This window comes from Bdellovibrio bacteriovorus, from assembly GCF_001592745.1.
GTDB lineage: Bacteria > Bdellovibrionota > Bdellovibrionia > Bdellovibrionales > Bdellovibrionaceae > Bdellovibrio > Bdellovibrio bacteriovorus_B.
Genome location: NZ_LUKD01000009.1, coordinates 1 through 93,340 on the forward strand (window position 1 = coordinate 1; position 93,340 = coordinate 93,340).

General features: G+C 44.6%; 85 protein-coding genes and 1 tRNA gene. 40 read left to right on the plus strand and 46 right to left on the minus strand.

Features of this window, described 5'->3' with window-relative positions:
- Nucleotides 1-1,436: MBOAT family O-acyltransferase (locus tag AZI87_RS17270; RefSeq protein ID WP_063209657.1), on the plus strand; the 1,436-nt coding region annotated here is incomplete at its 5' end.
- 66 nt (nt 1,437-1,502) lie between these two features.
- On the opposite strand, the gene AZI87_RS17275 is transcribed toward AZI87_RS17270, so the two are convergent.
- Nucleotides 1,503-2,984, minus strand: coding sequence for a lipid II flippase MurJ (locus AZI87_RS17275; RefSeq protein ID WP_063209659.1), 1,482 nt, complete (start codon nt 2,982-2,984; stop codon nt 1,503-1,505).
- Nucleotides 2,985-3,207: 223 nt separating this feature from the next.
- Here AZI87_RS17275 and AZI87_RS17280 point away from each other — a divergent pair, with 223 nt between their 5' ends.
- Genes AZI87_RS17280 through AZI87_RS17295 form a run of 4 tightly spaced genes read left to right on the plus strand, consistent with a single transcriptional unit; the run spans nt 3,208 to nt 7,727 of the window.
- A complete protein-coding gene (locus tag AZI87_RS17280; RefSeq protein ID WP_063209661.1) occupies nt 3,208-4,245 on the plus strand; it encodes a polysaccharide biosynthesis protein in 1,038 nt (345 codons plus the stop codon).
- A gap of 2 nt (nt 4,246-4,247) precedes the next feature.
- Nucleotides 4,248-5,360, plus strand: coding sequence for a UDP-2-acetamido-2,6-beta-L-arabino-hexul-4-ose reductase (gene wbjC / locus AZI87_RS17285; RefSeq protein WP_063209663.1), 1,113 nt, complete (start codon nt 4,248-4,250; stop codon nt 5,358-5,360).
- A gap of 1 nt (nt 5,361) precedes the next feature.
- Entirely contained in the window at nt 5,362-6,492 is a 1,131-nt protein-coding gene (wecB, locus tag AZI87_RS17290; protein ID WP_063209665.1) for a non-hydrolyzing UDP-N-acetylglucosamine 2-epimerase, read from the plus strand.
- Nucleotides 6,477-7,727 (plus strand): glycosyltransferase family 4 protein, encoded by a 1,251-nt coding sequence (locus tag AZI87_RS17295; RefSeq protein WP_253696976.1) that lies wholly within the window; start codon nt 6,477-6,479, stop codon nt 7,725-7,727. Before wecB ends, AZI87_RS17295 begins: the two co-directional genes overlap by 16 nt.
- On the opposite strand, the gene AZI87_RS17300 is transcribed toward AZI87_RS17295, so the two are convergent.
- Genes AZI87_RS17300 through AZI87_RS17310 form a run of 3 tightly spaced genes read right to left on the minus strand, consistent with a single transcriptional unit; the run spans nt 7,720 to nt 9,759 of the window.
- Nucleotides 7,720-8,589: an NAD-dependent epimerase/dehydratase family protein gene (locus AZI87_RS17300; RefSeq protein WP_063209668.1), complete on the minus strand. Its 870-nt coding sequence runs from the start codon at nt 8,587-8,589 to the stop codon at nt 7,720-7,722. The genes AZI87_RS17295 and AZI87_RS17300 overlap by 8 nt on opposite strands.
- 6 nt (nt 8,590-8,595) lie before the next feature.
- Nucleotides 8,596-9,162 (minus strand): sugar transferase, encoded by a 567-nt coding sequence (locus AZI87_RS17305; RefSeq protein ID WP_063209670.1) that lies wholly within the window; start codon nt 9,160-9,162, stop codon nt 8,596-8,598.
- 45 nt (nt 9,163-9,207) lie between these two features.
- Nucleotides 9,208-9,759 carry an acetyltransferase gene (locus AZI87_RS17310; protein ID WP_063209672.1) on the minus strand — a complete coding sequence of 184 codons (552 nt, stop codon included), beginning with the start codon at nt 9,757-9,759 and terminating at the stop codon, nt 9,208-9,210.
- A 181-nt stretch (nt 9,760-9,940) separates the two neighbouring features.
- Here AZI87_RS17310 and AZI87_RS17315 point away from each other — a divergent pair, with 181 nt between their 5' ends.
- Nucleotides 9,941-11,764: a polysaccharide biosynthesis protein gene (locus tag AZI87_RS17315; protein ID WP_253696978.1), complete on the plus strand. Its 1,824-nt coding sequence runs from the start codon at nt 9,941-9,943 to the stop codon at nt 11,762-11,764.
- Here the strand turns inward: AZI87_RS17315 and AZI87_RS17320 are convergent.
- From AZI87_RS17320 to nrfH, 4 genes are all read right to left on the minus strand, one after another.
- Nucleotides 11,761-12,237, minus strand: coding sequence for a hypothetical protein (locus AZI87_RS17320; RefSeq protein WP_253696979.1), 477 nt, complete (start codon nt 12,235-12,237; stop codon nt 11,761-11,763). The two genes, AZI87_RS17315 and AZI87_RS17320, sit on opposite strands and share 4 nt — an antisense overlap.
- Before the next feature lie 122 nt (nt 12,238-12,359).
- Complete coding sequence (locus AZI87_RS17325) at nt 12,360-13,682, minus strand: cytochrome c biogenesis protein ResB (RefSeq protein WP_253696980.1); 1,323 nt, start codon at nt 13,680-13,682, stop codon at nt 12,360-12,362.
- Nucleotides 13,683-13,720: 38 nt separating this feature from the next.
- Nucleotides 13,721-15,109 (minus strand): ammonia-forming cytochrome c nitrite reductase subunit c552, encoded by a 1,389-nt coding sequence (locus AZI87_RS17330; protein ID WP_063209678.1) that lies wholly within the window; start codon nt 15,107-15,109, stop codon nt 13,721-13,723.
- 9 nt (nt 15,110-15,118) lie between these two features.
- Nucleotides 15,119-15,565: a cytochrome c nitrite reductase small subunit gene (nrfH, locus tag AZI87_RS17335; RefSeq protein ID WP_253696981.1), complete on the minus strand. Its 447-nt coding sequence runs from the start codon at nt 15,563-15,565 to the stop codon at nt 15,119-15,121.
- 226 nt (nt 15,566-15,791) lie between these two features.
- Between nrfH and cysK the strand changes: the two genes are divergently transcribed.
- Nucleotides 15,792-16,781, plus strand: a complete 990-nt coding sequence (gene cysK, locus AZI87_RS17340) for a cysteine synthase A (RefSeq protein WP_063209682.1) — start codon at nt 15,792-15,794, stop codon at nt 16,779-16,781.
- 3 nt (nt 16,782-16,784) lie between these two features.
- Nucleotides 16,785-17,576 (plus strand): endonuclease/exonuclease/phosphatase family protein, encoded by a 792-nt coding sequence (locus AZI87_RS17345; protein WP_063209684.1) that lies wholly within the window; start codon nt 16,785-16,787, stop codon nt 17,574-17,576.
- Between the two features lie 3 nt (nt 17,577-17,579).
- On the opposite strand, the gene AZI87_RS17350 is transcribed toward AZI87_RS17345, so the two are convergent.
- Genes AZI87_RS17350 through AZI87_RS17360 form a run of 3 tightly spaced genes read right to left on the minus strand, consistent with a single transcriptional unit; the run spans nt 17,580 to nt 19,179 of the window.
- The gene (locus AZI87_RS17350; protein ID WP_063209686.1) at nt 17,580-18,071 is read right to left on the minus strand and encodes a hypothetical protein; all 492 of its coding nucleotides are present in this window, start codon (nt 18,069-18,071) and stop codon (nt 17,580-17,582) included.
- 31 nt (nt 18,072-18,102) lie between these two features.
- Nucleotides 18,103-18,636, minus strand: coding sequence for a hypothetical protein (locus AZI87_RS17355; protein WP_063209688.1), 534 nt, complete (start codon nt 18,634-18,636; stop codon nt 18,103-18,105).
- 9 nt (nt 18,637-18,645) lie between these two features.
- Nucleotides 18,646-19,179 carry an RNA polymerase sigma factor gene (locus AZI87_RS17360; RefSeq protein WP_253696982.1) on the minus strand — a complete coding sequence of 178 codons (534 nt, stop codon included), beginning with the start codon at nt 19,177-19,179 and terminating at the stop codon, nt 18,646-18,648.
- A gap of 70 nt (nt 19,180-19,249) precedes the next feature.
- Between AZI87_RS17360 and AZI87_RS17365 the strand changes: the two genes are divergently transcribed.
- The 5 genes from AZI87_RS17365 (at nt 19,250) to AZI87_RS17385 (ending at nt 23,428) form a co-directional block, all read left to right on the plus strand.
- Nucleotides 19,250-19,879 (plus strand): hypothetical protein, encoded by a 630-nt coding sequence (locus AZI87_RS17365; RefSeq protein WP_063209690.1) that lies wholly within the window; start codon nt 19,250-19,252, stop codon nt 19,877-19,879.
- Between the two features lie 48 nt (nt 19,880-19,927).
- Nucleotides 19,928-20,197 (plus strand): heavy-metal-associated domain-containing protein, encoded by a 270-nt coding sequence (locus tag AZI87_RS17370; protein WP_063209692.1) that lies wholly within the window; start codon nt 19,928-19,930, stop codon nt 20,195-20,197.
- Nucleotides 20,175-20,552 (plus strand): hypothetical protein, encoded by a 378-nt coding sequence (locus tag AZI87_RS17375; RefSeq protein ID WP_063209693.1) that lies wholly within the window; start codon nt 20,175-20,177, stop codon nt 20,550-20,552. Before AZI87_RS17370 ends, AZI87_RS17375 begins: the two co-directional genes overlap by 23 nt.
- A gap of 113 nt (nt 20,553-20,665) precedes the next feature.
- Nucleotides 20,666-22,732 (plus strand): sodium-translocating pyrophosphatase, encoded by a 2,067-nt coding sequence (locus AZI87_RS17380; RefSeq protein ID WP_063209695.1) that lies wholly within the window; start codon nt 20,666-20,668, stop codon nt 22,730-22,732.
- A gap of 174 nt (nt 22,733-22,906) precedes the next feature.
- A complete protein-coding gene (locus AZI87_RS17385) occupies nt 22,907-23,428 on the plus strand; it encodes a hypothetical protein (protein ID WP_063209697.1) in 522 nt (173 codons plus the stop codon).
- A 5-nt stretch (nt 23,429-23,433) separates the two neighbouring features.
- Here AZI87_RS17385 and AZI87_RS17390 read toward each other — a convergent pair whose 3' ends face one another.
- On the minus strand, nt 23,434-23,760 hold the full coding sequence (locus tag AZI87_RS17390) for a TMEM165/GDT1 family protein (protein WP_253696983.1): 327 nt from the start codon (nt 23,758-23,760) through the stop codon (nt 23,434-23,436).
- A gap of 32 nt (nt 23,761-23,792) precedes the next feature.
- Here AZI87_RS17390 and AZI87_RS17395 point away from each other — a divergent pair, with 32 nt between their 5' ends.
- From AZI87_RS17395 to AZI87_RS17405, 3 genes are all read left to right on the plus strand, one after another.
- Nucleotides 23,793-24,386: an exopolysaccharide biosynthesis protein gene (locus AZI87_RS17395; protein WP_253696984.1), complete on the plus strand. Its 594-nt coding sequence runs from the start codon at nt 23,793-23,795 to the stop codon at nt 24,384-24,386.
- Between the two features lie 106 nt (nt 24,387-24,492).
- Nucleotides 24,493-24,870, plus strand: a complete 378-nt coding sequence (locus AZI87_RS17400; RefSeq protein ID WP_063209699.1) for a cysteine rich repeat-containing protein — start codon at nt 24,493-24,495, stop codon at nt 24,868-24,870.
- An 18-nt stretch (nt 24,871-24,888) separates the two neighbouring features.
- Nucleotides 24,889-26,145 carry an MFS transporter gene (locus AZI87_RS17405; protein WP_063209701.1) on the plus strand — a complete coding sequence of 419 codons (1,257 nt, stop codon included), beginning with the start codon at nt 24,889-24,891 and terminating at the stop codon, nt 26,143-26,145.
- Here the strand turns inward: AZI87_RS17405 and tsaA are convergent.
- The 4 genes from tsaA to AZI87_RS17425 are packed head-to-tail and all read right to left on the minus strand — an operon-like array spanning nt 26,114 to nt 30,499.
- The gene (gene tsaA, locus AZI87_RS17410) at nt 26,114-26,893 is read right to left on the minus strand and encodes a tRNA (N6-threonylcarbamoyladenosine(37)-N6)-methyltransferase TrmO (protein ID WP_063209703.1); all 780 of its coding nucleotides are present in this window, start codon (nt 26,891-26,893) and stop codon (nt 26,114-26,116) included. The two genes, AZI87_RS17405 and tsaA, sit on opposite strands and share 32 nt — an antisense overlap.
- The gene (locus AZI87_RS17415; protein ID WP_063209705.1) at nt 26,878-27,657 is read right to left on the minus strand and encodes an RNA methyltransferase; all 780 of its coding nucleotides are present in this window, start codon (nt 27,655-27,657) and stop codon (nt 26,878-26,880) included. The genes tsaA and AZI87_RS17415 overlap by 16 nt, the downstream gene beginning before the upstream one ends.
- Nucleotides 27,657-29,735, minus strand: coding sequence for a methionine--tRNA ligase (metG, locus tag AZI87_RS17420; protein ID WP_301335623.1), 2,079 nt, complete (start codon nt 29,733-29,735; stop codon nt 27,657-27,659). Before metG ends, AZI87_RS17415 begins: the two co-directional genes overlap by 1 nt.
- Nucleotides 29,735-30,499 carry a carbonic anhydrase gene (locus AZI87_RS17425; protein ID WP_063209708.1) on the minus strand — a complete coding sequence of 255 codons (765 nt, stop codon included), beginning with the start codon at nt 30,497-30,499 and terminating at the stop codon, nt 29,735-29,737. The genes metG and AZI87_RS17425 overlap by 1 nt, the downstream gene beginning before the upstream one ends.
- Nucleotides 30,500-30,618: 119 nt before the next feature.
- Between AZI87_RS17425 and AZI87_RS17430 the strand changes: the two genes are divergently transcribed.
- Complete coding sequence (locus AZI87_RS17430; protein ID WP_063209808.1) at nt 30,619-31,593, plus strand: aminotransferase class IV; 975 nt, start codon at nt 30,619-30,621, stop codon at nt 31,591-31,593.
- Here the strand turns inward: AZI87_RS17430 and AZI87_RS17435 are convergent.
- Nucleotides 31,590-32,633 carry a rod shape-determining protein gene (locus AZI87_RS17435; protein ID WP_063209710.1) on the minus strand — a complete coding sequence of 348 codons (1,044 nt, stop codon included), beginning with the start codon at nt 32,631-32,633 and terminating at the stop codon, nt 31,590-31,592. The two genes, AZI87_RS17430 and AZI87_RS17435, sit on opposite strands and share 4 nt — an antisense overlap.
- A 2-nt stretch (nt 32,634-32,635) precedes the next feature.
- Nucleotides 32,636-33,295 (minus strand): hypothetical protein, encoded by a 660-nt coding sequence (locus tag AZI87_RS17440; RefSeq protein WP_253696986.1) that lies wholly within the window; start codon nt 33,293-33,295, stop codon nt 32,636-32,638.
- Nucleotides 33,296-33,341: 46 nt separating this feature from the next.
- Between AZI87_RS17440 and AZI87_RS17445 the strand changes: the two genes are divergently transcribed.
- The 3 genes from AZI87_RS17445 (at nt 33,342) to AZI87_RS17455 (ending at nt 35,214) form a co-directional block, all read left to right on the plus strand.
- On the plus strand, nt 33,342-34,109 hold the full coding sequence (locus AZI87_RS17445) for a glycosyltransferase family 2 protein (protein WP_253696988.1): 768 nt from the start codon (nt 33,342-33,344) through the stop codon (nt 34,107-34,109).
- Nucleotides 34,084-35,055, plus strand: coding sequence for a hypothetical protein (locus AZI87_RS17450; protein ID WP_155722614.1), 972 nt, complete (start codon nt 34,084-34,086; stop codon nt 35,053-35,055). The genes AZI87_RS17445 and AZI87_RS17450 overlap by 26 nt, the downstream gene beginning before the upstream one ends.
- Nucleotides 35,056-35,138: 83 nt before the next feature.
- Nucleotides 35,139-35,214, plus strand: a tRNA-His gene (locus AZI87_RS17455).
- Nucleotides 35,215-35,835: 621 nt separating this feature from the next.
- Here AZI87_RS17455 and AZI87_RS17460 read toward each other — a convergent pair.
- The 6 genes from AZI87_RS17460 to AZI87_RS17495 form a co-directional block, all read right to left on the minus strand.
- Entirely contained in the window at nt 35,836-36,105 is a 270-nt protein-coding gene (locus AZI87_RS17460; protein WP_172795539.1) for a hypothetical protein, read from the minus strand.
- A gap of 1,538 nt (nt 36,106-37,643) precedes the next feature.
- Nucleotides 37,644-39,266 (minus strand): alkaline phosphatase D family protein, encoded by a 1,623-nt coding sequence (locus tag AZI87_RS17475; protein ID WP_063209720.1) that lies wholly within the window; start codon nt 39,264-39,266, stop codon nt 37,644-37,646.
- Nucleotides 39,267-39,981: 715 nt separating this feature from the next.
- On the minus strand, nt 39,982-40,548 hold the full coding sequence (locus tag AZI87_RS17480) for an AbiV family abortive infection protein (RefSeq protein WP_063209722.1): 567 nt from the start codon (nt 40,546-40,548) through the stop codon (nt 39,982-39,984).
- Nucleotides 40,549-40,789: 241 nt separating this feature from the next.
- The gene (locus AZI87_RS17485) at nt 40,790-41,215 is read right to left on the minus strand and encodes a hypothetical protein (protein WP_155722616.1); all 426 of its coding nucleotides are present in this window, start codon (nt 41,213-41,215) and stop codon (nt 40,790-40,792) included.
- A gap of 102 nt (nt 41,216-41,317) precedes the next feature.
- Nucleotides 41,318-41,995: a hypothetical protein gene (locus AZI87_RS17490; protein ID WP_155722617.1), complete on the minus strand. Its 678-nt coding sequence runs from the start codon at nt 41,993-41,995 to the stop codon at nt 41,318-41,320.
- 7 nt (nt 41,996-42,002) lie between these two features.
- Entirely contained in the window at nt 42,003-42,626 is a 624-nt protein-coding gene (locus AZI87_RS17495; RefSeq protein WP_063209728.1) for a hypothetical protein, read from the minus strand.
- Nucleotides 42,627-42,760: 134 nt separating this feature from the next.
- On the opposite strand from AZI87_RS17495, the gene AZI87_RS17500 reads away from it, so the two are divergent.
- The gene (locus tag AZI87_RS17500) at nt 42,761-45,742 is read left to right on the plus strand and encodes a fibrinogen-like YCDxxxxGGGW domain-containing protein (protein WP_063209730.1); all 2,982 of its coding nucleotides are present in this window, start codon (nt 42,761-42,763) and stop codon (nt 45,740-45,742) included.
- Nucleotides 45,743-45,776: 34 nt separating this feature from the next.
- Here AZI87_RS17500 and AZI87_RS17505 read toward each other — a convergent pair whose 3' ends face one another.
- The 4 genes from AZI87_RS17505 to AZI87_RS17520 all read right to left on the minus strand — a co-directional run bounded on the left by AZI87_RS17505 (nt 45,777) and on the right by AZI87_RS17520 (nt 51,776).
- The gene (locus AZI87_RS17505) at nt 45,777-46,223 is read right to left on the minus strand and encodes a hypothetical protein (RefSeq protein ID WP_063209732.1); all 447 of its coding nucleotides are present in this window, start codon (nt 46,221-46,223) and stop codon (nt 45,777-45,779) included.
- Entirely contained in the window at nt 46,207-47,436 is a 1,230-nt protein-coding gene (pgaC, locus tag AZI87_RS17510) for a poly-beta-1,6-N-acetyl-D-glucosamine synthase (protein ID WP_063209734.1), read from the minus strand. The genes AZI87_RS17505 and pgaC overlap by 17 nt, the downstream gene beginning before the upstream one ends.
- Nucleotides 47,433-49,079: a poly-beta-1,6-N-acetyl-D-glucosamine N-deacetylase PgaB gene (gene pgaB, locus AZI87_RS17515; RefSeq protein WP_063209736.1), complete on the minus strand. Its 1,647-nt coding sequence runs from the start codon at nt 49,077-49,079 to the stop codon at nt 47,433-47,435. The genes pgaC and pgaB overlap by 4 nt, the downstream gene beginning before the upstream one ends.
- A 297-nt stretch (nt 49,080-49,376) precedes the next feature.
- On the minus strand, nt 49,377-51,776 hold the full coding sequence (locus tag AZI87_RS17520; protein ID WP_081112279.1) for a tail fiber domain-containing protein: 2,400 nt from the start codon (nt 51,774-51,776) through the stop codon (nt 49,377-49,379).
- A gap of 207 nt (nt 51,777-51,983) precedes the next feature.
- Here AZI87_RS17520 and AZI87_RS17525 point away from each other — a divergent pair, with 207 nt between their 5' ends.
- Nucleotides 51,984-52,802: a TIGR02147 family protein gene (locus AZI87_RS17525; protein ID WP_063209738.1), complete on the plus strand. Its 819-nt coding sequence runs from the start codon at nt 51,984-51,986 to the stop codon at nt 52,800-52,802.
- Nucleotides 52,799-53,851: a hypothetical protein gene (locus tag AZI87_RS17530; RefSeq protein WP_063209739.1), complete on the plus strand. Its 1,053-nt coding sequence runs from the start codon at nt 52,799-52,801 to the stop codon at nt 53,849-53,851. Before AZI87_RS17525 ends, AZI87_RS17530 begins: the two co-directional genes overlap by 4 nt.
- A 9-nt stretch (nt 53,852-53,860) precedes the next feature.
- Here AZI87_RS17530 and AZI87_RS17535 read toward each other — a convergent pair whose 3' ends face one another.
- Nucleotides 53,861-55,339: a HAMP domain-containing methyl-accepting chemotaxis protein gene (locus tag AZI87_RS17535; protein WP_063209741.1), complete on the minus strand. Its 1,479-nt coding sequence runs from the start codon at nt 55,337-55,339 to the stop codon at nt 53,861-53,863.
- Nucleotides 55,340-55,648: 309 nt separating this feature from the next.
- Between AZI87_RS17535 and AZI87_RS17540 the strand changes: the two genes are divergently transcribed.
- The 6 genes from AZI87_RS17540 to AZI87_RS17565 all read left to right on the plus strand — a co-directional run bounded on the left by AZI87_RS17540 (nt 55,649) and on the right by AZI87_RS17565 (nt 62,203).
- A complete protein-coding gene (locus AZI87_RS17540; protein WP_063209743.1) occupies nt 55,649-57,922 on the plus strand; it encodes a nitric-oxide reductase large subunit in 2,274 nt (757 codons plus the stop codon).
- A gap of 12 nt (nt 57,923-57,934) precedes the next feature.
- Nucleotides 57,935-59,419: a copper-containing nitrite reductase gene (gene nirK, locus AZI87_RS17545; RefSeq protein ID WP_063209745.1), complete on the plus strand. Its 1,485-nt coding sequence runs from the start codon at nt 57,935-57,937 to the stop codon at nt 59,417-59,419.
- Complete coding sequence (locus AZI87_RS17550; RefSeq protein WP_063209747.1) at nt 59,416-60,141, plus strand: formylglycine-generating enzyme family protein; 726 nt, start codon at nt 59,416-59,418, stop codon at nt 60,139-60,141. The genes nirK and AZI87_RS17550 overlap by 4 nt, the downstream gene beginning before the upstream one ends.
- Nucleotides 60,138-60,725: an SCO family protein gene (locus AZI87_RS17555; protein WP_063209749.1), complete on the plus strand. Its 588-nt coding sequence runs from the start codon at nt 60,138-60,140 to the stop codon at nt 60,723-60,725. The genes AZI87_RS17550 and AZI87_RS17555 overlap by 4 nt, the downstream gene beginning before the upstream one ends.
- 174 nt (nt 60,726-60,899) lie before the next feature.
- On the plus strand, nt 60,900-61,769 hold the full coding sequence (locus tag AZI87_RS17560) for a L,D-transpeptidase family protein (RefSeq protein ID WP_063209751.1): 870 nt from the start codon (nt 60,900-60,902) through the stop codon (nt 61,767-61,769).
- Nucleotides 61,769-62,203 carry a hypothetical protein gene (locus AZI87_RS17565; protein WP_063209753.1) on the plus strand — a complete coding sequence of 145 codons (435 nt, stop codon included), beginning with the start codon at nt 61,769-61,771 and terminating at the stop codon, nt 62,201-62,203. The genes AZI87_RS17560 and AZI87_RS17565 overlap by 1 nt, the downstream gene beginning before the upstream one ends.
- Before the next feature lie 20 nt (nt 62,204-62,223).
- Here AZI87_RS17565 and AZI87_RS17570 read toward each other — a convergent pair whose 3' ends face one another.
- From AZI87_RS17570 to AZI87_RS17605, 8 genes are read right to left on the minus strand one after another with little or no spacing between them, the layout of a single operon-like run.
- Nucleotides 62,224-62,628 (minus strand): hypothetical protein, encoded by a 405-nt coding sequence (locus AZI87_RS17570; protein WP_063209755.1) that lies wholly within the window; start codon nt 62,626-62,628, stop codon nt 62,224-62,226.
- Nucleotides 62,619-63,773: a hypothetical protein gene (locus AZI87_RS17575; RefSeq protein ID WP_253696990.1), complete on the minus strand. Its 1,155-nt coding sequence runs from the start codon at nt 63,771-63,773 to the stop codon at nt 62,619-62,621. The genes AZI87_RS17570 and AZI87_RS17575 overlap by 10 nt, the downstream gene beginning before the upstream one ends.
- A gap of 51 nt (nt 63,774-63,824) precedes the next feature.
- Nucleotides 63,825-64,583 carry a hypothetical protein gene (locus tag AZI87_RS17580; RefSeq protein ID WP_063209757.1) on the minus strand — a complete coding sequence of 253 codons (759 nt, stop codon included), beginning with the start codon at nt 64,581-64,583 and terminating at the stop codon, nt 63,825-63,827.
- On the minus strand, nt 64,583-66,157 hold the full coding sequence (locus AZI87_RS17585; RefSeq protein WP_063209759.1) for a hypothetical protein: 1,575 nt from the start codon (nt 66,155-66,157) through the stop codon (nt 64,583-64,585). The genes AZI87_RS17580 and AZI87_RS17585 overlap by 1 nt, the downstream gene beginning before the upstream one ends.
- A 57-nt stretch (nt 66,158-66,214) precedes the next feature.
- Entirely contained in the window at nt 66,215-67,231 is a 1,017-nt protein-coding gene (locus AZI87_RS17590; RefSeq protein ID WP_063209761.1) for a hypothetical protein, read from the minus strand.
- 28 nt (nt 67,232-67,259) lie between these two features.
- A complete protein-coding gene (locus tag AZI87_RS17595; RefSeq protein ID WP_063209763.1) occupies nt 67,260-67,844 on the minus strand; it encodes a hypothetical protein in 585 nt (194 codons plus the stop codon).
- Nucleotides 67,841-70,573 carry a hypothetical protein gene (locus AZI87_RS17600; protein ID WP_063209765.1) on the minus strand — a complete coding sequence of 911 codons (2,733 nt, stop codon included), beginning with the start codon at nt 70,571-70,573 and terminating at the stop codon, nt 67,841-67,843. The genes AZI87_RS17595 and AZI87_RS17600 overlap by 4 nt, the downstream gene beginning before the upstream one ends.
- A 60-nt stretch (nt 70,574-70,633) precedes the next feature.
- Nucleotides 70,634-71,167, minus strand: coding sequence for a hypothetical protein (locus tag AZI87_RS17605; protein ID WP_063209767.1), 534 nt, complete (start codon nt 71,165-71,167; stop codon nt 70,634-70,636).
- An 808-nt stretch (nt 71,168-71,975) separates the two neighbouring features.
- Here AZI87_RS17605 and AZI87_RS17610 point away from each other — a divergent pair.
- The 3 genes from AZI87_RS17610 to AZI87_RS17620 are packed head-to-tail and all read left to right on the plus strand — an operon-like array spanning nt 71,976 to nt 76,110.
- Entirely contained in the window at nt 71,976-74,543 is a 2,568-nt protein-coding gene (locus AZI87_RS17610; RefSeq protein ID WP_063209769.1) for a hypothetical protein, read from the plus strand.
- On the plus strand, nt 74,540-75,031 hold the full coding sequence (locus AZI87_RS17615) for a type II secretion system protein (protein WP_063209771.1): 492 nt from the start codon (nt 74,540-74,542) through the stop codon (nt 75,029-75,031). The genes AZI87_RS17610 and AZI87_RS17615 overlap by 4 nt, the downstream gene beginning before the upstream one ends.
- On the plus strand, nt 75,028-76,110 hold the full coding sequence (locus AZI87_RS17620) for a prepilin-type N-terminal cleavage/methylation domain-containing protein (RefSeq protein WP_063209773.1): 1,083 nt from the start codon (nt 75,028-75,030) through the stop codon (nt 76,108-76,110). Before AZI87_RS17615 ends, AZI87_RS17620 begins: the two co-directional genes overlap by 4 nt.
- On the opposite strand, the gene AZI87_RS18055 is transcribed toward AZI87_RS17620, so the two are convergent.
- The 6 genes from AZI87_RS18055 to mbhE all read right to left on the minus strand — a co-directional run bounded on the left by AZI87_RS18055 (nt 76,070) and on the right by mbhE (nt 81,368).
- Nucleotides 76,070-76,429: a cation:proton antiporter gene (locus AZI87_RS18055; protein ID WP_081112281.1), complete on the minus strand. Its 360-nt coding sequence runs from the start codon at nt 76,427-76,429 to the stop codon at nt 76,070-76,072. The genes AZI87_RS17620 and AZI87_RS18055 overlap by 41 nt on opposite strands.
- Nucleotides 76,429-76,683: a monovalent cation/H+ antiporter complex subunit F gene (locus tag AZI87_RS17625; protein WP_063209775.1), complete on the minus strand. Its 255-nt coding sequence runs from the start codon at nt 76,681-76,683 to the stop codon at nt 76,429-76,431. Before AZI87_RS17625 ends, AZI87_RS18055 begins: the two co-directional genes overlap by 1 nt.
- On the minus strand, nt 76,680-77,024 hold the full coding sequence (locus tag AZI87_RS17630) for a Na+/H+ antiporter subunit E (RefSeq protein WP_063209776.1): 345 nt from the start codon (nt 77,022-77,024) through the stop codon (nt 76,680-76,682). Before AZI87_RS17630 ends, AZI87_RS17625 begins: the two co-directional genes overlap by 4 nt.
- The gene (locus AZI87_RS17635; RefSeq protein WP_172795540.1) at nt 77,021-78,265 is read right to left on the minus strand and encodes a complex I subunit 5 family protein; all 1,245 of its coding nucleotides are present in this window, start codon (nt 78,263-78,265) and stop codon (nt 77,021-77,023) included. The genes AZI87_RS17630 and AZI87_RS17635 overlap by 4 nt, the downstream gene beginning before the upstream one ends.
- Nucleotides 78,266-78,474: 209 nt before the next feature.
- Nucleotides 78,475-78,744 carry a sodium:proton antiporter gene (locus AZI87_RS17640; protein ID WP_063209779.1) on the minus strand — a complete coding sequence of 90 codons (270 nt, stop codon included), beginning with the start codon at nt 78,742-78,744 and terminating at the stop codon, nt 78,475-78,477.
- On the minus strand, nt 78,741-81,368 hold the full coding sequence (gene mbhE / locus AZI87_RS17645; RefSeq protein ID WP_063209781.1) for a hydrogen gas-evolving membrane-bound hydrogenase subunit E: 2,628 nt from the start codon (nt 81,366-81,368) through the stop codon (nt 78,741-78,743). The genes AZI87_RS17640 and mbhE overlap by 4 nt, the downstream gene beginning before the upstream one ends.
- Before the next feature lie 136 nt (nt 81,369-81,504).
- On the opposite strand from mbhE, the gene AZI87_RS17650 reads away from it, so the two are divergent.
- Entirely contained in the window at nt 81,505-82,383 is an 879-nt protein-coding gene (locus AZI87_RS17650) for a universal stress protein (protein WP_063209783.1), read from the plus strand.
- Here AZI87_RS17650 and AZI87_RS17655 read toward each other — a convergent pair.
- Nucleotides 82,363-82,932 (minus strand): NADAR family protein, encoded by a 570-nt coding sequence (locus AZI87_RS17655; protein ID WP_081112283.1) that lies wholly within the window; start codon nt 82,930-82,932, stop codon nt 82,363-82,365. The two genes, AZI87_RS17650 and AZI87_RS17655, sit on opposite strands and share 21 nt — an antisense overlap.
- A gap of 89 nt (nt 82,933-83,021) precedes the next feature.
- Between AZI87_RS17655 and AZI87_RS17660 the strand changes: the two genes are divergently transcribed.
- The 4 genes from AZI87_RS17660 (at nt 83,022) to AZI87_RS17675 (ending at nt 88,280) form a co-directional block, all read left to right on the plus strand.
- Nucleotides 83,022-83,408: a hypothetical protein gene (locus tag AZI87_RS17660; protein ID WP_063209785.1), complete on the plus strand. Its 387-nt coding sequence runs from the start codon at nt 83,022-83,024 to the stop codon at nt 83,406-83,408.
- Nucleotides 83,409-83,471: 63 nt separating this feature from the next.
- Nucleotides 83,472-86,597: an efflux RND transporter permease subunit gene (locus AZI87_RS17665; RefSeq protein ID WP_063209787.1), complete on the plus strand. Its 3,126-nt coding sequence runs from the start codon at nt 83,472-83,474 to the stop codon at nt 86,595-86,597.
- A 15-nt stretch (nt 86,598-86,612) separates the two neighbouring features.
- Nucleotides 86,613-87,017 (plus strand): hypothetical protein, encoded by a 405-nt coding sequence (locus tag AZI87_RS17670; RefSeq protein WP_063209789.1) that lies wholly within the window; start codon nt 86,613-86,615, stop codon nt 87,015-87,017.
- Between the two features lie 9 nt (nt 87,018-87,026).
- On the plus strand, nt 87,027-88,280 hold the full coding sequence (locus AZI87_RS17675; RefSeq protein WP_063209790.1) for a TolC family protein: 1,254 nt from the start codon (nt 87,027-87,029) through the stop codon (nt 88,278-88,280).
- A gap of 34 nt (nt 88,281-88,314) precedes the next feature.
- On the opposite strand, the gene AZI87_RS17680 is transcribed toward AZI87_RS17675, so the two are convergent.
- Both AZI87_RS17680 and AZI87_RS17685 read right to left on the minus strand, forming a co-directional pair.
- Nucleotides 88,315-89,277: a quinone oxidoreductase family protein gene (locus AZI87_RS17680; RefSeq protein ID WP_216635275.1), complete on the minus strand. Its 963-nt coding sequence runs from the start codon at nt 89,275-89,277 to the stop codon at nt 88,315-88,317.
- Between the two features lie 38 nt (nt 89,278-89,315).
- A complete protein-coding gene (locus tag AZI87_RS17685; RefSeq protein WP_063209792.1) occupies nt 89,316-89,654 on the minus strand; it encodes an FKBP-type peptidyl-prolyl cis-trans isomerase in 339 nt (112 codons plus the stop codon).
- Between the two features lie 116 nt (nt 89,655-89,770).
- Between AZI87_RS17685 and AZI87_RS17690 the strand changes: the two genes are divergently transcribed.
- The 3 genes from AZI87_RS17690 (at nt 89,771) to AZI87_RS17700 (ending at nt 92,878) form a co-directional block, all read left to right on the plus strand.
- Nucleotides 89,771-90,448: a hypothetical protein gene (locus tag AZI87_RS17690; protein ID WP_063209794.1), complete on the plus strand. Its 678-nt coding sequence runs from the start codon at nt 89,771-89,773 to the stop codon at nt 90,446-90,448.
- 316 nt (nt 90,449-90,764) lie between these two features.
- Nucleotides 90,765-91,109, plus strand: coding sequence for an Hpt domain-containing protein (locus tag AZI87_RS17695; protein WP_063209796.1), 345 nt, complete (start codon nt 90,765-90,767; stop codon nt 91,107-91,109).
- 239 nt (nt 91,110-91,348) lie between these two features.
- On the plus strand, nt 91,349-92,878 hold the full coding sequence (locus AZI87_RS17700) for a methyl-accepting chemotaxis protein (RefSeq protein ID WP_063209798.1): 1,530 nt from the start codon (nt 91,349-91,351) through the stop codon (nt 92,876-92,878).
- Nucleotides 92,879-93,340 lie beyond the last annotated feature (462 nt).

Genomic DNA, 93,340 nt, shown 5'->3' on the forward strand with positions numbered 1-93,340 from the left:
TGATTTTTAATTCATTTGCTTATGCGATATTTTTGCCAACAGTATTCCTATTGTATTATGTACTGCCGCATAAGTTTCGAAATGTGATGTTATTAGGAGTTAGTTATTATTTTTATATGAGTTGGAACTATAAACTAATAGTTCTAATATTATCTACGACTGTCGTTTCATATTTTGCTGCGAAATGCATTTCAAAAGGGATAAACCCTAGGCGGGTTTTGATTATAAGTACCTTTGTTTGTCTGGGAATGTTAGGTTTTTTTAAATATTTCAATTTTTTCAGCAATTCTATTACGAGTTTTCTAAGAAATATCTCTTTGCCAGTTTCTGATTTCACACTAGATCTAATTCTTCCCGTTGGAATCTCGTTTTATACGTTTCAGACATTGAGTTATGTTGTCGACGTTTTTAAGGGGCGCATTCCTGCTGAGTCCAACTTCATCGACTATGCTTTGTACGTTTCTTTTTTTCCCCAACTGGTAGCGGGGCCAATTGAAAGGCCAGAGAGTTTAATACCTCAATTTAAAAAAGAGCACTCTTTCGACTACGATAAGGCAGTTTACGGTGCAAAACTCATTGCTTTAGGTGCATTTAAGAAAATTGTAATAGCCGATACTTTGGCGAGTCACGTCAATATGGTGTATAATAACCTTCCTGAGTACAAAGGCTTTTCGATCGTTCTGGCGACGTTTTTCTTTGCGGTTCAAATATATTGCGACTTCTCTGGCTATACAGATATAGCATTAGGCTCAGCTAAGTTACTTGGCTTCGATCTCATGCAGAATTTTAATGCACCTTATCTTGCAAAGAGCGTAAAAGATTTTTGGTCTCGTTGGCATATTTCACTTTCAACGTGGTTCAAAGACTACGTTTATATTCCTCTGGGTGGTTCCAAAGTTTCGTCAGTTCTTCGCTATAGAAATTTGTTTATAACATTTCTGTTGAGTGGGTTATGGCATGGAGCAAATTGGACATTCGTTTTATGGGGAGCTTATCATGGTATATTAAATATAATTGAAGCCCTCTTTCAAAGACGAAGTATTTCTATTAAACTTCCAGTAAGCATAAAAGTTTTTTCAACATTCATGCTAGTTTGTGTGGGGTGGGTCCTATTCAGAGCCAATAAGGTAGACGACGCAGTTTATGTTTTCCAGTATATGTTCGATGGAATCATGTCTCCTATTAATTACCTTGAGCAAGGTTTAATTGATTTACGTCTTACTGAAGTAGATTTTCTATTTCTCATGCTTCCTATTTGCATTCTTCTTGTTGTTGAGATAGCAGGATACTATTGTGATGTGCTTCGATATATTGAGCGACTTGCAATGCCGGTGCGTTTTGCAGTGTATTTTGCATTCGTCTATACTCCGATATTTTACTTTTACTATCAAAATAGCCTGAATGCTCCACAACCTTTTATATACTTTCAATTTTAGGTTGATTTAAGTATGATTTGCGTCGTGATTTTTGCTAAAATGGTTTTAAAATGTAATTGATTTCTTTTATCCAAGATTCAATATTTTTCTTTTGTCTAAATAGAAAACAAGGCCATAGGTTGTCAGCAAGTACAGAGCTGCAGCCACTGCGTAAGATAGATGCTTATGGCTAATAAACTCACTTTGCAGAATGGAAATGCTGGTGCATTCTGCGAGAATAAGCGAAATGGCCAAGGGCCAAAGAAAAACCTTAAAGCCGCCAGTCATGCAGAAGGAACCCGCCTTCATTTTGAATACAATTAGCAAGTATATCAACGAAATAGCTTGGGCAATGCTCGTTGCTAATGCGATGCCATTCACTCCCATTATTTGGGAGAGGTATAGGCTAAGCAGGGTGTTGGTTACTACAGCAACAGCGGCGGCGATCAGCGGTTGGATGGAGGAATTCATCGCGTAAAACGCCTTAGTGATAATTTCTTTTGCGCCAATAAAAATAATTCCAAAAGAATACAGAAGCAGGCAGCTGCTCGTTACATCAAGTGAAGCTTGGTCGAATGAGCCGCGATAGAAGACAAGGTAAATAATTTCTTCGCTAAAGAATAAAATTCCCACCGCGATGGGGATAGAGGTTGCTATCGTAAGTTTTAAGGCTTTCTCCGTATTTGCCGTGAAGGAGAGTAGGTTTTTTTCCCTTATATTGAGGGACAGCTTTGGAAAAATTATCGAAGATAGGCTAAGAATAAAAACACCTATAAACAAAGTGATTATTCTATCTGCATAAGCAAGTGACGAAATCGAGCCCGTTGGGAGTTTAGAGGCAATAACTCGATCAATAAGTCCGTTTGACTGTATAAGAATGAGCGTCGGAAGTATCACGCTCGTAGCTCTTAAGGCATCTTTAGCGACTTCGAGATTCCATAAACCTTTCTTGATGGAGGCAAAATGAAAATGGGGGGCTATTAGATAAAGCAAATAGGCTGCTTGAGCAAGGTATGCAACAGGAGTTGCATAGGCTAGCATATCGCTGTCTGTGTTCTTTGCGGTCACAATGATAGCGATGGTGGCTAGGCTTAACGGAATGCCGATAGCATTCGCACTTAGGTGTTTGTCGTCCGCCTGCTGAAACGCGACGAGAATAGAAGTGAGTCCCACAAACGGAAAAGCTAGAAGTGAAATCCTGGTATAAAAATGGACGGAGGTGAAAAAATCACCACTTGCCCCAGGTGCAATGATCGTAGCGATCTCCCGCGAGTAAATCAGGCCAACGAAAAGACCGAGTGTTGATACAAATAAATAAAAAACTCCGAGCTGAGCAAGAAGGCGAAGTTTGGCTTCCTTTGTCTCAGCATGAGTTGACAAAGGAATGAAGGCCGCAGCCAAAGCGGAGCCCAGAGGGCCAAAGATAAGGAGGGGAATAACGCTAGTTAAGCTGAAGGCGTCTGTTGCTGGGGAAGTTCCGAAGTAGTAGGCCAGCAAAACTTCGCGGGAAAACCCTAGTGCCTTTGAGATGATTGCTAATATAACTACTGCGATTAATGTTTTTTTCAAATCCGTACGTCTCTTGTGATTTTAAAGAGTATAGGCGCAAGCCGTAGCATGTCTATTTTGAACTCGTGTCTAGGTGCGTTGTAGGTGATGGCCGCCGATGCAATTTCTCGAGGACATCTACTTGCTCGGCGCTTGCACTCCTTGAACTATTTCGAGATAATCGGGGGCCTTAAGGAAAGTAACTGCAAGCGTGGACTCTGTTGGGCTGTGGTGAGAGGTTAGTTTGGAATTTGCGAATAAAGTATTGTTGATTACGGGCGGAACTGGTTCATTCGGGAATGCGGTTTTATCGCGCTTCTTAGAAACAGATATTGGCGAAATTCGAATTTTTAGTCGTGACGAAAAGAAACAGGACGATCTTCGAAAGAAATATAAATCTAATAAATTAAAATTCTATATTGGCGACGTCCGTGACTTCAATAGTATCGCAAGCGCTTGTCGAGGCGTTGACTTTATTTTCCACGCTGCAGCTTTGAAACAAGTTCCCTCTTGCGAGTTCCACCCCATGGAAGCTGTAAAAACGAATGTTAACGGAACTGAAAATGTTCTAGAAGCGGCGATTCAAGCGGGAGTCAAAAGAGTTGTCTGTCTAAGTACAGACAAAGCTGTCTATCCTATCAATGCCATGGGAATTTCAAAAGCCATGATGGAAAAAGTTATGGTCGCGAAGTCGCGTGGTTTGAAGGACGAAAATATCGTTATTTCTGGAACCCGTTATGGCAATGTGATGGCGTCGAGAGGTTCGGTGATTCCTCTTTTTGTCGAGCAAATCAAAGCAGGAAAGCCAATGACTATTACCGATCCCCATATGACTCGTTTTATGATGTCACTGGCGGACGCTGTGGATCTTGTATTGTACGCATTCGAACATGCAAAAAACGGTGACATCTTTGTGCAAAAAGCTCCGGCTGCGACAGTAGATGTTCTAGCCAAAGCTTTGCGTGAGCTTCTAGGAGTTCCGCAACATGCGATCAGTATTATGGGTACTCGTCATGGAGAAAAGCTTTACGAAACACTTTTGAGCCGAGAAGAAATGGCCTCCGCTCAGGATCTGGGCGATTACTATCGCGTGCCACCAGATTTACGTGATCTCAATTACGGAAAGTTTGTTGATCAAGGTGAGGTGGCAATTTCCCAATCTGAGGATTATAACTCTCACAATACGGAAAGACTCGATGTTGCGGGCATGAAAGAGCTTTTGTTGAAGTTGGACTTTATTCGTGCCATTCGTGAAGGTCGCGCCGCAAATCCTGAGGAATAATTATGAAAGTGTTAGTGACGGGCTCCCAGGGATTTCTTGGCAAAAACCTTATCGTGAGACTGCGAGAGTTAAAAAAGTTCGAAATCCTCGAGTTTCATCGTGGTGTGGCCGAAAACGAACTGGCAGCGCTTGTTCACAAGGCAGATTTCATTTTTCATTTAGCCGGTGTGAATCGACCTCTTGATGTTAAAGAGTTCTCTGAAGGCAATGCGACGCTAACACAAAAGATCTGTGACTTGGTTGCTCACTCAGGCAAGAAGACACCCATCGTCTACACATCCTCAATTCAGGCGGAAAAGAATAACGACTACGGCGTTAGTAAAAAACAAGCTGAGGATTTTTTATTTGCTTTGCAAAAGCAAGCTCCGGTTTATATCTACAGACTTCCGAATATTTTCGGCAAGTGGAGCAAGCCTAATTACAACTCGGCGGTCGCGACATTTTGCTACAATATTGCTAATGACCTACCGATCACAATTCACGATGAACAGGCCGTAGTGAAACTGGTTTATGTCGATGATGTCGTGTCAGAATTCATTTCGGTTCTTGAGGATTCTTTTTCTGAAAATCCTCCACCGCAAGGTTACCGCCAGGTGGCGCCCGTGTTTACGGTAAAGGTGGGAGAGTTGGCGGAAAGAATCAGAGCTTTCAAGAGCAGCCGCCAAACGCTCGTTACCGAGCATGTCGGAGTCGGACTTGATAGAGCTTTGCATGCAACCTACCTGAGCTTTCTAAAGCCTGAGCAGTTTTCCTATAGTGTCCCGCGGTACGCCGATCAACGGGGTGTTTTTGTTGAGATGCTGAAGACCAAAGAGTCAGGTCAGTTCTCTTTCTTTACTGCAGGACCAGGCATCACAAGGGGTGGGCATTATCACCACACCAAAACGGAAAAGTTTTTGATCTTAAAAGGCAAAGGTCGCTATCGCTTTCGGCATATTGTGACGAAAGAATTTTATGAACTTGATGTCGATGCATCCGAGTCGAAAATTGTAGAAACGATTCCAGGGTGGTCGCACGACATTACAAATATCGGTTCTGACGAGCTTGTCGTGATGTTATGGGCGAACGAGATCTTTGATAGGCAAAAACCCGATACCATCGGGCATGAGGTTTAGAGTGAAGAAAATGAAAGTAATGACAGTATTAGGCACAAGACCGGAGATCATTCGCTTGTCCCGCGTCTTGGCGAAGCTTGATGAATTTTGTGATCACACTCTTGTCCATACCGGCCAAAATTACGACTACGAGCTCAATGAAATCTTCTTCCAAGACTTGGGCGTTCGTAAGCCTGATCATTTTTTAAATGCTGTCGGCGAATCCGCGACCGACACGATTGGGAACATCATAAAGCTTGTAGATAAGGTGATGGACCAAGTTCAACCGGAAGCTTTACTGGTTCTTGGTGATACGAATAGCTGTCTAAGTGTTATCGCCGCAAAAAGAAGAAAGATTCCCATCTTTCATATGGAGGCGGGTAACAGATGCTTTGATCAGCGCGTTCCGGAAGAAACTAACAGACGAATTGTCGACCATACGGCTGATATCAACCTTACTTACAGCACCATTGCCAGGGAATACCTTCTAAGAGAGGGTTTGCCTCCAGACCGTGTGATTAAAACGGGCAGTCCGATGTTTGAGGTGTTGACTCACTATCAAAGCAAGATTGCATCGTCAGATGTTTTACAGCGTCTGGGCTTAACAAAAGGACAGTATTTTTTAGTTAGCGCGCATCGTGAAGAGAACATCGAATCTGACGTGAATTTCGATAAGCTCGTCAAAACGCTAAACTCCGTGGCCGAGCATTTCAACCTCCCTGTGGTTGTATCTACTCACCCTCGAACACAAAATCGCATTAATATAAGAGGAAGTGTTTTTCACGCGAATGTTCGCTTAATGAAGCCAATAGGGTTTTCTGATTACAACAATTTGCAACTGAACGCTCGAGCGGTTCTTTCTGATAGCGGAACAATCACCGAAGAGTCTTCAATTTTGAATTTCCCGGCTTTAAATATTCGTGAAGCCCATGAAAGACCCGAGGGATTTGAAGAAGCTGCGGTTATGATGGTGGGACTTGAGGCGGAACGAGTGCTTCAAGCATTGGAGGTGTTGAACAAACAGCCTTCCGGCGCAGAAAGATTGTTGCGCTTGGTAGGTGACTACTCAATGCCGAATGTTTCCGACAAAGTGGTCAGAATTATTCTTAGTTATACAGACTATGTTAATCGCGTTGTTTGGCGCAAAAGCTAGTTCCGGGTTTTAAGATGAAGGTTTTAGTTGTTAGTCAGTATTTTATGCCGGAAACCTTCATTATCAACGAGCTCGTTGAGGAGATGGAGAAGTTGGGTCATGAAGTTGCCGTTCTCACGGGAAAACCTAACTATCCGGATGGCGCCATCTTCAAAGGTTATCAAGTTTCCGGTGTTCAAACTGAAAAGTTCGGGAAAGATATAGATATCTATCGTGTCCCTCTTCGTCCCCGTGGACGCGGAGGAGCGAAAAATCTTGCTCTTAATTATTTGTCCTTTGCTTTCTTTGCGTCGGTTCTTGGTCCCTGGATCCTGAGAAAACGAAAATTCGATGTTATTTTTGTATTCGCGCCATCTCCGATTACGGCAACAATTCCTGCGATTGTGCTTAAGTTTTTTAAAAGGTCTACTCTGGCTTTATGGGTGTTGGATCTGTGGCCTGAAAGCCTCGTCGTCACGAAATTTGTAAAAAACCGCATCATTCTAAAAGCAGTTGAAGTGATGGTTCGGATTATCTACCGATGTTGTGATCTGATCTTGGCGCAGTCAGAGCGTTTTATTGCGCCTATTAAAAGTCTCGCAGGCGGAACTGAAGTCCTTTATTATCCTAATTCATTTAAGAGAGTTGCAAATCGCGAAATGTTGGCGCTTCCGGATGAAGCGGAGAAAGTTCTTCGTGAGAACTTCTGTGTCGTGTTTGCCGGAAACATCGGCAAGGCTCAGTCTGTGGAGACTATTGTCGATGCAGCAAAATATTTAAAAGATATCAAAGATCTCAAACTTGTCCTGGTGGGGAGCGGAAGTATGCTTTCCTGGGTGCAAGATATGAAGAAAGAGCACCGTCTCGATAATCTAGAATGTTTGGGACGTTTCGATATTAGTTACATTCCAACGATCTACGCTAAATCCAAAGTGCTCATGCTGACTCTAAACTCGGACGAAATATTGCAATACACCTTGCCATGGAAAACGCAGTCGTACATGGCCGCAGGAAAGCCCATCGTTGGCGCCATCGACGGTGAAGGTGCGCGGATTATTCTCGAATCTCAATGTGGTCTTGTAGGGCCTGCCGAGAACGGAAAGACGCTGGCAGAGAATATACGTCAAATGCATGCGATGGCTCCGGAGAAGCTACAGGCGATGGGAACTTCTGGATTCAACTATTTTGAAAAAAATTTCGAAATGGTTGCGCAAGTCAAAAGACTCTTAGGGATTTTTTCAGAGAGAACTAAGTAACAAGCTCTCTCAGTCCTTCTCTTGTTGAATACTTCGCTGTGTATCCTAACTTCTTATTGCTTATGCTACTGTCCATAGCAAGTGAACCGAAAAGCCGTAAAGAGAGTTTTTTTGAGGCCTTGAAAATCAGATTTAATAAAACCGTGGGGATGGAAAAAAGAATGATTTTTCTATCCATGGCTCCCGCGATCTCTTTAACGAGCGTGCTGATCGAAACGGCCTCAGCATCCTGTGGTAGAAGGATTCCAGGTGCCTTCTTTTCGACAGTCAAAGCGATGAAGTGACAGAGATTCCCGACGAAAACGATACTTCTTCTATTCTTCGTATAGTCCAAAGGCAGAAGAGGGCAGAGTTTAATAAGTTTTGCTAAGCTTACGATATTGCCTTTGGCACCTTTGCCGTAGACCATCGGAGGACGAATAATCGACACCGTGAAGTCATTGGATTGCACCGTTAACAAGAATTCCTCCGCCGCTAATTTGCTTCGCCCATAAGGATCATGCGGGTGACAGACGGTCTCTTCAGTAAGCCTTGTTTGATGATCTGTGAGGCTTCCAGAGTCGCCATAAACGTGCGCTGTGCTAATAAAGATAAAATGTTTTACGCCTTCTTGTTTCGCTTTTTCTGCAAGAGCTTTTGTCAATTCATAGTTGACCTTAAAGTACTCTTGCTCGGGAGCGCCTTGCATTTGATGAACTAAGGCCGCACAGTGAACCAGACTGTCATGTCCTGCAAAGGACGTCGATTCTAAGGGAAGTTTGCGAAGATCCAAACAAGTGATGTCGAAGTCATTCCCATGACGCTTTAAAAAATTACTTCCAACAAAACCAGTGGATCCCGTAAGCAGAACTTTTTTAATCATGACATCCTAGTGGCTAACGCCATCACGTTTTAGAACTTTAAGTACTGTAAGAAAAAGAATTTTAATATCTAAAGAGACAGAGTAATTCTCGAGGTAATATTTATCAAATTCAACTTTCACCGGTATGGGCAGCTCATCTCTGCCGTTCACTTGAGCCCAACCTGTTATACCAGGCTTCAGCTTTTGAACTCCGTATTGTGTGCGGAGATCGCGTAGGTCATCTTGATTGAACAATGCTGGTCGAGGGCCAACGAAGCTCATGTCTCCTTTTAATACTGATAACAACTGTGGTAGTTCATCCAAACTTGTTTTGCGAATGAAGCCGCCAATAGGTGTCAGGTACTGTCCTGGATCAGTCAATAGATGCGTGGCCACTTGTGGGGTGTCTACTCGCATGGATCTAAATTTCGGCATCAGAAAAATTTCGTTATTCTGTCCAATTCTTTTTGACCAGTGAAGCGCGGGCCCCTTCGAGGTCAGCTTAACGGCTAGAAAGACTATTAATAAGGGAACTCCTAAAAGTGCGAAGGCAAACGCACATAATACTAAATCCAAAAAACGTTTTTTTTCCATGATCTGTCGAATATGTCCTATATATTTTGGTTAAGCGAAATTTGACTATGTCACGACTGAATGGGTTATTTTGCTCAGTTTTTCCACCACGCGACCGGGGCCGATAAGTACATTTGAGCCTACAACTACTCCGCCACACGCTATAGCGCCTTGGCTCATATGCGAAAAATCACCTATTTCGCAGTCATGGTCGATTATCGCGCCGGTATTGACGATGACGCCACGTCCGACCTTTGAACTTGCCCCTAGAAACGATTTCGCTCCAATCAGGGTGCCAGCTCCCACGGAAGCGGTTGGTGACAGGCATGCCGTTGGATGGGCGATCCAAGGTAGGGTGTGGTTGTTGTCCTCAAGGATTTTGTACCACAGTCGGCGTTTTTCATTATCGCCAATGGCTACGAAAGCTGACTTTACAGATGGAAACTTTGCGTAAAGATTCGTTAAAGAGTTAAACACCGGACACCCGAGAAACTCACTGCTTTTCGGAACTTCATCAATGTATCCTACGATGTCCCATCGTTGTGTTGCGACTAGTGCATCTGTGACGACTTTCGAGTGTCCCCCGCAGCCGACAATAAAAATTTGCTTGTTCATCATGATCCCTCAGCGAGAAAAGACTACATGCTGCTTAGAGTATGCGTCAATATGGGAACGGTGATGTGCGGGCTTGTTGATGTGCATCTTTCCCTATGTCATGATGGCGTATTCACTGTACAAGGGTCAATTTACGATGTTTCTTAAAATTGCAGCGCTTCCCAGGAAAACTAAAATTCTGATCATGCTTTTATGTGACGTTGTGCTGCTTCCGCTGGCTCTCTATTCGGCGATATCTTTAAGATTTGGTACGTTTTACCCGGTGGTGTCATCCTACTATTGGCTGTTCTTCTTGCTTCCCTTTCTTACTGTTCCTATTTTTATTCGTGTCGGTCTTTATCGAGCAGTGATTCGATATATGGATGACAAAATCATTGCCACAGTTTTTTACGGTGTGACCCTGTCTGTATTTATGCTGACCGCTGCGGTAGTTATGGGCCGTGTAGAAGGTCTTCCGCGCTCGTCCATTGTAATTTATTGGATCATCGCAATAGCGTACATCGCTTCTAGCCGTTTTATGGCTCGCGGAGTTTTACGTTCACTCGAAAGACGAACGGACCGACGCCAGAAAGTGGCGATTTACGGGGCGGGAAGATCTGGTCTTCAGACAGCACTGGCTTTGATGTCGAGCCCGGAATTTTCTCCTGTCGCTTTTTTCGATGATAATGAAGATTTGCACGGAACTAATGTCGCCGGGATTCGTGTCTTCAACCCCGCCGATGCACTTAAAATTATGGCCGAGAGGGACTGCTTTCAGTTGCTTATTGCCATGCCTTCTGCGACTCGTTCACGACGTCGTGAGGTGATCCAGAAATTTGAAGGAAAAGATATTCAACTAAAGACGCTTCCAGGTATGGGTGAATTGGTAGATGGTCGCGTTCGCATCGAGGATATTAGGGAAGTGGGCGTTGAGGACTTACTGGGAAGAGATCCAGTGCCGCCGTATTCGGATCTGCTGTCGGCTTGTATCAAAGAAAGAGTTGTCTTAGTCACCGGCGCTGGAGGATCCATTGGTTCTGAGCTTTGCAGACAGATTGCTATAAACTCTCCGTTGTCGTTGGTGCTTTTCGAACAAAGTGAGTTTGCCCTTTATAAGATGGAGCAGGAGCTGCACAGGCATCATCCATTTTTAAAAGTTTACTCTGTTCTAGGTGACGTGCTGAATCGTGAGCACTTAGACAGAGTGATGAAAAAGTATAAGGTTAACACTGTTTATCATGCTGCTGCCTATAAGCATGTCCCTCTTGTTGAAAGTAATATCATCGCCGGTGTCCTGAATAATGCCTTTGGTACTTGGAACGCTGTCTCGGCCGCTATTAGTTCACATGTTGAAAATTTTGTTCTAATTTCAACAGACAAAGCGGTCCGCCCGACAAACGTGATGGGAGCGACAAAGAGGCTGGCCGAGTTGATTCTTCAAGCAATTTCAGAAAGCGGTTCTTCGAAAACTCGAGTAACGATGGTCCGCTTCGGTAACGTCTTGGGTTCTTCCGGTTCTGTTGTTCCTCTTTTCAAAGAACAAATTCGCGCCGGCGGTCCCGTAACCGTAACTCATCCAGATGTGACGAGATATTTCATGACCATCCCTGAAGCCGCCCAGCTTGTTTTGCAAGCCGGAGCCATGGGGAAGGGGGGGGATGTCTTTGTCCTTGATATGGGCGAACCTGTAAAAATCGCTGATCTCGCACGAAAAATGATCGAACTCAGTGGTCTTGAGGTCCGAGATCCCGCAACAGGCCAGGGTGATATCTCCATCGAGTACGTGGGAATGAGACCTGGCGAAAAGCTCTACGAAGAGCTTTTAATTGGTGAGAACGTCGAGGGCACACATCACCCTCGCATCATGCGCGCAGTGGAAGGCATGATAGAATCCGTGATCCTATTTCCTAAGCTTGAAAAAATGAAACAAGCTTGCACTGCCGGAGACGTAGAGACTGTCAAAGCTTTACTGATAGAACTAGTTCAAGAATATCAGCCGATGATCGAAACGGGTGAAAAGGTTCATTAGAATCTTACCCGCACCCCAATGCCGACGTCCAAATCGACATCCGTTTTGGGCGCTAGATCCAGGGCTGCAGAAACCTCACCAAATACTTCTAAATTTGGATTGTTGAAATTATACAGAAGACCCAAGGGGGCTCGTGGCCCGATCGCGATGTCGCCGTCATATTTGCCGTCTTGGATGGTGATAATTCGTACTCCCAATCCGTAATACATTTCCAAGGGGCCTTCGGAAGTGCTAAAAGTCCGAGCCCGATCCCACAAATAGGTTCCGTGAATGTGCAATCCTTCATAATGACTTGAAGAGAAAGCAAGCGCTCCTTCAAGAGAATGGCTGTTGTCTAATCCGACGCGCCCTGAAACTCCCGTCGGGTCGCCTATCACGATGCCAATCCCTGCATCGGCGTAAGCTTTATAGGTTAGAAACGTCGTTAGTAGCACAAGTAGAACAAAGAACTTCATCATGATGTTCGCCTCCACATCTCCTATTATGCCAAAAACGTGGAAAGGAGATAGGAAATCTGGCTCTGTGTTTCATACAGAGTTTTTGACTAGAGATTTGACAAAAAATGAAGAATTTTAATGCTAATTGTTCTTAATGATTACGAGACTTTCTTTCGACGAAAGTAAAATAACAGCACAATTCCTAAGCACATCATAGCTGAACCCGAATATTTCCAGATGCGCCCAGGATCTTGATTCACAGACAAAACAGAAGCCTTCACAATCCCACTCGGCCCTTCCTCAAAACTTGCCTGATAAATATAAAACTTTTTATACTTCAAAGGCTCATTCATTGAAATAAGCGCCTTATTTCCACCATCATAATGAACAGCACTTTGATAAGCCATCGCTCTCATCGTGCCCGGATAATCGGTTTTCTTAAATTCGTCGAGTGAGATTTCAAAACCTAAAGGCAATCGACGATTTTGATAGGAAACCAAATAAACGCGATTTTCAGTGAAGACTTTGACGTAATCATTTAAGAACAAATAACTTTCTTGTCCGTTGTAGCGGACGCGAAGTGAAGGGGAGCTTCCAGGGACAGGATGATCCAATCGAGTCACATCATATTTTTGCACAGCTTTAGGTAAATAGCGAAGGATGCGAAGTTGCAATCCCATCCATCCGGTTTCAACCAGATCCCCTTCTTTAGCAGTACCTTGTTTAAAAGGTTTTGTTTCATCTTTTCCATAAAGCGCGTAGTTCAAAGAGCCTTTTTCAGTGATATTGAAGCGAATCTCGTTGATGGTGGGGTTGCGATCCCAGAGTCCTCCCAGCGTAATTAAGACGGGACCCACTTGAGCTTCTACTTTTTCGAAAACATTTCTTTGAACTAGCCAGTCCACTTGACTGACGTTGGGATTTGCCAACTGAAATCGAACCGCCGCACCACTTTGAGGTTGAGGCGAGGCTTCCACCTGAAGTTTGGGAACAGAATAGGGAATGGATTCTAGAATCTCAAAATTAAGATCGCGGCTCTTAATTAAAACCGGCTTATCCGTCGTGACCGGATTTTTTAAGAAGTTCACTTCCTCGGTATAGATCTTTTCATAATCTGAACCGTCAGGGGAGCGATAGACCACGAGGTCTGTGTCCTGCACAGTCACTTCTTTTACGGGGCCGTCTGTCTTTGAAAGACGAACGGTGCCATCAACTCCAAAAAGCTGGGTCAGTAAAGAGCCATAAATCAAGATGATGATTCCGACGTGAGCAAAGATAAAAGAGGCGTGACGGGGCTTCCACGGCCAACGGTCGATAATCACGGCGATAAGGCTTATCACCAAAGCGCCCATAGCAATATACATCCAGACGGAAGCATAAACTAAGTTCTTCGCCGTCCACGCATCGTACTTCGACTCAACGACAGTGCCGATCGCAATCAACACGGCGATGGAGGCAATGATTAAAACTGCAAGCTCCATCGACGCTAATTTTTTTATAACTTTACGATACCAAGGCATTACTTCGCGGTTTTCAATTCTCTTCTAAGTTCGGCGACAAGCTTCTGACCCTCGCGTACTTTTTCAATTGAAAGACCCAAGACGCGAGCGGATTCCTGCGGAGCATGGAAGCCCGAAGAGTTTTCGGCCTCCACGAAGTCAAACAAGAACTGAGCTTGCTTTTGTAAATCTCGAGCGTCAGCCAATTTCTTATTCGGAGTCTTAGTTAAATCAATATCTTTAAATTCTTTAAGATCCTTGATGTAGTCGACCAATGCATCAAACGCGATATTACGAAGCTCCATATGACGATCTTGAATAGTTTCAGCACGCGCCTTCAACTCGCCCTCAGGAACATTATGGCAAGTCTGGCAGGCTTTATTAATATTCAAAAGAGGACTTTGCACATGATGGTTTGTGATCTTCATCGCACCCACGCGCTCATAAGGCATGTGGCAATCTACGCAGGCGACACCGGCACGAGCATGAGTGCCTTGATTGAACATTTCAAACTCAGGATGTTGGGCTTTTAAAACAGAAGCGCCAGTTTCCGCATGCACCCAATCTTTGTGGCCGTCTTTTTTATAGTACTCCAAAATCTGATCGGCTTTAAGGCCGTCCGCCCAAGGATAAGTCAGGCGTTTATCTGCCCCTTTAAAATAGTACTCAACGTGACACTGGCCGCACACGAAAGTGCGCATTTCCTGACGAGTGGCCATTTTATTCACGTCGTATTCTTTGATACCTTGAGTGGCTTTAAACGCGCGAATACCTTCGATGAAGGCGGGACGAGTCACACGCAGTGACATTGTTGAAGGGTCATGACAGTCGATGCAAGAGACGGGGTGATTGACAGAATGAACGATCTCTTTATAAGGAATCTTATTCATCTCTTCAAAACCCTTCGTGATATCGCCATCACCTAATTTTTTATAAAGCACATAAGTCGAAGCATGACAGTTCAAGCACGTGCCTGGTTGCTTCGTAACATTCTGTCTTTCCGTAAAAATTTGATCCGAAAGCATGTAAGCGTGTCCGCGTTCTTCGCGGAAGTCTTTTGAGAATGCATAGCCCGCCCACATGATTTTTAATCGCGGATCTTCATCCAGCTTTTGTTGGGATACGGTATCGCGCGGATCTAGTTCTGTAGGCACGTGAGGAAATGCCTCAGAACCACCGTACTTGGTTCTTCGCATATCGGCCGTGCGAAGGTAGGAATCATATTGATGAGGAAAGTTCTTTCCCCAGATCGCTGGATCATCCATGTCATCAGTGATTTCAACAACGCGATAGAAGACATTTTTCGCTTCCGTTTTGCGCTCAAAGATATTCACTAAAAGAGCCGTCAGTAAGACAGTGGCAATCGCAGCTCCTCCGACAGCTAGAAAAATCCCTTTTGATTTTGTCATAATGAACTCCTATTTCACGTGTCCAACGTTGCGGTGACAATGCAGGCAATTGGTCTCTTCATTGATATTTTTTCCTCCATGATTCATCGCTTGAACCATGGGCTGATGACAGCTTAAGCATGAGCTTTTAACGACTTTCAGGCTGTGCTCACGAATACGAATGGGATCGGGGAAGTTTTGCAAAGTAAATGCCGCCGAATGGTTGAAGCCGTTCAAAGCTTTCACCGCGTATTTGCCGACGATGTTGTGCGGAAGGTGGCAGTCATTGCATTTTGCGACGTGGTGATGTGTGCCTTTAATCCATGAGTCCATATTTTCGTTCATAATATGGCAATTCACGCAGGCCTTGGGATCATCCGACATATAAGAATAACCCTTGGCGTAAATGAACGAGTAGCATCCCAGTCCTAGGACGACTCCAAAAAGAATCAAAAATACGACGTTCAGTTTACTCATGGGGTTCAATGCTCCTATAAACAAATTCACATCATTCTTAATAGGTTTTCAATATGAAAATGTCCTAGGACGGTCTGCAATATGACAGATGTTTGTTAGGAGTTGATTCTCAAATCTAAACACTGAGTTTATTTTCCTCGACCGACAGAAGTAAATCTTTAACATCCTCTACCTTGGGAGTATTCTTAACTAAGGCCCTTTAGAACATCCTTAGGCAGAGGCTTTCATGAAAATATACTCAGACATCACAAAGACCATCGGACAAACTCCACTGATTGAAATGCAAAGAATCGGGAAGGGGCTTCCGGGGCGACTTCTTCTTAAACTTGAATTCTTCAATCCCCTGGGGTCTGTGAAAGACCGTATTGGTCTTGCGATGATCGAAGATGCTGAGCGCACGGGAAAGCTTAAGCCGGGGATGGAGATCTTAGAGCCCACTTCCGGGAACACCGGGATCGCCTTGGCCTTTGTTGCCGCAGCGAAAGGATATTCCATCACGCTGGTGATGCCTGAAACAATGTCTCAAGAAAGACGAACACTCTTGTTGTTACTTGGTGCAAAAATCATATTGACTCCGGGCCCCCTCGGCATGAAAGGGGCCATCGCAAAATCGATGGAACTTGCAGAAAAAAATCCCAATGCCTGGACACCTCGACAGTTTGATAACCCGGCAAATCCAGAAATTCATAAGCAAACAACGGCGAATGAAATCTGGAATGACACAGACGGGGGAGTTGATATCGTCGTGAGCGGTGTCGGAACTTCCGGAACCATTACTGGCGTTGGGCAAGTATTAAAATCGAAAAAGCCTTCAGTAAAAATGATTGCCGTAGAGCCTGTTGAAAGCCCTGTGCTTTCCGGAGGTAAGCCAGGTCCTCATAAAATCCAAGGGCTCGGCGCCGGATTTGTTCCCAGCGTGATGGATCGATCGATCATGGATGGCGTGGAACAAGTGTCGTCTGAAGAATCCATGAAAGTTGCAAGAGAAGTAATAAAAAAGGAAGGTATTCCGGTTGGAATTTCTTCAGGAGCAGCTATTGCTGCGGGACTTCGCTTGGCGCAAAAGGAAGAAAATCGCGGAAAGAACATCGTCGTGATTGTTCCTAGCTACACAGAAAGATATCTATCGACAATGCTTGCTGAACAAGAAAGACAAGAAGCGCAGTCGCTTCAAGTTACGACGGTGGATGAAAGCTATTTAAGTCGGGTGAAATAGAGAATGGTTCCATACATCATACCTACGAAAGAAAAAGTCCTTCTGAAAATCGGAGAAGCGCAAAACCTGCCAGCTCCGACTTCAGAGTTCGATATTTTCGTATGGAATGTGTATAAGGGACAAAAAGCCCATATCTTTGAAAAAGACTTTCGTAAACTAGGGGAGGGAAAAGACTTTATCCTTCTTCAAGAAGCCTTGGTCGATGATAAAATGCCGAAGATCTGGCAACAGGATTTTGCTACTTACGAGTGGCATCTTGCTCAAAGCTTTCACTACAAAAAAGATTTAAGAAGTACGGGTGTTGCTATCGGAGCAAAACTTCCACCTGCATCCGTCGATTTTATCCGAGCAAAAACCAGAGAACTCTTCTGGCTAACTCCAAAGCTGACTCTTTTTAATGAATACGATTTCGGCGGAACGAAAGCTCTTTTCGTCTGCACACACGTCCTTAACTTCGTTACTCTGAAAGCCTTCACAGCTTCCCTGTATGAAATCGCCGCGAAAATGAGTGAATTCAAAGGTCCAATTGTTCTCGCGGGTGATTTCAATACCTGGAACGTAAAACGCTATCTGATCATGAAAAGTATTTTCAGAGATTTAAACTTAGAACATTTGGATCTTGAAAACGACGGACGTCTTTTAAAACTCGATCACGTTTTCGTCAGAGGCTTTGACGTTATCAAAGCGCAAGTGCATCACACGATTATCAGCTCAGATCATTTTCCATTAGAGATTCGTTTGAAGGTCGGCGATCCTAATAAACCCACCGATCCGAATCTTATCTTGCAGCCTTAAAGACTATTGCTGCTTTGCCCACGCATAAACGGAATCAGGCGAAAGACCCAAAGTGCCTTCAAGGTGCCAGTAATTCTTCGGCCATACTTGCTTATTAAACTTCATAGGATGAGTGGGGATATTTAAAAGCTTCCCGATAAGCTCTGTGCAGTAAAGAGCATCGTCCGACCAAGAATACCAAAAATCAAAAGGAAGACCCATGTAGGGCTTTACTTGTGAAAGGCGTACGTGTTGTGGGATCTCGATGACTTCCGCGATCACTCCACGGTGTTCAAGGTCTTCCCAAGAAACGATCGCCACACCCTCACCAGGGTAAGCATTCAGCCACTTGTCGCCGATATCATCAAATTGGATAGCCGTGTGCGCGAATCTACCGCCGGGTTCGTACTGCACCAAACGACCGTGACGATCGTAAAGCTCTAAAAACGCGATACGAGTTTTTGCAAACGAAGAAGAAACGGCTAGGAAAAGAAGAATGAATAGAGCAAAACGCATGCAGGGGTTTTCACTCAAAAACCCCTTAAAATCAAGCCTTATAAGACTTGCGCGCAAGCCATACTAGGGGAGATTTTACAAGGGTCACCATTTCTCCGCCTAAAGCCGCTCCAAAGAACCACAAAACACCGGATTCCCAGTTGACTTCATGACTCACGATGGAAAGTCCCCCCAGTGTCACCAGTGAAAGGGCTGCGATATTCATAGCACGTGAACGCATCACACGAATCCATTCATCGTGGTTTAAAATCAAACGCGCAAATAAAATGGAAATGGAAAGATACAAAGCTCCACAGAAGAAAAGACAGAAGGTCGGACTGATTTTCATAAAGTAATGCATCAGGCCGCCGCCATCAAAGAACAGCTGCACACCAAATTGAGAACAGCTCATCAAAGTCACAAATGTTCCTAGCGCATGAGCCAGGCCCATTTTAGAAACGACTTTCCAAGTTGGAGAGCGCTCGGCTTCAAGTTGTGCATGGATCTTTTGCAAAACAAAAGAAGAGCCGCTGGTTTCAGCAGTATCATTAGTAAAAGACTCGAAATCTTTTTTAATGTCTTTCATTATGACCTCCTAACTCTTCTTTCCTAATCCACGTAACAATTTTAAACTGCGGCTGACAATCTGTCGGATATTGCTTTCAGACATTTTTAAGACTTCAGCAATTTCCTCGTACTCAAGTTCGTCGAGGTACCTCAGTTTCATAACCTCTTGTTCGCGAGGCTTCAGCTCAGCTAAAAGTGTCGCCGCTTCCTCTTTCTCTTCTAGCATAGGAACCGAGCCGTCCGTTTGTGACAAAGAATCGTTCCATTCAGAAAAATCCTTAATTTCTCGATTTCTGTAATCTTTAAGCTCGCTACGGGTAATGACGTAGATCCAGGCTAGGGCCTTATAACGAGAGTCATAAAGATGCTTTTTACGATGGACCTGTAAGAAAACGATTTGCAGAAGGTCTTCCGCGCGCTCTTGAGGAAGGCCCCTTTTAAGAGCATAGGAAAGGACGCGGCCAGAATGTCTTAAATAGAGAATATCTAAAGCTTTCGTTTCGCCTTCAGCGAGCTTTAGTAAGAGTTCTTCATCTGTACATTCTTGCAAATTTATTTTCATAGGCCTGTCACAAGTGGTTCGTCTCCATCCTAATGAAGGTTGAAAGCGCATACAAGAAGGAAGTTTTAAGATGAGTAAAATGTGGATATGGCTTCTAGGGCCTTTATTTCTGATCACTGCGACGGCGAAAGCACATCCAGTTTCATTCGCGGGTGCCTTTTCTCTTATGTCCTACAATAAGGAAAATGAGAACGAGATGCTTCTGACGTACTCGATGACCAGTCGTTTGGCAGCGGGCCTTACCTATCTTAAGACGGAAGATGCTGAATACACGGTGCCGCGATTGAATTTTCTCGCAAAGCGCTGGAACAACGACGACTCGCAAGGAAATATCTATTTAAGTGCGGGTTACGGCACGGATCGATCTTATGATGAAGTTAAAGGTGTCACTTTAGCATCTGCCGATGTGGACTGGGAAGATCGCAGATACTATACGTCTTTCCAATACACAAAGTACTTCCGCGAAGACTCTGATATTCAACGCACCGATTTTGAACAAATTAAGTTGCGCGGTGGTGTGGCTCCGTATTTGGCAGAGTTTAACGAGTTGAACACATGGCTGATTGTGCAATTTGAAAAGAAAAATGACAGCTCGATCGAGACCACTCAATTCGTGCGCTTGTTTTACAGAAATATTCTGATTGAAGTGGGTGCAACCATCGGTGGAGGCGGAGCTTTCAATTTTATGAGCCACTTCTAAAGTTTAGAAGTTAGTAAATGATATTTTATTAAAAGTGTTGGAGAATTTATGAAAAAATTAATTTTAGCTTTTTTATTCACAAGCTCTTTTGCATTCGCCGGCGAAGTTGAAACTGTGGGCGTAAAGGGAATGGTTTGTTCTTTCTGTGCTCAAGGCATTACAAAAAAATTCAAAGAGCAACCCGAAGTCGCAGACGTGCAGGTGAGTCTAGAAAATAAATTCGTAAAGCTGACTTACAAAGACGGACAAAAACTATCTCATGATAAAATTTCGACTCTTTTAAAAGAGGCGGGTTATGAAGTCTCTTTCAGCAAATAAGTTTTTTACTTTCCTGACACTTTTTGGATCAGCAGGAACGCTGATTTGTTGCGCGCTTCCGGCTCTTTTAGTGAGCTTGGGTTTGGGAGCCGTGCTTGCGGGCTTAGCCTCTGAAGTTCCCGGGCTTATTTGGGTTTCAGAAAATAAGCTCGAAGTCTTTATTTTTGCTGGAGCTATGCTCGCATTGAATGGTTTCTGGATTTGGAAGAACCGCAACGCTCCGTGTCCGCTCGATCCGAAGCTTCGAGATGCCTGTATTTCAGGCAGAAAGTTCTCGATCCGCGTCTATATTCTTTCTCTGGTAGTATTTCTTACCGGATTCTTCTTCGCTTTCATCGCTCCAAATGTCTTATAATGCACCGCACTTCTTATAGAAGTACGGTGTACTCTCCATTGACTAATTGCAATGAACTCAGGTACCTCTAAGTCTTCGTAATTTAAACGAGAAATCAAACACGGAGTGCAACAATGTTTAGTGAATCTTTACTGATTTCTCCGGCTATTGCTGGGGTTGTTGGTTTGTTCGTTGCTATGGCTCTTTACCTTCGCGTGAAGGCACAGCCTGCAGGCAATGAAACTATGAATCGCATCGCGACTTACGTTCGTGAAGGCTCAATGGCTTTCTTGGTTCGTGAGTACAAAGTTCTTTTCGTCTACGCGATCGTCGTGGGCGCAGCTCTTGCTTTTGCATTGGGCGGAATCGCAGCAGGATCTTTTGTTCTTGGTGCTTTCTTGTCTTTGCTTGCAGGCTTCTTCGGTATGAAAGCTGCGACTTATGCAAACGTTCGTACTTCTCAAGCAGCAGCAGGTGGCTCTAAAGCCGCAGCTCTTCTAGTGGCACTTGATGGTGGCGCGGTGATGGGTCTTTCTGTTGCGGGTCTTGGTCTTATCGGTCTTGGTGTTCTTTACTGGATTTTCCAAGGACAAGAGACATTGGGAACAATTCTTCACTCTTTCGCGGTGGGCGCTTCTTCAATCGCTCTTTTCGCTCGTATCGGTGGTGGTATCTATACTAAAGCCGCTGACGTGGGTGCGGATATCGCAGGTAAAGTGATCGAGAACATTCCTGAAGACGATCCTCGCAACCCAGGTGTTATCGCTGATAACGTGGGTGACAACGTAGGTGACGTTGCTGGTATGGGCGCGGATATCTATGAGTCGATGGTTGCGGCTATCGTTTCTGCAATGGCGATTGCTTTGACAATCCCTGCAGACGCTTTGACGACGTTGATGCCTTCTGCGGAAGCTGAAACTGTACGTATCACAGGCGTGGCTTTGCCTCTTCTTCTTTCAACTTTGGGTCTTGTGATTTCAATCATCGTGATCTTTGCAGCGCGCGCGTTCAAAAACGGCAAACCTGCAACTGTTCTTCGTAACGCCTTGATTGTTCCACCAATCCTTTTGACAATTGCTTCTTACATCTTGATGCCAATGTTCGGTATCAGCCAATCTGTGACTGTAGCTTTGGCTGCGGGTGCATTCGGTGGTGCTTTGATCGGTCTTATCACTGAGTACTACACAGCGGCTCGTCCAATCCGTCTAGTTGCTGAAGCCGCTTTGACGGGTGCGGGTACTGGTGTGATCCGTGGTCTTGCAGTAGGTATGGAATCTACAGCGATCCCAATGTTGATCGTTGTTATCGCCGCTTACGTTGCAGACCAAGCTTTGGGTCTTTACGGTATCGCTCTTTCTGCAGTAGGTATGTTGGCAGGTACAGCAGTTGTTATGACTGTGGATGCTTACGGTCCTATCGCGGATAACGCCGGTGGTATCTCTGAAATGTCAGGTCTTGGTAAAAACGTTCGCGACATCACTGACGAACTAGATGCCGTTGGTAACACAACAGCAGCTATCGGTAAGGGTTTTGCGATCGGTTCTGCGATCTTGACAGTTCTTGCTCTCTTCTCTGCATTCAACATGGAAGTAAACCATGTGCGTGAAAAAGCAGGTCTTGCGAAGATGTCTTTGGATCTAACTTCTTCTGGAGTTTTGATCGGTATCTTGCTTGGTTCGATCCTTCCATTCCTAGTTGGTTCTACAACTATGACTGCGGTAGGTAAGGCTGCGCAAAAAATCGTAAAAGAAATTGCTCGTCAATTTAAAGAAATCCCAGGCCTTCGTGAAGGTAAAGCAGAACCACAACCAGCTAAGATCGTAGACATCGCGACTCAAGCCGCTTTGTTTGAAATGATCTTGCCAGGTATGATCGCAGTTCTTGCACCAGTTCTTGTTGGTTTCATCTTGGGCCCTCAAGCTCTTGCAGGTCTTCTTGCAGGTGGTTTGGCTGTAGGTGCGACAATGTCTCTTTACATGGCAAACGCCGGTGGAGCATGGGACAACGCTAAGAAATTCATCGAAAAAGGTGGATTGCCAGGTCATCCAAAAGGTTCCGATGCTCACAAAGCAGCGGTTGTTGGTGACACTGTTGGTGACCCGTTCAAAGACACTTCTGGTCCTGGTATCGCTATCTTGATCAAAGTTATGTCTGTCGTTTCATTGTTGATCGCTCAATTGATCGCAACAATCGGCGGCTAGGCCGGTAGGCCGCAGAGCTGAAGCGATTTCAGGCGCGTAAGCTGAAGCAGCTTCCAAAACTAAAAACCCCAAGTCACCTAGACCTGGGGTTTTTTATTTTCAATACTCCTCGACGAACCTCTAATTTCGCTCGCCAAAGAATGACAAGAAATCCTCATAAAATTATAAAAAGGTATGAGCTTTCTTCGTCCGGCACTTCTCTTAATTCCGCTTGCTCTATTTTTATCTTCTTGTGGAGAATTGACGTCGTCTATTTCTTCTATCGATTCTTGGATCCCAGAAAGTTTTTACTATAAAACTCTTGGCAACTGCGAGCAGGGTGTGAGCTTTCCCGTTTTGATTGGGGCGGGAACGCAGCTATGGACAGATCCTTCGCAAGTTCGCGTAGCGCAGACGGAACTATATCTGCAAAAGAATAAAACCTATACGGCAAGGTATCGCGAATTTGATTTTCATACGCAGCTTTTCGAAAAGAAAATCGAATCCACTTACGCCTTAGATCACAGGAACAAAGAAATTCATTTCCATGGACTTGGAGTCGCGAAAATCTCATACACCGAACGCGGCAGACCGTTCATGCACTTGGTGTATTCGCAGAATTACAATTCGACTTTTTTAATGGGAAATAACGGGGACTTTTATCTCTATCGAGGATTCCAGGGTCTCAACGAATCCTCAGCAGACTATTGCCAATAGAAAAGCTATCCTTTAGCTGTCAGAACCCAAATACCGACAAGAATAAACAATGTTCCTGAAACGTATTTCATGATTTGGGGGCTTAACAATGTCCCCAAGAATTTTCCAAAGATCACACCTAAGATACCAGCCAGGCCTAAAGCAAGTACAACGGCAATCATAACCGTCATTGTGGATTTAGTCTGTGAAGAAGCAGCCAAAGCCGCGAATTGCGTTTTGTCACCCATTTCGGCCAAAAAAATAGTGATAAAAGTGCTCGCAAAAATCTTCCAATCCATACCAAGTCCTTTAAGATAAACGAAGCCGCAAAGTGCGGCTAAAACTGAAAGCATATTGATAAAATCGGACGGGTGGGAAAGCAAGTTTGAAAAGCCGTTTTATTACTGCCATGGATCTTTTGCAGGCAGAAGCAGCTAAGGGTGACTTAACGTTGCGTCGAATCTTCCAGCTATTGGGGGAAGAAGGCCATGCGATGCTCATGCTTTTTTTGAGCCTTCCCTTTCTTCAGCCCATTCCCATCCCGGGTCTATCCACGCCGCTGGGCTTTCTGATCGCAGTGGTCGCCATTTTTCTTTATCGCAATAAGCCGCCTTGGTTGCCAGAGCGTTTTGAAAATCTGAAGGTCTCGGCCGATGTTCTTTTAAAAGTTTCTGAAGTCGCGGAAAAAATCTGGGGTTATGCGGTTAAGATCGTAAAGCAGCGTCTGGTCTTCTTGCACGACCATTGGTTTTTCAGATTACTCAATCTTCTGGTATTTGTGACGAACTCTTTGCTTCTGTCACTCCCGCTGCCAATTCCATTTTCAAACACCGTCCCGGTCGTCGGTATCATCCTGTGCGCTATTGGCCACATGGAAAAAGACGGAGTTTTTATCCTTTTAAGCTACTTGTGGTGTCTTATAGTTGCGTCCTTCTTCGCAACTTTAACCATGGGAGCCGTTCACTTCACCATCAACTAACAAAGGTCTAGGTAAAATCTGTCGTCATAACAAAGGACCATAGGACCTCAATCCCTTTGTGCGCGCGGAAAAGCTGCTGCTACAATCTGTTTCTAAAGGAGTCACCATGATCAAGTATGTTGTAGCAGGAATGATGGTTCTAGGATTGGCGTCTTTGGCTCAAGCGAACGAAGGTGGCGCGTGTGCAAAAGATCGAGAAACACTTTGTGCCGGTGTTGAGCACGGTGGTGGAAAGATCGCCAAGTGCATGAAAGAAAATCAGGATAAGCTTTCTAGTGAATGCAAAGCCCATATGGAAAAAGCCAAAGAGGCGATGAAAGATATGAAAGAAGCTTGTCACGATGATGTTGAAAAATTTTGCGGTGATGTGAAGCCTGGTAAAGGTCGCATCATGAAGTGCATGAAAGAGCATAAAGAAGAACTTTCTGCTGCCTGCAAAGAAGAAATCGCATCAGCAAAAGAAATGCGTAAAAAACGTAAATAAGGAATTTAGTAAGTCTTCATGAGAGAAAAAAGTCTTCGTCTAAGTTTGATTGATGCTTTCCTATGTTCTCTCATGGTTGGAGCCGGCGAAACCTATCTGCCGGCTTATTCATTATCTATCGGCATGGGCGAAGTCTTCGCCGGTATTCTTGCCAGTCTTCCTATTGTCAGCGGTGCGATCTTGCAACTTATTACTCCGCGTGGTTTGCAAAGAGTGCAGTCGCATAAGCACTGGGTGGTGGCATCTAGCGTGATGCAAGCTTTGACGTTTATCCCGTTGATTTATTTTTCGGCGACGCGGGCTCCAAACTTCTGGACACTTTTTATCATCCTGACACTTTACTGGGGTTCAGGTTTTTCTTCCGGTCTTGCTTGGAACTACTGGATGGGACGCTTAGTGCAAGTCGATGAAGGAAATGCCTTCTTCGCAAAACGCGCTCGCATCTCTCAGCTCGGAATCTTGTTAGGTCTAATTGGGGGAGGTTTGGCTCTGAACTACAATGTTGAGCTTGGGCCGTTCTCTTCTGTATTTACATTGTTGTTTTTATTCGCGGCGACTTGTCGCTTGATGTCTTCCGCGATTCTTTCTTCACAGTGGTTTGATCCCGAGTGGAGAAGTGAACCACGTTTAGGCTTTCGTGCCTCTTGGAATGTCTTTTGGGCTAATACACAAAAAAGGCAGTTTTTCTTTTACTTAGTTCCGTTTCAAGCGGCCGTCTTTGTTTCTTCTCCGTTTGTTACGCCTTATATGCTGGCGCAAGTAAAGATGGATTATGGTCAATACATGGTGGCCATTGCGCTATTGTTCGTTGGTAAAATCATCGCTTTAAGTGCTATCGAAAAATTCAGAGGCAAAACTTCCGGATTTAATTTGTTGTTATTCGGAGCCGGCGCTATCGTACCGTTACCAGCAATGTGGGCTCTGAGTAATGGAGCAGGGTTTATTTACTTCTTACAACTTATCAGCGGTTTTGCCTGGGCGTTTGTTGAAGTCGGTCTTTCGTTGATCTTCTTTAAAGACCTCAAGCAGGAAGAAAAAGTTCCAGTTCTGACGGTTTATAATCTTTTAAACTCTGTCGCGATCATTTTAGGAACTTACATGGGCGGCAAAGTCCTTTGGTTTTTGGGTGAAAAAGTAACAAGTTATTACGCCGTCTTTATCTTAGGCTCTGTTAGCAGAGGCTTGGGTTTCTTGCCGCTCTATTTGCTGCTGAAAAACCAAGTTTTCGGTCAAACTTCTGCTGCTACTGACGAGCAGACGGAAAAAGCTTCTTAAATTCTTTATGAATCGATTTATCGTGATAAGTGTCTTCGCTCGCCGCAAGGTCACTTTCGCTATATCCCGAAAAAATTTTAAAGACTTCAACCGTATGATCTTGAAGGGTGAAAGCTGCGCGCCAAGTGCGATATGCAATCACGAAATGACCTTCAGATGCTTTCACGCGTTTTTTCTTAGAGTTTGTCGGTTCAAATTCCAGTTGGTGCAGAATAAAGCCACGCAGCTGTTCGACACCGGCATTATCAAGCCACTCGAGTTGTTCTAAAGCCTCTCCCGTAAATGAAACAGTGTATTGGCTAGCATCCGCTAGCCAGGCGGGCTCAACGCCGGGAAAGGAATCTGCGTAAGCCACGTAAGGCTTGATGTCTAAGACCGGGGTGCCATCTAAGATGTCAGCAGCTTCGACGTGGATTTTTAGCTTTTCAATGCGTTTAATCTTCACGCAACTCATCCCAATGCCGTTCGGGCGGTAAGGGGAGCGAGTGGCAAAAACACCGATCTTAGTCGTTCTTCCACGCGGAGGAAGCACCATGGGATTCCAATGATTATTATGATGAAAGTGAAAAAGCACCCAGATATGAGAACAACCTTCCAGACCGATCAAAGCTTGTTCAAAGTTTTCGCCGGAAGAGAGTTCAATCACGCCTTCAGAGTGAAACTCATCAGTCTGTCTGCCAGCCTCGTAAGGCTCTTTTTGTGAGCTGTGAAAGACGCCAATAGGGGTGATCGTTATTTGTTCCGCCATTGCCTCATCCATTCAAAACCAGCAATAGCCGCAGTGACGCCGACATTCAGAGAGTTCTTTCTTCCGCGCAAAGGAATGATGCGAACTTCATCAATAATTTTTAAAATTTCTGGATCTAAACCAAAACGTTCGTTTCCTAAAACAAAGGCTGTCGGCTCGGCTTCGAAACTTTCAAAAAGATCAACGGCACTTGCCGCAGTCTCTAGGGCGACGATGCGATAACCCTCGTCTTTAAGCTCTTCAAGGCATTCCAAAAGTTTTGGCGATTCTTCCCAAGCTAAATACTCTTGAGTTCCCATGGCGGTTTTTTCAACCTTCCACTGCGTTGGATTCGGCGTATAGCCACAAAGATAAATCTTCTGGGCCCCTAGGCACTCGGCCGTTCTAAAAATAGAACCCACGTTAAAAGCAGAACGGATATTATCTAAAACAAAAACCAGGGGAAGAGGCTCTGATGTGCTTTCCGACTTGTCGTTTTCAAGGACTAAGAAATCATCATCTTGTAAGTTCTTATGCAGCAGGCGTTCAAAAGGAATAATGTAAGAAACGAAATGCTTTAAAGTCATTTCATCCACCAGATGCTTTTGTAAATCCCCTAAGCGAGAAACATCTGGATTTTCCGAAAACTTAAGTTCCGAAATTTTATTTTTAAGTTCCGCTAAAGTCGTGGGATCAAAAGAAAAATCCCCCGAGGATTTTTCCAACGCTAGAAACAGTCGATGGATTTCTTCGAGGGATTTTTTATCTTGAGCGGAAAGTGCCATTATTTAACTCGTTGGCCGACTTGCGCGCCGTCATCAGCAGCCAGGACGAATAAATCGCTCCCACCGCTTCCTGCAGCAAGCACCATGCCTTCAGACATACCGAACTTCATCTTGCGCGGTTTTAAGTTCACGCAAACCAGAATCTTGCGCCCAAGAAGTTGTTCAGGTTTGTAAGCGGACTTAATACCCGCGATGATCTGACGAACTTGACCGTCGCCGATGTCCACCTTCAAACGAAGAAGCTTGTCGGCTTCTTTGATTTCTTCGGCTTCGATCACTTGGCCGATACGAAGATCTACTTTTTCAAAATCAGCAAATTCGATTTCCGCAGGGCGATCACCATTGCGATCTTCCGTCTTCGCTGCCGGAGCTGCCTTCGGAGCCGTCGAAGTGGCCTTCTTCGCCGCTTGAATCTCTTCGTTGATCTTACGACTTTCTTCCACCATGGCTTTGACTTTATCTGCTTCTACGCGAGTCGCTAAGTGCTCATAGTCCGCGATAGGGCGGTTCGTAAGAATAGTGTTGATGTCAGACCACTTGTAGTTCGTTTCACCCAAAAGCTTTTCCACTTTTTGTGTATAGTACGGAAGAACCGGTTTTAGGTAAATCGCAAGAAGGCGGAACACGTTCAAAGTCGTTGTGATGACTTGTTTTGTTTCAACAGGATTTGCATCCAAAGTTTTCCATGGAGCTTTTTCGTCGAAATACTTATTCGCATCATCCGCCAAAGAACGGATTTCATTTAAAGCTTTCGCAAAATCACGCGCTTCGTAATGAGCCGCAATCGCGTCCGCCTTTTTTTGAGCATGCGCGATCAAGTTTGCACCTTCCGCATCCGGAGTGCTCATCACGCCGTCCATCTTCTTTTTCAGCATTTGACCACCACGAGAACCCAAGTTTGTGATTTTACCCACAAGCTCTGAATTTACGCGATTGACGAACTCTTCTAGGTTCAAGTCGATGTCATCAACTGAACTGTTCAGTTTCGTTGAATAGTAATAACGAAGATATTCAGGGTTTAAATGATTCAAGTAAGTGCGAGCAGCAATGAAGGTGCCTTTAGATTTAGACATCTTTTCGCCATTCACCATCAAGTGACCATGAACAAAAACCTGATCCGGAGATCTAAAGCCAGCCGACTTTAAGAAAGCGGGCCAGAAGATCGTGTGGAAGCGAGCAATGTCTTTACCGATGAAGTGATACACCTCACGGCTTGGATCATCCCAGACGTCTTTTAATGACATATTGTTTTTCTTCGCCCATTGCTCGGTCGTGGACATATAGCCCATGGGAGCATCGACCCACACATAGAAGAATTTTTTATTATCAGTGCCAGGGATCGCAAAGCCGAAGTAAGGCTCATCACGAGAAATATCTAGATCTAAAAGATCTTCATTAAACCACTCCAGCATCTTTTTAGAAATTTCTGGAGAGCAGTGTTTAGGGATCCACTCTTCAAGGTATTTTTTAAAGTCATTCAGTTTAAAGAAAATACTTTCACTGTCTTTAAGAACCGGAGTTGTTCCGCAAAGAGAGCAGTGAACCTCTTTCATGTCACTTGGAGAGTAAGTCGAACCGCACACATCACAAGAATCACCATACTGTTCTTTAGCGCCACATTTAGGACATGTGCCCTTCACGAAGCGATCGGGAAGGAACATTTTATCGTGATTGCAGTAAAGCTGCTGGATCAATTGCTTGCGAGTGTGACCGCCTTCCACCATTTTGTGATAGAAGTATTCGCACAGATTTTTATTCTCGACAGAGTTCGTTGAACCGTACAAAGAAAACTTCACTTGGAAATCAGCGAAGTCTTTTGTGTGTTCGTCATAACTTTTTGCAATCAAAGCTTCAGGAGTGATGCCCATCTCGCGGGCCTTCACCATGATCGGAGTTCCGTGAGTATCGTCAGCGCAGATGTACACGCACTGATTGCCGCGCATTTCTTGAAAGCGTGCCCAGAAGTCAGCTTGAAGATACTCCACCAAGTGACCAAGGTGAATGTATCCATTTGCGTAGGGAAGAGCACAAGTAATGAGGATTTTACGGTTTTGGTTCATCGAATGCCTTTCAGGAATTAGCGCCAGTCCACGATTCCAGAATCAAGGTGGTAAATGGCCTGAACAACTTTTACCTCACCCGACGCAATGCCGTCACGCAGAAGTGCAGAGCGTTCAGCAAGTTCTTGAGTCACAGTTTGTAGGCCGCTGGAAGTTCTGCCGGTACCACAGGACTCATGTCCCATCACAACAACAAGATTCGATCCTAATTCGCCCACGGCGTATTCGGTGCTCGCTACTACATCGGCGGCAGCAGAAAGGTCGACCGTGCGAATAACGAAGATCTCGCCTAATTTTTGGTCAAAAATGACTTCGGGCGGAACGCGAGAATCACTGCAAGTTAGAACCACAGCGTGCGGTTTCTGTCCCGCGACCAAACGCATGCGGTCTTTTGCTGAAGCTCCGTCAGCGCGGAATTTGCCTTTAATGAAGCGAGTGTTTCCGTTTTTAAGCCAACCCAAAGATTTTTCTGCCGCCACGGGGCCCGCAGCCCGTGCGGATGGTTCTTTACCGTGATTTGTAGAAATATGTTGAGCAGCAGCAGCTACAGCGTCTTTCATCTCTTCCGCTTGAGCTTGTGCGGCTTCCATTTCCTGATCGTTCGGGCTTACTTTAGTGATCTCTTTAGGATCGCTTGAAGTGGCTTCTGCCGGAGCTTCTTTTTGTCCACCTTTCTGATCTTTAAGAACGACTTTTGGTTCTTGCTGTGGAGCTCTGCGCATCATTGAAGAGCAACCGGTCATAGTAAGTAAAATGACACCTGTAGTGAAAGCTTTTAGCATTTTGTCCTCCGTCATGCTTTCCTTATTCTCAGGACCTCCATCGAGAGACGTCAATTTAAAAACAAAAAAACTTTTACCCTTAAAAAGGAGCTGTCAGAATGTTTGCTGAGGAGACTATCATGTCCGTTGCAGTTCTTTCCCCCTCTGAAATTCAATCCAAACTTCAAGAGCGTGCTTACGCCGCACAAAAAACTTACTTAGCCATGTACAGCACTTGGTTGGGCGGCATTACGAAAGAGCCGGGGTTGATGACGGTCCCTATCGACGATCATTTGGTGCATCGTGGGGATGGGGTGTTTGAAGCGATCAAGGTCGTTGATGGCAAAGCCTTTCTTCTGCAAGAGCACTTAGAGCGTTTAGAGCTTTCTGCGGGTAAAATCGGTTTAAAACTTCCGATGCCCCTTGATGAAATGCGTGAAGTGATCTTTAGAACCGTTCAAGTAGCGAGTACAAAAAACGCTGTCTTGCGTCTTTATATCTCGCGCGGTCCGGGCGGATTTACGACGAACCCCTATGAGTGTTTGGCGTCGCAGATGTATTTGGTTGTAACAGCTTACACTCCGTATTCTGAAGAAAGATATATCAACGGAGTGAAAGTGGGGCGCAGTCAAATCCCTCCGAAAGACCCTTGGTTTGCGACGATTAAAACTTGCAATTACTTGCAAAACGTTTTGATGAAAAAAGAAAGCGTCGATCGTAAACTTGATTTCACAATCGGTGTAGATCCTCAAGGGTACTTAACGGAAAGCTCGACGGAAAATATCGTGATGATTGATAAAAATCGCACTTTGGTTCGTCCTAAACTTCGTCAGATCTTAAAAGGCACAACGATGATGCGCAGTTTTGAACTCGCTGAATCCCTTTTAGCGGCGGGTGCCTTAACAGGCATTCAGGAAAAAGATTTAACCGAGATGGATCTTTACGAAGCGCAAGAAGTGATGATGATTGGAACGACGTTAGATGTTTTGCCAGTCACAGAATATGAAGGAAAGAAAATCGGGACGGGAAAGCAAGGACCGGTTTCAGCACAGCTCTTACAGCTTCTGCGTGAGGATATGAAAAAGGGGCCGAAAGCGACCCCTGTTCCAGTTTAAACTTCCAATTGAATTTTATCTAAGAGCTCAGGGTCACTCAAGACAGCTTCGCCTCCGCGGGCGATGGCTGTCAGAGGGCTCTCAGCAATTCTGACCGGCAAACGCACTTCATTTTGAATGCGCAAATCGAAATCGCGAATCAAAGCTCCGCCACCAGCAAGCACAACACCTCTTTCGATAATGTCTGACACAAGTTCTGGGGGAGTGTGTTCTAAAGCGCGGTGAATGGCATTGATAACTTCTTGAACTGAGTTATTCATCGCAAGTCCTACGTCTTCAGAGCTGACTTCCATGGTTTTATTCATTCCCGTATCAGCATCACGACCTGTGATTGTCGCTGTTTTGATATCTTTTTTCGGAACAGCTGTACCGATAGAGACTTTCAAATATTCCGCCGTCGTTTCAGAAATAATAAGCTTTTTGTATTTACGGAAGTAATCAATGATCGAGTCATCGATTTTATGTCCACCCACGCGAGCGGCTTCACAGTAAACGATATCAGCTAGGGCGATAACCGCAACTTCCGTTGTGCCACCACCGATATCGATAATCATATTGCCTTCAGCAGACTTGATATTAAGGCCTGAGCCAATCGCTGCGGCCATCGGCTCATCAATCAAGAAAACTTCTTTTGCGCCAGCCGCTTTACAAGATTGAATAACGGCTTTTTTCTCTACTTCCGTCACTCCGTAAGGCAAGGACACGACAACTCTTGGACGAGAAAATGCAGATTTCACTCCCGGAGCTGAAAGAAAGTGTCTTAACATCACTTCCGTTGTTTCAAAGTCCGCAATCACGCCATCACGAATCGGCTTTTGCGGAAAGATGCTGCCAGGGTTGTTCGCCAATTTTTCTTTGGCATCTGTTCCAACCGCGATCACTCTTTTTTTGCCAGGACTTGTTTGTTGGTACGCGATCAAAGAAGGCTCATTTAAAATGATGCCTTTGCCACGGCCTGCGATTAAAGTGTTCGCAGTGCCGAGGTCGACGTACAAATCAGCGGCGGTTCCAGCTTCATCCCTAAATAACCAAGACAACATATTTATTTACCGAATCCTTTGTGGCTCTCAAATGGGAATGTAGCAAAAATCGAGATGTAAGAATAAGACTTATTCAACTCTAGGCCCAACTCCGCCCCTAAAGTCACTTGATTCCAATCGACGTAATGAAATTCTGTGCCGATTGCCAAGTTGGACGCTACGTAGTTTTCTTCTTTTGTGTTAAGGAACGTGAAGGGGATAGAGAAGTAGGGAACAGACATTCCGTACTCAGTATCAAACTTTTTGCTCAGCATGGGTGCTAGTTGCAGTTGAATTAAGTTTTCGTCCTCATCTCTTGCGATACCGGCACCCAAACGAAGCCCCATCGCCGGTTGATTGTCGACGTCAGGAATCGGGATCCACTTTGCACTTGCAAAAGCGTTGAAGTCTACAGCACCTGCGCCCATCGAAATACGACCGCTCATGGATTCATTGATAGCGGTGTCGAAGAAGACGTTGAAGTTTGCTCCGTTACCTTTGTTCGTTAGAAGTTGAGGTTCAACTCCCACTTGATATTTTCCTGGAGCCAGCAATTCTCCGGATTCAGCGATGCTCAAGTAGGCATGCGCCGAGGAACTTAAAAACAGACCTAAAACGAAGTATTTAGCAAATTTCATGAAATTAAAGCCTTTCAAAACATCCGATCTAAAAATGGTAGCCATTCGCGAATCGTTTGACAAGACCTTGATCCAAAGAGACCTTTAAGAAGTGACGAAACTTCCCATATCTCTAGTGATCATTACCTTAAATGAAGAGGCGCATATCGAGCGCTGCATTCGCTCCGTTCCCTTTGCCGACGATGTTGTCGTGGTTGATAGCTTTTCGACGGATCGCACGGTAGAAATCGCCGAACGCTGTGGAGCCCGCGTGTTCCAGGAAAAGTGGAAGGGTTTTGGCCCGCAAAAAGCCTTCGCGACGGCTCAAGCTAAAAACCCTTGGGTGTTGGCGTTAGACGCAGATGAAGCTTTAAGTCCCGAGCTTGCCGCAGAGATTTATGGTCGTTTTTCAGAATTAAATTCCGAAGCGGGTTATCTTTTCCCGCGCAAGTCTTACCACTTGGGGCGCTGGATTTCTCACGGCGGATGGTATCCTGACTATCAACTGCGGTTGTTTAATAAATCCATTTCTCAGTGGGATTCCGCAGACGTACACGAAAAAGTGGAAGTAAAGTTAAAGTTAAAAATGAAGAAAGACCTGCTTCATTGGGTCTTTGATGGCATCAGCGATCAGGTGCTTACGAACGATCGTTATTCTACGTTAGGCGCAAAAGAACTTGCAGCGGCAGGGAAGAAGTTTTCTTACTTAAAGATGATCTTTAAGCCTTGGGGAAAGTTCGTCGAGACTTACTTTGTGAAAGCCGGCTTTCTAGATGGGCTCCCAGGTTTTATCATCGCTGTCGGCGCCTCTTACTCGTTGTTTTTAAAATTCGCCAAACTCTGGGAGATGGAACGTGCTCAGAAAAAGTCTTCTCAATAAATCTCTTCTTAGTATCGTCTTTTTAGTTTTTGCAGAGGCCGCTTTGGCGGTCGCTCCGAAGTATCCCGCAATCCGTGAGGTTTACGGGCAGGTTTGGCTGACGGGGAAAGATGGCAAAAGAGCTCTCGTAAAAGGCCGTCAGGTTCTTCGTGAAAAAGCTCTACTAGAGACGTCTTTAACTGGCCGAGTTAAAGTAGAACTTGATGAAAAGCGCAATTTCATCTTGCTAGGTTCAGGTGAAGTTTTAATGCCGGTGATCAGTTGGGAGTCGGGTGAAGCTCCCGTTGTGATTCTAAAAAGCGGTGATCTTCACTGGAATCAGAAAGAAAAAGGCGCTTACAATATTGCTTTGCGTTCGGACCTTTTTGAGTTCCTGGCGATCCCGGGCGATTATGTTCTTTCCATCTATCCGCAAAAAGCCTTCACGGGCGTGAAGGTGTTTGAAGGCACCATGGAGTTTTCAGCCCTCAATGGTGAAGAGTCCGTGACGGTAAAAAAAGGACAGCAAGCGGGTTTTCAAGGTGTGATTGAAAACGGTGAGATCTCTTACGATGTTCTTCTTAAAGGTAAGAAAATTCCCAAAGGTCGTTTGACGGCGGTGACTCCGATTGATGCGGGGGAATTGAATAAAGCTGCCGCCGATGAGAAAAAACGTCTTGATGGAATCGCGAAATTAAAAGCGCAAGAACAAGCTCGGTTAGCGAAATTAAAGCGAGAAGGTGTGATCTGCAGTCAGCCTGCAGGCAAATTCAATGAGTGCGTTTGGACGTGCGTGAATAATCCTAAGAAGGAAAAGAAGAACTGCCTCGTCCAAAACGAGGGGACTGCCTGTGTCCGCCGCCGCTGCAACGCCAATGGGGATTGGTCCGAAGAAACCACTTTGGATGCTGAAAAAGCCAGCATAGTTTGTAAGGCGCAACCGGTCGTAGCTATTTGTGATTATTAAGTTTTTCTGATTTTTTCAGTGGCGGGTAAATTTCCTGCTTGCCATTTCCACGACAAAATCCTATAAAGGTTCTTCCTTTTGTGGTGGGTATAGCTCAGTTGGTAGAGCATCGGATTGTGATTCCGAGTGTCGCGGGTTCAAGCCCCGTTACTCACCCCAATTTTTCTCCCGTATAAATCGCAGATAGATCTAAACTCTGAAAGCCTCTTCTATTAAGGGTTTCAGAGTTTGTGCGGGAAGCTGCATTTTTCTGATTCCCTGGTTCTTGCTATCGAGACATCCATCAAAGAATCCATTCAAAGGGTATCTCACAAGGTGGGCTTTGGATGCGTTTAACAGCCGTCGCTGCCACCTTTTTTAGTAGCTTTTAGTTTGAACATCAGCTTTTGGAAGCATATCTCCTCGATACTGTTTACAGATTCTTCGTAGCTTTCCATACTACCGGAATAAAATCGCCTTCAAGCGATTTTATTGAGGACTCTTCAAAGTAGAGCTCAATACTTTCTGCTAACCCATTAACATTCATAAGTGCCAACCTTGAGGGCCAATGTTGGAAGCTTTTTAAAATATCTAGCTCGGGAAGTTTGGTCGTTTTGATGTTTGGTAAGATCGTAGCTTATCTAGTTGTTTCAGTGTCACTGCATCGGTAGTATCAGTATCAAAAAACCTCTATCATGCGATTTTTTATGCCAGCGGCAGAGAAGGCTTTCATCGTGTGAACCAGTGAGCTTGTGCTTCCTGCCAAACTAAGTTCAGGAAATATTTTCGCTTAAAATCGGCTTATTTTCTAAATCCGCCGGATTTGTTAAAATAGGTGTGAATGGAAATTGCCATTCCTTTTTCTCTTTCGGAAACAGATGGCATTCCCATGTGCTCAAGACATTTTTTTAGAAATCGTTCAACGTCGTCAACGCTCCCGCCATTTGCGAGAATTGTATACAGAGGTCCGGCGTAAGAGTCGTATTCGTCAGGTGGCAGCCCGTCTTTAATGAGATCCCCAATGACCTCAATTGGATCCCAGAATTGTAAATAGCGTCTTAATACTTCCATGACTTCCTTCATATCTGCATTTAATAAACATTCTTTTGTGCAGTCAAACTTCATTTATACTTTGGATTACGGCTACAAAATCAACACTGTTGTCAAAGTTCCGCTGCTTTCATACTGATAGCTTGTACAACTTTGGTTGTCCTGTGGTGGAAAGCTTTCGGTGGAGACATGCTTGAAAGGGCGCGATTTTCCGAAGTTAAAATGAATCTAAAGAGTCTAGTTTCTGCAGAAGGGAGTTATCACTCAGTATACGGTTAGTACACGGCCGACTTTAATAAATTAGGCTTTTCTATTGAAGGCGATGTGAGAGCCAAATTTTATTTAGATAAAGATTATATTATTAGCAATGTGCGGGCGAAAATTAAAGAAGATCTTCCATTTGTAGCTTCAGATGATCACCAGGTTCTGTTTGTCTTTAAAGAGGGTTTCGCGCAGAAGTCTATATGCAAATTGCGGAGAAATGGAATTCTAAGTGAATTAGGTGATAGTCAGAATGAAAGATAAAAAAATGATTCTGATATTTACTCTCGTTGTTTTAGGTATTCCGGCTGCATTTGATCACTTTGTGTCAGCTGTGTTACTAGCAGCCTTCTCATACGGTGAGTGTAAAGTGTTCACAATCTTAAAGTCGACCAAAGTTCGCTGCTGAAATTGCCAGCATGTTGGATATTCAAAAGTTAATAGTTTACCGGGTTGCTTTTGTTCTGGCGGTGATGATCGTGTTCCTACGATGATTGGATTGTTTTTTTTTGCGACTCTTTCAGGGGCAGGGGCTTGGCGTATCAGCGCTGCCAATGTTGTTTGCTGCATATGTATTTTTCTCTCCAGGTGCTCATTCGTGCGAAAAATGCAGACGGTATATTTAAGTCAAATTTAAATTTTAAAAATTAATATTTATTGGAAATAAATATTAAAATAATTATTTGCCTGAATATTTAAATATTTAAATATTTAATTGGCAGAAAATTAATTTCCTGACAGGAAATATTCGGCAAATAAATAAAATAATTATGAAAATTAAAATCGCTTGCTTTTGTGTTGCTTCCTTTGAATCCTATTAATACCTCCTTTCAGCATCTCCACCACACAAACGGCATACGGTAATCTGCTCAGCAGTAGTGTTCCGCATAAATTTAAGCATAGGAGGTGCTTGTGAAAGTATTGAAGAAATTATTTGAGATGGTGAAACCGATCCTTGAAGATGCTATCAAAGAGACGGCAAAAGACTGGCTTAAGAGCGCAATCGCTTTCCTGATTAAGTGGTTTTTTTTAGTGTGCTGTTTTAACTTGTACTTCGTGTCTTACATAACGACAAAATATTTATGATCCAAAATTTTAAGAGAAGTCGTCGGTAGGGCTTCGGCTTAGATGAAGAGAAAGTTCTTGAACGGGCTGCTTTTTCTGGCAGGAGATAAGTGCAGTTAAAATAGCTAATAGAATGCATTTCATTGTTGCTTTCCTGAATTGGTTCGCGATGAGAGAGTTCTGCTTTGAGGGCCCGCAAGTTCATACAGGTCCTCGGCTGTTTGAACGGCATGCTAAGGCGTTAAATCCTCGGCTGCTTTTTCTGTAGCGTGGGCCGCGCTGTTTTCTAATTTGCTGTCGGCAGTTTCTCCTTCAAGTGGATTCCAGCTGCCAATTGGTAATGAGCGAGATCCTTGAATTCCTTCTATAAAGATTCTTGCTGCCTGATCCTTTGCATCCGTTTTTAAAAGAGACGGTCTTAAGAAAACAAAGTTTCGAGCAGTTACAAACTGATTGTTGATGCCTATCAGTTTGAAATCGTTGTTCTGCTTTTTGATAAGCATTCCCTCTTGCAGTAGCCCTTCCACTACGTCTGGCATTGGGTCGTATCCGATTGGAGAGGAAACGAGCACTCCCAATGGGAATGTTCCTTTATCCACGGTAATGAACAACTCAATGGAGCCTCCGGTGTGAATATCACCCGTTAGAAGTGTATACGTGGTGTCGTTGAGAGCTTTGGTGGAAAGACATTTCATAAGCTCACCAAAGAAACCAATAGCTCGTTTTGATGTTAACGCGTCATCCATGTCATCTTCCATCCCAACGATGTAGTCCCACGCGAACATCAGATGCCATTTTTCAAATTTGGCTTTCACCTTTGGCTTTTTCAGCCATTCGATGATTCCGGCCATCCAACCTTCTTTCTGATTGGAATTTCTTGCCGGAACAACTGGGGACAAGATCAAAATGTTTTTATGTGGCAAAGCTTGGATAACAGCGAAAACCGCATTCTTGTGATCTTCGTCCATGATTTTATTAATCCCTGCATTTTTCTCTGTGCGCATATCGAGAGCAATTAGGGCCGACTCACCCAAGTCCAAAGTAAAAGAGTAAGCGGATTTTGTTTTGGAGATAATTGGAGTTGGGTTTCTTGAGGTTTGGAACGCCTCGAAAACTTCTACCAAAATACTCATGTAATTTAGCCAGCTAGATTCAAAAACGCCTTGCTCGTTGAAAAATCGGCCACCGGCACCGTCGGTAAAATCATGGTCATCACACATTGCCACGGACGGAATACTTGCCATGAGCCTGCGGTAGCTTGGGTCTGAGGTCTGTTCCCACGCTCGACGAATAGCTGCCATTTTAACTTGGTTTCTAAGCTCAGGAGTGACATCGCCCTTAAGTTTTTCATAAAACTCTTTTTCGGTGTCATCTTGATAATATTGATCTCCGCCAAGAATTAAAAGCTTTGGTGGATTTTTGGAATTTGCGATTGTGGTTTCAAGGCGACGCCACATGTCCCACTTTTTATTTTGATCTTTGAAGATGTAGACGCCGTTACAGCTTATAAGAACTGTTTCAGCATATGCATCTAGAGTGCTCCAATAGGTGAAACGAAGGTTCGACTCTAGAAGGCCAGCTCCCAAGTCTAGTCTTTCCCCTTTTTTGGTGAAGCGATAAGAGTAATTTCCACCGGAAATTAATCCATGAAATTCAAAAACGAAGTTTCTGACTTCTGGATCTTGCGCCTTGGCTTTCATTGGTGGAAGTGCGACTCCGCTGAGGCTAAGTGTGCATTCCACTTCGTCGAAGTCTGTTTGAAAAGGTGCGCAAAGAACAATCTTTTGCGCCCCATTATGTCCGCGTCCCAAGAAAACGTGGATAAATTCATGACTACTAGAACGTACCGATTCCATTTTTCCCCCTCGAAAAAATGTTTGCAATGAGAGGGATTTCACGTCAGGCTTATAACACAAACGTAAAAAGCAACAATGAGAATCACCATCTCGGTTTATTTTTATCGCTTCTGTGTCTGTTGGCGCGGATACAGAAGCATCTTTTTGTATCTTACCAAGTGACTGCGTACTTCAAAATACAAATTGTTAAGGTTATTTCATAATATTTGTGGCAATGAGCAATGATGCTGTGCTTATATTAAAGTTATTTGGAATATTAAGCTCGTATGTTTTTGATTTTTCAGTACATTGCATTGTTAGTTAGTATTTGTGTTTAGCATTGTCTTATTGCTTATTTTCCTATCACTAAATACCTGACGAGGGACGCCATCTGTTCTGTCTTTGGCAAAGATCTAACAAACCTTTTTATTTCTCTTTTCTCGGTAGATGCGTTTCATTGGAGACGTCCGGAGCGCCTTTTTTACTAATCCAGGTTTGAAATCCCATTGCCCTTCAATTGCGATATCCGGATTGTTTCTTTCTCAGAACATGGATGAGTTGAGGAATTGATTTTCTCTAATGGTGATTGTTCCGCTTTAAGCTGTGCTGCACATTGCGTGCGTTCTTTCTGTGATGGGAGCAGACCAAGGACACTGTGATCTTGTGAAAAAAGTATGCCTAAAGTTCCTAAGTAAACTCTGAATTGTTCTTCGATGTTTTCCAGAAGAGAATGTATTCAATTTTCCTCTAAAATAAATTTTTCGCGTTCCTCGCGAAATATTTCGCGAACTGTATTTTCATATTCTTCAATTCCATTCAAGGCTATCTTTGTCATGTCTTTTAGAAGTTCCTCAGAGTTCAATAGTGGGCCGGCAAAGAAGTCTTGTCCAAAATCAATATATAAAAGTGCCTGTCTTAATTTGGGGAAATCAGCCATATTGTGAAAATAATTTTCAATACCTGATCTCAATTCATCACGAGAGAGCGTTGGATTATTTTGTAGGAAAGTTTCTACCAATTGGTTGGTTTTTGGTAACATACGATCTAGATAAAATTTAGTTGCAGGTTGGAATTTTGATGAATGGAATTTTAGATTTTTTTGATCGAATCCGTTCTCTAATCCTTTGATTATCTTTAAAACTTCTTCAAATGCTGTTATAGTTAGAAACAATGCTCGTCTAATATGATTTGCTTCAAATAAAAGACGAGATTCGATAATCATATCTCGAGCATTGTCCAGGACACGCTCGCAGAAACGAAATGTTGCAAAGTCCTCTTTTGAAATTAATAGTTTGCCTTCCATCGCTTATTCCTCATGAAAGACATATCAACATATTTGAGCGTGAGCAAGGTAGTGCGAAAAATCTGCGATCAAGGCCGTCCCGCACCTGTCCTTTTGACTATTCTGAATATTCGTTCTAAGCCCGAGAATTGTTGGGGGATACCATGAAGGTGGTATGAATCTTGTGGGCGGGTCAAATCTCTTTATAAAGTTTATTTCTGGTGTCTTATTTTTAGATTATACAGAAATTTGATCTGGCTCTTTAAGGGTGTTGCTTTAAAATAATAACATCATGATCGGAAGTTAGGGCATGAGCTTTCAGCAATTCCCACTTGCCATCCTTCATAGAGTAAAAGAAATTGGCTTCTCCCCCTTTGCAATCTCCATAAAAATCAATTGTAATTTTGGCATCACCTTGAGATCCCTCAAGTGTATGCTTAACCCTGATCGATGAACTTAATGGCTTCAAAGAGCGGTAGGTGATTTTGCCGACGTACTGGCTAAGGACTTTGTCATCTCGTAGGAATTGAACTGACATACCATAGGGATCGGTCGTCATAATGAGAAAGTGCCCGGCAACATATGAAAGAGCGAATAGGGCAAAGAAGGTCCCAAGCACGAACTTTTGGCGTGAGCCAAAACTAATAAAGTCATGGAGCGTGTCTTTGAACCATTGCTTAATCTTCATAGCTATTAGATCGGCTCTTTTGATATACAATCTTTTGTTTGAAACATAATTGGGTGCCTCATTTTCCCTTCAATCATATTATTGTTAGAATCCAATTCGAATTTATTTGGGATTTTCAAAGAAAGTTTCTAAGAACCAATCAACAATTTTCCAGTTTTTACCTCGGTAATATGTTTCTTTATAAGTGTGTTCTGCACCTTTTTTTCCTATCCAATAATCGGTGTTTCGAACATCAAAGTCTTCTAACTTCCAGCTACCTTTTATGTGCAAGATTTTATGACGACAGACGACCGTTGTATCGACTGAAATTTCATTCTCAAGAATTTGTATAGACCCGCTTTTAAGAAGTGATGCGCATTGAGTTCCGGGCCAGGCTGATCCACCTCTTGTGAAAAATGCGATTAAGCTGTCATTTTCTGATAAATCATAAACTCTGTCCTCAAATTCCGGGCGCCACACCGTAAGCTTCCAGAATGTCTCGTCATCAAAAGCGGTACTTGGATCATGATAAGAGCGAACGGCGAGTATGGTGCCGTCTCCGGGTTTTATACTATGATAACTTACTGGAAATTGTGGATGTGTTGCTGTCCCGGACCTAATTTCTTCGCGTGTTGCAAACTTATCGAAGGTTGTGCTTTCAAAAGTTGCGTTCTTAATTTTGTAAGCTTGAGTAGTGGGACCGAAGTCTATGAATAAGCCTACTAAGGGTAACAGCAGCAACGCAATTACTACTAAAAATAGAATTCCTAAAACTTTTATTATCCGCAAAAGAATCTTCATCCGGAAGCTAGCCTGCTTTGCGTATGTCATCAGATGGATGAACCTTGGGCTTTTCCGGATTTTTCAGCGATAGCCAAAACAAACGAATCAATAACGCGCGCATAATAATGCCACCTGGATTTAATATTCCTTGAAGCAAGTTCATGACAGTTTCAAATAGAAAAAAGCCGAAAGCTCCTTTTAGATAAGATCGACTTTTAGTGTCCCAACCTGCAAGAGCTAAAACTAAATATACAGAGCCAGAAAAGAAATTATAGAAACCGAATCCAACTTTAGCCATAGCCTCTACGTGACCGAACACAACAATAGATCCAATTAGAAAATTCAATCCACCAAGACATGCCATTAAGACATATCCATCTTTACTTGAGGGTTGAGATGTCGATTCAGAATCTGTAGTAGTGTGCTTGTAATAGGGCGAGAAATCCCACGGTGACCATTTTACAAATATTTTGCTGCCGTCGGAAAGGGGAAAGGTCGCACCCTTATAAAAGATTTCGTTCCATCCGCGTAAAGTTCCCAGAAGCTTTTCATCCAGAAAGACTTCGATTTTTGTTCCAAGCAAATTCCATTTTAGAGTCAGACTGCGTGTCTTGCCTTCAGCGCGAATGAAGTCTTCTCTTTGTGCCATCTGAGACCGCCTTCCTGTGAGCTCTTCTTATCGGGACGTAAGATAGTAAACTAAAGAATGTTTTATTCCTGTCAAAATTCTCATTCTGAAACACAAAAATAAAGATTTCCGAGAGAAAATCCGATATTATTCTCATGAATTCGGAACGTTCTGGGACTTTAGGTTATAGTTCGTTCTATAAAGCTATCATTTGTTCGATGGCTTTGGGTTCCTGTACCATCGACACTAAGATTCGTAATCCCTTCGCCGTTCAAATTAATAAGTCTTCGATCTACACCAATTCCTCAACGCATCCGTTTTCATTTTCACCGACGTGGGAAGAATCCGTCTTTAACGGCGGGACCGTACTTCTTTACGATAACGCCTTTTGCGACGGGACTCCCACGGAAGTTGAATTATCCGGGACAGACATACATATCGATGGTCTGCAAGATGGTAAAAGCTATTACGCGAAAGTGCGTGTGACGAATAATAGTCGCAACTACGAATCATCTTGCGCATTCTGGGTGACGGTAGACATGCAGGCCCCGATGCCGGCGACGATCACCGCGCCCTTATCAGATTCTTACGTCTCTGCGACTCACTTTGTCGGTGCATGGAATAGCGTAGTCGATATCGGACCGGCAGGCTTAAGTGAAATTCCGTACAAAGTCAGACTTTACGATCAACCCTCGTGCACGGGTTCCATCATCTCTACGAAAAACTTAGCATCGCTCACTCACGTCTTTGACAATCTTTCCGCAAATACATTTTACTCTTTTGACATTCAATCCACAGATAAAGCCGGCAACTGGAGCACTCCCGTTTGTTCTGCTTTCATGGAAGTGGATTTATTCGCACCAGGCTTTGTCTTAACTCACACAGGATCTGATCAAGGATACGCCGCCACGCAAACAGTTTCTATCACGGTAACAAACGACGCCTGGGCCTCTTATTGGTGCCTAACGGAAGACTTAAGTTTTATTCCTTTAAGTCCCGCAGATCCTTGCCCCGGAGGACAAGGGCCCGCAAATGGTTGGCACACCTCTCGTCCAACAAACTACGATCTTTCCGCAGGCGACGGAGTAAAAACAGTGAAGCTATGGCTCTTCGATAGCGCGGGCAATGCTCTGACGAATAAAACTCCTACTTATAGTATCGTCTTAGACACTATCCCTCCGGGAGCTTTCCCAGTCTTAGGAATCACCGGCGGAAGTGATCTGACCATCGATGATCGTTTATCACAACTGGTAGATCCCATCGTCAACTGGAGTCCCGCTTCAGGATCCTCCGCATACAACGTATCGATTCTTAACTTAGATCTTACTGTGCGCTGTGAAGAAAACGTTGGGGCCTCTATCATGCAGCAAGCTCTCACTGGTTGCGATCTCGTTCCCGAAACAGATTACATCGCCCGCGTGATCGCCCGCGATGAAGCCGGGAATCTTACACAAGGAACCGACGTCATCTTCCGCGTGGATGTCACTCCACCGGGAAATTTCAATATTTTAGGAGTTAGGGGAGGCGTCGATACGACTTCAGATACATGGGCCGCACAGTGGCCAGAAGTCGTTTGGAGTTCTTCATCTGATGCCGTCATTTATCAAACGTCCATCCAGTCAATGAGCGGAACCACAGTCTGTTCTGAACAGTCGACCTCCACAACGTCCTATGATTTTTCAACAGCGGGTTGTCTTTCATTGGTTCACGGAATGCAGTATCAAGTTCTAGTGCGCTCGTTAGATCAAGCAGACCTGATAACATCCGCCAGTAACAGTCCCTATATTTTCCGAGCGGACACTCAAGCCCCAGTACTCAATGTTACAACAGCTCCAAACGCTATTATCAGAGACACGGCAACAGATTTTGAATTCACCGTTTCAGACGATACAAGCGGACTAGCAAGTGTGGAATGTAATTTTAATTCTGGCGGTTACGCAAATTGCGATAGCCCCTATGAATTATCCGGACTTTCTCAAGGAAGTTACTCATTAAGTATTCGCGCAAAAGACATCGCCGGAAATGAAGTCATTTCAAATCATAACTTCGACGTCGATCTCTATCCTCCCGTAATCACGGTCACGGATTCTCCGGGCGCCTTTGTTAGTGAAACTTCAGAGCAATTTGTATTTAATGTCGTTGATTCAGGTTCATCCGGAGTCAGCTTAATAGAATGTAAATTGGCCGGCGGATCATGGGCCGCGTGCGCTTCTCCTTATTTAATTCCAGTCGTGACGGACGGGGCTCATGAATTCCGAATTCGCGCCACTGACTACCTAGGCCACGTCAGCGCCGAAACCACCATCAACTGGTTCGTAGACTCAACGCCGCCTTCGATAGTCTTTACATCAGCACCTTCGGACACAGTTGACACGGACGCGACTATAGAGTTTGAAGTCAACGAATCCGAAACAACCGTAAATATTGAATGCGACTTAGACGGAGGAGGATGGTCTTCATGTACATCTCCTCACAACCTGACAAACCTTCCTTCGGGCACACACAGCTTTTCAGTCAGAGCAACAAATGCAGCCGGTCTTGTGTCGACCCAAACTGTCACTTGGAATGTCATTGCACTTACATCATGTAAAGTTATCTTAGATACCGGTGGCTCTGTCGGAGACGGAATGTATATGATCGACCCTGATGGAGCGGGCGGAAGCGCACCGATCTCTGCCTATTGTGAAATGACGACCAATGGAGGCGGTTGGACATGGATCATCGGGAACGCCAATTACGCGAGCGGAAACTTTCCTGCCGCAGTTTCTGTCAGCGGAGTTTCTATCTCTTATAGCGGAGGACAAGTATCTTCTTATCAAGGCACAGGCGCGAGTGGTTATTGCAATGTTCCCGCACCGTTTATCGGTGTGACAATCACCGTGCCCCACAAAGAAGTTTACCTTTACGGATATTCGCAAGGTTACAACGCCACACCTTCAGCGTGGATTGATATCGGAAATGACGGTTATGATTATCATTGGGCAAGCACTTGTCACAATTGCACTGCCGCGAACACTCATAACGTCACTCGTTCGGTGGCGTCAGAAGTGACGTCTTCTTATGTGAACGTCAACGGCAACTCTTGCCAATATACTGGCGGTAACCAAGCCCATATCTATGTTTTAAAAGTACGGTAGGATTTCTTGTCTAAATAAGTTCACAGCCCGGTTCTTAAACCGAGTGTGAAACCAAGGCCACAGCATTTTCGTCAGCCGATGCGGGCACCAACTTCAAATGCACTGTTGTGTTTTCTGAATGAATAGTAGCTGCAGCTTCGTCCCGTGCAACCACATGGCAAGCAAGCCCCGTACTTGGGAAGGTCAGATCAACCACTTTACCAGTTTGCGCTAAGACCAACTCTTCGGCCGTCCATTGAGCGGTGTGCTCGTTAACGACTGTCTTTTTCCCCGTTTGGAATTTTGAAAAGCGAACCGCGACAAGCATTGAAGCAAAGATGATAAAGGCAAGAACCGGAGCGATAGAGATCAGCTTCAAATGCTCCCACATCATTTCGCCGGAAACGCTCTTAGAGAAAAATTCTGCGACAGCTTTGCAGCTTCCGGCAATAAAGACGGTCCACAAAAGAAGTGTGCTCAGTGTCTCAATTATTTTTCGCATACGTCACTCCGCCACGATCGGGGCTGATCCAAGAACTGAATTGGCGTTTTGGGCCAAACAGAACTTTTGGGATTGCTACGAATAGCACAAAACTATTAATCATCCAATAAGCAAAAGGGTACCAGATCGCAACAAAGCCCAGTTTCGCCGAACGCTCATATCGGCCGTGCAAAAACATCCCGACAGCAAACTGCAGAAAGCTCATCACACCAGTAAGAAGAATCGCATAACTGAGGTTGATATCGTGGGGGTTATGCCCAAACAGAGCGATCGCAATCGTCACAGGTAATAGGAAAGCCCAAGTCACAGAAAATACGTACTCCAAAAGAATCAGTCTTAAACCTGTGTCGCGGCTTTTCAAAACAGATCGCCCGTGTCTAAGAATCACTTCAAACCCACCTTGCGCCCAGCGAAGACGTTGTTTCCAAAGGCCTTTCAAAGTGTCAGGCATTAATACGTCACAAGTCGCTTTGGGCTCATACTTCAGGGTCCAACCCGAAGTTTGCAGTTTCCAGCTGATTCCGACATCCTCAGTCACAGTGTAAGTGTCCCAGTAGCCGACGCTTTCCACGGCAGACTTACGGAACATCACTAGGACGCCAGACAAAGCAAATAAGCGCCCCAAAGTTTGGTGATAACGCTTAATCATTCCGACGAGGGCCGAGAATTCTCCCACTTGCAGTCGACCTACCAAGGTTCCGCGATTTTTGACGCGCGGATTTCCGGTCACACCCGCCACATGCGGATCGCGAAAGTGCTCCATCATAAGGCGGGGAGCATGAGGGTCTAATTCAGAGTCGGCATCGATGCATAAGATAAACTCATGACGACTAGCCATAGCACCTAAAGTCAAAGCCGCCGCTTTTCCACGGTTCTGAACCAAGTTAATAACGCGCATATTCGGACGAGACATTGCCAGTTTTTCTAAAACAGACTGAGTCTTATCCCGGCTGCCATCATTGATCGCGATGATCTCGCATTGGTCTGAAGGCAATTGGTCTAGCGAGCGAATTGTCGCTTCCGCAGTTTTTTCCTCGTTGAAGCAAGGAATTAAAATCGTATAGGGTTGGTTAGAAAACTCAGAAAGGGTCGAACGATGGCGCTCCCTTTTAAAGTAGAAGACAAAAGCCCCCATGATCCAAATCAAAGGCAGTACAAAGGGAGTAATTAAGAAAAGGGATGTGAATAGCACCGGCAGATAAGAGAAAATCATTTCGCTTCCCCTTTGATGTGTTTTGCATTGCTTTGGCGAACTGAAAACAAAGTTTTGAAATCAGGATCGGGAGCGACATCTTTGAAGTTCACATCATAAAATAAATTTAAATAGCCCTCGGCCATCACGTGGCTAGCAACTAGATTATAATCTTTCGGCAAGGCGACAATGTCTTGCTTCTGCTTTATCGAATTCGGCACAGCCTCGAGCTTCTCTTTTTCAAGCTGTTGTGGAGTCAGAACCAAGTAATCAAAAATCTCGGCATTTTCAGGTCTGGGACCAATAACTCCATACTGCCAGTGGGGGCGCACAGAGCGACCCGCCGCCATCACAGATTCAAAAGACAACTCTTTAGCTTTTTCTTTTGAAGAGACCTCAAAAAAGACGCCGTCGATGTCCGTGTATTTCGCTAAATCACGAATGACTGCTTTGGCTGTTTCCGTATTCTTCAAAAATGTTTGTGGTACTCGCGCATAGACATTAGGAACACGAGAGCGATGTCTCATTGTGTGCGCCGCGCGATTCAGATAATCCGCGCGCACCGACATCTGTGAAGTAGGGAAGTAAGCATCTCCAGAATCCGAGACGGCCTGGAATAAGGCGCCGTTAGCTCCCAAAGCCAAAGTTTTTTCCAATAAGTCACCCAAGACTTGCTCAGCCTCGGCTTCGTTTTTCTTCCAAATACTATCAAGGTCCACGCGAATCATGCGTAATGGAGACGAGTCCACAAACGCATGCTCTAGTACATTTGCAAACTGTGGAAGATCCATATCCGCAAAGATAAGCCCGCGACCCATCTGAGAAATATCACTGGCATTATTCAGGCCCGCTCGAAGAGTCATCTGAATTTTCAGTCCCACATCCTCAGCGGCTTTTCGCGATAAACCGTTTGAAGCGCCGTAGGGCCATACGATAACAGAGTTGTCTTTCCCTAGATGTTTCTTGATAAGTTCATTGTTCTTTTTAAGATCCATCTGGACACGATTCACAAAGTCTTCTTCGGATTGATAAGATTTCGTGATCGAGTCATACCTAAAGAAGGCAGCCATTGGTGCCTGACTTCCTTGCGGATTAAACACCTGGCCTTGATGCATATCATAGGTGTGAGAAACAACATCCACCAAACCTGATTCAGACATTTCCTTTAACTGCTTCCAGGAAGCCATTTTAGGATTGGTGTCTTTAAAACCATAATCCGGTGCCACACCATCTTCAGTCCACTTACCCACGATGGCAAAGACCGCTTTAAACTTATAAGTCTTTAAAAGCGGATAAACGTTTTCATAGAAAGACGCTAAGCCATCATCCACGGTGATAAGCACAGCTTTAGGAGGAAGCACCTTTTTGCCTTGAGAAGCTTCAATGATATCTTGCAGACCCACGACATTGTAATGAGCCTTCAGATAATCGAACTGTTCGATTAGATCTTTTTTGCGAATACTAAAGGCATTACCTACGAAGCCGTTACTCACATCGTGGTAGCAAAGGGCGACGAAGGTGTTTGTCAGGGGATCTTTTTTTTCGGGAGCAGGCGAGGTCTCGGCACGAGTGAAGAAGCCAAAGAAGATAATGACAAGTGAAATGAAAAGCCGCACGGATTGAGACGTCAATTTTGAAAAGACTATGACTCTGTCGGATTTCATTTTAAACCATCAATGGGACAAGCTCAGCAAATTTCTTGCAAATGAGTAATCTAGTTCCGGCAAACCGTCAATACCTCTGAATGGGGAGTAGAAGATGTGGAGACGGCCTCGCAACTAGAAAGGGTCAGTCATAAATAAACCGCGTTTAAGTCTTGGCGGAACGAGTGTCTGAGGTTTGTACATAGAAATTCTATAAGGTTCATCAGGCCGATCCCATGACCCGTCGTGGATGAGATACAGACGGGCTGGCGAAGGTTGCATTGCAGGCCAAGTCTTCAAACCCTTAAAAGTGCTATGTTATTTGCAAAACTCTGCCGAAGGATCCTTCTGGCAAGCCCACTTTTGCAAAGACTGAACTTCGCTTTTAAGTTGAGCGTTCTCTGCCTTCAAGGCTGCATTTTCTGTGCGCCACTCTGAATAGAACTCTTTAAAAGCCTCAACTAGGGGCGCCACAAGGTTCGCGTATTGAACCGCTAAAAACCCATCATTGTCTTTCGTAACTACGTCCGGGAAAACTTCTTGAACCTCTTGGGCAATCAATCCAATTTGCTGACCGTGATCAAAGTGACGGGCAGGGAATTCTTCCACTCTCCAGTCATAAGTCACACCACGAAGTTGTAAGACTTTTTCTAAGCTAGAATCAATGGTCGCTATATTGCGTTTAAATCTTCGGTCTGAGGTGTTTGCCCACGAGGTTCCACCGGCGGTCCCGCCGACATGAAGCATGTAAGAGGGATTGGTGATACCAATGCCGACATTGCCTGATCCGGGCTCGGTGATCATCGCATATTGCGTAGTGATCGCTCCCGCACCAACGGGGGCACGTAGCATGATTCCCGTATAAGACCCGATGGTATCATAGGCCCTAGTGGCAAGACGCAACTCAAGTCCATTGGCTTCATTGATTGTTGTGCCGCCTATTGCCGTTCCTTCTAAGTTGATATCTGATGTGATGGCATTAATTTTTTGCGACACAGGTAAAGAGGCGGCTCCCGGAATAAATACATTTGCCCAAAGAGCTGTTTGAAGCCCGCTGACATTTGCGGCTCCCGTGTTCACCTTGACTTGGCCTTGTACGCCATAGGAGGTTCCGGTAAAGCCCGCTTTGTTGTCAACGATGCTTAATCCTAACACCGCTCCCATGGTCCCTGATTGAGCGTACTCTCCACGGATAGAGTTATCGACGCCCATTGCCGGCATGGTGATGCCTCCGGCGGCAGTTTGAGTTTGACCGACGCTGACTATGAAACGACCTTTTCCGGTTGAGCTCGTTGGACCATAAAAGTAAGAATCGAATGAAAACGAACCGGGATTTGCGTTGCCCGAGCCAAGACTGCCCAAATAAAATGAAGACCCTTGAATTCGAAAGCGTTGTGTTCCTCCGGTAGAAAATGCGATTTGATCTGGATTGGGGTTGTACATCCCAGAGTCGGAATCAGCACTAAATGAATAAGTAGGTGCCGCCGAAGTGCCAGCACTGCCCAGAACGGGGAAGGTCGCAGCAGAAACTAAATCTGTATAAGCCGAACCACTTTGCGAGACTTTAAATTTCTTTGCCGTCGAATCAAAATAAATACGTCCTTCATCAGTGCCCGCAACAGCCGGTGCAGCGATCTGCGGGAGGGCGATCGTCGAAGGAAGTCTTTCAGCAGGTATCGTTCCTGTCGTGATCACCGCGGCATCCAGTCCTGCGATATTGGAACAAGTAAAGGCATCAGTCACCGCAGACCAAGTCAAGGTTTGTGAGGCCGTACAGCTTGTTGCAAACTGCGAAGCTCCCGTAGAAGTGCGAAGATCGTCAATACCAAACCAGACGGGCTCTAAAGAAGAAGCTCCATATCGATAAACTTGTCCTGTCTGCGGAGCTGTGGTTGCGACACTGACACCTTGAACTTTTTCAACAGTGGGGTTGGGAAGTGTGCCACTTAAATCTCCACCTAGTGCCGTCGCAGATTGAAAGGCCCCGGTGATGCGAGAATCATTTCCCTGCGCCGCTGTCCCCGCCGTGGTCCCGAAGTTCACAGCGACGGTTTTTGAAGTCGTTCCGGTTACGTTAATTCCGGTGCCCGCAATTACATCGGAAACGACTCCCGAGCCCCCTGCATCCGTCACGCAAGTAAACGAAGTTCCATCAAAGAAGACGACTTGCCCTGCGCTACAAGCTCCCGAAGGAAGGGCCGTCGTGCGAACAAAATCTGTCGCCGTAAAGTTTCCAAGCTTCAATGCAGAAGAAGCAAAGTGCGCGTAGGGGACAGAACGAATTTCATTATCCGGTGTGATTTGATTCCACCCAACCCCATCATGAAAACTGACGCTGAGGCGACGAGATTGATCTGCAATAGGTCCTTTACTGCTAGCTACATTGTTATTCGCATCGGCACAGTCTAGAGTGGCGGTATTATCAAAGACCTCTTTTAAGCCCACACTTCCTGATGTTGGAAATAATTTTGTTCCTGTTCCTAGCGGGACATCAAAGACACCTTTAGAGCCCGACATATTCACGCCATTTTTTTGTTCACGATAGTAAACGCAAAGACCGTCTTGAGATTTTATTTCGAACAAAAAGCTCACGTTGTTATGTTCAAGTGGAGTTCCCGTCGCTGTAAGAATGCGACCTTGATATGTCAAAGTGTTCGGAGCTGCGAAAGCTATCGATGTAAGTATCAAAACGCTCGAAAAAATAATGAGTCTTATCATGGGGTTCTCTTCGGAGTTAACAGCGCATCGATTAAGAGAATAACGGTCAATAAGAGGCGTGATCATATTAAAAAACACTCTCACAATAATTCGAAACTATTCGGTGATGTTCGGATTACCAGATGAGCTTGGGCATTCTGTAGAGCGTCGGTAAGTCGGCGGTGGAATGTTTGATAATGTTCGGAGTATGGAATAAATCTTCGTGCGATGACCGAACAAGTTCTTTTCTACGACGATTACCGACTTTATCTCTCTGAAGCATTTGAAACACGACGTTTGCGCAATCCCAATTATTCCATGCGAGCCTTTGCTCGGGATTTAGGTTTGGCGGTTTCGACACTGATTGAAGTGCAAAAGGGAAAGTATGGCCTTTCAGCAGCGCGCGCTCGTGAAGTGGCAACCAAGCTCAACCTAAGTCAAAGACAGTGCGAGCATTTTTCTGATTTACTGACGGCCCAGTTTGCTCGTTCTAACGAACAAAGAGTCATGGCCCGAAAAGCCATCGAACATCGAATCAATAACTTCGTTCAAGAAGTGTCTCTGGATTCTTTTAAAATTATTTCTGAGTGGCATCATCTGGCGTTTTTAGAATTAATGGACTTAGAGAAAAACCATCTCGATAAAGCTCGTTACGCTAAAAAACTCGGTGTGAGTGAAAAGGTGATTGAAGATTCATTGGATCGCATGAGTCGCTTGGGGCTAATTGAGATCACCGCAAATTCGGTGAAGCCCACATCTCAATTCACTTCAGTGAATAACAACTATAATTCCGAAGCGGTTCGTGGTTTTCATAAACAGATTATCGAAAAAGCACTTTACGCCGTTGAACGCCAAGACAACGAAAAGCGGGAAGTGTCGTCCACTTTATTCTCGATTAAAAAACAAGATTTCCCGGCAGCCCGCAAAGCCCTTATGGATTTCCGTCGCGAATTTGCCTCACGCTTTGGAACTACTGAAAACGCGGACGATGTCTGCTGCCTGAGTATTCAATTTTTCAGCCTTTTGGCACAGGAAGATGCACGATGAAACTTCTTTTAATCTCTTTTACGCTCCTTTATTCCTTCACTCTTTTTGCCGGCATTCGAGACGTTGGTAGTGGTGGAGCGGGGATCTTAAAAGACAATCGGATTTATTTATTGGACCTTTATGAGGTAGGATTGCCAGAACCTTTAATAGATTCTAGCGTAATTCCTGATGAAGACATTCTGAATCGTGCTAAGGCTATGCCACATTTTACGGACGACGAAAGCATGATCTTCGCTCAAAAAATGACAGAAATTCGACGGAAAGCTCCCCGTTTTGCGAATGTTCTTCTTTTGGCTCTTTCTAAATACCAATGGTATCTGGTGGATACACCATTAGCGGTGATTAAAGAAGACACCCCGCTTGATTTAGAAAACATGCAGCTTGTACAAATAGCCAATCGCCTCGAAACGCGGGTTCGCATTTATCGTCCTTATTGGGAAAGTATGTCACCAAAAAGCAAGGTGGCATTAGTAATTCATGAGCTGGTTTACTCCATTCACCGGCCCACGATGGTCTCTAGAGAGAAATATGCCTTCGTCGTGGACGCGGTTCGTGTGAGGTCCATTGTGGCTTGGATGTTATCTGAGGAGTTCTATTCCAGCACGCCTGAAACCTTAGCGCAAATGACCAATAGCATGTCTAATCCCGCGCAACTTCGAGATCAATATTTACTGAATCTCGATGCGGATGTCGTTATCCTTAATGGCTATGTCGAACTAAGCGTTTCAACAGATTTTGATAGAGCTTTCGTTTGTTCCGATATCGAGCGTCAGGTTGGGGGCTCGGCAAAGGTCGTCGTCCAACGAGAGTTAAAGGTTTCTTGGAGTGAGCTTTTTTTCTCAAGTTATTTGACACCAGAAGGTCTTACGCAGTTTACGTTGAGGCTCTCAACGCGGTCTTTAGGGGACAACATTCGATCTCCCGGATTCTGGGATGAGGCCATCTTAAATCTGCCAAGCATTTCATTTGACTCTTCCAACGTAAAAAACTGCCGTGCCTTGCTTCAACAAAGTCACGAGCAGTCCTTAAAACATTTCCAGGAATTGTAAGATCAGGTTTTAGGAGACCTTTAAGAACGGTCTTTGATGGTTTTTTTCAACGTCTCCATTCACTAATACCTGGAGTGTTTCTACATTGGCCAAAAGTGAATAGGCTTGTGCTGAAAGCTCCTCAGCCGCTGCGGCTGATTCTTCTGAAGAAGCCGCGTTCATTTGAGTCACTTGATCCAACTGATTCATCGCTTTACCGATTTGTGAAATACCGTTGAATTGTTCTTCACTAGCTTTTGCTAATTCATCACTGAGGGCAGCGACCTTACCGGTTTCGCTTACAATCTCCTTTAAGACTAAGCCGCTGTTTTTCGCTTGCTCGCTTCCCGCATTTATCTTTTCTACGCTGACACTAATGAGTGAGGCGATATTTTTTGCGGACTCAGCACTTCTTTGCGCCAAATTGCGAACCGCTTCAGCGACAACGGCGAAACCTTTTCCTTGTTCACCCGCACGGGCAGCCTCGACCGCCGCGTTCAAAGCCAAAAGATTTGTTTGAAAGGCGATATCATCAATGACGTTGGTAATTTCGGCGATTTTCTTTGAATCGTCGGCAATGCTCTCGATGGAATCAATGAGCTTATTAACCTGAGACTCACCCTTAACCGCGATAGCGGAGGTTCCATTTGCCAGAACGGAAGATTGCTTGGCGTTTTCAGAGTTGATCTTAATCATCGAAGTGATTTCTTCAATAGTGGCAACCGTTTCTTCTAAAGAAGAGGCTTGCTCAGTAGCGGATTGAGAAAGAGTCTGCGAGGTATCAGAGATTTGAGCAGCGGCATCGCGGACTTGGTGCGAGCTGGATTCAAGTTCTTTAGAGGTGAAATTAATCGTTTTAGAAAGGCTCATTGCAACGAAGAGTCCGATACTTTGACCTAATATTACACCAATCCCGATAACAGTCAGCATTGTCGAGTTCGAAGAATCTACCTGATCTTCGGCCTTTTGGATGAAAATAGAGGCCTGCTTTTCTTGATAAGCAACCAAGTCATTCATTGAATTACGGTAGACGGTTGATTTTTCTAAGTCTTGATTGACAAAGATTTGCACCATCTTATCGATATCCTCGGGTCTTCCGGTACGGTAAAGACGAAGGACCTCAGCATTAAGAACTTTAAGGTCCTGCCAAGCGTTGTCGACTTTTTTATATAACTCTTCTTCTCCGGGCATATAGGAAAGCAGTTTGTATTTCGCATTTTTCTCTTCATATTGCGTAAGATGATGTTCCGCACCTTTGATGAAGGCGTCCGCTTTTTCTTTAGGAAGGTGTGGTAACCCCAAACTTCTAAGATTAATCCTTAGCATTCTAAAATCTAAATACATCTGATCCGCCAATTGGATGTTCGGCAGAACTTTGTAGGTAACTCCGTTGTAGTTTTCATCAATGTCTCGAATAGCGAAGTACGCAAAAGCACCCACGACAACTGGAACCAGAGACATAGCTGAGCAAAGAACAATTAATTTTGCTTTCAATCCCATTTTAGACATAACGTCCCCTTTAACTTCACATAACGATTCGGTATTTAATTTCATTGCTGAAGCGCAAGAAATGTTAAGTTCAGCTGACAAAGTAAGGTTCACTGTTACGTTTCAAGAATTGAATGGCTGCTCATATGATTATTTGCATTTAATGCCAAATGATCCCGCGTTTAGATGTTTTCTCACTTAAGATGAATAAAAATTTTTTTTAGGTAGCAGGTAAGGTCTCGCTTCTTTATGACGGCGGTCATGATCACGTTCTAGTTTACCTTTGCCTGAAGAAGGACGCATTGTTTTTTAGAACAGAAAGAGGATTTCATGGGACATAGAAGGTTATGGTTGATTTTCACTTTCGTAGTAGTCGCATCTTTTGCTGTGCTTGGATACTATGGAAAAGAAATTTATCGCGAAGCACCTCCTCAACCAAACAGAGTCGTGACGACGGATGGAAAAGAAGTTTTTTCAGGCTTAGATATCAAAGACGGAATGAATGTGTGGCAGTCTATTGGTGGGCAAGAGGTCGGTTCCGTTTGGGGACACGGTGCTTACGTCGCTCCTGATTGGAGTGCCGATTGGCTTCATCGCGAAGCGGTGTTCATGGCAGACCGCATGGCTGAAGAAAAATTCGGAAAGAAGTATGAAGAACTTCCTGACGATCAAAAGGCTTCTGTAAGAATCAGTTTGCAAGATGAGCTGCGAAAGAACACATACGATGCAGCAACGGGGACAATTACCATAAGCCCCTTGCGCGCGGAAGCTATTGCTCACAACAGTAAACATTATAGCGACCTTTTCATGAAGGGCGAAAACCTAGACGAACTTCGCGATGCCTATGCCATTCCTGCAAATACGATCAAAGACGAAAAAAGAATGCATATGATGAATGCCTTCTTTTTTTGGTCGTCCTGGGCGTGTGTGACTCAAAGACCAGGACAAGAGATCACTTACACAAACAATTGGCCGCCTGACAAACTAGTGGGTAATGAAGCCACAGGATCTTTGATTTTGTGGACTGGTTTCAGCGTCATCCTGCTCTTAGCCGGGATCGGATTGTTAGCGTTCTATTACGCTGTAAATCACGGCGATGAAGTTGAGCACGACAAACTTCCGAAACTGGATCCTCTCTTAGGCTTGTCACCAACGCCCTCTATGTCGGCCACTTTAAAATATTTCTGGGTCGTTTGTGCACTGATGGTGGTGCAAGTGATCTTAGGAGCGGTCACCGCGCACTATGGAGTTGAAGGCACCGCTTTTTACGGATTCCCGTTAGCGGAATATCTTCCTTATTCCGTCACTCGCACATGGCATGTTCAGTTAGGAATTTTTTGGATCGCGACATCATGGTTAGCAACCGGACTTTTTATTTCTCCCGCTGTTTCTGGACATGAACCAAAGTTTCAAGCTGCGGGCGTAAACTTTCTTTTCGTCGCACTTTTAATTATCGTCGTCGGCTCTCTTGCGGGGCAATGGATGGGAGTGATGCAGAAGCTAGGCTTAGAGGCCAACTTCTGGTTCGGCCATCAAGGTTATGAATATGTAGATCTCGGTCGGTTTTGGCAATCATTCCTTCTAATAGGATTATTCCTGTGGTTGTTCTTGATGGTCCGGGCCATCTGGCCTGCGTTTCGGCAGCAACAAGAAAATCGTCACTTGTTAATGATGTTTTTAATCGCATCTGCGGCGATCGCATTGTTTTATGCTGCGGGCTTTATGTGGGGACGACACACGAACTTAGCGATCGCCGAGTATTGGAGATGGTGGGTTGTTCATTTGTGGGTGGAAGGTTTCTTTGAGGTCTTTGCGACTGTTGTTATCGCATTTTTATTTACCCGCATGGGGCTTATTCACAGCAAGGTTGCGACTTTAAGTGTTTTATTTTCCACGATCGTATTTCTAGCCGGTGGTATTTTAGGGACTTTTCATCACTTGTATTTCACTGGAACTCCAACGGCCGTTCTGGCAATCGGTGCAAGCTTTAGTGCTCTGGAAGTTGTACCTTTAATATTGTTAGGCTTTGAAGGTTACAGTCATTTTCGAGTCAGCAAGGCGGCGAAATGGTTGCAGGCTTACAAGTGGCCGATTTATTTCTTCGTGGCCGTGGCTTTCTGGAATCTGGTCGGTGCCGGCATATTCGGCTTTTTGATCAATCCGCCGATTGCTCTTTATTATATGCAAGGTCTTAATACGACTCCCGTACACGGTCATACGGCCCTTTTCGGAGTTTATGGAATGTTAGGTATTGGCCTGATGCTTTTTGTCTTAAAAGGTATGGCGTCTCGACATGTTTGGAAAGACGGAGTGATTTCGTTTGCTTTCTGGTCGATTAATATCGGCCTAGCTTTGATGGTCTTAATCAGTGTCTTACCAATAGGTTTCTTGCAAACTCTGGCAAGTGTCGAGCATGGCTTTTGGTATGCGCGTTCCGCCGAATTTATGCAGCAACCAGGAATGGATACCTTACGTTGGTTACGCGTCATCGGGGACACTATCTTTACAGTCGGAATTTTAGCGTTAGGGTGGTTTGTTGTGGGCTTGAAAGTCGGCTTTTCGGTGAAAGAAAAAATCGATTTGAATTCAGACGGTTTGTTGTAACAGGGAGGTATTATGAATTCTAGTGGAAGACTTCTAAGTTTTTTAGTTCTGGGAATGATGGCGTTAAGCTGTACCAAAAAATCGGAGGTCAGCGAACCTACTAGCAAGGACAAGTGGAAAGCTTCTTCCGCCGAAATCGCCGAAGACAATGAAAACTTAGATAAATTGCCTGAAGAAGAACATAAACTTCTTCCACCGCCACAAGTTCCCTCACCTATAACTAGAAAGAACCCTGCGCGTGTGAAAATTAAGATGGAAATTCGTGAACAGGTGGGCGTGTTGGCTGATGGTGTGAAGTATACTTTCTGGACTTTCGGAGGAACGGTGCCCGGGCCGATGCTTCGTATCCGCGCAGGCGATTACGTTGACTTCACTTTATCAAATCATCCGGACAACAAACTTCCGCACAATATCGATTTGCATGCTGTCACAGGCGCGGGTGGAGGAGCTGAAGGTTCATTCACCGCTCCCGGACACTCATCAACTTTCTCATTTCGCGCACTGAATCCAGGTCTTTACATTTACCACTGTGCGACAGCACCCGTAGGTATGCACATCGCCAACGGTATGTACGGACTGATTTTGGTGGAGCCAAAAGACGGTTTACCAAAAGTCGATAAAGAATATTATGTCGTTCAAGGTGACTTTTATACTAAAGGAAACTTCGGTGAGCGTGGTCTCCAGGCTTTTGATATGGAAAAAGCCTTAAAAGAACAACCTGACTATGTCGTATTCAATGGTGCCGTCGGAGCCCTTTCAGGGAGTTCATCTTTAGTGGCTAATCTAGGCCAAACAGTGAGGATCTTCTTTGGTAACGGTGGACCTAATCTAAGCTCTTCTTTTCACCTTATCGGAGAGATCTTTGATCACGTTTATCAAGAGGGTGGAAGTCGCATTACTCAGAAAAACGTGCAAACGACTATGGTTCCTGCTGGTGGATCGGCGATCGTTGATTTTCGAATCGATACACCGGGAAATTTTATATTAGTAGACCATGCGATTTTCAGAGCATTCAACAAGGGCGCTTTAGGTATGTTGAAAGTGGAAGGGGACCACAATACGAAAATCTATACAGGTAAAACTAAAGATGCCGTTTATTTGCCCGAAGGTCAGAACATGATACCGATTTCTCAAGAGCAAAAGAAGGATCCGCCAACAGGGGACACACTTGACGCACGTATGAGAACCGGGGAAATCGTTTACAAACAAAACTGTTTGGCCTGCCATCAAGCTAATGGTGAGGGTGTGCCGAATGCCTTTCCACCTCTAGCTAAATCCGATTTTTTGATGGCAGATAAGGCTCGGGCTATTCGCGTTGTGAAAAATGGACTTGAAGGAGCCATTACCGTAAATGGTAAAACCTATAATAGCGTCATGCCTGCACTACTAGGATTGTCTGACGATGATATTGCGAGCGTGGTAACCTATGTCCGCAATAGCTTTGGTAATAAGAGTGATGTGGTTACTTTGGACGAGGTTAAGAGAGCGAAAAAATGATTTCGTCTTTTTTTGCAATGGCTTTGCTATTTTCCTGGGCCGAAGAAATCAAAGTCTCTGGTGGAAAATTTCAGCCCTTATTTCAAGATAAGGGGGAAGAATCCATTGTTATCCCGTCCTTATGGGTGGATGCGACTCCCGTGACGAACGAAGAATTTCGCGCATTTATTAAAATGAATCCTAAATGGCGAAAGTCAAAAATTACTCCGCTTCTTGCGGACTCCTCCTATTTAAAAACTTGGAGGGACGACCTAACATTTCCTGATGGTACGGGGCGTTTCCCTGTTGTTCACGTGTCTTGGTTTGCAGCGCGCGCGTTTTGTAAATCACAGGGCAAGCGACTCCCCACGATTTTGGAATGGGAGTACTTTGCAGATGCAAACAGTCCCGAGAATGAAGCAAAAATATTGAAGTGGTACGCCAAAGGACAAGATGAAATAAAGAACGTGAAATCTTTGAAACCAAATAAGTTTGGTCTCTATGATACGGCCGGACTCATCTGGGAGTGGGTGGATGACTTCGGCAGTGTTGTGATGTCAGGAGACTCACGTGAAGGTGTGAACCGCGATCTTTTTTGCGCCGGGGCTGCGATAAACACCAAAAAACCTAAACAATATGGTGCATTTATGCGCTATGCGCTTCGTTCCAGCTTGCAAGCCCAATACACAACTTCATCATTGGGATTCCGTTGCGTAAAAAATTTTATTGAGGAGAAAAAATGAAATCCATAATCGTATTCTTGATTTTTTGTTCTCTAAATGTTTTCGCTCACGAAGATGGGCATGGACATCATGGGACTGAGACCTTGGAATCAGCAAATCCCATTCCTGGCAGTTCTCTTTATCAACTCGATAGCAGTTGGGTCGATAGCGATGGAAAAAAAGTTTTATTGAAAGACCTAAAAGGAAAGCCGCGCCTAGTGGCTATGCTTTACACTCGCTGTACAACGGCTTGCCCTTTACTAGTAGAAGACCTTAAAAAGCTTATTTCAAAGCTGCCGGCTAGGAAACAAAGCGTTTCTGTAACGCTGTTTTCATTTGATTCCGAAAACGAAACGGCCTCCACTATGAAAGAGTTTCTTCAAAAAAAGAAAGTGAAGTGGCAGATGCTAAGGGGCGACTCCTCAGATGTTGCTGAAGTTGCCGCCGCACTCGGGGTCCGTTACAAAAAACTTTCCTCTGGAGAGTATGTTCATTCTAACGTTATCTATTTGCTGGATGCAGAAGGTGTCATGATAGCTAAGAAGGAAGGTCTGAAATCCGATGATTCTGCTTTTGTGAAGAAAATCGAAAGTGCTTTAAAATAAATTGCACCGCAGGTGAGGGATTTGTCTGTTACATAATCCCTGTTGCGCTTCGACCTCTGTCTTAAAATGATCCGTTTTATTGAGGGAAAAAATAATCTTCGCGAGTTTTTTCGAGAGCTCAGATAGACTTTAAGAACAAATCCATAACGGGGACTCATTTAACAAAGAGGAATCATGGCAAGACTTATTCTGGTATTGTCGGCTTTGCTTCTAGGTTACTCACAAACCCAAGCAGCCGCACTGTTCGGTCGTCCTTCCAAGATCATTGATAGCAACGACAGCAACTCTAGCAGCGCAGGAAGTAGTTACTACACACCTTATACATCAGGTTCGTCGTCCTACTCCGCCACTGGGGGAGGTTGCGGATCTGTACCTTCTCATGTGAAAACCGCTTTCGGTGAGGCAAAGCGATTCACGCAAACTTGTTCTTATGCGCAGTTGTCTCCCGGCAAGATGATTGCCGTGAACGACTATTCAGGCGATGGTCGCCCGACAATGTACATCTTCGACCAAGATGGAAACTGCGTAAAAGGTTTTCCAATCAGTTGGGGTGTGGGTTCTGACCGCAGTGGACGCTTAGAGGCGTGCAGCACCGAAAATTCAAGAAAGACTCCTCCTGGATTTCACTTGACCGCTGTTCACAATGGGGCACGCTATAATAGTTCGAACTCGCTAGGTATGGCCGGTCTTTCTGGTCAGGACAGCCTTGGGCAACGTGGGGTTATCATCCACGGAACAAGTCCTGCGGGAACCTCTAATACTTGGGGATGTACAGGCGTGAACTACGAAGACTTATCAACGGTCATGAAAACCTTGGGTGTAGGATCGTTGGTATATAACTACTTCGGAGGAGCAAGAGCTTCTAATTGTAGTGATAATTCTGGAATGGAACGCCCGGCACAATGTCAGCCTGAAGCAGCGGCGGTAGCAGCAGCGAGATCCAACGGGGTTTCGTCGTCGAAGTACTCTGGAAAAAGCAAGTACTCCACTAACTCAGGCCGTTCGAAGGATACGAACTCGACAAAAAGAAAAGGAGCAAAATAATGAAGTCCATCATAGCAATTGCAATCACAATGATGATCTCACCCTGGGCGCTTGCGGTAGAGACAGCTCCTGCTAAAGAGACACCAGCAGCTCCGGCGAAAGCGGAAGCAACGCCAGAGAAAAAGAAAGAGTCCAAAGAGCCTCGCAAGCCTTCCCAGGCAGAGCTTGAGGCTTTAAAAATTATGAAAGGTGCCGAGATTGAGATATCTCACTACGACGATGATACGAACACTTTTGAAGTGACGATCATTAAAGAGCCAGGAGTAGGGCCGAACGTGACCACTCCGGAAGAACTTTATCGTTCTACAGAGATGAATGTCGACTTTGCGACGTTCAACTCTAAAAAAAGAGATTACATCGGTTCTGAGTTTCAATTGAAAGAAGATCTGATTCTGATTGGACCAGAGCAGATCATGAAACGCTCTAGAAAGTAATCCAAAAGGGAAGTTCTAAGTTATAGAACTTCCCAGCCTTCTACCGGTTCCCACGTTGAATCACACGTGGGATTTAGAACCACCTCAGGGCATGCGATCAAAGCGCGAAAGACGATGCCTTCTTCATCTTCAAATAAGAGAGTTCCTTTGGTGTATCCGGCAGGCCCCTTATAAAGCCCCTTTAACGCGGCCGTGCGTCCTTTACGATCTTTTGCAACGACGGCACCTGGACAGGCATCCGAACTGTCTTGGATAATCTTAAAGTCCCAGTGCTCGACTTGTGAATTCTGATTTAAAGACGTTGTGCGGATGCTTCCTTCGCTGATTTGCAAAGGTTGCAGGATTTTATACAGAAGAAAGTTCTCTCGTGTTTCAGCGGGACCATAAACAAGACAAGTCATTGCTAAAGCGGATATTAACGACATCGAACACCTCTTTGACTAGAGACTTCACCCCAACGTACTGCCGGACTCCAAACTGCATCGGAGTTCAAGTGGCCATCAATCATTTTTAAAAAAAGCTCCCACGCATTTGTTGCAGAGACTCCCGTCATCACGCGACAGCGAAGTAAAATTTCTTTGGCATCACGAATAGAGCCGTCGGTGCCTTCTTCGTTGGGATAATTATTCTTCTTCCAATAAGTTAAATCATTCAGTTGCCCATAAGCTTCACGAATGCGTGCGTCGCGTTTATGGGTGGAATATTCGTTCATCAAACCTGCAGAGAGGCAACGACCGCCATTGCTTTGAATGTTGTTCCAGGCCGTGTTCACAGATAAAATGCGGCCTTGCCATAGATTGCAGATGCTTTCGACCACGACCTCAATGCGTTCATCAACAGTGGGAACACGAAAACGCAGGATTTTGCGAATGTTTTCGTGCCATTGATAGATTTGTTTTCGAGACGGCGAAATATTTTCTCGCCACCCTGCCATAGAGAACTGCTCCTCACTGCTGTACGGCGTAGGAGCGTCTGTTTTCCACATACGGAATCCCCCCAGGCGACTCAGAGGCCAAGAATAGGGATTGCGAGTGGTGATAAGTTCACGCACCTTCATGGGTGTCGTTGAATACAGTGTCCGGATGTATCCGTTGTCTTCAAGATGAGTCACGAGTTCAGCGTGCCCTCCACGAGTCCCCACGATACTTTCTTCTTCAGGCGTCAAAACGGGATTTAGAAAAACCACACCAGGTTGAAAAATCAGGCGATCAATTTTGATCGGGTAGGTATCGTACCCTAGGGTCTTCGTACTCGTAAGATGGGAGACATGATTGATAAACTCGCGAAGGCGTTGCCTTTCCGGCAAATGATCCCAGTTCGACAGAGTGTTTGTTAAGCTCGTCTTCATGTTTTCTATATTAGTGAATCTAACAGGAAGAGCATTTTCATACGCAAAGATAATACGAACAGCATAAACAGCATCCGCACAATCTGTGGCAATACCATACCAATTGCTTGCGGGATTTGAAAAGATGTCGAATTTATAGTTTTCTTGCACCCAAGAAGAATAGCGCTTTTCCCATTCTTCATTCCAAGAGTTCATTGCGGTCCACACTTTGGCGTGGGACATGGAAGAACTCATTAGGATAAAAAGTGCTACAAGAGTTTTCAAACAAACGCCTTAATAAATATCTACGCCCAGATTCACTTCAGTGTATTTTAAATCATTCGGGCGCAGGTCGGTGCTGCCCTCTTTAAACTGAAAAATGATCTCACAAAAGCGAGGGACATTCTTAGGACGGTTGGCATTAACAATGACCGTGGTCTCTTTATAAGAGCCATCGAAAGCTGCCCAGTTTGAAGTATAGGAATAGTCGACTTCCATAGTGCCCGAAGGCCGGGTTTGGTTATTAGGGCGAGATGCTGATTGAGAGCCCATACCGCGAAGGTCACAGCGAGTGATCGTGCGATAGTAAAGCTGCGCAAATTTCGCGTAGTCCGGCAAAGAATGGTAAACCGAGCTGACGATGTCATAAGTCTTTTCAGACTGGTCGTTACGACCCACTTCTTTTTTCGTGGGACCGACATAACAAACATGAACATTGTATCCAACGCCCATTTGCTCTGTAGAAAAAGAAAGTTTCAAGTTAGTTAAAGCGGCATTCCACTGTGCTGAAGAATCAAAAATAGCTGCAACGTCATCGCTTAAAACATAGCCGCCACTGCGAGTTCTACTAATGGAGCTTTCTGAAACCGTTAAGTCTTCCCAAATCAAAGACCCCATGATCTTGCCAATAGGGTTTTCTGTAGGAACGGCGTTTAAACTTAAATTACACGCATAAATGTCTTCAGATGTTGAGACCGCGTTGATCCCAGCCTGCTGAGCCATTGCCAAAGAGCCTGAAAAGATCCAAAGTAAACTAAGAGTCAAAAGTTTCATTAGAACGGCTCACAAGTGTAACGAGGAAGACTTTTAATTTTTTTATCCATGATCACTTTATTCGGAGACTCTTTCACCAAGCGGATGTTTTCAAGCTTGTATGTGCCCTGATCATCCAGATCGCCCACAGTGAAGGTAGTAGTGAAGCGATTCCAGAATTTTTGTTTGCTCGCTTGGAAACACTGACCATGGCTTGGGTCGCATAAATTTCCATAGAAAGCGGGCCATAAACGAGTCGCGCCCAACTGTTTAAAGAAAGCCAAGGAAGTGGCCAAGTCGCCATTGATATCATTCGAAGTGATGTTTGGCAGACCCAATAAATTCGGTAGGTGCGGCAGTAAATGCAAAGAGTTCAACGATGGGATCGTATCTAGACCGGCCACGCCATTGACGCCCTTAAGATCTACTAAAAGTTGTTCCGCACGATTTAAGAAAATGTAGAAATCTTCAAACGGATCTATCATTGTCACTATGACTTTATAGGCCTGACCTTTTTCAAAGCTGGCGCCATCGATAGACTGTTGTGGAAAACGCATCAAGCCCTGCCAGCTGCCTTGAGCAATTCCACCCGTGGACCAGCCGTCGACAAATGTTTGCTTGCCAGATTGTTCAATTTTAAAAATCTCAACCTCTGCCGCTACGGGAATATTGTAGTTTGACGGATTTACGCAAAGGCCGTTTTTACAAACCGAGTTGTGGAAGTTATCCACGGAAAGATACATGTTAAGATCCAAGCGCTGATCACCGGCGGGTGCAAATTGCAAGTCACCCATATTCAATTCAGCATTGTAAGTGTCCGGGAAGCGGGGAGCTTCAGGACCCATGTCTTCACTCAGCTTCAACATGGACTCTTGTGCTTGGAACGTGTAGCGGTAGCGAGATGAACCGATAGGGTCTACTTCGGTGCTAAGGCCCGTATCATCACCCGTAACATAAGTGTTTAAAGCCGCTTCGATATCGCCGAATTCAAGCCCTAGCTCCTTCATTGTGTCAATGTGTAAGCACTCTGGCTTCACTCCCAAAGTGACCGCCAGGTTGTAGCTCGGATTGATATTCAAGAAGCAGTAGTCGCCCTCAAGCTGCACAATGCTCGCACCTTGGTTTGTGACCTTGCAGCGCTCTTGTTCATGCTTATAACGAAGGGGACGTCCGTTCAGTTCGGCGACAGAGATGAATGTGCATTGTTTTAAGAATTTTTGTTGGCGCAGGACCAGAGATTTCTTTTGATCGAAATCTACACCTTTTGCGAAAATCGGATTCTCGATTCGGCAAAGATTGGGTGTAGGGATATCTCCATCAAGAAAAATATCTGCGACGTCGGAAACTTGCGTCGGCATGAACACGCCTTTACTCAACATCAAATACTTGCCCGCGCTTTCCGTACATTTTTCCACCATTTGCGGAAGAATCGTCGAGTTCGTGCCATCTCCATAAGGACGAATGACAGGGGCTTGTGTGAAGTCGATCACAAAGCTGTGCTTCATATCACGAGAAGTGCGGCAGGCGAAAACCTCGCCTGCCATTAACAGAAGAACTCCAAAAAGAAAGATAGATTTTGTATTTAAAATTTTCATATTCAGTCTTCCTTTGAGCAGAGAGCCGGTAAGGCTCTCTGACGGAGTCTCTAATAATTACTGCTCTACAGATTCTTCAATCTTAGTGTATGTGCAAAGTTCAGCACCGTGGCGTTGCCATTTACGCAAGTTTTTAGACAAAACTTGAGAACCTGCTGCACCGTCAGTTTCAGAGAAGATGTAACGGATACGGCAGAAGCGTGGAGCTTTTGTGCTGTTGTCGATAGTAGAGTTGATCAAGTTAGCAACAGAGTTGATTTGAACTTGATTTGACTTCGTGTAGAAGTCACCAGACGCTTGCATTGGTGAATTCCAGTTAGAGAAAGAAGCTTCGTTATCAAGCGTGTTGTAGTAACCCGCGTTGTTACGAGACTTTTGGATTTGACCCATACCTTGAAGGTCACACACTGTGATAGCTTGAACTTTCAAACCAGCCAAAGTCGTGTATTTGATACCTGTTGGGTTCATAGTCAAACCGTCTTGAGTGTTGTCACCACCGTTTACCGCGTTAGCAATAAAATCGGTAGCTGTAGCTTGAGCTTGCAAAGACCAGTTCGCAGTAACGCCGTCTTCGAAGTACTCAATTTGAGGGCCACGGTAGCAGATGTCTACGAAGTACTCAGCTCCGTAAAGCTCTGAACCAAGGTTGAAGCTCAACTCTTTAATTCTGTTTTTGAAAGCGTCAGCGTGAGGAACAAGCGTGTTGTATGCGCCTTGACCCGCTTGAGCTGTTGTCGAAGTCCAAGTTTGGTTCCACTCAACTTTTGATTGGTTCCAAGTGCTGTATGAACCTTTCATGTAGTCCATAAGGTACTCACCACCGTTGTCGTTAGTACAAACGCAACGAGTGTTACAAACCGTACCGTTACACTCTTGTGGAGTACACGCCGTTTTAGTGTCTTCGAAGTAGCACACTTTGTGAGCAGAAGCTTCGTGGCGAAGACCCGCGTTACACGCGTAAATGTCTGGGCCAGAGCTGAAAGTTTTGAATTTAAAACGCAAAGAGATTGCGTTCGCGTTTTGAGCAGCGATGAAAAGCATTGCAGCTGCTGCAAGTTTCATAAAGTTAGTCATTTTTTCTCCTTTTGAGCTAACGTACCGTTTAAGGTTTGTTTAAATTTAAATTACCGTTACCAATTTCAGTCTGCGGAGCATACTCCAGGACATACATGTCCTGGTTATACTGTCCCGTGCCTTCACAAATGATATATTTGATCTGCACGGGCTCGTTGTTTGAGTTCTTACCTAAAACGACCAGTGGTTGTGCACTGCGAGTCGGGCAAAGACTTTGGAACAACGTTTGAACCTCATCTTTGTTTAAATCCATATAGAAGTTATAAATGCTGCGAGCGGCGATAAAGACGTGGTCTTTGCGAAAGACTTTCTCGATATCTTTGACTTCAATAACCTGATTTGTGTTTCTATAAAGTCTTTCTAATTCTGTAAAAACGGTGCGCAAAACATTGTTCGCCATGCCCAAGCAGTTGAAGCAGACATCTTGCTCTTTCCAGCAAGCGTTCGCATCGTTACACACGTTCTTGCAAAGAGCCTCGTCAGGGCGACAGTACAGAGTCACACTGTCTTGAAACTGACCACTCTGACTTACTTTGACCTGAGAGGTGATAGACCAAGCGTGTGCGGACGATAGGGCTATAAAAGTGATGAAAAGAGCGAAGATCAATTTCATCGGCGATCTCCAATCACATTGCGGCAAGATTTGTGAAATCCACGAATAGAGTGAACTTTAGTGTTTTCAACTTTGCGTTCATTGCAAGTGAAGCGCACTATACTTTCGCCTTTGCACAGATCCGACTTAATCCAAGCTTCGCGCTGAGTGTTTGCTGAAATATGACTTGGATGACGATCGTCCTCACGAATATAGACAGAGTGAACTTTCGTATTAAAAGTTTCTTCAAAGACCGATGCGGCCTTTGCCGCGCACGTATCGCTGAAGCATTTTAAACCTTTACCCAATTGATCTACGCAATGAGAAGGAATTTGACCGTACTTTTTATAAACTTCTGCAGCATAGGCCGCATTGACGTTCCAAGATTTAGGGATATTTACTTTATCTTTCTTGGCATGGAAGTACTTCTGGAATGTACGAACCATGTAAACCACAAACTTAGCCGGATTAAATACAGAAAGAGAAGCCGTCGATGCGCCCGCAACCGCCATAAAGTTCATCGTACATCCGCCGCAGAACGAGCGGGCATTGTCTTTTCCGGTAGCAAAATCACTTGGGTTATTTGAAATAACCTCGGTCTGTTGCTTTCCATCGCAATAGTTCAAAGTGATTCCAGAAAACGCATAGAAATTAAAAGTTCGAAGACCGTTGTTATTTAGAGAAAGAGCGCAGGGAGCACCTACTAACGGCCCAAAATCTGCGACAATCGACGTTTGAATTTTTGATTTTTCAAAACGAGGGTCAAATTTGATTGTTCCGTCCTGAACTAACTGTTTGAAAGAGGCTACGCGAGGAGCTTTGAAGTCAACATCGATATAGATCGGAAGGATATTCCACCCGAAAAGAGCGGTATTCGCAAGATCCGTCATAAACACTTTGTTCATTCGTTGTGTTTGATACCAAGGATCATACATCTTACATGTTTTCAATTCAGAGTATGGGTTGAAGAGATTTGGGTCTGAAGATTTGCCTGCAAGAGGAATCAAGGCATCGGCATAAGTTGAAACCGCGTAAAGGTCGACCATGCTCTTAATCATCAAGCGAGTGCAATCGATAGAGTTGTAGCAGATGACCTGAGAAGCTGAAGAGGAGCCGGCGTGTGTTTTCCAAGAAAGAAGGGGAGTTCCATTGAACGCCGTGGGCGTGAATTTGGTGCCTTGTTCTTCTGTGCCTGCTGCGTTGATCTGCAACATGTCTTTAGCCCAAGGAGCGAATCCCAGTTTGTTAACTGTGTACCCAGTTTTATTCCAGAAGTTCGTTTTTTCAAGCTCGTTACACACAGGTAGAACGCGCGCCGAAACTTCTTTGAAGTAGTTCACATGCTCACTCAAGGAACGTTTCTCAGAGTAAGGCATTTGCGTCATGTTTTTAAGCTGAGCAACGCGTTCAATGTCTGACTTTAAGAAGTCCAGTGTTTCATCGCCCGCAAGACGAATTTCCGTACACATGTAGTACAACTCATTCATCATTTGCTCAGTGGATCCATGATTTTTAATATCAGCAGAAACACTTGCGGTTAAGCCTTGAATGCCTAGCTGATCTTGAAGCAGGTTCATGTTCGTCATCGCCGACTGGTATTTATTTTTCATAATACCACGCGACTGAATCAGGTTTTTACGGAAGTTCGACAACCACTCTTCAGCTTTATCGAAAGATTGAGTCCCTAGGAAATCGTTATTAACGCCTCGAACGCCTTTTTCCAGCATCTCAGCCTCAGTTCCTGCAGGCACTGTATCGAAGAATTCGCTGTTATTTCCGCCAGTGGCTTTCGCTAACTCACGCAAACTGTTGATAGAAAGGTATTGGTTATCGCAAGACGGTGGGGTCATACTGCGGCAGCCGTTCGGTGTATAAAGAACAGCTTCTTCAAGAGCAATAGATCTAAAGAGCTTGCCGAATGTCGGGCTCATCACTTCAAGTTCGTTCGTATTTCTCCAAGCCCAGGACATGTAAATCTTTAAACTGTTCCAGAAATCAAAACCTTGAATTTCTAAAGATTGTGGGTTTGTCGCCCAATCCAATTGAAGAGTGACGAAACGGTTGCTCAACGTATCGTCAGCATCAAAACAGCCTGTGATATAATCAGCTTCGTTCATGTAAGCTAGAGCGATGTCTTGAAGATTGCTTGCGGTGACTTCAGCGTTATGCAGATGTCCTTGAAGAGCAGAGAATTTTTTAACGTAATAACAGCCCAGACGGTCTTTAGAAGCATGAAGCGGGAAGTTGGCTGTCGTAAAGCGGTCAATAGATGTAATTGCGGCACGGTTTCCAGCATTGTACCAAAGTTGGCTTAAGTAGTCTTGCAAGTCGGCGCAAGCATTTCCTTTGGATTGCTCACAGTTACGGGATACTTGAAGGTACTTTGGAAGGTTCGCAGATTTTAAGTTTGCGGGTAAAACAGGCAGGTGGCCGCGCACCATCTTATTCATGATATTTAACGTCATATACGCGACTGAAAGGCGGAACTCTTTCATCGCTTTAGCGGAATAAGCTGCTGTATCAAGTCCCGAAAGCTTTGCGACAGAATTTGCGACTTTAGCGGCGTTATAGCCGTCAATCATCACGAAGATAGAAGAGGTCGGCTTTTCTGAGTCAATCGCACACTGAGCGCGGTTGGTGAACGGCAAGGGACTTAGAAGTGTCGTCTGATGAGCGGGAATTTGCTGAGCCACGCTGAAGGCGGGCGCAGAAATTCCCATCAAGACTAAAATTGCAAAAACATGCTTCATGAATCCTCAGATACGTTCAGAAAATAGGAAGAGGTACGTATAAAACAAGCCAACTAACGCTTAGTTAGTCGGTTTGCAGTTATCAACTTTGTTCAACATGGTCGTGTAGAATAAGATGACAGTTTGATCGGCGGGAGAAAAGTTACGTTTTGTCGAACCATCCGTATTTACCATGTTGTACATATATGTATTAACGAAACGGTAAACAGAAGGCGTCACACGTAAAGTCGAATTACAAACGTAATTTTTGTAAGTCACAGTGATACCCGCATAGTAATCGCTGTTGTTGGCGTTGTTGCTGCCTTCGCCGATGTAGAAGTTATTGCCCGTGCCATTTGGATTGTTGCCGTAACCTACTTGAAAGCTCACAGTCCAGCCAGAACCCGCACTGTCGGTACCTACGATAGAGCAAAGGTTGCCGCGGCAAGCGACTGCCATCTCATTTTCAATCTTTCTTTGGATTTCTGCTTCAGTGTAGTGTGGATTTGGACGAGGATCATACTCAGGGCTGCCACCATCGAATTCGTCTGCGTGAGCGCCGCTCGCTGAAAGAATAAGCGCAACCAATGATAACTTCAAAACGTTCTTGATCATTAAAAACTCCGTGTTTAGCAGACGACAGCGGCCCTAGATTTTCCGGTGACGTACCAATTTTGTTTTTGAGCTGGCGAGTTTGTAAACGAGTTCTCGGTTTTTTAAAAGGTGGAATTTAAATTATGTTCGCAAAATCACAATTGCGAAAACAATCAAGTACTTCATTTGTATGAACCCTTGATGAACCCATCGCACATTTCACTTCTTATCAGATTTTCTTCGTAAGAAGCTAACGTATCGTTATCTTGAACTATTAGTAACTACTTGGTGTGTGCACTTTCATAACATCAGAAAATGCGAAAATGACTTTGATGTTTTTTAGATACGCAGTGATCTAATTACACTTTTTCGCTGATGGGTTCCCACGTTTCACTGCGATATCACTGAAACATGTTTACCTATGGGAAACGATACTTAAGAGTCGGAGGAATTAGATTCGTGTTTAGCAAAACACTTTTTTTAAATGTGTTGTGGAAGTGGTTCTTCGATCTGTGATGGAGTCGAATCTGCGCATCTCACGATCAATACTCAAAATATATCTCGGTTCTCAAGACTGCGTTGTGATGAAAGGAGGAAAGAGGAAAGCGCAGTTTAGATTGGAAGATTCGAATTTGAATAACGTCTTAGCTTTGCTGTTTTCGTCGAAGAGCGCAAGATCTCTGCTGTCTCGTTTGAATGTTCCCGTAAATACCCCGTTTATATTGTAATTGCCCTTGTCAGCTCTTCGAATGCAAGCTCAATCCAGAAAAACTGTTTTCGGGAGGAAATTAAAGCTACCATCATTGGGGAAATTCATTATTCTTTGTATATGAACAAAATCAGGTTTTTAGGGCAAAAGGGACAAGGAACCCTTCTTATTGTATCCGTTCTCTGTGTCGTCGGAGTGATCGTCCTTATGACATCTTTGGATGTGTTTACTAAGGACTATAATTACAAGTCTCTTGATTTTGACCAAGTGCTGCTTGATGAGGCGACAAGCTCCTCATTTGCGGTGATGGAATCAGCGTTAGCCCGCAGATTGTGGGAGCCGCCGCCTGACAGTCAATGCTTGAAGGCCGAGTCCTTCAGTGTCGAAGGTGAACTCCCGAACGGTGTTTCTTGGAGAGTCGACACCGTGTTTAATTTTACGACGAAAAACTTCGAAATGACGGCGACGGGAGCTTACCGGAAGCTGAAATCGAAGTTTCGTAAACACGTTAAAGTTTTAGATGTCTCAGATTATCTGCTTTTTTCAGGAAGCTCTAGCAGCGTGGTTTTACAGAGGGCGTACAGTCCCAAGACTCCCTCCGCTTTGATCGCTAAAGACCGTCGTATTTACACCAAAGGACCTTTAGTCGGCTATTCCATGATCCACCGGCCGAACCCCAATACTGGATGGGCGGGCTCTGCACCGATTTGGCCAGGTGAGTGGGGCACAGTGGTTCAAGGTGATCGCATGCAGTTCACGGGAGGAATTTACTATGCTCCCTGGAGTCTTCCACGCCCGAACGCCAGTTGGGCCGGTGTGGGGAACTTACCTACACTGTTAGCTCCTTATTCCAATGCTTGGGGTACGCCTGCTGTTTCTGTTGGCTCTTCTGGTGCGGGGTCCATGGTCTTTACAAAAAGTTCGACCGTCGCCGAATCTCTGCGTGATCAAGTCGTCAACGAAACTTCCGGACCTAACACGAAATCAAGTTTGCGCGAATTAGTGTACCCGGTGGCGTTGTTCGGCGGAAATCCTCCATTACAAGCATGGAGTGCGACGGATTCGGGCAGCTATTTTAATGACGTCGATCGCTATTCTATTTTTTACTACGAATATGCTGATGCCAACAAATTCGGGATCCGTATGAATGCAACTTGTATGTCGCGCCCGGATGCATTGACCTCGGGGAAGTATTGTTCTCACTCCGAGCACTTTCCAAAAGGATTTAGAGAGTGGAGAAAAGATGCCGGTCTCGAAGGCTATTTATACACTTCTGATGCCGAAGTGGTGCCATCTCCGACTATGAATTGGGACAACTTAGAGGCGTTAGAGGAAGATGCCAGGGCCTGTGGTCAGGTTATCAGTTCTCCTATGAATGCCTATGAAGACTGCGCAATCTGGGATAGCGAGTTTCAAAAACAGTATGCCGCCAACGGAGCGGGGACTGAGTGCACTCGCGTATCACGCGTGGACATGGAGTCTTTAAGCTTAAATAATTTCAACGCGGGTCAACTTTCAAATGCGAGTGTCGCCAACCGACTCTTACGCCGAGTGGTTTATGCAAAAGTCCCAACCGAGATAAGACAAAGTAATAATCAGGGTCTTATGGTCGGGGCGCTGTCCGATAGTGTCGCCAGAAAGAAATTAGCCTTGTGGGTTGTCGGCGAAGACACGATCACCCTGCGTGGGGTTCAGCCTGATACCACATCGCCGTTAGATACAGACACAGGCCGCTTGCGTGAAGTATTTTTTAATATGGATGCGACCGGGGGGACGAAGCCGGGTATCTCCATGGTGCTGCTATCACCCGAGCAAGTGCATTTAGTCAGTCCTTTTTATGTTCCTATGAGTGAAGGCTATTTGAAATCCCGCTGGCCCTCTTCAGGTGGAAAGATTCGTCCGATTCTTCATAACCTGACTGATCCACGTCACGAAGAGGATGGTTTCAAGTACGGCTATCGTCGCTATCATTTAAACAATGTCAGTCTTATTACGACAGCAACGGTGGATGCGGGACGACCCTTCATATTGAAGGGATTGTGGAATGGACCTGATTCGTCAGCAGCACAGTTTATTGCTAATCAATGCATGGTTACCATGGCCGGTCATCCGTTGCCACCCTACATGACTTACAATATTTCTGAGATGGCCTCGATGCCGACATATACCGACCCGATTTCGGCCTTGCCTCCAGCGGGTTCACGTTATTATGACGGCGGACATTTGCCTCGACGTTACTATCCGAATGTCTTTTGGGAGCAAAATGCACATCCTTCTATCGGCGGTGCTCGACATGAATCCGATTTAATGCTTAAAGGAATTCGTATCTATGTCGATTTCGACACGACGGTTGTTCCGGGTAAAAGAGATCTCAACACGCCTCTTCATAGGCTGACTGACGGCCGCGGTGTCAGTCTGAATTATTTCGACCTTTCTCATAAACATTTCACTTATAATATGAGTTCTTATTATCAGAACAGACCGTCCTTCACTCCGTGTATTTTAGAGAATGCGGCCTACCTTTCACCATCAACACCGACGGAACTTTATGACCGCTATGCTGTCGCTCCCACAGTGAATAATGGAAGTTATATTTTTGTTCATACTTCGCCAGATGATGATTTTAGGAACGTGGGCTCTATTGTGGGTGTGGATCAACCGGTTATTGAAACAAGGAATGCCAAATGATGAATTCACGCGGTATGACTTTAATTGAAGTCCTGATGGCCATTGGCATTTCTGTCATTGGTGTTTCAATCTTTCTATTCTTCGTTCTTACATCGCGCAAGCACGTGACTCACGTGGATCGCGCGATTGTTTTAAAAGAACTTCTTACCGACAATGTCATTGAGCTGAAAGGTTTACAGATAGGCGATATAGTTCCGATTGGAAAATGCCTGATGCGTATTTATAAAACAGATAAAACCTTTGTGTCTGAATCTGTTGTGGATCTAAATTCCTCGGAATGTCCCGAGCCTTCTCTGACAGCGGATCAGGTGTTTGTAGGGTGGGAGGTGTTGCCAGCTTCTTCTATCGATGCGTCTTTCAGCTCGTCGTCATTAAAGCTTCCAAAATACTCGGACACTTTACGTAAAGTGACATTGAAGGTTTGGGGTTGGAGTGATGGCGAGGGTAAAACTATTCTTACAAATCAGATTGTGATTTTTAAACGATGAAGAAATCAAGTCGCGGATTTACCATGATAGAATTGCTTTTGGCTGCATCACTAGCAACTTTAGTGATTGCAGGCACTGTGCAGGTTATTTATTACTTTTTCTCTGAAAAGAAGAATCTCGATGATTGGAGTTCGGCACAGATCGACATGTCCCTGGCGATTAAAAATGTCGAAAATGATGTGCGCAATATCGTTCGTTTAGAGCCGACAGAGGATCTCCTGTCGGCAAATGACGGTCTCTATTTTGGGTTAAGTTCATTGACTCCTCAAGAGTCCCCAGAAGTCTGCTTAGCAGACGCAACTCATTCAGTCTTTCGTTACACGACCTTAGATCGCGTGCTGAGATCAGAACGTACGATGCGCTCGTGGTCCGAAAGTGGCGACGCCGATAAAACGGCAGAGGCTAACGAGCTGCGCGTATCGGCCGATGCCACGATCTCTTCACTGTTTCAGTCTGGCAAAGCGCCGACGGAAATTTCACTCGTCGATGCTGACCGGCGCTTTATTCGCCGCTATGAGGTCGGTGCGGTGACGATGAACTTGAATTCGGCGAGGGACCCCTATGACGGCTTGCCGAAAACCGACGCAAACGGAAATCCAATTCGCTTTAATTATGCCAGTGTCCTATTGAAGATGCCGAAGAATGCGCAAGGAGCGTCTGTTCAGAAAAGGCCTTCGGTCTTCGTCACTAGCAGTGAAGTGTATGCGTCCTCGACAGTGATTGTCTGTCTTCGTAAAACAGACCTTAATCTCATTAAAATAGAGCCTCTAACAAACAAAGTGACTGTCTTGCTGCAAAATCGTCCTTCCGAGTTTAACGTCAGCTCATTTGTGGCCAAATATCTGGGCACAAAAAAAGGCGTGCGTGTCGACCCGGTTAATTTCATGAATGATACCGTCAGTGATCCAAATGGTTACTGCGTGAATTCGGTTTTTCTGGAGCTAAAGGCCACGCTGCCATTAAAGAATCAGTCCGGCGCTGGAATAAGTACTAACGTCACTAAAAACAATGTGACCCGGGCCAGAACTATTTTTGCACCTAATCTAAATGCGAAGCGTGCGGTGGCTTGCTTGCAATAAAGTCTTCTTCATGGTCGTTTCTTTTTAAATAAAGAAGGTGGGGCTGTGATCCCTCTTTCACGCGGCAGCGACTTATCAAATGTGAACTGATGGGTATGCCTAATGCGAGTATCAAAGAAGAAACAATTAATATTAATGCCGTTTCCAGATGCATAAAGTGCAACGCGCCACCCAAGCAAAAGCAAACAGATCCCAGCGTTGAGGCCTTAGTAATGGCGGCGATTCTGGTTAATGTATCCGGAAACTTCATCGCACCTACAGCTGCCAAAAGAATTGAGATAGTTCCCAGAAATAGAAGACCGTCGACAAGGAATTTCATCAAGACCCCCTGGTTTTTTCAATATAAAAAGCAAATAACGAAGTGCCTACGAATGAAAGAACGGCAAGGACAATGACTAAGCTCATCACTTTGTGATCGTTAACGACAATGGCGATTAAAACCGTCGCCGCAATTAATACTGCTGTCAGTAAATCAAAAACGACGGCTCGATCTGCTTGGGTGGGACCTAGCAAGAGCCTTCGAGTTCCAAGGACCAAAGCTATGATTAGCAGTGATGATAAGATCCACATCATACGTTGTCCTTTGAATGAAAAAGCTTAAACAAGCGCTGCTCAAAGCGCATTTTTAAAGTATTTATGGCTTTTTCGCTATCCGGCGCATGAAAGAAGTGAATGTACAGCACCGTTTGGTCTTTTGATAAATCCACCACCAAAGAACCAGGCGTCAGAGAGATTATCAAAGAAAAAAGCCACAACGCTTTCTTGTTCTTTAGAAGAGTCGGCATCCGCACAATCACGGGATGGAGGTCTTCATTAGGATAAAAAAGGGCGGAAGCCACTTCATAAACGGCAATAAAAAAATCGTGAATAAAAAGAACGAATATTTCGATAATCAATCGTAACTTCGTCGTCATGGCGTTTTCTCTCCGGGACGTAAATCTAAAGATATCTTTTGTACGACTTCAAAAACTTGATCCGCATAAAGTCCCATCGTCACCGTCCATAGATTAAGTAAAATTATGGGGACGACAAACCATCTCCAGCGCGTTGGCTTTGGATTATTATGATAGTGGGGAGAGGGTTTTAAGAATGCTCCTAACCAAATTTTTAGCATCGACATCATCGTGAGTAGACTGACGGCCAAGCTAAAAAGAACTCCGAGCACTTCTCTTGACTCTAACAAGGCTCTTAAAGCAAAAACCTTAGCCCAAAAACCTGAAAGTGGTGGAACACCCGCCAATGAGAGCGCCGGAATCGCAAAAAGAAGCGCTAGCAAAGGATCTCGCTCTAACAAGCCACCAATTTTTGAAATCTGATTTCGCTTCTCGTTTGATTCGATATAGGAAACCACAAAAAAAAGATTCGTCTTCACCACCATGTGATGCAAAAGATAATAGATGCAGGCGGCAAGCCCCAAGCCAGTTCCCAAGGCCAGGGCTAAGGCAATGTAACCAACCTGCGAAATAATATGAAAGGATAAGATGCTTTTCATATTGTCTTGGGAAATGGCCCCTAAAACTCCAAGGAGCATTGAAATAAGCGCTAATGCTTGAATCAAAAAGGGCAGAGAAGAATCGATGAGGCTTAAGTGAGGTGCAAGAACTCGGACTAAACCATACAATCCAACCTTAGTTAACAGTCCAGAAAAAACGGCCGCCATCGGAGTCACCACGTAGGGATACGAAGCGGGAAGCCAAAAATAAAATGGGAAAAGCCCAGCTTTGATCATAAAAGCAAAACTTAAAAGTCCCAGTCCTAGCGGAAATGCTGAATCCGAAACGGAAATAGAAACTCCAGAAAGTTGATTTAAGTTTAATGTGCCTGTGCCGCTATAAATTAAGGCGATCCCACCTAAAAAAATAAATGAAGAAATCACACTTAAGACGGCGTATTTAAATGATCCCTGAAGAGCATTTTTACTTTTTATCAAGGATGCTAGAAAAAACGACGACATCAGAAGAATCTCAAAGCACACGTAAAGGTTGAAAAGATCCCCGGTAGAAAAAGCGCCTAGAACGCCTAAAATCAAAAAATGAAATAACGGATAATATCCGCGCAATTCAACGCGAAGATTTAACGAAGCTATTGAGACTAAAACGCCGCTAAAATAAATGAGTGATGAAACAATTAAAAGAGCCGCGCCTAATAAGTCCACTCGAAATGTGATTCCAAATGGTGGTTGCCAGTTGCCGAATGCGAGGGTCAGAGGCCCTAACTGCCAGACTTTCCAAAAAATAAAAACACTGGACACTAAGACCGCAAACGAGCCGAAGGACGCAAGCAGGCGTTGCGCTTTTAAATGGCTGTTTAAAAGCCAGCTGCACAAGGCAGTTATAAAACATATAGCAATGGGAAGGACTGCTATCATTCGACCTCTTTCATGTCATCCAGATCGTCGATGTTCTGGGCTTGGCGGGCGAAATAAGCAAAAATTAGAAGGACCGTCTGAATTGCTAAGCCAATGACAATGGCAGTAAGTATGAGCGCTTGCGGAAGGATATCGTTTTCAGATCCACTGCTTAGTAAAAATAAATTTGTCGCGTGCCCCAGCAGTGAAAGGCCCATAATAACACGCAGCCATTCTCTTGAAAGTATCAACCAGATGCTTGCAGCAAAAATCACAGAAAGAATCATCGCAAGGTCCTTCCGTTAAATGCAAAGAACACCGTCGTCATTACGCCGACGATGACACAGTAAACACCGACATCGAAAACCACCGGAAGACCTAAGGATACAGGCCCGGGAAGCCATAGACTTGTTAAAGGAGGAAGATCCTTAAATAGAACCGGGGCGATCCCAGAGGCAAAACAAAGTCCTAAACCCGCGACCATCCAGTGGTGGGATGATCCTAACAGAATTTTTCTCGTAGAGAATTCTCCGAAGACCAAGGAATGAAAGATCAATGCAATGGCTAAGATCAAACCGCCGACGAAACCTCCGCCTGGATTGTTATGACCGCGCAATAGGAGATAGACAGATATGGAGGAAAATATTACTAAGAAAAGTTTTGTCGCGATATCTATGATAGGTGAGTGAGTGAATGGATTTTCTCTTTTTCGCAATCTTTTAAAAAGAATCGAAGCTCCTAGTGCCACGATACTAAGAACGGTGATTTCCCCCATGGTGTCAAGAGCTCGAAAGTCTACAAGGATGACGTTAACGACATTGGATCCTTTGCCGAGTGTGGGAGCGTTTTCAGCAAAGTAGGGAGAGATTAACGAAGGAACTTTGCCTTTTTCTAAAATAGGAACCAGCCAAAGCATGCTAAAAAATGAAAGGACCGTAAACACCCCGCGAAGAATCTGATAAGTTTCCGGTAGCGGCAAAGGTTTTGTTTTCAATGGCTGTAGGCACAGAATGAAAACCAACAGCGACACGGTTTCAACCGCCATCTGAGTCATCGCAAGATCGGGGGCGTCCGCTAAAATAAAGAAAAGTCCAACCCCATATCCCACGAGTCCCAGTCCCATCACCTGCAAAAGAGGACGCGAACTCTTCAGAAGCGGTACAAGGCCAGCAAGTAATAGGATGGCTGCCAAAAGCTCTGGCCCGGACGAAATATCGGGTGCTTTCAGCAACGAAAGTGATTCCTGCATGAACGCCATCCAGAAGGTCCAAATCCCAAGGGGCAAAAGCAACCAGTACAAGTAATTACTTAGTTTGCCATTCTGAAAAACTTCTGTGAACCAACTCGCTAAGACAGGTAAGACTTCGTTTTTTTCTTTGCGCTGCTGATCGAATCGCAACCAGATCTCGATATGACTTAACCGCCGTACCAGGAAATAAGAAAGAATGCCGCCCAGAAGGAATGTGCAAATACTTAGAACCAAACCCATGTTAAAACCTGTCCATGCTTGAAGCTCCAGATCTGTCCTTTTCAATAAAATGGAAGAGACGATAGGTTTTAAAAAGTATTCATTGATATCATTAAGGAAGAAGTTCGAAATCCATCCCGCCATCGCCAAAGCCAATGCGGGAGCCCACATCGAAAACCGGGCTTCCCGCAAACTACGATTCGGCCTAGCATCTTTTTTAAATATCAATTTCAAAAGGCGGTAGGCGACCACAATGGAAAGGGCTCCTGTGCAGACCAGCACGATCAGAAGAAGGGTGTTTTCGCCTTTAAGATGCAGCACCGAGGTTAGTAAGTATTCCTTTCCTAGAAAACCTAAGGTGAAAGGAAGCCCAATCATAGATCCCAGTGATAAAATCATCGCCGCCGAAGTGATGGGCATTCTTTGTGTGAGATTGTTAATGCTATAAAGACTGCGTGTCCCAATTTGCTTATCGATATTTCCCACGCATAGAAATAGGCTCGCTTTATAGCAACTATGGGCAAAGATATAGGAGACAAAAGACTTCCAGGAATACTCATGAGGAATTCCAAGAAGAATAAATATTGAACCTAGGGCGCTCACAGTGGTCCAGGCAAACATCTGTTTTAAATCTGTTTTCAACAGGGAAATAAAAAGCGCTCCCAGCGATGTGATTCCTCCCAAAGTCACAAGCAGAACAATCCAAAGAGTCGTTTCCTGAAATAGGGGAGAAAAGCGGGCCAAAAGAAACACTCCCAATTTAACCATCGTCGCTGAGTGCAAATAACAACTGGCGGGCGTAGGGGCTTTCATGGCGTTAGGCAACCAAAAATGAAAGGGAAACTGGGCGGACTTAGTGATAGCGGCAAAGACAATTAAAGAAATCAGGAGGGGACTTTCATGAATCTTAACATTCTGGCTACGAATGATTTCATCGAGAGAAGTGCTTCCGGTCATTTGATTTAAAATAAGAAACGCCGTTAGGAGTGAGAGGCCCCCTGCTGCGTTTACAATCAAGGCCTGCCGCGCGCTCTTACGGGTGTCACTGTCTTCATAATGAAAAGCGATTAATAAAAATGAACAAAGGGCCGTGGCCTCCCAGAAAGTGAAGAACACGAAAATATTATCAACCCAAAGAACGCCCAGCATAGATCCAGTAAAAAAGAACAAGAGCGGAAAGAATCTTTTTGCATCGTCTTTTGAAAAATAAGCTCCCGCATAGATGCTGACACACATGCCGATACCCATAACGATACAAGCAAAGAAATCAGAAAGGCCGTCACGGTTTTCTGGCCACTGGCGATTCAAAAATGAACTGATCGCTTCAATGAAAGTGATTGCAAAAGGAGCCGCAAAGAGAAGTCTCCAGATCACAGTGGGAGATCGCATAATGAAGCGGGATAAGAGTGCATAAACGAAGAAAGAGAGAATCCACCAAGTCATAGGTCATGATCTCTAATCTTTAGTTTTAATGTCATCTTTCAATCCTGTCATAGAGATAAGACCAGTGTTGACGAACATAAAACCCACGGCATGAATAGTCAGAAAATATGTTATGCTTCAAAGGATGAGACGAGGAATGCTTGCACTCAATCCCATGGCCGGAGAAAGTAGCTCACTTGAGACTCTTTGTGAACAAGTGCGCCATTTGAAAAAAGACGGATTTCTGGATGAACTTTGCGTTGTCTCTGTCGTTCATAAAAGTTATTTCCCGTTTTCTTCAGAAACTTACAAAGAACGCCATGATGAAATCGTGAAAGACATTGAGCATTCACTGGCTTCGGGTCTGAAGGAAAGATTAGAATATCAAGACATTCAAATTCTTGAAGCTCCCTCATCCACAGACGACGACGTCGTTCGTACTATTTCAGAATGGATTTTTAAGAAAAGAACGAATTTTCTTATTCTCGGAGTGAATGGCCATCAAAATCTAGCTCACGGATCTTTAGGTGGCATCCCCTCAACAGCATCTTTTTTATCTCCAGTTCCTTTACTTGTCGTCAACGTGGCAGATCCGGTGCATGAAGAGTTTAGCTCCGCGCCAGCGGTTCTGTTTGCTGTTGACGCCTCCGAACCTCCCAGTCTGAGGGCGTTACGTCGGTTTGCTAAGATCGTCGAACCGCTCAAGGCGCGCATACACCTTGTGCACATCTTAAGAAAAAGAAAAATTCTAGGGCAGCGTCTGCGTCCGGTGGCGAATTTTGATAAAGCTCGCAGAGTCTTACTTGAGACGGCTCAGCAACTTCAAAATTTCGGTGTGGAATGCAGCATGGAAATATTAAAAGAGCAAAGGAGTGTGGCCTATACGCTCGCAAACTACGCCGAACGCAACAAGATCTGGATCACGGCAGTGACCTCACCGGTCCGAGATATTAAACATCGATTGCTGTGGGGCTCAACCACGCACAGTCTTTTGGGACATTTAAAATGTCCACTTCTAGTTTTGCGTACCAGCTAACGAAGCTCTTAGTTCACTGCGGATTTTTTCTAGCAGCAATCCCAGCTTGTTTTTTCCGGTGCGATCGCCGCAGTCGCCCCAATAACAATCGTTTTGAGTGTGCTCGAATATTTTTGCTTCACCCGTTGAAAGTAAAAGCTCTTTTAAATCGGGATAACGATTGAATTTATCACGCACGGCCTTTTCCATGATGCTATCTTTTCTGGCTTCCCAGTCCGCGCGTTTGGGAGTGCTTTTATCGCGTCCACGCAAAGCCGCCTCCATCGGGGTCGGAGCGCTCTTCACCCATTCTATCAGCTTGGGATCTGTGTACTTGTGGGCCTGATAATAGTGTTCACTTGTAGGCCACCACTGATTGTCAACGTGTACCGGAAAAAGGGCGAAGTTGGAAAACTCTCCGTAGGCTTGTTTGGTTGAGTAAAAATCAAGAACTTCACCCTGAAATGGTGTTAACGGAGTGCGAGGAAATTGCTCATAGTGGGTCGGTTTAATTGAGGAGTGTGAGCAGGATGAGAGGAGTAAGAAAACGAAAATAGAAAGAGCTTTCATAAGACGGTTATTTCAGACTGAGACTTCTGCGTCAAGACAGGCCTTGAATCTTGACGGAACCCGGTCGTAGGCATACAGTCATAAAAGGTATGACGCCTTCATTATTGCGCTCATTTTTAAAGCATCTTGTAAAGCCATTTTTATTGGCTTTAGGGATGCTTTTTTCGTTTCAAGTGGTGATGTCAAATCTATCTCTGGCACAATGTCATACAGATAAAATAGCTACCGAAGCTGGCAGCACGGCTGGCATCGCCCACGATGATCATGCAGATCATTCCGAAGGTGAATCACATAGTGGGGATCTGGGATTTTGTTTATTTGGTCACTGTCACATGCACCACTGCTCAGTCCTAGTAACTGAGTTGTCGGTGAAAGTTTCAGCTTTTATTATGCCTAACAAGCCGGGGTTTTTAAAAGAGTCCCAGTTGCACTCGATATTGCCATTGGAAAAACCATGGCAACCTCCGCGCGTTTAATCTAAGCCAACATTCTCCAGCAATTATTTTCATCATTTTCTTTAGCGAAACTGAGGTTGTCGCATGTTGAACGCTATTATTAGGTTCGCCTTGAACCATCGGCTACTTGTGGTTGCCGCCACAGCTCTTATCGTCGTTTACGGAGCCGTCACCGTGAACCATCTTCCTATTGATGTTTTTCCTGACATCAACAGGCCCACAGTCACTATCATGACCGAGGCTCACGGAATGGCTCCTGAAGAGGTCGAAACTCGGGTCACATTTCCGATAGAGTCCTACTTAAATGGCCTTCCTGGAGTCGAAAGAATTCGTTCTCAATCCGGGATTGGTCTATCTGCTATCTATGTTGAATTTGAATGGAATACGGATATCTATCGCAATCGTCAGTTAGTCCAAGAAAAACTGGCTTTAGCAAAAGAGCGCTTACCCAAAGACATTTCTCCAACTATGGGTCCCATTGCTTCCTTAATGGGGCAGATCCAGCAAATCGCTCTTTATTCGGAAGATTCTTCCATCAATCCTATGGAAGTGCGTAACATCGCCGAGTGGGTTATTCGCCCTCGCTTGATGACTATCCCCGGAGTAGCGCAGGTCATATCTATCGGGGGAGGATTAAAGCAATATCAAATTCTTCTGTCCGCGCAAAAAATAAATAAGTACCAAGTGAGTCTGGAGCAGATCGATAAGGAGCTTTCTCAGATTAGTCAGAACACCACGGGTGGTTTTTTAGAAAAAGATCAGCAAGAGTTTTTGGTGCGCAATATTGGCGTTGTAGAAACGGTGGACGATATCAAGAATACAAAGATTGGTCTGCATTTTGGTCGTCCGGTTTTTGTAAAAGATGTGGCTGAGGTGGTGGAAGCTCCGAAATTGAAACGAGGTGAAGGCAGTTTCATGGGAAAACCTTCCGTCGTTATGACTATACAGAAGCAACCGGGAGCCGACACCGTGCAAATCACGGAAGGTGTTGAAAAAGCGATTCAAGAAATCAGTCCTTCGCTCCCGAAAGGTTTAGTTATCAATACGGATGTCTTTAAACAGGCCAATTTCATTCAAACTTCAATTCAGGGAATTCAAGGAAAACTAAAATGGGGAACTATTTTGGTTTTCGTTGTCCTGTTTATTTTCCTTTCGAATCTTCGCATGTCACTGATTACGCTCACTGCCATCCCGGTTTCGTTTTTGGCGACGGCTCTGGTGTTTAAATGGTTTGGTCTTTCAGTGAACACCATGACTTTAGGGGGCTTGGCAATCGCTATTGGAGAGTTGGTAGATGACTCGATTGTTGACGTAGAAAATGTTTTCCGCAGGCTTCGCGAAAATGCGAAACTCACTCAGCCACGTTCAGCCCTGAAGGTTATCTACGATGCGTCTTCAGAAGTTCGAAACTCCATTGTTCTGGCGACAGTGATTATCGTCATGGTATTTTTGCCGCTGTTTAATTTAACCGGTTTAGAAGGAAGACTCTTCACTCCTTTAGCCGTTGCTTATCTCACCGCACTTCTTTCTTCATTGATAGTTTCACTGACTGTGACACCTGTCTTGGCTTCTTACTTTTTAGGCCATTCTCACCTTAAAGAACATCAGGACACTCGATTTGTTCAGGTATTAAAAAAATGGGATAAAAAAGTATTGGAGTGGGCCCTTCCCCGGTCAAACCTGGTAATGATATTCACAGCGGGACTCATCGTGGTTGCTCTAAGTCTTTTGCCATTTATGGGTAAAGACTTTTTACCTCAGTTCAACGAGGGGACGGCGATGGTCAGTATCAGTGCTCTGCCGGGAACAAGCTTGAAACAGTCCAATGAATACGGCAACCAAGCTGAAGCGCTAATCCTAAAATCCAAAGAAGTAAAATCAGTTTCTCGCCGCACGGGGCGCGCAGAGATGGACGAGCATGCTATGGGTGTTCATGTCAGCGAAATGGATGTGGACTTCCATGCGGGGGGACGAAGTCGGGAAGTGGTGATAAATGAGATCAGGGAAAATCTGAATCAGGGTCTTCCAGGTCTTGCCGTAAATATTGGTCAGCCGATCGGCCACCTTATTGATCACATGCTCTCGGGTGTGAACGCGGCTATCGCCATTAAAATCTTCGGACCCGATCTGACGACTTTACGAGAAAAAGCCGCAGAAGTGAGAGAAGCCTTGGAAGGAACTCCTGGCTTAGTCGATCTTCGTATCGAAAGCCAAGGTTTGATTCCACAAGTTAAAATTCACGTTCTTCGTGAAGAGGCCGCGCAATACGGTATGAATCCCGGCGAAATCACCTCTCTTTTAGAAGGGGCTTTCAATGGAGAATCCGTGGCGCAAGTGCTCGACGGCACGAAGGTGTATGACGTTTTTTACAGATTTGATGATAGCTCAAAGCAGACTCTGGAGCAGATGCAGAAGACGGTCATCAAGACCATGCCCGACGGAAGAAAGGTGTTGCTAGAGCAGGTCGCAGATATCTATGAGACCAATGGGCCCAACGAGATCAATCGCGAAAATGGACAACGTCGCATCGTCATTTCCGCTAATGCGAACAAACGAGATCTGGGAAGTCTTATCGCGGATCTACAGAATAAAGTTTTAGCAAAAGTGAAGCTACCCGAAGGCTACTACGTGGTGTACGGCGGGCAATTTGAAAGTCAGCAAAAAGCCACTCGTAATATTTTGCTTTTTGGTTTGATTTCACTTGCTGGTATCATCCTGGTTCTTTATTCGCACTTTAAATCAAGAACCATCACCGCACAGATTATGATCACGATTCCATTTGCATTTATCGGCGGAATTATTCTGTTGTTCTTCACGGATCGCACCATCACAGTTGCAAGTCTTGTCGGATTCATCACCCTTTGCGGAGTGGCTTCGCGAAACGGCATTATGATGATTTCGCATTACCTGCATCTGATGAAATATGAAGGAGAAATTTTCTCTAAAGAAATGATCATCCGTGGATCGCAAGAGCGCCTGGTCCCTGTGATGATGACCGCCTGTGTTGCTTCATTGGCCTTATTGCCTCTGGTTTTTGCCAAAGGAGAGCCGGGGAGTGAAATTCTTCACCCCGTTGCTGTCGTCATTGTAGGTGGTCTTATCACGGCGACCTTATTGGATATTGTGCTGACGCCCACACTCTTTTACCGCTTCGGTAAAAAGTCGGCAGAAAAATACACTCAAGAAACTAATAAATCAGAAATCTTATAATAAAAGGAACACACTATGAAAAATCTTATCTTTGCACTGGTATTTTGCTTCTCAATCTCATCTCTGGCGCACGAGGGACATCATGATGCACCCGGTATGGTGCAGGCTCCAAAAGGCGGCGTTATCAAATCTTTAGAAGAGTCGCATATTGAAGTTGTGGCTAAGGGAAATGAGGTCAAAGTTTATCTTTATTCGAAGGATTTAAAACCTGCGGATGCAAGCCGATTTAAAATCAAACTGTCTGCCGAGCTTCCCAGAGCTAAGAAGAAAGAAGCTCTAGAGTTTAAAGCAAATGGAAACGTGCTTGAGTCGAGTTTTGATGCAAAGGGCGCGCATCGCTACACGTTGATCGTCAACATCTCTGATTCCGTGAGCGGACATGATGACGTGCTGAAGTTCACTGTGGAACCTCGAAAATAGAAGGTTGTAATGCAATTCAAAAAATATTTTCTAATTCTTCTAACATTGGGATGTAAATCCACGGCTTGGGGAGCAGAAAGCATTTCTTTTGATAAAATTGAAGAGCTGATCAAAGCTAAAAACCCCGTTGTCGAAGCGATGAAAGAAAAAGCAGAAGCGAAAAAGGCGAGGGAGGGGGCCTTCGGCCGCTCCTTCTTGCCCGACGTCAGTGCTGAAGTTTCTCAAGAGAATTTTAAACTTGGAAGTGAAGTGGAAGACACACAATCGTCTTGGAAGGTCGAGGCAAACCTCAATCTTTTCCGGGGTGGATCAGACTTAAAAGAAGAACAATTGCGTGAGCTCGAAACAAAAAGTGCTCTGTCTGACGAGCGAAGATCGGTTCAAGAAGAACTGCAAAGAGCTTATGAGATTTATTGGCTTTTGGTTTTCAAAATGGAAGTTAAAAGTTCTTTAGAAAACCATTTGGCCTTATCACAGAAGAATCTAAACGAAGCCAATCGTCGCATCAACTCAGGCGTTGCGACCAGCACAGATCGCTTAGAATTTCAGATGAAGATGTCTTTGATCCGACAAGAGATTTCCTTGGTTGAGAAAGACATCCGCAATCTTTCAAAAAAACTGGGGATTGCATTAGGGAAGAATGATGCGGTTGTGCCACAAGGTCCTTTCCAACATGTGCATGACTGGGAGATTAACATTCAGCCCCTGAAAGTCGCGGATTTACCCCACGTCAAGAAAGCGCGTACCGAGGTTGAAATTTCAGAAGCACGCAAAAGTCAGTTGAGGTCAGGATATTTACCAGAGCTAGATCTATATGCTGGATATTCAGAGCCCAACCAACGAGAAGAGCGTGACATTCCTTCAGCTTCAGAACGCCGGGAGTCCTACTTCGGCCTGAAGGCGTCTTGGTCTTTAGGTAAAGCCGTTGATGCTGGCGTAGAGCGCGGAAGTCTGCAAAAGGAAACAGCCGCAAAGACGAAAGAGCTTGATTACTTAATTAAACAAACTCAGGCAGATCAAGAGGCCGTTATGGATGGTTTAAAGACCTTGCATTCTTTTGTGCACGACGCCGAAGAAAATATTAAAGCGTCACAGGCTTATCTGGATGCGACTTTAAAAGAATACGCACGGGGAGTTAAAAACTCACCCGATGTGATGGAGGCGACGGAAAAGTATATCGAAGCAAAAAAAAGATATGCTGAAATCAATCGCGACTTCAACACTCTTTATTCGTCTCAGTTAGCTTTGCATACTCAACGATAAAATAAAAGCACAAGGCCTAGAACCTTGTGCTTTTTTAGTGCACCTTCAGTGCAAGTTTACCTAAATGATGCTCACTCAAGGCCTGGTGAGCATCGACGACTTTTTCGAGCGGGAAAATCTGTGACACGTGCACTTCGAATTTTCCTGACTCCGCCATCTTATGAAAGCGTTCTAAGATTTCATGTTCGACATTCCCATCGTAAGTTTTCACTAAAGGGACGGTTTCAGTTGGCAGAGTCACTCCATTGGGGGCCACGACTCTTCCCTGGGGTTTTAGGCATTTAAAAAGTTCTTTGATTTGTTTTCCGCCAGCCGTCAGAAGAATTGCATCAAGGCCGTCTGGAATTTTCTGATTGATCTGTTCAACGAGATCTTCAGAATGCCCGTCTAAAACCACGTCGGGATTTAGTTTACTAACTAGGTTCACGCCGTCTTTTCCCGATGCTACGGCCACGACACGCGCTTTTAAGCGTTTTGCAATTTGCACAGCCAAATGCCCGATGCCGCCACTGGCTCCGAAGATCAAAATGCATTCTCCGGGTTTAAGATTTAAAGTGTCTTCGATTCCGCGCAATGCGGTGATGCCGACGCCGGACATGACAGCGGCTTGTTCTAGAGAAAGATTTTTCGGAACATGAAAAACAAGATCTTCGTCAATGGCGACGTATTCTGCATAAAATCCCCCTTTGGGATTTAGAAAGCCTGAGGCGTAGACTTTGTCGCCAATTTTAAAATTCTTTACGTTTGTGCCCACGGCTTCAATAACACCTGCACCTTCAGAACCTAAAATATAGGGGAAATGCGACTTTTCAGATTTATATTGTTCAAATTCACCATGAAGTTCAGCGGGATCCCAGGGGCCAACACCTGCATATTCGACGCGGATAAGAACTTCGTTAGCATCAAGAGTGGGTAAGGGAAGGTCTTGGGGCTTCAACTCCTCAGATCCTCCGAATTTATTGATAGAGATCGTGTGCATTGTTTGCGGCGAATTCATTTCCTACCTCCCTGATATGTATATCAGTATAGGAACATCTATTCGCGCGGGCGAGCCTCCAAAAGCTCGACGTAAAAAAGCAAATTGGAGTTGGGAGGGATTTTTCCCACGCTACGCTCTCCATATCCTAAGTGTGCAGGAACAAAAAGAGTGCGCTTTCCGCCTTCACGCATACCCATGAGGCCCATGTCCCAACCTTTAATGACGCGTTTAGAACCGATCACAAACTGAAAAGGTCTGCCATGATCATAAGAAGAATCAAACTTCGTACCATCTTCAAGAAACCCTTCATATTGACAGATCAAAAGAGCCCCTTTAACAGCCTCTTTACCAGTACCAACAACTGTGTCCGTAATTTTTAATTCACTAGTGTCCATAGGAAACTGATAGCGACGATCAGGGGTCTAGTCAAGAAAAGGCACGAGGAACTCAATCTGCCGTCGGACAGAGATTTCCACTTGGAAAATACCTTTGTCGAAATTAGGCTTAAAATATGAAGACTTTGATTTTTGTTCTTAGTTTCCTTTTTATTGCGACGTCCTGGGCTGAAGACACTTGCGTCATCCATGAGGCGCAAGATCTCTATAAATACCAAGATCAGATTCTGGCTTTAGCTAAAAAAGCGAAGACACCCGAAGCATTAAAAAATGAAATGCAGAGTCCTCTGCGATGTCTTGTCGAAACATTTAAAGACAGCGACGACATGTTAACTAAATACGTTGCGGGCTCTTGCCTTCAACGTTTGATGGGCGGTCCCGAAATCCAAGGATTCAAAAAAAATAGAGAGCATGACATAGTTTTCCAATCTTTGATCAACCAGCAGTTAGAACAAAGTGATCTTCTCACCAAATCCGAAATTTCGGACTTCGCTCAGGGAAAATGGCAAGAGTATATCGATTTTTGTAAGGGAAGTGTCACCGAGCTTCTTTGCAGCGAACTTTTACCAACCAACGATCGTATTAAAGTGCAAAATGAAATGCTGGGCGCGACTTCTATGTTAGTTCTAAAAAGTGCCTATCATCAGTTTTCCGGAGAAACAAAAAGAAAGATTCACCAGCAGATCACCAAACTTTATCGCGAGACTTCCAAAGAATCTCCGCTAAAAAGACGGGTGATTGAACAAATCTACCGCGAAATAAATAAACCTTCTATCGAGCTTCGGGGCTCTTAAAAGCTCACACACAGTTTCTTTAATCCGCTTTCACAGGTGTATATGGTTCTCCATAGTGACCTCAGACGCTCTTGTGACGGCCCCCCTTTGAATGTTCGATTCTGAGAATGTTCACAACATTGTTAATTTATAAACACGATCGTTGAGAGTCTGGGGCCTCCGCCGATACTTTTAACTGAGGTCGGATTAAGAAACGACTAAAAATAGTCCTGGCGCGCAGATCTTCTCGATTGGTCACCTCTATCGAAGCCCTGCTGCAGTTTTATGGAACGTTAAGGTTGTATTTTTCGCTCGGCCTGCTTGTAGGAGGAACCAGATGAATAAACTAGATTTTAAGGAAGTTCTCGACAGGAATTTTTTAGGAGACTGGGATCTTTTCAAAATTGTTACCGACACATTCTGCGATACGGTCCCTGGTCAACTTGGCGACTTGAAAGCCGCGATAGCTTCCCGACAAAATAAAAGAATCAAAGAAACCGCCCATAAACTTAAAGGATCTGTGGCTCACTTTCACCATCTAGATCCCGTAACAACGGCCAAGAGCATCGAAGAACAGTGGCAAAATCCGAACTACCCCGAGATCGAAGCATCTTTTATACGTCTTAACGGCGAAATATTAACATTGATGGCCGATCTAAAAACGATCTGCTCCGCCAAGTAATCCTAACACATTTGTAAAAGGGAGCTTCTTAGCTCCCTTTGAAGTTTTAACGGCTGTCTCAATTCTGATTCGCGTCCTTAGGTTTTCACATCTTTCATTTAAAAGCTTCTATAATACCGCTCATAATAAATGTTTAACTTTTGATGATAATTCTGATGTTACATCAAGAACGCTTAACAACGTCCCGATCTACTTAGCAGTGCTTTGTATTAAGTTGAACGTAGATGGAAGGGATTCTTATGAAATTCGCACTCAGTTTAAAAGCGAAACTTTTATTGCTCTGTAGCTTCATGGCTTTAATTCCGGTCGCTGTGGGAGGCATCTCTTACTTCGGATCGAACAAAATCAGTAACGACTACGAGGAAGTCTCAAACCGCGTTTTGCCAAATGTGCAACTGTCGAATGAGATGTATTTGAATTTTAGAAATGTGCGTATTGGCCTACGCAGTCTTGGGCTGCCCGGATTGACGAAGGAACAAGCCAAGGAATTTGCCGATCGTGTTGAACAATATATCAGTGATTATGAGGAGCTTCGAAAAGAGTATATCTCGGTGCCCTTTTTGCCTGGCGAAGATGCTTTATGGAGTGAGGTTGATTCCACATGGTCTTCTTTCAAGCTGATTGGCGCCCGAGTTCTCAAGCACTATCAATCAGGAACGCCTGAAGATCTCGCGGCTATGAATAAAATATTTCTTACGGAATGCCCTGATTCTGCGGCGAGATACTCGAAAGCCATTGATGCGTTAGTCGCTTTTCATAAAGCATACGGAGAAGGATCTGTCACTAAGGCGCGAACGACCGCTAAAAACATGGGCTTTTCAATCACCCTCGCCATTGTCTTTGGTGTCGCCATTGGTCTCGGGGTAGGAGCATTTTTCGCATTTAGTTTAAGTAATAGTATTAAGAAAGTTTCTGAAGAACTTGCTTCAGGTGCTCATCAAGTCGAAGATGCTGCTGGTCAGATTTCAAACTCGTCTCAGTCTCTAGCTCAGGCTTCCTCTGAGCAGGCCGCATCATTGGAAGAAACCGTGGCGACTATGGAAGAATTAACCGCCATGGTGAAGATTAACAGCGAAAATTCGAAGCAAGCGGCATCCTTGGCGCTCTCCACGCGTGAGGTTGCGGTAAAGGGTGAAAGCGAAATCCAAACTCTGATTCAAAGTATTCAGGCGATTTCGGCTGACTCTAAAAAAATTGCCGACATTACTTCTGTAATAGATGATATCGCCTTCCAAACGAATCTTCTGGCTCTTAACGCCTCAGTTGAGGCTGCTCGGGCCGGGGAGCAAGGTAAGGGCTTTGCTGTTGTCGCTGAAGCTGTTCGCAATTTAGCTCAGCGAAGTGCCGAATCTGCAAAAAGTATTACATCGTTGATCAACGAGAGCGTTGAAAGAATCGAGCAGGGAAGTTCACAGGCCAATCGCGGTGGTATTGTCCTTACGGAAATCGTGAATGCTGTTAAGAAGGTTGCTGATCTTAATAGTGAGATGGCGACGGCCAGCGAAGAGCAGTCCAATGGCATCACGCAAATCAGTAAAGCCATGAATCAATTAGATCAAACGACGCAAGAAAATGCTTCTATATCTGAAGAAGCCGCGGCAGCCGCGGAAGAACTTTCTGCTCAGTCGCAATCTCTGCTTCGCAATGTGAATGCACTAGAGTCGGTTGTCTCTGGAGAGTTCGCTGAAGAAGCTTCTTCAGCGAAGAGCGGTCGTTCTCAGGTTTTTGGATCCGCAGAAGGTGCTTTTGCTCGAAAAGTTGGCATCTAGAAGAGTTTAGAAAGAATTTTGGAAAAATATTTTTGGCGAGGTTTGAGAGTCTTCTTTTAAACTTCGCCTTATATTCGAGCAAAAAGGCCCCTTTTTAGGTGATTTTTTCAGCAGAGGGGTTGATTTTGCTTAAAAATAGGGCAAGATGTGTCGTATCAATGCCCTCAATATGGGCATTAAAAAAGCTTGCAAGCGCCGGGAATACCCACTATAAACCGTGCTTCCTCGCTAAGTCGTTTCGGAATTATCCAAACAAGCTAAGTGCTAAACCATTGATTTGTATTCAGTGTTTTACACAAACGCTTTTTTAGCGAGAAACACGAATTCTTTTTCATAAACGTTTTTTTAAAATTTTTTTGAAAAAGTGATTTTAGGGTGTTGACAAGGCCGCAAGGTTTCGATACAACCGTCTACCTCGTCGCTATGAAACATTAACGATGAGTAAGAATTTTCGCTCTTTGA

Excerpts from the sequence above, each read along its gene's own strand:
- wbjC (WP_063209663.1), top strand. The coding sequence starts at position 4,248 with ATGAAAGTGTTAGTGACGGGCTCCCAGGGATTTCTTGGCAAAAACCTT.
- AZI87_RS17300 (WP_063209668.1), bottom strand. The coding sequence starts at position 8,589 with ATGATTAAAAAAGTTCTGCTTACGGGATCCACTGGTTTTGTTGGAAGT.
- AZI87_RS17305 (WP_063209670.1), bottom strand. The coding sequence starts at position 9,162 with ATGGAAAAAAAACGTTTTTTGGATTTAGTATTATGTGCGTTTGCCTTC.
- AZI87_RS17310 (WP_063209672.1), bottom strand. The coding sequence starts at position 9,759 with ATGATGAACAAGCAAATTTTTATTGTCGGCTGCGGGGGACACTCGAAA.
- AZI87_RS17315 (WP_253696978.1), top strand. The coding sequence starts at position 9,941 with ATGCTTTTATGTGACGTTGTGCTGCTTCCGCTGGCTCTCTATTCGGCG.
- AZI87_RS17325 (WP_253696980.1), bottom strand. The coding sequence starts at position 13,682 with ATGGAGCTTGCAGTTTTAATCATTGCCTCCATCGCCGTGTTGATTGCG.
- AZI87_RS17330 (WP_063209678.1), bottom strand. The coding sequence starts at position 15,109 with ATGACAAAATCAAAAGGGATTTTTCTAGCTGTCGGAGGAGCTGCGATT.
- nrfH (WP_253696981.1), bottom strand. The coding sequence starts at position 15,565 with ATGAGTAAACTGAACGTCGTATTTTTGATTCTTTTTGGAGTCGTCCTA.
- cysK (WP_063209682.1), top strand. The coding sequence starts at position 15,792 with ATGAAAATATACTCAGACATCACAAAGACCATCGGACAAACTCCACTG.
- AZI87_RS17345 (WP_063209684.1), top strand. The coding sequence starts at position 16,785 with ATGGTTCCATACATCATACCTACGAAAGAAAAAGTCCTTCTGAAAATC.
- AZI87_RS17350 (WP_063209686.1), bottom strand. The coding sequence starts at position 18,071 with ATGCGTTTTGCTCTATTCATTCTTCTTTTCCTAGCCGTTTCTTCTTCG.
- AZI87_RS17355 (WP_063209688.1), bottom strand. The coding sequence starts at position 18,636 with ATGAAAGACATTAAAAAAGATTTCGAGTCTTTTACTAATGATACTGCT.
- AZI87_RS17360 (WP_253696982.1), bottom strand. The coding sequence starts at position 19,179 with ATGAAAATAAATTTGCAAGAATGTACAGATGAAGAACTCTTACTAAAG.
- AZI87_RS17365 (WP_063209690.1), top strand. The coding sequence starts at position 19,250 with ATGAGTAAAATGTGGATATGGCTTCTAGGGCCTTTATTTCTGATCACT.
- AZI87_RS17370 (WP_063209692.1), top strand. The coding sequence starts at position 19,928 with ATGAAAAAATTAATTTTAGCTTTTTTATTCACAAGCTCTTTTGCATTC.
- AZI87_RS17375 (WP_063209693.1), top strand. The coding sequence starts at position 20,175 with ATGAAGTCTCTTTCAGCAAATAAGTTTTTTACTTTCCTGACACTTTTT.
- AZI87_RS17380 (WP_063209695.1), top strand. The coding sequence starts at position 20,666 with ATGTTTAGTGAATCTTTACTGATTTCTCCGGCTATTGCTGGGGTTGTT.
- AZI87_RS17385 (WP_063209697.1), top strand. The coding sequence starts at position 22,907 with ATGAGCTTTCTTCGTCCGGCACTTCTCTTAATTCCGCTTGCTCTATTT.
- AZI87_RS17390 (WP_253696983.1), bottom strand. The coding sequence starts at position 23,760 with ATGCTTTCAGTTTTAGCCGCACTTTGCGGCTTCGTTTATCTTAAAGGA.
- AZI87_RS17400 (WP_063209699.1), top strand. The coding sequence starts at position 24,493 with ATGATCAAGTATGTTGTAGCAGGAATGATGGTTCTAGGATTGGCGTCT.
- AZI87_RS17405 (WP_063209701.1), top strand. The coding sequence starts at position 24,889 with ATGAGAGAAAAAAGTCTTCGTCTAAGTTTGATTGATGCTTTCCTATGT.
- tsaA (WP_063209703.1), bottom strand. The coding sequence starts at position 26,893 with ATGGCGGAACAAATAACGATCACCCCTATTGGCGTCTTTCACAGCTCA.
- AZI87_RS17415 (WP_063209705.1), bottom strand. The coding sequence starts at position 27,657 with ATGGCACTTTCCGCTCAAGATAAAAAATCCCTCGAAGAAATCCATCGA.
- AZI87_RS17425 (WP_063209708.1), bottom strand. The coding sequence starts at position 30,499 with ATGCTAAAAGCTTTCACTACAGGTGTCATTTTACTTACTATGACCGGT.
- AZI87_RS17430 (WP_063209808.1), top strand. The coding sequence starts at position 30,619 with ATGTCCGTTGCAGTTCTTTCCCCCTCTGAAATTCAATCCAAACTTCAA.
- AZI87_RS17435 (WP_063209710.1), bottom strand. The coding sequence starts at position 32,633 with ATGTTGTCTTGGTTATTTAGGGATGAAGCTGGAACCGCCGCTGATTTG.
- AZI87_RS17440 (WP_253696986.1), bottom strand. The coding sequence starts at position 33,295 with ATGGCTACCATTTTTAGATCGGATGTTTTGAAAGGCTTTAATTTCATG.
- AZI87_RS17460 (WP_172795539.1), bottom strand. The coding sequence starts at position 36,105 with ATGGAAGTATTAAGACGCTATTTACAATTCTGGGATCCAATTGAGGTC.
- AZI87_RS17475 (WP_063209720.1), bottom strand. The coding sequence starts at position 39,266 with ATGGAATCGGTACGTTCTAGTAGTCATGAATTTATCCACGTTTTCTTG.
- AZI87_RS17480 (WP_063209722.1), bottom strand. The coding sequence starts at position 40,548 with ATGGAAGGCAAACTATTAATTTCAAAAGAGGACTTTGCAACATTTCGT.
- AZI87_RS17485 (WP_155722616.1), bottom strand. The coding sequence starts at position 41,215 with ATGAAGATTAAGCAATGGTTCAAAGACACGCTCCATGACTTTATTAGT.
- AZI87_RS17490 (WP_155722617.1), bottom strand. The coding sequence starts at position 41,995 with ATGAAGATTCTTTTGCGGATAATAAAAGTTTTAGGAATTCTATTTTTA.
- AZI87_RS17495 (WP_063209728.1), bottom strand. The coding sequence starts at position 42,626 with ATGGCACAAAGAGAAGACTTCATTCGCGCTGAAGGCAAGACACGCAGT.
- AZI87_RS17500 (WP_063209730.1), top strand. The coding sequence starts at position 42,761 with ATGAATTCGGAACGTTCTGGGACTTTAGGTTATAGTTCGTTCTATAAA.
- AZI87_RS17505 (WP_063209732.1), bottom strand. The coding sequence starts at position 46,223 with ATGCGAAAAATAATTGAGACACTGAGCACACTTCTTTTGTGGACCGTC.
- pgaC (WP_063209734.1), bottom strand. The coding sequence starts at position 47,436 with ATGATTTTCTCTTATCTGCCGGTGCTATTCACATCCCTTTTCTTAATT.
- pgaB (WP_063209736.1), bottom strand. The coding sequence starts at position 49,079 with ATGAAATCCGACAGAGTCATAGTCTTTTCAAAATTGACGTCTCAATCC.
- AZI87_RS17520 (WP_081112279.1), bottom strand. The coding sequence starts at position 51,776 with ATGATAAGACTCATTATTTTTTCGAGCGTTTTGATACTTACATCGATA.
- AZI87_RS17525 (WP_063209738.1), top strand. The coding sequence starts at position 51,984 with ATGACCGAACAAGTTCTTTTCTACGACGATTACCGACTTTATCTCTCT.
- AZI87_RS17530 (WP_063209739.1), top strand. The coding sequence starts at position 52,799 with ATGAAACTTCTTTTAATCTCTTTTACGCTCCTTTATTCCTTCACTCTT.
- AZI87_RS17535 (WP_063209741.1), bottom strand. The coding sequence starts at position 55,339 with ATGTCTAAAATGGGATTGAAAGCAAAATTAATTGTTCTTTGCTCAGCT.
- AZI87_RS17540 (WP_063209743.1), top strand. The coding sequence starts at position 55,649 with ATGGGACATAGAAGGTTATGGTTGATTTTCACTTTCGTAGTAGTCGCA.
- nirK (WP_063209745.1), top strand. The coding sequence starts at position 57,935 with ATGAATTCTAGTGGAAGACTTCTAAGTTTTTTAGTTCTGGGAATGATG.
- AZI87_RS17550 (WP_063209747.1), top strand. The coding sequence starts at position 59,416 with ATGATTTCGTCTTTTTTTGCAATGGCTTTGCTATTTTCCTGGGCCGAA.
- AZI87_RS17555 (WP_063209749.1), top strand. The coding sequence starts at position 60,138 with ATGAAATCCATAATCGTATTCTTGATTTTTTGTTCTCTAAATGTTTTC.
- AZI87_RS17560 (WP_063209751.1), top strand. The coding sequence starts at position 60,900 with ATGGCAAGACTTATTCTGGTATTGTCGGCTTTGCTTCTAGGTTACTCA.
- AZI87_RS17565 (WP_063209753.1), top strand. The coding sequence starts at position 61,769 with ATGAAGTCCATCATAGCAATTGCAATCACAATGATGATCTCACCCTGG.
- AZI87_RS17570 (WP_063209755.1), bottom strand. The coding sequence starts at position 62,628 with ATGTCGTTAATATCCGCTTTAGCAATGACTTGTCTTGTTTATGGTCCC.
- AZI87_RS17575 (WP_253696990.1), bottom strand. The coding sequence starts at position 63,773 with ATGTCCCACGCCAAAGTGTGGACCGCAATGAACTCTTGGAATGAAGAA.
- AZI87_RS17580 (WP_063209757.1), bottom strand. The coding sequence starts at position 64,583 with ATGAAACTTTTGACTCTTAGTTTACTTTGGATCTTTTCAGGCTCTTTG.
- AZI87_RS17585 (WP_063209759.1), bottom strand. The coding sequence starts at position 66,157 with ATGAAAATTTTAAATACAAAATCTATCTTTCTTTTTGGAGTTCTTCTG.
- AZI87_RS17590 (WP_063209761.1), bottom strand. The coding sequence starts at position 67,231 with ATGACTAACTTTATGAAACTTGCAGCAGCTGCAATGCTTTTCATCGCT.
- AZI87_RS17595 (WP_063209763.1), bottom strand. The coding sequence starts at position 67,844 with ATGAAATTGATCTTCGCTCTTTTCATCACTTTTATAGCCCTATCGTCC.
- AZI87_RS17600 (WP_063209765.1), bottom strand. The coding sequence starts at position 70,573 with ATGAAGCATGTTTTTGCAATTTTAGTCTTGATGGGAATTTCTGCGCCC.
- AZI87_RS17605 (WP_063209767.1), bottom strand. The coding sequence starts at position 71,167 with ATGATCAAGAACGTTTTGAAGTTATCATTGGTTGCGCTTATTCTTTCA.
- AZI87_RS17610 (WP_063209769.1), top strand. The coding sequence starts at position 71,976 with ATGAACAAAATCAGGTTTTTAGGGCAAAAGGGACAAGGAACCCTTCTT.
- AZI87_RS17615 (WP_063209771.1), top strand. The coding sequence starts at position 74,540 with ATGATGAATTCACGCGGTATGACTTTAATTGAAGTCCTGATGGCCATT.
- AZI87_RS17620 (WP_063209773.1), top strand. The coding sequence starts at position 75,028 with ATGAAGAAATCAAGTCGCGGATTTACCATGATAGAATTGCTTTTGGCT.
- AZI87_RS18055 (WP_081112281.1), bottom strand. The coding sequence starts at position 76,429 with ATGAAATTCCTTGTCGACGGTCTTCTATTTCTGGGAACTATCTCAATT.
- AZI87_RS17625 (WP_063209775.1), bottom strand. The coding sequence starts at position 76,683 with ATGATGTGGATCTTATCATCACTGCTAATCATAGCTTTGGTCCTTGGA.
- AZI87_RS17630 (WP_063209776.1), bottom strand. The coding sequence starts at position 77,024 with ATGACGACGAAGTTACGATTGATTATCGAAATATTCGTTCTTTTTATT.
- AZI87_RS17640 (WP_063209779.1), bottom strand. The coding sequence starts at position 78,744 with ATGATTCTTTCTGTGATTTTTGCTGCAAGCATCTGGTTGATACTTTCA.
- mbhE (WP_063209781.1), bottom strand. The coding sequence starts at position 81,368 with ATGACTTGGTGGATTCTCTCTTTCTTCGTTTATGCACTCTTATCCCGC.
- AZI87_RS17650 (WP_063209783.1), top strand. The coding sequence starts at position 81,505 with ATGCTTGCACTCAATCCCATGGCCGGAGAAAGTAGCTCACTTGAGACT.
- AZI87_RS17655 (WP_081112283.1), bottom strand. The coding sequence starts at position 82,932 with ATGAAAGCTCTTTCTATTTTCGTTTTCTTACTCCTCTCATCCTGCTCA.
- AZI87_RS17660 (WP_063209785.1), top strand. The coding sequence starts at position 83,022 with ATGACGCCTTCATTATTGCGCTCATTTTTAAAGCATCTTGTAAAGCCA.
- AZI87_RS17665 (WP_063209787.1), top strand. The coding sequence starts at position 83,472 with ATGTTGAACGCTATTATTAGGTTCGCCTTGAACCATCGGCTACTTGTG.
- AZI87_RS17670 (WP_063209789.1), top strand. The coding sequence starts at position 86,613 with ATGAAAAATCTTATCTTTGCACTGGTATTTTGCTTCTCAATCTCATCT.
- AZI87_RS17675 (WP_063209790.1), top strand. The coding sequence starts at position 87,027 with ATGCAATTCAAAAAATATTTTCTAATTCTTCTAACATTGGGATGTAAA.
- AZI87_RS17680 (WP_216635275.1), bottom strand. The coding sequence starts at position 89,277 with ATGAATTCGCCGCAAACAATGCACACGATCTCTATCAATAAATTCGGA.
- AZI87_RS17685 (WP_063209792.1), bottom strand. The coding sequence starts at position 89,654 with ATGGACACTAGTGAATTAAAAATTACGGACACAGTTGTTGGTACTGGT.
- AZI87_RS17690 (WP_063209794.1), top strand. The coding sequence starts at position 89,771 with ATGAAGACTTTGATTTTTGTTCTTAGTTTCCTTTTTATTGCGACGTCC.
- AZI87_RS17695 (WP_063209796.1), top strand. The coding sequence starts at position 90,765 with ATGAATAAACTAGATTTTAAGGAAGTTCTCGACAGGAATTTTTTAGGA.
- AZI87_RS17700 (WP_063209798.1), top strand. The coding sequence starts at position 91,349 with ATGAAATTCGCACTCAGTTTAAAAGCGAAACTTTTATTGCTCTGTAGC.